This window comes from Bacillus sp. SD075, from assembly GCF_017355165.1.
Classification (GTDB): domain Bacteria; phylum Bacillota; class Bacilli; order Bacillales; family DSM-1321; genus Peribacillus.
The window spans coordinates 1-101,604 of sequence record NZ_JADILK010000013.1 but is presented as its reverse complement, the minus strand read 5'-3'; the positions used below and the strand labels follow the sequence as shown (position 1 = coordinate 101,604).

Genomic DNA, 101,604 nt, shown 5'->3' with positions numbered 1-101,604 from the left:
CAGCCGGGCGGCTGCTTTTTTATTATTTTTCCCTTTGCCTTCCGAATCGTGAAACAGCGCAGGACGACTAACCTTCCAGCCGGTAGGACACCCGAACCTTTCCGGCAGGAAGTTAAGACGGCCAGTCAATCGATCAAGGGGCAAAAACCTTTTTGATTAGGGGCGCTATCGCAACATCAAAAACTTTTTGTGCTTAATCCCTTGACCGATTGCCTATGCGTGTCTTTCATTCTACTTGTCAAAAGGGGAAAATTAATCCCCCTTTGGGGAATTAATTCGCTTCGCAAGGCAAATGAAAATAGGAATGAAAAACCCACCAGAGAAGAAACAAAAGGGCAACAAATAAAAAAAAAAATGAAATGAAATGGAGTTTTGAAAATGGAATTAACCCCAATTTTTGAAGTGGTACGAATTAAGCAGGAAATCAGGTAAATGGTTGAGCCGTTTGTGGCCTTTCAAATTCGCAATTCAGAAGATGTCCGAGAATTAACCGCAACGCAAATTGCAAACGAGGACAGGGAAGTTTTTCTCGTTATGATGCTCAACACGAAAAATCATGTTGTAGGTCTTCATCGGGCGCATGTGGGAAGCCTAAATGCTAGTGTCGTCCATCCTAGAATAGAAAAGCTTAATGATAGTTTCACAACAAACGCTCAGAATTAGCTTCTGAGCGTCTGATTCCTTGAATCCAAAACATTTGTCGTAAAAATGGATATAATTTAAAATAAAATACCATCAAGTGAATATTGTCCTGCACCCGTAAGAGCTACACCAATTGCTACAACTAATACAGCAAGACAGTATTCATATCCACCCTTCGTAATCCAGTAACCATTTGGTCCGTGAACTTTTAATATCCCTACTACCATTGTTCCAGCAATCACAATGCCTGCAAGTGGGGTAAGAAACCCTACCGCAAACATGGCTCCACCTATTAATTCCGACAGCCCAGCGAGTAACGCCATTGTCACCCCTGGCCTGATTCCCAATTTTTCAAAATGCTCCCCAGTTACTTTTAAACCACCGCCGCCACCAAAGCCGAATAACTTTTGGGCTCCGTGAGATATGAATGACAATCCAATTACTAAGCGTATTAACAATAAACCTAACCCTATCATCTTTTGGCTCCTTTATTTTCTTTATTTAATTTGTTCGTTGATGAGGTAATCAAATTCATTCAACCATTTCCATGAATCTTTAATCTACTGGAGTTTCGAATTTACCCTCCTGATAATCCTGTCGTATTTCTTCTTCAGAATTCATTACGAAAGGGCCATATGCTACAACAGGTTCTCTGAGAGGTTCACCTGCAAAAAGAACAAGTCGTAATTTTTCGCTTGCAGAAATGGGAATATTGCTCATTTCCCCATCATTTGCGGAACCTAGCCACATTGCTTGCCCTTTTTTCGCTTCAACTTTATTTTCACCAAATGTTCCACTGCCTTCTAATACATAAATATAGCCATTATAGGTACCAGGAAGGTCTTGACTAATGGATGCCTCTTCTTCCAACATCATTTCTACAAACGTGACAGAAGCGTAATTCAGGGAGTTCGATACAATATCTCCAGATGAACCTGAATATACTCGAATTAAGGCACCGTTCTCTTGACGAACAGGCATATCTTTTGCGTTCATATTTTGATAACGGGGTTTTACCATTTTATATTTACGAGGTAGGTTAACCCAAAGCTGAAGAAGATGAACTGTTTCACCGTCAAGTGGTGATTCATTATGGATCACTCCTCTACCAGCAGTCATAAATTGAAGGTCACCTGTTTCTAGGATCCCACCCGCCCCCGTAACATTGTCATAATGATTAAGCCTTCCGTCAATGATATATGTTATGGTCTCTATACCACGGTGAGGATGGTCACTAAATGCTCCTTTTTGAAATGTATCTTCCATTAATAATAAGAACGGGTCATAATCTACCCAGTTGCCAGGTGCAAGGATAGGACTTGCGGTATGAATATTGCTTATTTTTTGTTCGGTTACTGTCCATACCTTTTTTATTTCACGACGTTTAATATTATCAGATTTCATATTGTCTACCCCCTTTTCATAGTCATAATAAACCATTAAAATCAATTATGTAAGTATGCACTTTGAAGATATCTAGTATGCAAAAAGATACTATTGGAGGTAAAGATGAAAATAAAACCTGAATATTGTAAAGTGCATGATGCCCTTTCCATCTTGGTTGGGAAATGGAAGCCTACCATCTTATTGTATCTAATGTCGGAAGGCACAATGAGATATGGAGAATTAAAAAAAGCACTTGTAGGCATTACCCCAAAAATGCTAACAAATCAATTACGAGAACTAGAGGAGGAGGGGCTCATAAGTCGAGAGGTATATCGTGAAGTCCCACCTAAAGTGGAATATTCTATAACTGAGTATGGAATGACATTGAAGCCGATTTTAGATTCAATGCACGAATGGAGTATAGAACATAAAAAGAGAAAAAATACAATGGATTAACATTTATTCCCTTGTGATTATGAAGACCTAAATACATTTTCAGAATTTTGTTTTTCAACTAACGGGGCAGGTTATCAAAACTGGCCTCCATCCCTTGGATAGGCATGACGAAGGAATGATAGGGCAAATGACCCGTTGAGACATGGGAGGGAAAGCCTCCAGGGGCGGTGTGAAGAATGTACATTATGTGGAAATGTGGAGTTGTTTAAACTGAGGGAGTTGAATAAGTGAATTTTTCGATGTGGTAGTATATGGATATAAGAATAACTTACATAATTTAAAGGGAGATGATTGTCACTGAATATTCTACTACCAATTATTATCATGGGTATCATAATTCTTTGCGGCTTTGGAATTTTCAAGATTGCCAAAATCATAAAAAGGTAATAACTATATTTCTTGCAGGATCATAGCTTCGTTTGTTATATGGAATCATAGTCCCGCGGGTGTGGACGTTCTACCCCGGCTATGGTTATCATATAACGATCAAAATTGGTCAGTAATGGAGACAGCCCCATACATTTATTCTGGGGCAATATCAGACCCATCAATTTCAAAGGTCCTTGTCGGAAATGATGAAGCAGAAATCATTAAAGTAAAGGGGAATAATCGTTTTTGGTACTTTACCGGTAAAACAATGGATGAAAAAATTACGACTATTAAAGTGGATGGTTCAGAGGAAATATTAAATGAATTTGGTTTTTTAAAAAATAAAGTGTTCTTAATGTACGATTCTTAACATGAGCAAACGTACGGTTTCAAGGGAACAAGTACCCTTAATTAACAAACTGTGCAACATAATCATTTAAGAATTACTTTGGAATATTTTTTGATTTACTACGAATCCTAATTTTAGGAGGCGACAAAAATGAAAAAACAAGAAAAATCAAAAAAAATCGGCCAAAAAGCCGATTCAATGAATGCTTTGGATCAGGGGTTGAACTTGTTTCCACAAATAGTTAATAACGCTTCTGGTATTGACCAGGGGAACGACGGTAAAATAAAGAAAAAATGATTAAATTGAACATCTTTTTTGGGGCGTTTTTCTATCTTTTCTAATGATCTTCTCCATCCTACTCCCTCCTTCATTTGTGAAATCAGCAATATAAAAAACCGTTTGGGCTGCTTTTTGGCAGCTCCTTTTTTTATTGCACTTGGCAGGTTAATGCATTTAGAGAATCTTACCTAAAGGGCAAGTGGAACGGTTGTTTTATCAGGGCTAAAAGTTTGAAAGGGGTTAAACGAGCGGTATCGATTGATCCTTCAAAGGTTTATGAAAATGTTGACAAAGTCCACTAATCACAATACAGTATTAGTGGATAAAGTCCACTAAAAAGGAAGTCAAGAATGAATATAAATAAAAATACCATAGCTGATATACGGCAATTCAATAGATTTTATACAAATATACTTGGTGTATTGGATAAGCATATTTTGGATACCGGATATTCTTTCACTGAGGCACGGGTAATTTTAGAAATCGGTTTGATGGAGCAGTGCATAGCAAATAATTTAGTTGATAAACTGGAAATTGATCGCAGTTATATGAGTAGGATAATTACCAAGCTATGTAAAGATGGACTGGTTATTAAGGAAAACTCGATTTTGGATAACAGAACTAGTCTTATTCGGTTGACTCCTAAAGGGATTACTCTTTTTAACCAGATTAATGAAAAATCAGATAAACAATTAGTGAGGTTATTTCAGGGATTATCACAAAATGAAATAAAAGAAATCCATGCTTCTATGATGTTCATTCAGCAGAAATTGGATAGTTTGGGGAGAATATAGGATGATACGTTTTGAAAATGATTATACAGAAGGTGCTCATAAGCGAATTCTGAAACGATTAATAGAAACCAATGAAGAACAAACACCTGGGTATGGAGTGGATATGCACTGTGAACAAGCAAGAGCTTACATTCGAAAAGAGTGTGATGCGGCGAATGCAGATATACACTTTTTAGTAGGAGGAACACAAACGAATACAACGATTATCGCTTCAATTTTGCGCCCGCATCAAGGTGCAGTAGCAGCAATTACTGGTCATATCGCCGTGCATGAAACAGGAGCCATTGAAGCCACTGGTCATAAGGTGCTTACTTTGCCGAGTGATGATGGGAAAATTCAAGCTGAGCAGGTGAAAGAATTATATGATGCCCACTGGAATGATGTCACTCATGAGCATATGGTACAGCCAGGCTTGGTCTATATTTCCAACCCTACAGAAAATGGAACGACTTATAGTAAAGCCGAATTGGAAGCGTTAAGTAAAGTTTGCCGGGAATGTGGTTTGCCATTGGTATTGGATGGCGCTAGATTAGGGTATGGTTTGGCTTCAATGGACAGCGATCTGACCTTGGCAGATATTGCAAGCCTATGTGATGCGTTCTATATAGGAGGAACGAAAATTGGTGCGATGTTTGGTGAAGCGGCAGTCATCATGAATGATGCCCTGAAAAAGGATTTCCGATATTTCATCAAGCAAAAGGGAGGATTACTGGCTAAAGGGAGACTATTGGGGATCCAGTTTGAAACCTTATTTGAAGATGGCTTATACTATGAAATTTCTAATCATGCAGTAGAAATGTCAATGATGATTCGAGATGCGTTTGTTGAAAATGGATTTTCATTACGATATGATTCCACATCGAATCAGCAGTTTCCCATTTTGCCGGAAGATGTAATTTTGGAACTAGGCAAAAAGTATTCATTCTCCTTCTGGGAAAAAATCGATGCTACACACAGTGCTGTAAGATTTTGTACCAGTTGGGCTACGAAAAAAGAACATGTTGAAATGCTGGTGGAGGATATTAAGGCAACGAAAGAGGGGGAAAAGTGGATACGATAGAGTTATATGCAGAGAATAGATATATATAAGAATGTTGGGCAAATATTGTTTTAATACAAGACAGATTTGTTGTGTTCGATCCAACCATTTTTTATCCAGGTGGCGATGGGCAGCCTTGTGACCGAGGGAGTATTAACAAGGGTGATGAAACCTATAATATAGTATCCGTAAAAAAATAGAGGGTGATAGTATTCATGAAATGGAACGTCCATTACAGGACATTGAGTCTTGGCGTTTTCAAATATGCAGTATCACACATTATTGCATGCCATTAATCGACATAAACATGCTTTAGCTACAAGTAGTCAGATTGAAAAAGAACATGATTAGAGCTGTCATTTTCACCTGGAATAATGAAAAAAATACCATTTGATTCATTAAAACAATCAATGAAGAAAATACTGGAACAACCCCAACCCCATCATGTTTACACGAAAACAATTAGCAGGACTAAAGCAGAGCAAAAAGAAAGGTTTTTAAGAGAAGCTGGAAGTAAATTAATGAAAAAAGGTCCCACGAAAAAAAGGGTTGAAATTCAACGATTGGATGAAGTTCTACTATCAGCGAAAAGGATATGGATTCCAAATCCTTTGGGATTTCCAATTATTTTTAGTGGGTGTAAGTTTATCAAACCTATATAAATGCGTAAGTCTTAAAAAAATATTTGGCAGGAACAGATTGAAATCAGGTACAAAGTAAATAGGGCTTTTAACATGAGAGTTGCTTTGGCAGCTCTTTTTTTTTGGAGCTAACTGGGCAAATAGCGACTTTAATTTTCAAAATTTACATGCAATAATTGGGACATTCGTTAAAAAAAACTATAAACGAGGAGAAGTCTTATGGAGAGGATTAATTATGCTATTGTTGATGTGTTTTCAAATGGAAAATATACAGGAAATCAACTCGCGGTTTTTAAAAACGCTGGAAGTATTCCGGATAATGAAATGCAACAAATTGCCAAAGAAATTAATTTTTCCGAGACAACCTTTATCTTGTCTGATTCAAAAAATGATGGCGGCTATGATGTTCGAATTTTCACACCTAATGAAGAGGTTCCTTTTGCTGGACATCCGACTTTAGGAACTGCATATATCATTCATAACGAAGTATTAGAAGCACCATTGGATACCATTATTTTAAACTTTAAAGGTGGACAGATAACAGTATCATTCAATAATCAAGAAGAGCTTCTATGGATGAAACAAAATGAACCAACTTTTGGACGAATTTTAGATACAGATGAAATTTTTGATGTTTTAAATATACATAAAGAAAACATAGATGATAGATTTCCCATTCAAGAAGTTTCGACGGGGCTCCCAGTGCTTGTTGTCCCATTAAAATCATTGGAAGCCGTTAGAATAGTAAAGATTAATAGAGAAAAGTATTTTAAATTAATTGAACACACGGATGCCAAAGCCATTATGGTTTTTTCCCCAGAAACGTATGATTCGAAAAATGATTTGAATGTTCGAGACTTTGCGGAATATTATGGTATCCCAGAAGATGCAGCCACTGGCAGTTCTAATGGATGTTTAGCTGCTTACTTAGTTAAATACCGGTATTTTAAAAAAAGTGAAATAGACATTCGTGTAGAACAGGGATGCGAAATCGAAAGACCTTCTTTATTGTTTTTAAAAGCAGGTGATGTGAACGGGGAAATCGATGTTCATGTAGGAGGTAAAGTAGTGAAAATTGCACAAGGTGAATGGTTTCTTTAATAACCTACTTCAAAATAAGGAAGGTTGCTGAGGCAGCCTTTTTCTTATGAACGAACAGGCATGCATACGGATAATCCAATCCATTTAAATTTAAAATGAATAACACATGAATGGGTACAGTCCAAACTAAAGGAGGCCTTACAAATGAGTAAAGAGTCTATACTAATTGTAGAAGACGAAGAAAAAATCATAAGACTGCTTGAATTAGAGCTTGAAATCGAAGGCTACCAAATCGGAAAGGCAATGGACGGAATTGAAGCCCTTGAAGCGTATCGATCAGGAAAATGGGATTTGATCTTATTGGATGTGATGCTTCCGGGCATAAGCGGGATCGAACTGCTTCGTAAAATTCGTGCGAAAAATAATCTCACTCCTGTCATCCTGTTAACTGCAAAAGGCTCGGTTGAAGATAAGGTTTCCGGTCTTGATTTCGGCGCGAACGACTACATCACTAAACCTTTCCAAATTGAGGAATTACTTGCCCGAATTCGTGCGGTTTTAAGAATGTGCACAGCGCCTTCAATGGAAGGTGAAGATGATGAATGGCTCAATACGGCTGATCTAAAGGTAAATGTCAAAACGCGCGAAGTCATTAGAGGTGAAAGTGAAATTGACTTAACGCCAAAAGAGTATGATTTACTTCTTTATTTACTGAAGAATAAGCGTCAAGTGCTAAACCGGGATCAAATTCTGGAAGCGGTTTGGGGGTATGATTTCTATGGAGAAACAAACGTGGTGGATGTGTATATCCGATATGTTCGCAAAAAGCTCGAATATGGCTTTGATACACGGCTTATTCATACCGTAAGAGGCGTTGGCTACGTCATGAAGGAAGCAAAATGAGACTGCGGAAGAAAATAAATCTATATACAGCGGTGTTATTCATTTTCCTGCTCCTTTTGATGAATGCTTCCATTTATTTTGTTTTCAGTAATCTGATGATGGTGAACGAACTTAATCGTGCGAAAGCGGAGACAGGGAAAATTGCCTTTGATGTTAGTAAAAATGTTAATCATATTTCATCGAATGATTTACTTCGAGCTTTTTTGCCTATAGATGGCATGATTGGCATTGTAAAAGAAGGTCAACGAAAAGGAATGGCTGTGACATCCAATTCTGAAAAACAATTAAGCTATCGAAATAATAGCTTTTATCCAGGTGAGAAGAGTGTGATCATCACCTATCATCAGAAAAAGTATGTATTCGTTTCAAATCCGATCGTTTGGGGGGATGGGAGTATAGTTAATCTTCAAATCACGAAAGGCATGACAGCAACCGAAGAAATGCTCGCTGTTCTGCGCATCGTATTAATCGCTGTAACGGTCATTGCCATGATACCTGTTCTGATATCAAGCACTATTCTTAGTAACTTCATCGCCCGTCCGATTCGATCGATGATTGATACGATGAAGGAAATTCAAACAAGCGGCCAATTTAAGCGTCTTAGCCTAGAGGAAAAATCAAAAGATGAGCTTGTGGAAATGGGGAAAACCTTTAATCACATGATCGATTTGCTACAAGCTAACTTCGAAAAACAGGAGCAATTCGTATCGAATGCTTCACATGAATTAAAAACACCGTTAACTGTCATCGAAAGCTATGCAAGCCTTTTGAAAAGAAAGGGGATGGAGCGGCCTGATTTGTTCGGTGAATCCATAGAGGCCATTCATTCTGAAGCGATTAGAATGAGAGAGATGACAGAGCAAATGCTCCTGCTTGCAAAGCATCAGGAAAAATGGAATATAGAGAAAGAAAACGTCAATTTGACCGATATCATTGCAGAGTTAGCGAAAGTATATAAAAATGCATACAATCGAACCGTGGAGATTTATAGTGGCGATGCGATTGAAACAGTAACGGACGTTCAAAAGTTAAAACAGCTTTTGTTTATTTTTTTGGACAATGCAAGAAAATATAGTGATGAACATATCTCAGTCTACATAGGGAAAACAAGTAATGAAGCATATATCCGCATCGAGGACAGAGGGGATGGAATTCCAAAGGCTGAATTGCCAAAAGTGTTCGATCGCTTTTATCGTGTAGATAAAGCAAGGAGCCGAAAGCGGGGCGGTACAGGATTGGGGCTTTCCATGGCAAGGGAAATTGCTGAGGCAATTGATGTACGGGTTGAAATGGATAGTCTCGAAGGCAGGGGAACGAACGTTACTCTTTTATTTAATGAAGTCCCTTAACTAGTGAATTCCTATCGAGGGATCATTTTAAGATGCAATAATGCCAAAATGACGTTGGATGGGGGATACGATGAAGAATGGAAAAGTGCTGATAACAGCTGGATCGGCTCTTGTTTTTGGTCTGTCATTATTCGTCGGATTTCAATGGTGGGCTCCATCATTATCCGCGGAAAGCTTGACGGAAGAAGAAGTGAACCAGACAGCAAAGGATAGATATCCTGGAACCATTATAAAGACAACGAAAAGTGAAGGTGAAGAATATCAGATTGACATGCAGCTTGAAACCGGGGTATATCAAATTAGGATGGATGCGAAAAGCGGTGAAGTTCGTTCTATAAAGGAAATAATAGTTCATGCAGCTGAAGAAACGACGGAAAAAATACCCCAAAAGCAACTGAACCAAAATGAAATAATGGCGCGTATTTCCTCACAAGGTGACCTGGAACAAATTGATTTTGTGAAGGAGAAAGACAACTCCTATTATAAAGCAGTGGTAAATAAGGATAACGAAAAAATCACATTAATACTCAACCCGTATACAGGAGCTATTATTGGTTCGAAAATGGTAGCAGATAGTATCATTACAGAAAACGAAGCAATTGCAATTGCGGAAAAACATGTAAAAGGGACAGGTGACGATACAGAATTTTATCAGCCCTCAGATCAGACACCCTATTATTTGGTCGAAGTTGAATTAGAGGACGATCGAGACGCAGTCGTCCAAGTGGACGGTTACACAAAAGAAGTAAAAACCATCACATGGGAAGATGATGAAGAGGATGATAATGATAATGATGGCCCTGAATAAAACAAAGGGTGTATTAATCTAGACAGAAATGGAACAACTCATAAAAAGGGGTGATGCATATTGGCTGTCTAATATGCATCACCCTTTTTTTGGCTTCGGTGAGTAAGAAATATGCAAAAAAAGAGAAGAAAATGTAATAATTCTCACTAATTTCTAATCCTTCTATCATTTAACTCTAATTTAATTTCTCTAACATGGAATAAAGGGCCGGTGAAAGGCAACGGATTATTGTACATAGAACATTTTCACACCTTTACAAAGATTTGCAAGCGAAAGGAGAATGAGTAATGTCAGTTATTTCTAGCATTCTGGATTATAACAAGACGTTTGTCGATCAAAATAAATATAAAGAGTTTCAAACGACAAAGTATCCCGATAAAAAGATCGTCATCATAACATGCATGGATACCCGTCTGTTGGAATTGCTTCCAAAGGCGATGGGGTTAAGAAATGGAGATGCGAAAATCATTAAAAACGCTGGAGCGATTGTTTCGCACCCTTTTGGCAGCATTATGCGCAGTATCCTTGTCGCTATTTATGAGCTGAAAGTGGAGGAAGTGTGTGTGATCGGACATCACGGATGCGGTATGGTGGGTCTTCAATCCTCTTCACTGCTTGACGCAGCAAAGCAGAAGGAAGTCGGTCAGGAGCAAATTGATGTCCTTACAAACTCTGGTATTGATTTATCAAAGTGGCTGTCAGGTTTTCAATGCGTTGAGGAAAGTGTAATGAATAGTGTCCGTTTGATCGAAAACCATCCATTATTACCGGATTCCATTGCCGTTCATGGTATGGTCATCCATCCCGAAACGGGTAAATTGGATCGAATCATAGATGGATATAGCAACATTGTCAGCAAGGATGAAATACATATTCAATAAAAAAGGAGCGATAAAATGATGGGTTCTAACAGGCTTGAAGGATACAATTTAGGACATTTTCAGAAAGACCTGGTTGCCGGGGTGGTAGTTGGGATTGTAGCGATTCCTTTAGCGATGGCTTTTGCGATTGCTTCTGGAGTAAGACCGGAATACGGACTGTACACATCAATTATTGCAGGAATTATGGTTTCCTTTTTTGGAGGATCGAAATATCAAATTGCAGGCCCGACTGGAGCCTTTGTCCCCGTCTTGTTCGGTGTGGTCATGCAGTATGGATATGAAAAACTGTTAATCGCCGGTTTCCTGGCAGGCATCATGATTTTTCTTTTAGGTGTCTTCAAACTGGGAAGATTCATCAAGTTTATTCCACGTCCGGTTACCATTGGCTTTACTGCTGGAATTGCAGTGATTATCTTTTCTGGCCAGATTGCCAATTTCCTTGGACTCAGTAACTTAAAAAAAGAAGAAGCCTTTCTTTTAAATATGAAAGAAATCTTATTGAACTTCAATACGGTGAATATCTATAGTGTACTGGTAGCTATCATAAGTTTAACTCTCGTCATATTAACTCCAAAATATGTACCGAAAATCCCTGGTGCATTGCTGGGATTGATTGTATCAACTCTAGTCGCTAGCTTATTCTTTCCTGGTCAGGTAGCGACCATTGGTTCGGCTTATGGCGCCATTCCTAATGCATTGCCCCATTTTCAGTTTCCCCATATCACGGGCGGCTTAGTGATCGAACTCCTTCCGGCTGCTTTGGTCATTGCCATGCTTGGAGGAATTGAATCACTATTATCCGCTGTAGTGGCAGACGGCATGACCAACAGTAAACATAACAGCAATAAAGAGCTGATGGGGCAAGGATTGACCAATATGATTACGCCTTTATTTGGAGGCATCCCGGCTACAGGTGCCATCGCGCGTACCGCAACGAATATTAAAAACGGTGCCGTTTCCCCAATATCAGGTGTGATCCATGGGCTGATGGTATTGCTGGTGTTAGTCAGTTTGGCTCCATATGCTTCGGCCATTCCTTTGGCCAGTATGGCCCCCATTCTTATGTTTGTCGCATGGAATATGAGCGAACGCAAAGAATTTTCGCATATCTTAAAAGCAAAAACCATGGACTCGATCGTATTGATCGTTACCTTCATGTTAACCGTATTGATTGACTTGACAACCGGCGTCGGGATCGGTTTATTATTAGCCATTCTATCGTTCGTTAAACTGATGAGCGGTACATTGAAATTATCAAAGGTATTACCAGATCCAGCTGATAAACTAGTTAAACCAGAAATGGTCCAACAAGGATCAAGCTGTCCGCAGATTAACATTTATACGATAGAAGGACCTTTATTCTTTGGTTCAATCGAAAGGCTGCAAGAAGAACTCGAAGAAATAATCCGTTCTAAACCAAAAGTCCTTCTATTAAGAATGAGCAATGTGCCATTTATTGATACATCGGGAGAAGCACTTCTAACCGACATCGTAAAGCAATTCAAGTTTCATAATCGACAAGTGTTGATTTCCGGGATTCAACAGGAACCTAAAGAAATGCTGAAAAAAACTGGCTTTATTAAACTGGTTGGTGAAGAACGGTTCTTTTCCAGTACGGGTGATGCCATTAATAGAGCTATATCCAATCTGGATGAGAACCGTTGTAAAGGGTGTAAACAGTTTTCCTTTGCTGAATGTACCGCACTTTCGCAGCCAGTTACAAAGCCTGCGTTATTAAAACAAAAAGGAAACCGGGAGATAGGGTTAACATGACTCCTGTCAAGAAGATAAGGTATCTGCTTTTGGCAGATGCTCTTTCTTTTTGATTATAAAGTCTACCTATCAGATATCTTAAGACCAAGCAAAACACATGCCCGACTTACGAGCATGCGTGGGAACTTTTATTCTTTTATGATATCCAACTCTTTCAGGGCATCCAGCGTAATCGTTTTGGCTTTACTCCCGCTGCCATCCAAGTTGGTGGCGAAGGCCCATTTTCCCTTGTCCGTTTCGATGTAACCCACATACCAGCCCAATCCCAAATCTGAAAGGCGTGTACCGGTTTTTCCATGGAGGACATATGAGTCTACTTCTTCATTGATCAGGATTCTCTTAACGGTTCTCATATGCTGCTTATCGATAGGCAGTTTTTCTTCTACAAGATTTTCGATGAATTGGACTTGTTCCCGGGCGGAAATCTTTATGCTGCTATCGAGCCAGAACTGATCGATCCCACCAGAGATATCGTGATTGCCGTAATCGAGCAGGTTCACATATTGCTGCATGTTTTCCGCCCCGATATCGCGGGCCATTGCTTGATAATACCAAATCACAGAATGCTTCATGGCTGAAGCCAGCGTATGGTCTCTGTTCCAATCTTCAAATTCCCTGATTACGCCATCCCAGCGTTTCACTTCATATTCATCGCTCACCGCTTTTGTCTGTAAGCCGATTAATGCATTCGCGACTTTGAATGTCGATTCCGGGGTATAGCGTACTTTACTTCTCTGTTTGTTATAGATAAATACTTTTTCATTTTTTAAGTTTTGGAGAACCATCGTGCCTTTTGCACCACCGAAAGATTCCCCGATATCCAGTTCTTTCACCTTTTGATCTTTTGCATTTGCATGAATCGTGCCCATGGAACCAGTGACTAGCAGGACAAGAATGAAACATAACGTTTTGATTTTCATTACACACTCCCCTTTAAGGCATGGATTGGTCGATCATCAGAAATACAGAATAAATTTCCATAAAATAGGTTGGTAGCTAAAGTATACCTATTTTGAATAGAAAACGAAACCTTATTTTATACAACTTTATCCATCTTTTTCATGGTCTGTAACGGCGGACCTCAAAAAAGAATGGATAATATATTAAGGTCTAATTCATTGTGATACTATAAAAAACAACAAATAATATAGCAAGTGATCTTAAAATTAAAAAAGTGAAATAAAATGATTAGTAACTTATAATCGAGATTGTTATATTTAAAGTCGAAGAGAACAATATGAAGAAAGCAGAAGGTAAATCAAAAGCGAATAAAAAAATTGATTATTATCAGAATTAACAAAAATATTCAACGTTTCCTTGTGAGATGTAAGGTTTCAAGACTGAAAGAGAAGGGTGGAATTATTATGTTCAAAAAATTATTCAGTAAAAAAGAAAGTGTGGAACAACTGCTCGCTCCTATTAATGGACAAGTAATAAAAATTGAAGATGTTCCGGATCCGGTGTTTTCTGGAAAAATGATGGGGGACGGGATAGCGATTCTTCCTGAGGAAGGGCTGGTCGTATCTCCAATCGATGCAGAGGTAATCCAGGTTTTTCATACTAAACATGCCCTAGGCCTCCGAACAAGGCATGGCATAGAATTGTTGATACATATTGGATTAGAAACAGTTAACCTTGAAGGTGAGGGATTTGAAGTCCATGTCGCAGAGGGGCAAAGTGTAAAAGCAGGAAACAAGCTTGTTACATTTGATATCGATTTTCTGAAATCCAAAGCTCCAAGTATCGTAACCCCGGTTGTTGTCACGAATGGCGAGCTAGTTCAAAAACTACAAAAAACAAATAGTACCCAAGCATATATTAATGAAACGGAGATTATGAGTATCTATTTGAAGTAAAAAGAAAGATTCCATGGTGATCTCTCCTTTTATGCTGCAAGCAGGATAATCGAAAAATGCAGCGAATAGTAGGTGAGTGAACAAATAAATCAAGCGAGGGTGAATTGGATGGGAGTTCAAGCAGAAAAGATCTTTGTAAACTTGCCTGTTAAAGATTTGGATGCCTCAGTAGAATTTTTTTCACAAAGGTCGGCTTTGAGTTTAACGAGCAAATGACCAATGAAAATGCGACATGCATGGTTATCAGCGAGTCCATATATGTCATGTTATTGGTGGAAGATTACTTTAAAACGTTTACCAAGAAGGAAATCCCGGATTCTGCATCCAGTACGGAAGCCATCGTCGCCCTATCCGTTAAAAGTAAGGAAGAAGTCGATGAGATCGTGAATAGGGCACTGGATGTTGGCGGAAAGCCTTTTAATGAAGCTATTGATCATGGTTTCATGTACGGTTGGAGTTTCCTGGATATCGACGGACATTCTTGGGAAGTATTTTATATGGACGAAAGCGGATTTAATCAAAATTAAAACAAATATAAGGCACAAACCTTCACGAAGGACTGTGTCTTTTTTTTGTAGTTCCGTACTGTATCTGGGTTAACATGATCTTCTAAGTGTTAAAGTATAAAATAACCATTTATACTTATGATACAATATAAGGGATAATGTAAAGGCAGGTACAAAAAGTGACGACAATTTACGATATTGCAAAAAAAGCGAATGTATCAACGATGACTGTATCGAGAGTCATTAATAATAAAGGAAATATCAGTGAAAAGACTAGGGAAAAAGTTGAAGCGGTTATTAAAGAGTTGAACTATATACCGAATTCCGCTGCCCAAAGTTTGAATATTAAAAGAACGAAGCTGCTTTCATTAATCATAACCGATATCACGAACCCCTTTTTCACCCAGGTAGCGAGAGGGGCCGCGGATAAAGCCAATCAAATGGGATATCAGCTCATTTTATGCAATACCGATGAGGATTACGAAAAAGAGAGTGACTATATCGATGCTTTGATTTCAAAACGGGTGGATGGCGTCATTATTGCACCGACAGGCGATCAATCGACGAAAAATTTGAAGAAATTAATAAAAAACAGGATCCCATTTACATTGATAGATAGGCAAATTCAAGATGTTTCTTGTGATCGGGTACTTGGTGATAACTATGAAGGAACTAAAAAACTTCTTCAGCATCTTATCGATTTTGGACACGAACGAATCGCGCTGGTTCATGGTCCGCTTACGATCTCCACTTCCAAAGAGCGTTATCAAGCATATGTTGAAACACTAAAAATAAATGATTTGACCATCGATCACTCTTTCGTCATCGAGACTCATTACAAACAGGAAAAGCAATGGAGCGGTATCGACGAATTAATGAATGTCCCTCCCCTTGAGCGGCCAACGGCGATTTTTGCCGCCAATAATTTCATTGCCATCAAAATTATAAAAAGTTTACGAGAAAAACAGATTAAAGTACCTGAAGACATTGCTGTCGTTTGCTTTGACGACTTGGAATTATTCTCGGACTTCGATCCCTTTTTAACCGTATCTTCACAGCCCGCTTACGACTTCGGATATCTAGGAACACAATTAGTGATCGAGCGAGTGGATGAAGTCGGTCCTGCCGACTATCGGACGATCAATTTAAAGCCTGAATTGGTAATCAGGAAATCATCAGGAGCTCCTATAAAATAATAGGAGTTTTTTTGTTGTGCCAAAGAATAAGTGGCCTCTCCCAAAAGCATGTCGTTCATAACAATACTGGGCTCATATCCTTCCACATATAAACCAATAGATTCAATTCAGCACCAGATGACTCATGGAAGTTCCGGGCTTTATTATCTTCAAGCACCTCAACGGAAATTGTCTTACCTCCTAGTTCTTCGTATTGCAGTCCCTCCTTTTTTAGTGATTTTTTCTAATATTAACCATTTCATAAGAAGAATAATATTTTTTGAAAAGAAATCAAATAAGAGCGAAGAATATAGACAGATAGATAGAGTAAGAAAATGAAAGTCCAAAATTTAGTCCAGTTCAAAAGATTCCAACTAATTTATTGACAATTTAAAATATTATTGTTATTTTAATGTTACCGGTAACATAAGCGTAACAAAAGGAGGCCAGCATGATTATTGATGCACATCAGCATTTTTGGAGAATTGACCGAGGTGATTACTCTTGGCTTACAAAGGATATGGGAGTCCTCTATCGGGATTATCTTCCCGAAGATTTATCGCCCTTAATACATAGGAATGATATTTCGGGGACGGTCCTTGTGCAAGCGGCTCCAACCTATGAAGAGACTTTATTTCTATTATCCTTGTATGATAGCCATGACTGGATATATGGCGTGGTGGGATGGCTTGACTTATCCGCCCCATCCTTCCCTGAGCAATTGGATTCTTTAATGGAACGATCGGGAATTGTTGGTTTACGACCCATGTTGCAGGATCTGGAAGACAATGCTTGGATCTTACAAGAACAAGTTGTGGAAAATCTGAAACTACTTATTCGATATGATCTTCCGCTCGATTTGTTGATTAATCATACACATGTTTCAGCTGTTATAACATTAATGAAAACGCTTCCTGACTTAAGAGCTGTCATTGACCATATGGCTAAACCGAATATTTCACCAGGGGAATTAAACAAATGGCAAGAAGAAATGAATGCTTTGTCACAGTTTCCGAATCTTTGGTGCAAAATGTCGGGTTTATTGACCCAAGCGGATTCGGCAATGTGGAAGGTGGATGACTTTAAGCCATACATACAAGATATTGTGCGGGCATTCAGGCCGGACCGTTTACTTTTCGGCAGCGATTGGCCTGTATGTTTATCAGCTGGGAGCTATGAAGACACTGTGGCGGTCATTAAAGGGAATTTACCGGAAACTTTAACACAAGCTGAAGTGGATGGGATATTTTCTGGGAATGCTGAAGCCTTTTACAAACTAAAAGAAAGGGGAGAGGAAAATGGGCCAATTAGTTTATGAACAGGACATTACAAGCATCGTCATGTCTGATCAGGATAATGTAGCGACTTCATTGAAAGGTGTGGAAGAAGGGGAAACATTACTCTATGTCATCAATGGTCAAACAAAGGCTGTGGAAGCAAAGCATTCGCTTCCATTTGGGCATAAAATCGCAATCAAACCGATTCAGCGATCGGCAGCGGTCATCAAATATGGAGAAGTGATCGGTGCAGCCACCAAGGATATCGAGCCTGGTGAACATGTCCATGTACAAAATATTGAGGGCATCAGAGGCAGAGGCGATAAGGCGGAAGGGGGACAAAAATAATGAGCATGATAAAAGGGTATCGCCGTTCAAATGGCAAGTTTGGAATCCGTAATCATCTATTGATCATTCCTACTGTCATTTGCGCCAACCATGTGGCCAACAGAATCCAGCAAGCTGTACCGGAATCAGTGGCCATTCCGCATCAGCATGGATGCAGCCAGATTGGTGATGACAAAGAACGTACGCATAAACTTCTTGGAGGAATGGGGAAAAACCCAAACGTTGGTGCGGTTCTATTGATCAGCTTGGGCTGTGAGGTGATTGATGCCAAAGTATTGAAACGGGAAATCGAAGAAGAAACAGGAAAACCAGTAGAGTGGCTTGATATCCAAGATGCAGGCGGGACGATAAACGCGATTAAGAATGGAACTGAAGTGGCGAAGGGGTTATTTCTGGAACTCGAAAAAGTGCCGCAAGTGGATGCCCCCATGTCAGAATTGATAGTAGGTGTGAAATGCGGCGGTTCCGATGCAACATCCGGTCTGTGCAGCAATCCCGTTTTAGGGAAAACGGCTGATCAGCTCCTGAAACAGGGCGGTACAATCGTAATGGGTGAAACAACTGAAATCATCGGGGCAGAACATATTGTTGCCCAAAAAGCAGTGAGTGAAGAAGTGGCAAATAAACTATATGCATATGTTGATAGATTCGAAAAAGAAGTGGAACGCATCGGGGCAGATATGCGTGGCGGAAACCCGAGCCCGGGCAATATAGAGGGGGGGCTCTCGACCATCGAGGAAAAATCGCTTGGCTGCATCAGCAAGGCAGGTACGGCCCCATTGAACGATGTCTTATCATTTGCGGAAGAAATCCCGGGTAATGGCTATTACTTCATGGATTCCCCGGGGAATGACATCGAGTGTGTTTCAGGCATGGCGGCAGCCGGTGTACATATGGTCTGTTTTACGACAGGAAGAGGGACACCAACAGGGAACCCGATTATCCCGGTCATCAAAATAACGGGAAATGAACATACGGCCATCAAGATGATCGATAACATCGATATTGATACAAGTCCTGTCATGAAAGGAAAAGAAACGACGGAGGAAGCGGGAAATCGCATGTTCGAAACGATCGTTAAAACAGCACAGGGTGAGCTGACAAAGGCGGAAATTCTTGGACATCAGGAATTCTCAATCAGCCGGATCAGCATCAGCCTTTAGAAACAGATAGGGAAAGGGAGGAGAATTCATATGGGGAAATTGAATAATCGAACAGCACTTGTCACAGGGGGCAGCCGGGGAATCGGTGCCGCGATTGTCATGAGATTGGCTGAAGAAGGTGCCAATGTGGCTATCAACTATACATCGCCAGGTTCATTTGAAAAAGCGAATGCTTTAAAAGAAAAGGTAGAATCCGAGTTCCATATCCAAGCGATCGTCGTAAAAGCGAACGTTGGGGTGAAGGAAGATGTCGATGCCATGATCGATGAAGTGGAAAAGGAGTTGGGAATGGTTGATATTCTAGTGAATAATGCTGGTATTGCGCCGTTTGAACCTTTTTTGAGCCTTTCCGAAGAAACATGGGATGAGACGTATCGGACCAATGTGAAATCGATCTTTTTGACGACGCAAAGAGCTGCGAAACGAATGATCGAAAATAAATATGGCAAGATCATCAATATTACATCGACGGCTAGCGTCCTTGTCACGAGTCCGGTCATACCCCACTATATTTCATCGAAAGCGGCTGCCACGCATTTAACGAAGGCATTGGCGATCGAGCTAGGCAAATACAATATCAATGTGAATGCTGTCGGCCCAAGCACCGTTGCGACTGATATGTGTGAGGAATATTTGGAAGATCCGCAAATTCTGGCAAAAGAGATTGAAGCCAATCCGATGAAGCGACTTGGAACCGAAAAACAAATTGGTGATTCCGTCGTATTTTTGGCTTCCGATGAAGCGATGCAAATCAACGGGCATCTGTTAATGGTGGATGGCGGTTTAACGGTGAAAGCGGCGCAGCCTGAAGATCATATGAATCATGAACAGGAGGTAACGTCATGAGACTAAAAAATAAAATTGCTGTCATCACTGGCGGGGGAAGCGGGATCGGAAAGGAATCTGCCCGTTTATTCGCTAAAGAAGGCGCATTTGTCATCATTACCGATATTCATGCAGAAAATGGGCAGGGCACCGTTTCTGAAATAGAGGAAGCTGGCGGGAAAGCGGCATTTTATGAAGTGGATGTAACGGTTCCGGAAGTGGTTCAATCTGCAATTTCCCAGATCATCGAAACCTATAAGAAAATTGACATATTGTTCAACAATGCTGGAATCTCAAACGTGGGCAGGGTGGATGAAGTGGAACCGGATGTGTGGGACCGCATCATGAGCGTGAATGTGAAGGGGGTTTATCTGCCTTCTAAATACACGATCCCTTATATGATGGAACAAAAAAGCGGGGTCGTTATCAATATGTCATCCTGTGCAGCGGAAATGGGACTCGTGAAACGTGCTGCATACTCAGCAACGAAAGGCGCTGTACTTGCCTTGACGAAAGCGATGCAAGTGGATTATGCGCCTTATAATATTCGGGTGAACGCTTTATTGCCGGGTACGATCCTGACTCCGTTCGTCGAAGAGTACTTGAAAACTTCCTATGACGATCCCGAGGTTGCCATCGGCACAATCAAGAAAAGACAGTTGAGCGGTGATTTGGGCAGACCTGGTGACGTGGCAAAAGCGGCACTGTTCTTAGCTTCGGATGAGTCTGCGTTCATGATGGGATCGCCTCTATATATCGATGGCGGGGTTGTTTTTGGGAAAAATGCATAAAAGGAGGAAGAAACAATGAAACTAGCTACTTTTACAAAAGGTGAACAGCAGAAACTGGCTGTTCAAATTGGGGATCAGTTAATAGATATCGAAGAAACGGCAAAGAGAAATGAATGGAACCAAATCGTGTCGGATGTGATGCAAGTGATAAATTTCAGCCAATCCGAACGGGATGAATTTGAAAGTAAGGTCCATGAAGCTGTCAGTGAAGGAATGGCAGCCTCAATTGATGAGGAAGGGCTCTCATACGGTCCCAGCGTTACGAAGCCACATAAAATCATTTGTGTTGGACTGAATTACAAAAGACATGCAGATGAAACCAATGCACCGTATCCTGAAGTGCCGATTTTATTTAACAAGTTTGATAATACATTGACGGGTCATGGATGTGAGATTGCCCTTCCAAGCGTAACGAATGAACTGGACTATGAAGTGGAACTAGGAATCGTAATCGGCAAAAAGACAAAAAATGTTTCCGAAGAAGCAGCACTCTCCCATGTGTTCGGGTATTGTACGGTCAACGATTTGTCGGCAAGAGATCTGCAAATGAGAACACCGCAATGGCTGCTTGGGAAAACCTGTGATGATTTCAGTCCTGTTGGTCCTTATTTGGTAACAGCCGACGAAGTGGGAAATCCAAACGACCTGCAGTTGAAAACGTACGTAAATGATGAAATTAGACAGAATTCCAATACATCCGATATGATCTTTTCATGCGCGGAAATCATCAGTTATATTTCCAAGCATATGACATTGGAACCGGGCGATCTTATATTGACAGGTACACCTGAAGGAGTCGTATTGGGTTTACCGGCCGAACAGCGGGTTTATATTCAGCCAGGGGATGTGGTCACCGTTGAAATCGAAAAACTGGGAACACTCACGAACACATTCGTGGCTGAAAGCGAAGAGGCCATGACGAATGCTTAAAGGGATTCCGCCCATACTTTCTCCTGAATTGATGAAAGTCATGATGGAGATGGGGCACGGTGATGAAATCGTACTTGCAGACGGGAATTATCCGGCTGCAAGTCATTCAAGCCGGATCATCAACGGACATGGCCATGGTGTGGCCGACTTCCTGGAAGCAATATTGGCATTCTTTCCACTCGATACGTATGTCACACATCCCGCCATACTGATGAATCCTGTGGAAGGCGATGAAAAAAGCCCTGTAATCTGGAAGAGTTATGACGAAATAATGAAAAAAACGAACGATATCCCTATCAAGATCGGAAAATTGGAACGAATGGATTTTTACGAGCGAAGTGAAGCGGCCTATGCCATTATCGCAACAAGTGAACGAGCACAGTATGCGAATCTCATATTGAAAAAAGGTGTACTTTAATTTATCTAAAAGGAGTGATCACTTTGCAGAAGATTCCGAATATTATGTATATTTATGCGATTTTTGGCGGCTTGGCCGGATTATTATATGGTTTTGATTCCGGTGCCATTTCTCCAGCGATTCCATTCATCACCGAGGAATTTGGATTAAGCCCGTCAGGTCAAGGATTGATTGTAAGTTTCCTGCTATTAGGGGCATTGCCTGCCATCGTCCTCTCCACCTCACTATCCAAGGTGCTTGGAAGGAAATCGCTCCTGATTGGAGCAGGGATCACCTTCATCGCCGGATCGATTGGATGTGCCTTCGCCACAAATGTAAGCGTTTTAATTGCATCGCGGTTCATCCTTGGAATCGGCTGTGGGATAGCCAATATGTGTTCCCTTATTTATTTAGTGGAATTGGCTCCACCTAAAATCAGGGGATTGATCGGTGCTTTATATCAATTAAGTGTAAACGTCGGGATTTTGAGTGCTTACATTGTGGGGGCTTCCTTCTCCGCTAGCGGATCTTGGAGAATCATGCTCGGTATCGGGATCATTCCAGCAGCCATCTTCACATTTGGAATGCTAATCTCACCGGAAAGCCCACGGTGGCTGATGGCTGCAGGAAAGGAAGAGCGTGCAAGGAAAGTCTTGATGAAACTAAGAGGGACGAAGCATGAGGTGGAAGATGAAATAAGTGATATCAATCATTCTCTTAAACAGCAAAGCGTAGGATTCAAACATTTAGTACACCAATATAAAAAAATATTGAATATGAATTTCATCTTAACATTCTTCCAAGTCTTCACGGGAATCAATGCCGTTGTATACTTTGCCCCGATCATTTTCGACGGTGTTGAAATCAACGGATGGAGCGGTTCCAATATAGCAAACTTCGGAATAGGAACGGCCTTGGTGGTTTCAACTGCCATCTCGTTATTCATCGTTGATAAACTAGGCAGAAAAACGCTGCTGATCTACAGTATCGGCGGACAGGTCCTGCCGTTGATCGGATTGGCACTATTTTCGGATTATACGATCCTCAGCATGGTTTGTGTGTTCTTATATGTCTTCGCATTCGGAATCGGCCTTGGCCCTGTCTTTTGGTTATTCATACCGGAAGTGCTGCCATTGCAGGCAAGAGCGATCGGAATGGGCGTCATCACCTTTTTACAATACACATTGAACTTCCTTTTTTCATACACGTTCCCGCCATTGTTAAACGTCATTGGCAATAACGTCTTTCTCATCTATGCGGCCTTATCAGTGGTCGCTTGCGTTTTCATACACTATAAAACCCCTGAAACGAAAGGGAAATCATTGGAGGAAATTGAAGAATACTGGCGTGAACAAGATTTGGAAAAGTCCATTAAACCTGCGTAAGTTTGGCATTCGCAATCGCAATGAGCTGTGAATTCTGTCATAACCTGAAACAAAAAGAGGATAAACCTTTAAAATGATATTGAAGATTGCTGAATAGTTTGATAGAATGAAATAAATGAAAAAGACTATGTGCAACTGGCGAAACACGGATAACCGTGAGGGAACACATAGTGTCGTAGCCGTTCGCCTGGGCAGAGGTAAGGGAGTTTATCCCTTGCCTCTTTCTGTATATTAACAGATAGTGAAGGTTTAAAGGATGCAGATTTTCATGGGCTTAAAAATCTTGGCAGTATTTTGAAATTTCAAAACTATCATAATCAAAAGAGGAGCAAACAAAATGAGTACAATACTTTTAGAAAAAGTCAAAACGATCAAAGCGTTAAATAATATTGCCGAAAGTGGGCTAAATGTATTCAACAAAGGCGATTTTAAAGTTGATAATGACAGTGAAAACCCTGATGCGATCGTTCTTCGCAGCTTCAACATGCATACTATGGAATTCGGCGATCAGTTAAAAGCAATCGCAAGGGCAGGGGCAGGAGTCAATAATATTCCGGTCGACAAATGCACTGAGCAAGGAATTGTCGTTTTCAATACACCTGGAGCTAACGCAAACGCTGTAAAAGAAATGGTGCTAACGTCATTAATGGCTTCATCTCGTAATCTTTTTGCCGGTGTGGCCTGGACAAAGACGCTGGAAGGCGAAGGAGAGCAAATTCCAAAGCTTGTAGAAGCAGGAAAGAAACAATTCGTTGGTAAAGAAATCAAGGGGAAAACTCTTGGCGTAATCGGTTTGGGAGCGATCGGTGCACTTGTAGCGAATGATGCCCTGGATCTGGACATGGACGTCATTGGATTTGACCCGTTCATCTCTGTTGATACAGCTTGGAACTTGTCCCGCAATGTACAACGCGCCATGACGATTGAGGAATTGTTCGCAGAATCTGATTATATTACAGTACACGTTCCATTAACTGACGACACAAGAGGAATGTTTAACCAAGAAACATTCAGCATCATGAAGCCGGGCGTACATATCTTGAATTTCTCACGCGGCGAGCTAGTGAATGAAAATGATATGCAAGCTGCACTTGAAAGCGGAAAAGTAGGCAAGTTCATTACAGACTTCCCGAATGAAAACGTGTTGAAAATGAAAAATGTCGTTCCCATTCCGCATCTTGGTGCCTCTACACTAGAATCAGAGGAAAACTGTGCCATCATGGCAGCTCGTCAGTTGAAGACCTTTTTAGAAACAGGGAACATCAAGAACTCTGTGAATTTCCCGAATACTTCCATTCCTTATACAGGAAACCGCCGTGTGGCAACTTTCCACGAAAACGTTCCGAACATGGTTGGGCAAATCACACTGGCTGTATCTGGCTTTAACCTGAACATCGCTGACATGGTTAACAGAAGCCGTGGAGGATATGCCTATACGATCATTGATATTGACGGTGAAGTAAACGGCGATATCATTCCTGGATTGGAAGAAAAAATCAAACAAATCGAAGGCATCGTTACAACTCGTATTATCTGATTGGAACCGGAAGAAAGATGATAAATAATGAAAGCCTCAAATCCTTTAAGGAGTTGGGGCTTTTTTAGGCTTTATTAATGATTTTGAACAAAAAAAGCCACTTAATGTGTGCTCAACGGACTCACGCGTTTAGAACCTAGGGATTACAAGGAACTCAGCCTGGTACGGTTAGATCGAAATTCTCCAAGAAAAAAATATGTCATCGTTCCATCTCCGTTTTTTCTTCATAATGTACAAACAACATCAAGTAGATTGCGAATAGTAGATGCAAATAAAGTGGAGTATCCTTATCGTTTTGAATGACAACAAATATGTAAATTCCATATAGCAAAATCGGAATGGTTAAAAGGATTCTGTGCTTAGTCATACGTCATCCCCCCATTTATACTCAAATTTTAATGCATCAAGCATTTGAGCCACTTGAAAATCCTTTTCTGCTATTACGTTTATTAAGCTTGTACTATTTTTTCTCCTTCGGACATCTGATAATGGTAAAGTCATTGTCGTTACTGTCGGTTTCATCATTTCACTCTCCTAATCTACCGAATATTCTGTAAATTTAGTATGAAGTACAGGGGGAATCCTGTCAATCTATATTCCATCTGTACTCATTTTGAGGGAATGGATTCAAAAGTTATCTATCATTTTACCTATCTCATCATATGTATCTGCCTAGTAAGATAGGTAAAATGGTAGCTTTCTTTATTTTAGGAGGCCCCCCACAGGGGAGGCATTGCGGTCAGCTGAACGCCGGTGAACCAGGGAGCAACTTGTAATGGAGTCGCTGGTGTGCTTATTCTTTATGAATCTGAGTTACATCGAAATGTATTAATATGAGGGAAAACTTAATTAAAACAAAGGAAAAGATGATGTATCAAAAAAGTAATCCCAAAATTCTCAACCAATCTATCAGTTCAATATGACCTTTGTTAATTTCCTCTAAGTAAAAGAATCGTCCCGATGAAATACAGAGACGATCCCTATGTTAAACACCTTTTCTACAAGTGGATTACCCTATATTGTTCTTCCCAAAAAATTCTGATGCCGATGAAGGATATTCGATGTTAAAAAAGCTCCAACTGGAGGTAACTGCTCGGAATAGGCATTACCACTAACAGGATATTCATTCAGAGCTATATCGGTAGTGGCAATCCACGATCCAGACTCACCTGCTTGTAGAGAGGGAGGTTTCATAAGAAAACGTCCTTGTAGTATGAAATGTCGAATCCTAATCTGGAGATCATCAATTATGGTTAAGTTGCCAGAGAAAGTGGCATAAGGTGAATCAAATGCGATTTGTTTGGTGCTTTCATTCCAAAATCCATTAATCGGGATGGGTACACCACGAAAATTAACAGTACCAACAACCCTATTATCTATAATGGAGCTTATGGTAAGTGTACCCCAAATAATCGTTCTGCCGGCTATTGAAGAGTGGATACCCCATACAGATGGGAATGGAAAGCTAACTGAAGCAGTTCCTTGTGAAGTTACCAATGCTATGTCCTCCCTTAAAGGTGGTTTATGTTCTGAGGAAGCTCCCTTGTTTAAGGGAACAATCCATCCAGTATATGCAGCACGAGCAGAATAATCGAATAAGCGAAGGGGAAGAATTACATCCCTTCCTGTAATGTATTCCTTTCGATCCATAAAATATCCAAAAATGAACGTGGTAAACAAACATAAATAAAAATTCCGGTCTTCAATTGAAAACCGGAATTTCAAATAAATGAATTAATGATGATGTTCATGACTTTCTTGTTTTTGGCTCCCTTTTTGCAAGAATTTCAATTCACTTTTAGACAGTTTTCCTACGATAAACTGTTTTTGAGGCATAATGATTGAACCATCGTTACTCGCATGTACTTTTATATAATATAGGCCATCACTATCAAAGTTTTTTCTTAAAGTATAAGTACCGTTTCCTTCTTCCACAGTTTGTTCCATACTATATGTGAGTGAGCCATCTTGTTTCCATATCTCAAAATGAACAAAATCTGCGTTTTCAACCTTTTTACCACCTTGAGTAAGAACAGCTTTCATGGTCTCCTGCGTATTAGCTGAAAAGGATGCTGGTATAATTATTTCCGCTTCAAGTGGTGTTTCTTCTTTGTATAGAGTAGTGACATCCTTTTCAAGTGAACACATATTTAACAATAGGTTGAAAATGAGGATTAAAGAAATACAGATATATTTTGTCACGGCAAAAGCCACCCTTTACATTTCGAATTATGCATTCAAAAACTTCTTTACTACAGATATTCTTTTAATCATTAACCAGTCAATTAGCCAAACAACAATAAGGGACGAACCAACCAAAGGAAACAAAATCCCTAGACCTATTAACAGAAATAGAAAGAATTTCATGTTCTTTATAGGAGGGGCTTTTGGTGCACCTAATCCTTTTTTCGGTTTTCGCTTCCACCATAAAGAAAAACCACTAAATGCAACAAGCATAATTCCTAAACAAATAAGAAGGCTAATCATTTGGTTAATCACACCAAATTGAGTCCCTTTATGCAAGGTAATTCCCCAAGCCACTATTTTTCCTATTAAACCGTAATGATCATAACGATAATCAGCTAGAACAGCACCGGAATATTGATCAATATGGATAGTCGCTTCATCTTGTGCTTGCGGTGGAAATGCTGACAATGTATAAACGCCATCCGGTTCTTGTGGAATGTTAATGCTATAACTTGGATGCATACCCTCGCGATTCGCTATCGTGACTACATCATCCATGGAAAGTGGGATAAAACCCTGAATATCTGAGATTGGTACATCTAAATTTTCTGCTGCCCAAGGAACATCGGCAATGTCTTTTGTTTTAATTAAGGATGTTGGAGCACTTCCAATCCAAATGGAAGGAGGATACCCAAATCCGGAATGGGTAGCTACTGATTGAAAATTACTTCCCCAAAAACCTGACCAAGGCAGACCTGTCATAATTAAAAATAACATTCCTCCTGATATCCAAAATGCAGGTACTGCATGTAAATCTCTTCTGAAAGTGTTCTTACCTTTATTTATTCTTGGAAAAAGAACACCAGAAAGATTTAGCTTATTTTTGGGATACCATAAATAAAGTCCAGAGACAATTAACACAAGTGCCCAACATGCAGCTAACTCTACCATTCTATCTCCCAAGGTGCCAGCCATCAGTTCACCATGAATTTCCTCGATCTTATTCATAATTCTGTCTTCATCATTTAACTCTCCAATGGATTTACCTGTATAAGGGTCTATAAAAATGGTAAGAGATTCATTATTAGTAGTAATGCTTATTTCGCTTGAACGGGAGGGGTTTTCTCCAGGATGATATTTTGTCACCACTGCATCAGGGTATAGCTTCTTCACTTTCTCAATCTGCTGGGATGCTGGTAATTCATCTCCTTGCGGTGTTACCTCTTGGTAGTCTTGATAAAGCACTTGTTCAATCTGTGTCTTAAATAAATAGATTGAGCCAGTAACTGCCAAAATGATAAGAAAGGGTGCAAAAATAATTCCAGCGTAAAAATGCCATCTCCATATGGTTCTATACAGAGAGGTGTTTGGTTGTTTAGTTTCCATTTATACAGGACCTCCAAGCAATGCTATTAAACTCACCTATAATAGATGATAAAAAACAAATGTGAGAAAAATATGAAATTTATTTTAATAAAGGAAGTTTGTATTTGTTAAAGATATGGTCATATCGAAGAAGAACACCTTTAACAAAGGAGTGAACTAGTTGAGCAAGTAGTAGAGTAGGAAGGAATGGAGGGAAATGAGGGAAGTGCGGCGAAAGTAAACTATAGAAATGGTTGCGTTATGGAGAGCATCAAGATCACAATTTGAACCAATCAGATGAAACTGCAAAAGAGCTTGATGGATGCTGTTAAGAAAATCAGCTTGAAAAAAGAAATTGTAATAGATCGTAAAAAAACATGAGGGAGTGACGGATATGCACAAAAGAGATTGTTCCAAAATGAAATGTCAGTGTTTCATCGTACCTAACTACATTCTTGAGAATTTGGCACAAAATGAAGTGGAAGAAGCACGGATCAGTTTAGCGAAAAGCCGTCAAATGCACAGGCGCAGAATTTTGAAAGAATACGATATTGACGGTGTTATCGCTTTAACGGATGCAGGATCTGGACGTCAAGGTGAGTCTGCCCGCCATGTTTACGATTGTAAAGGAGGAACGAAACTCCGGGAGAATGAGGCTAGGAAAGAAGGAGATCGGTCTAGTGCAGATCCTGTTGTTAACGCTGCATTTGATTATAGCGGAGTTGTGCGTGACTACTTCAAGAATGTCTTGCACCGTAACTCAATTGATAACCAAGGCCTTGACCTCATTCTGAACGTTCATTATGGCAATAAATTCACGAATGCCTATTGGGATGGTGATGAAATGGTATTTGGTGACGGCGATGGGGTCATCTTTAGCAATTTTGCCAATTCACTCGATGTAATTGGGCATGAACTTACACATGGGGTTACGCAGTTCACAAGTGGATTGGAGTATGAAGGTCAGTCCGGGGCTTTGAACGAACATCTTTCAGATGTTTTTGGAGTTGCCATAAAACAATTTCACCTAAAGCAAACTGCAGGAGATGCCGATTGGCTAATCGGTGCTGATATAATGGGGCCAACACTGAAAGGGCAGGCACTCCGCTCGATGAAAGCACCAGGTACTGCATATGACAATAAGTTAATGGGTAAAGATATTCAGCCGGATCATATGAAGAACTTCTATAAAGGAGAACGCGATAATCATGGTGTCCATATCAATAGCGGCATACCAAACAAGGCCTTTTATCTAGTATCCATGGAAATCGGAACGGATGAAGCGGCTTTGATCTGGTTCCATGCGATGCAGAATTTATTTGCAACGGCAAATTTCAATCAATTCGTGCAAATTGTCATCAAAGCAGCGCAAAAACTTGTTGATAGCGGTGAAGTTACGAAAACAGCCATTGAGACAATAAAAAATGCTTTTAAAGCGGTTGGACTGCCTGAGTAGTCATATTACATGAATAGGAGGCTTCATCTATCATGCATATCAAATTTAGCTGCATAGGGGGATTTGCCAACCTCGACTTGGATTTCCAGATGGATACGGATGAATTGCCGAAGGAGAAGCATGAGGAATTACAGAACTTAATGAAGACAGCTGACCTTCCTAATGCTATCCAAAGTAAAATGGTAAAGGGGCAAGGGTTCGACTCGTTTTCATACCAGCTGGATATAGCCGATGAAAAGAAGAAGCAGTCTTTCTCATTTACTGACGTAACAGCTCCAGAGGAAGTACGGCCTTTATTGGATTATTTACGGAATTTAGCAATTGAAATAAAGATGGCAGAATAACCACGTCAAAAAAAGTCTATCATCCAGATAGACTTTTTTGACGTGGTCTTAAAACTTCACAAAAATGTCATTTCATTTCACTTTTATATGGTTATTGGCTGTTTGTTCTCTAAATGGACACAAAATAAAAAGAAAATGGCGATCAAGAGTAGCAGATTTGAAAAGGAAATTGGAAAGTATAGCCCTTTGATGGAATTTTGTAAAGAGTAAGCCAATCAAAGAGGTAATGCAGACACAAAAGGGAACGAATTTGGAAAGAGTAAAAACTAGCTCGGTTTTACAAAAAAAGCATTAAATAGGATAATGGTCGCAGAGAGGTGAAGTGAATGACATATCAAGAAATGAAAGTGACGATAGCCGGAAACAGTTTTACCCAATTCGGGAAAAGAATATTAATCTCGCAGATTCAATTCTCGACACTGGAGGCGATATTCGAGGTCGATGAGGCCGTCCAAAGAAAACTGGATCTCAATCGAAGGACTGAAATCAGGGAGTTCATCATCGACTCTGTATCGGAAGGGGACTTTTACTTTTCCCCATTCATCTTCTCGAGCAGGGGGGCGATTAAAGAAGTGCCCGTTGGCGGGGAACTGACGCCGGGAAGTAAAATATACATACTTGACGGTCAGCATAGGACCTATGCCCTCATTTCAGCCATCAGTCACGTAAGGGCGCGGAAGGAAACGGAAGAAGAGATCGGTAACTTTTCCAAAGCGGCAAAGCTCCAAAATCAAATCGATAAGTTAAAGACCTACCCCGTCACCATTCAAATCTACTTAAACCTGGAAACGCATGAAGAAAGACAGCTATTCAATGATATTAATACGAAGCGAAAAGAGCCGCATAACGGTTTGGTGATGAAGTATGATCAACGCGATGAATATGCAGAACTGACACGGAACATTGCCAGAATATTAGAAAGTAAAATGGAGATAGAAGCCGCCCTTTCGAGGATTAACGTGAGCTGTACGGCGTTAACTACGCTGACGATCATGAGGCGCTGCCTTATCGCTTTATTTGAAGGAAACGTCACCGCGAAAACGGGTAAAGCCAATTATGGTGATGCGACCAAGGCCGAAATCATCCACATCGCAACCGGGTTTTTCGAGTCATGGCTGAAGATCTTTCCGAAGAAGATGACAGACCGGACTACATTCACAACTGGTTACTCCGGCATTCAAATAGCCCTTGCCCAAACGATCCACCAACTCCACAAACATCACGAAATCCCCTATGAAGATGCCATCGATCATATGCTGCATTTGAAGAAAGCCTGCACTTGGAAGCATGATGATACACTGTTTTTACACATCTACGACCCCTTGAAAAACAGAGTCAAAAACCATTCGACGACGAACGCCATCCAGAAAACGGCTCTCGCGTTCAAACGAACAATAGAACAAGAAGGAGGGTGGCTGCATGGTTCTAAGTGAATTGGACCGGAAAAGAAGGACGATGGTTTCCTACTCAATCATCGAACTGGTCCATATGTACCGCAATGGTCAAATCGCCACCAGGGAAATCAACCAGCTGCGGGTCCGGTCGATCAAGAACTATCTTTTGGACAATGCAGTAACGAAAAATATTTACCTACCGCCACTTGTTGCGAACAGCCGGGAAGGAACTGGGATAACCCCTAATGGAAAACCCATCGAACTATCGATTATCGATGGAACCCAACGAATAGCGGCGTTCGCGCAATTGGAGAACAGCATCCTTAAAGCGTTAAAGAAGGATGAAGAAAAAGTGAAACAAGCATACGAACTGGATTCACTCATGAAGGACAGCTCGATTGCGCTCCAAGTATTTGAAGGGCTTACACAAGCGGAAGAATCCCAGCTCTATCTGGATCTTAATCTAAAAGGCAAGAAAGTGGCCCTTTCCAAACGTATTTCATTTGACTCGCGAAACAAACTCAACGTCATTACCAATCAGGTGCTCCATACCCATCAATCGTTAAAATCAGCCGGTGTCGAACTTGAAAAGCGGTCCATCAATCGTCCAGCCAATAAAAATCTGCTATCGCTGTCGCAATTGAGGCAGGTCATCGGCATCTTCATGACTGGGAAGGCACACGTGAACATTGAAGAGAAAGTATCATATAATCCGCTTTCGAACAGTGAATACATCACACTCATTCATCTGTATTTTAATGAACTGTTTGACTTATACCCTGCACAATTGATGGGAGATTACACAAAATGCATGCTAGCCAGTTATCCGCTTTTCGTTGCCGTGGCCCTTTATGCCAATGACAAAATGGAAAACCAGCATATCGAACAAAGAAAACAGCTGATTTCAACGAGAATGTCAAAATTGAATGAGGTGGACTGGAGCCCTGATAATCCCATTTGGAAGGAGTTTAAAGGAGTATACAAAGGGCGGCCGCCCTTATTTTACCTAAGCAAAGATAAATGCAATATCGAAGAGCTAGTACGCTGGCTGGATAGCTGTTGAGGAGGTGAGGGGAAATGTGATGGTGAAAACAGTAAAAAACCCCTAGGTGAGGACGTCCGTCAGACAATCACCTAAGGGCTTGCGAGCAGGAGTATACCTGCCTCTATGTCCAGTATACTCCATAAAAAGGAATAGGGAAATGGGGAGTGAATGGAAGGATGATACGAAAAAACTATTTATTGAATATGGAAACGGTAGGAATGCTGGAGCGTTACGATGCCAATGGTGTGGAGATGACTACGGTAGTGGAAGGAGACGACACATTCCATGTTGCCCAAACGCGCCAGGAAATCCTGAATAACACGTTAAACCACTTTGGGTTGGATCTGGATGGTGGACTTGCAGCAGCCAAATCCGTGCTTGGAGGTAAATACAGACTGCCCGTATGCATAAACGCCCAGCTGGGAATGGTCTGGTTCTCTTCACGCTCATTCCGAAAAAGAGGGGGAGTCTGGTTTTCCTACATCCACATTCGTGAGTTAGAGAGAATGAACGAAAAAGAAACGCTTGTCCACACAAACTACGGACATTGCCTTCCTGCATCATTAAGCAAGAATCAGCTCGCTTTCAAAAGGGACCAAGCATCCTATCTTCATACGACCTTTCATGAACGCTCATTAGGCAAAAAGACCTTTTATTACGAACCGGGAAGCGGAATCACCTTTTGTAAAGAACCGGGAGAGGTCCATTACAGGGTGAAAGGTAAGGGAAAATAAAATCAATGAGAGGAAGACTGCCGAATTGGCGGTCTTTTCTTAGGAGTTGATAAAGTGAGAGCAGGCTTTATTTAAGAAAACTCTAGCTATAGAAAGATAGTTATTGTAAATAATGAAATGATATATTATGATTAGTAAATAGTTAATATTTAGGAAATGGAGTGCGTATTTTGAAACGATTATTTGCTGTTTTACTATCTTTTGGACTAGTATTGGGTCTCTCGTTTGGCGCAAATGATGTTGCCAGTGCCAAAACGAAGGTGAAGACATATAAAAACTGTACAGCATTGAATAAAGACTACAAAGGAGGCGTAGCTCGTACATCTTCCGTTAAAAATAAAGGAGGAAAAACGAAATACAAACCTTACGTTTCAAAGGCGCTATATGATGCCAATAAAAAAAGCGATCGTGACAAAGACTTGATCGCCTGTGAAAAATAAGGAGTAATCTAAGAGACCTTTTAAAAGAAAGGTCTCTTTTTTTGTGCTGTTTTCGTAAAGGTTATTGCTCCCTAATCTATAGAAAATTGCATCATTATTTTACAGGCAAGAAAATACAAGGAAACTTAAAATATTATGATTGACTTACATTTTAATTTGTCTTACAATTTCAATGTAAATAGTCAAAACATTCAATCAAATGGGAGGAGAGCTTTTTAAGAGCTGATTCACTTCAACATGAAGCATGACAACATACTGCAGCGTAAACTTTATGTCAATCCTGGAAATGACATAAAGCTTTGTCATAATTTCAAGTTCTGGATGTCTAGAGTTATCTAAGTATTTTTGCTAAGTAAAAATGAAAGCGAATACATACTCTTTTGAATGGAGTGAATAGCTTGAAAAATCAATCAAATCTTGCTGAATCCACTGTGATTGTTCCTGAGATCGAAAGTAAGAAACCAAATTTCTTCACGAAGTTTAAAACCGCCTATGGTCCTGGGATTCTTGCCGTGTTAACGTGGCTTGGAGCCGGAGATCTGGTGACTTCTTCTGTTGCCGGTGCAGATTATGGATATAGTTTAATGTGGATTTTAGCCCTGTCATTAATCCTTCGTTTTCTTATCGTTAATATTATTGCTCGGTTTCAGCTTTGTAACACCGAGGGATTAACCATTCTTGAAGGCTATGGGCGTATTCATCCATTTTTCGGTTATTTTATGTTTGGTTATGCATTAATCATGGGTCATCTTTTTAATGCCTATATGATTAAGGGCGCGGGGGAGGTATTATCGACCCTATTCCATGTTAATCAGCCATTCTTAGCTTCGATGGTAGTTGTAGGATTAGTGTTTATGCTTATTGGCAGGAATATTTATAATAGAATTGAAAGTGTAATGAAAGTGCTATTGGCATTATTGACAATTGCCTTCTTGTTCCTAGCCATTCAAGCAACACCGGATGTGGGGCAAATCATTAAAGGAACGGTTGGTTTTAGCATCCCAAGTGATACTGGCGTTCATGGGGCATTATTGGTGGCGATTTCAATTATCGGTGCAGTGGCAGGATCCATTTCGAACTTTGTCCATCCATATTTCATGAGAGAAAAGGGATGGACGAAACCGAGTCATGTAAAGGTTCAAAGAAATGATTTATTGTTTGCCATCGGAGTTTGCATTGTGATCAATTTGGCCATTTGGGTTGTTGGAGCGGAAATTTTAAAACCGAATGGAATTCATGTGGAAACGATTGATGACTTGGCGATGGCATTACAAATGTCGTTAGGGCAATTTGGTTGGTACATTTTTTATCTTGGGGTATTTGGCGTATTATTCGCGAGTATAGTAGGAAAGTCAACTGGTTTTCCAAGATTGATAGTAGATGCCTTTTACGTAATAAATAAAGGCCGACGCGAAAAGTACAATGGTAAATATGAAAAAGATCCCATGTATAAATGGATTATGATTTTTGTATTAGTTACGCCAATCATTTGGTCGATTCCCGGCATGCCTGGTTTCATTGCCTTGACAATTGGCGTAAATGCAATAAACATAATCGGTTTTCCGATTATCGCAATTGGGATGCTGGTGCTATCAAATCAAAAAAGCTTGATGGGGAAATATAAAAATAACTGGTTCGAAAATATTGTTTTAACTTTGGCGTCCATTTTAGCGGTTTGGTCAGCAGTTCAATTAGCTACTACCTTTATTTAAAATAATGGTAGATTATAGATAGAGGTATTTCAAAACATAAAGGTTATGTCGACATTCGATCCCGATGGGGTCTACTTTATTGGAAGTGAGGTATCAGTGATGAAACCGAAAGTAATCATCTATAAGAAAGTGGATCAAGAAGTATTGGATTATATTCAAGAGGCTTGTGATGTCGTTTATTTTGAGGGTCTTGACTCACAAAATTATTCTGAATTTCTCCAAGAGCTGAAGAACGCACAAGGTATATTAGGTTCAGGATTAAAGGTGGATAAAACTTTACTGGATCAAGCACCGCAATTAAAAATCGTTTGTAATTCATCGGTTGGTTACGACAATTTGGATGTAACGGAGCTGTCCAATCGAGGAATCCTGGCTACGAACACTCCTGAGGTATTGAACGAGACAGTAGCCGATACGGTTATGGGGTTGATGCTGTCCACAGCGAGAAGAATGCCTGAGTTGGACCTAATGGTTAAATCAGGGCAATGGACATCGAATATCGGAGAAAAATCGTTTGGCGTGGACGTCCATCATAAAGTATTAGGCATTATCGGAATGGGCGGAATAGGATCTGCCATTTCAAAAAGGGCCCGTTTTGGATTCGATATGAACATCTTATATCACAACAGATCTAGAAACGAAGACGCAGAACAAAAGTATGGAGCTGCATACTGTTCTTTGGAAGATCTGTTAAAGCAATCTGATTTTGTCTGCTTGATGACACCGCTAACTCCCCAAACTGAAAACATGATGGGGGAAAAAGAATTCAAACTCATGAAAGAGACAGCCATTTTCATCAATTGTTCAAGAGGGAAAACAGTGGATGAAGAAGCCTTGATCGCGGCGCTTGAAACTGGTGAAATTCATGCAGCAGGACTGGATGTTTTTGTACAGGAACCCGTCCAGGAAGACAATCCACTGCTTTCCATGAAGAATGTCGTCACTTTGCCTCATATCGGTTCCGCAACATATGAAACCCGCCGGAAAATGGCGATGCTGGCCGCAACCAACCTTGTAGCAGGATTACAGGGGGAAACTCCGCCTACCTTGATTAAAGCTGGTGTAAAGGTAAATTGATTTAGATGGCATTTATAAATCACGATGGATAGCCTTATTTGTGGCTATCCATTTTTTAATTCTGGATTATTCAATATCTTTACTCATCCTGCAAAGCGAAAAAGCCCTCTATGAAGGAGGGCTTCGTTTGTCGACAAACTCGATAATTGATTTTGCCGCCAGTTTTATTGAGGGTTTGTAAAATTCGAACATTCTTGGAACCTAGGGCACTTGCTTTCCGCGGGCGGTCCGCCCTTGGCGCTCTTAGTGGTCAAGCGTTCAGGCTTTTATCATGTGAATAGTCATAAAAATGGCCAGTCAAGCTACTTGCTCAACTGGCTAATGGCTTTAAATGTTCAATTAGAGTTTAAAACGACGATTTATTATGGTAACTGATGTGAAATATACATTGATATAATTCAGAGATTATGATAAATTAGTATAGAAACACATTTATAAATTAATCAAAACAGTTTACCCCTTACTATAAGTGTAAGGTAAAACCCACCTCTAGTCAACCCCTAATTTCTCATTTTTTAAAGGAGTGTCTGATATGAACAATGAAATTCGGCAGGAGCAAGAACGTTTGGATGAGGTGATGAAAACCATTACGAAGCAAATCAGCAAAATCGAAGGAGAAACTTCCCTGCGTAGGAAAGAAGTTGTTAATATCCGTAAGCACTTTTGGGATGACCTCAAAGTTAATATGGATACTTTCGATGATTACCTCGAGACGATCATTGGCTTAAGGCAGCAGGCTCAAGACTTGTCAGTCAGCGAAGGCGCACATAGATATGCTTTCAAGAGGCTGTCAACACTGCGCCGCATGCAGGAAGTACCTTATTTCGGCCGGATTGATTTAACTGAAGAAGGGTCTTCCCTTACGGAACATATTTATATTGGGACCTCCACTCTTGCTGATACAACAGGAGAAAACTTCATTGTCTACGATTGGAGGGCTCCGATTTCGAGTGTCTATTATGACTTTCCTCCCGGCCCAGTAGAATATTCCACTCCCGGAGGCATAATTCGGGGGATGCTGGAGAAAAAGTGGCAATATATCATCAAGGGAGGGGTTATCGAATCAATGTTCGATACGAGTCTCACCATTGGAGATGAGATACTGCAGCAGGTGCTTGGTAAGGGAACGGATAAGCATATGCACAGTATTGTGTCCACCATTCAACGGGAGCAAAATAGGATCATCCGGAACGATCGCGGGCGTCTGCTCATTGTTCAAGGAGCCGCTGGCAGTGGTAAGACATCAGCTGCCCTCCAACGGATCGCTTACTTGCTCTACAAGTATCGAGATAGGCTAAAAGCCAATCAAATCATTCTATTCTCTCCTAACTCAATGTTTAATAACTACGTATCCAATGTACTACCCGAACTTGGCGAAGAGAATATGCAACAGGTAACATTCCAGGAATATTTGGACCATCGTCTGGCTGACTCATTTCAAGTTGAAGACCCCTATGAGCAACTGGAATTTTTATTGACTGCAGCGGATGATCCTTCCTATAGCACTCGGACAGCGAGTATCCGATTTAAGGCTTCAATTCGCTTCTTTGAGATGATCAAAGCATACAGTAAAACACTGGAATTATCCGGATTGATATTTAAAGGGTTAAGGTTTCGAGGGGAAACGCTCGTCACGGCCCAACAAATCTCAGAAAGATTTTATAACACAGACACCACACTAACTTTTCACAATAGGATTGAAAAGTTGAAAGAGTGGTTATGTGATTTACTTGATGAAAGGGAAAAGGTGGAGTTGAAAAAACCTTGGGTCCAGGAGGAAATCGAGTATCTTAGCAAAGAAGACTATCAAAAGGTATACACCTACTTAGAGAAAAAACGCGGCCTTACTGAAGATTCCTTTGACGATTATGAGAAAGAGAATAAAATGCTCGCACGTATGATCGTTCGTAAGAAATTGAAGACGTTACGCAAACGGATAAAAGCATTTCATTTTATCGACATTAAGGGCATATACAAGCAACTTTTTGACGATCAAACACGGATCGATCTGCGGAACGAGGGTAAAACACCTGTAGAAAGGGAAATTTGCTTATCAACGCAAAAAATGCTGAACGATGGTAAACTGCATTACGAAGACGCGACTCCATTTTTACTATTAAAGGAGCTAATTCTAGGGTTTCAGACGAATACTTCTATTAAATACGTGCTTGTGGATGAAGCGCAAGATTATTCTCCATTTCAATTCGAGTTTTTGAAACGGTTGTTTCCGTCAGCAAGGATGACCGTGCTCGGTGACTTTAACCAGGCAATATTCGCTCATGCCAGTGAACGGGTGGATTTCGAGACGCTTACCAGTTTATACGGACTAAGTGAAACCGAGAGTATAACGTTGGCTCAAAGCTACAGATCCACAAAACAGATTATAGAATTTACACGTGAACTAGTTCCTGAAGGCCATCGAATTAAGGCATTCGACCGTGAAGGCGAGAAGCCTGTACTGACTGAGGTGCCTAGCCGTGATAAATTGCACGGCGAAATCGTGTCTAAAGTCAAGGACTTTCAAAGTCGTGAGTATAATACAATCGCAATAATATGTAAATCCGCTGCCGAAAGTGCCGCTGCTTACGATGCCCTTAGTATCATCGGTGATATTAAACTCGTACAGAAAGGCACAAGTGAATATGAACAGGGTGTTGTTGTCATTCCTGCATATTTGGCCAAAGGCATCGAATTTGATGCTGTCATCATTTATGATGCATCTGTGCAAACATATGGTGATGAAAGCTTACGAAGATTGTTCTATACCGCATGTACCAGGGCTATGCATGACTTACAGATATATACGGTTGGCGAACCCAGTCCTTTCTTGCTCAACGATGCAACGGAGCGTTTGCTTCTGACCTTGGAATAACAAAGGGAAACCCAAAATATAGAAAACTGCTTGTTGAAACCTGTGTAGACCTAGTTCTATGCAGGTTTTTTTATTGGGGTAATCTTTATAAGTTACTGATTGGAGGGAGACTTTCTACAAATTTCACTATACATGGATGAATCAATTCAAAATAATGTAAAAATAGATTGACTCATTCATTAAACTGATATATCATATCTCATATATAAAACATCATGCGTTACACTTATATGTAAGCGCTTTCTATAAAATGAAAGGAGGGATACATTCTAAACCAATATTAATAGTGAGAAACAATGAATCTTTTTGTCTTCCATCTTTTAAGGACCAATAAATTGTTAATTCAACATGGTCTGTATTTTTTTTGAACTTCCAGGAGGAAACCCAGTCGCGTGAGTTGAATGTAAATGCTTTTCATAATTGAATAATTTGAAAAACATTATAATTGGGGGATGGGAGAATGGAGATCCAAAAAGAACTTGATATCCAATCGAATAAAACTTTTTTACAAAAGGTATGGAATAGTGTAAAGGAATATGGACCGGGAATTATTATGATCCTTACCATGATGGGAGCGGGTGACCTTATCACTGCATCTGTATCTGGTGCAAGCTTTGGTTATAATTTAATGTGGCTTCTTGTATTATCTCTATTAATCCGGTTTGTCATTTGTAATATTATGGGGCGGTACCAGATATACAATAATCAAGGAATGACTATTTTAGAAGGGTATGCACGCCTCCATAAATTTTTCCCTTTCTTCTTTGGGATCGCCTCCCTGGTAATAGGGCATTTAATAATAGCGCAAATGATAAAAGGTTCAGGAATAGCCCTCAATTGGATGTTTGGAATTGGCAGCGATTTCATTTGGTCAATTATTGTCGTTTTAATTAGCTTGTTCATTGCGGGAAGTAATGCTTATAAAAAATTAGAGCTGGTCATGAAAGGTTTATTGGCCGTTTTAACCATATGTTTTATAGGATTGGCCGTATATAGTGGACCGGATGTTGGGAGTATTCTTAAGGGGACGGTTGGCTTTGGTCTACCAGAGGATACAGGTGCATATTCCGTTATTCTTGTAGGTGTTTCATTGGTGGGCGCAGTAGCAGGTTCTCTTACTAATCTGATTTATCCTTACTTTTTACAGGATAAAGGCTGGACGAAGCCAGTTCATAAACGAATTCAACGTAATGATTTACTATTCGGATTTATTGCGGCCATTACCCTTACTTTAGCTATATGGATAGTTGGAGCTGAAATCCTTCGTCCAAATCAAATCCAAATCAAGGACATAGATGATATTTCCCGTGCTCTATCCATATACATGGGCGATCTAGGATCCTGGGTTTTTTACTTAGGTGTTTTTGCAATCCTTTATAGCAGTGTTATTGGAACAGCGAATGGCTATGCAAAGGTGATTACGGATTGCTATTATAAGGTGACTAATAAGGTATTGACAAAAGAACAGAAAATAGAGGGAGACACCAAATTTAAGTGGATTAGTTTATTTCTCTTAATTTCACCAATTATCTGGTCTATCCCTGGGTCTACTGGATTTGTGGCCCTGACTCTTTTTACGAATGCACTGAATATAGTAGGTTTACCAGCGATCGCGGTGGGCCTTCTAATTATTTCTAATCAGAAAAAATATTTGGGCAAACATACGAACAACTGGTTTGAAAACATTATGTTAGTTGGGACGACATTATTAGCGATTTGGGGATCCTACCAACTCCTCTTAAGCTTCATCTCCTAATTTGCTAAAAATAAATTTATGTCATCGTGCAAAGGTGCGCATAACATCAGGAATTAATTGTTAATCTATTTTAACCAAATGCTATAATAGGTTTAACAATGTTCAGAAGGAGATAAATAGAATGAGCGACGATGTTATAACAAGGATAAGTATGCAATCACGGTCTGTTCGGGAGTTGATTTATGAAGAGCTTAAAGAAGCAATATTGAACAAAAAGTATGAGCCTGGAACTCACCTAAGAGAGAGGGAACTAGCCAAAGAGTTTAATGTTAGCACTACTCCGGTCAAAGAGGCTTTGAGACAGCTTGAAAAAGATGGATTAGTTGTAACCCAAGCCAGAAAGGGTTCATTTGTTTCCGAAAGTTTCATGAGCTCAGTGGAGGAAATAAGATGGGCACGGGCAGCACTGGAGGGAGTTGCGGCACGGTTGGCTGCAAAGAAAAGAACTAAAGAAGAATTAGAAAAGCTTGAGTCTATCCTAAAAGAGATGGAAACTTACACAAAGGAAAAAAATAGCGAAATGCTGAAAAAGTATAATAGTGAATTCCATGATTTCATCCAAAAAACGGCGAAGAATACTTATATCTCCAATCAAATAGAAGCAGTATGTTCCTTTGACAAGTTTTTTAGGGAGAAAGCATTGTCTCATAAGGAGGAACACGAACGGGCTTTTAATGACCATTATTTCATTTTTGAGAAGATAAAATTGCAGGATGAGGTAGGTGCAGAGGATGCCATGCGCAATCACATTAACCGTTCTACAACTTTTACCTTAAACAAAAACAGCAGCAAGTAAGATCTCCCTAATTTTTGAAGAAAAAGGCATCTTAGAATTTTGCGCCATCTCTCTCTTTTTTATGTTATTTGAAGATGGCGTTTTTGTTAGAAAGCGAGTCCGGTTATCCATAGTATGAAGGATTGAACGAATTCTGAATGTTATTGGCATTGGGAAAACTCTGTACCATTTTATGATATATCATATATCATATATCAGATATCATTTGAGTAATTAATAAAAGATTTATGTACTAACGACATCTAAATAAATCATTATAAAATCCAAAGGGGAGATGGGTTTTGTGTTTAACAACAAATTGAAATCTTCGTTCAATAAAGATCAACAGGAAACGGTATTTGGAATTTTTATTGGTTTTCCAAGTACGCAAATGGTTGAAATGGCCGGATATAACGGATTTGACGTTGTTGTCATTGATAATGAGCATGGGATGCTTTCGGCTGAAAATATCGAGCATATGGTAATTGCATCAGAAAATGCAGGAGTGACACCTTTGGTTCGAGTTGGCTCAAGCAATCCTAGTGAGATTCTAAAAGCGATGGATAGAGGAGCACATGGGGTCCACGTTCCCCAGGTTGATGAGAAGGAACAGGCTGAAAAAATCGTTGAGGCAGTGAAATATCCTCCAAGGGGGAAAAGGGGAGCAGCATTTTCAATGAGGGCAGCTAAGTATGGCACAGTACCGATTCATGAATATTTGGAACACGCTAATGAACAAAGCTTAGTTTGCATTCATATTGAATCTGGAGAATCAATGAAAAACCTTGAGGAGATTTTAAGTGTTGAAGGAATTGATATGGTTTATATCGGTCCTACTGATTTATCAGTCTCCTTAGGTTTTGGGGGCCGGATTGATCATCAAGTAGTATTAAAAAGTATTGATAGAATTTACGAAACTGCCAGAAAGTATGGAGTGAGAGTTGGGATACATTCAAAAGATAAAGCTGGTGCGATAAGCCGAAAAGAATGGGGTGCAGATTATGTAGGACTTACAGTAACATCTCTGATTAACCAGTCTTTTAAGGATTATATAAAAGATGCAAAAGGCGAAACAGCTTTAGAATCATAATAAAATAGGGGAGAGGAAATCCATGAGTTATTCAACTTTCAGTGAAAAACTTTCGACTATTACCGCAATTAATATTGTACCGTTTGAAAAGGAAACAAAAGCGATTAATTGGAAAGGCTTGGAGGAGAATATACAATTTTTGCTCCAACATGGAAGCGAAGTAATTGTGCCAAATGGGAACACTGGTGAGTTCTATGCTTTAACCCTGGAGGAAGCAAAAGACATAACAAAAGAGGTTGTCCGCCTGGTAGATGGAAGGGCGACTGTTGTAGCAGGTGTCGGTTACGCTGCGGAGATTGCGATAGAGCTAGGAAAAGAAGCTCAAAAAGCCGGTGCTGATTGCGTTATGATCCATCAACCGATTCACCCATACATTACAGAAAAAGGTGCAGTAGAATATTTCAAAAAAATAATTGATGCACTGGATATACCTTCTATAATCTATTTCAAAGATCCAAATCTGAGTGATAATGTCCTAAAAGAATTATCATCTTTGGAGAAACTTGTTGGAGTTAAATACGCAATTAATGATTTACCGAGATTTACAAAAGTTGTTTCCGATATACCTAAAAAGCATAATCTAGCTTGGATTTGCGGTACAGCAGAAAAGTGGGCGCCATTTTTCTTTCATGCTGGAGCGGTAGGATTTACTTCCGGACTGGTGAATCTTTATCCGGAAAAATCATTTGAATTGTTAGCAGCACTGCGTGAAGACAACAAGGAAATAGTGTGGAAAGCCTGGCACGAGATATTGCCATTTGAGGATCTTAGAGCAAAATATAACAACGGTAATAATGTCGTGGTGATTAAAGAAGCTATGGAACAATTGGGTCTGACTGCTGGTGTAACTAGGGAACCCGTTGCTCCTTTAGGTGAGTCGGACAAAAAAGAAATAAACAACATTCTTAAATCATGGAATTTACCTTTTGAAAGTGTACATCTTTAATAGTGGCATTCTGGTGGATGTAGCTTAAACTCAATTGTTCTTCTTTATTAATTTGCCTGCCTTGTTGACTAGTTCACCGAAAGAAGCGACCTCCATTTTAATTTACAACAGTTCGGACATAATATACTTGGAGGTGAAGAAAATGAGTAAAAAGACAGCAGGAAGAGGCCAAATCGCACCAAGTGTTAACCCGCAAGGACATGGAAAAGATGTCGAATTCTCCTCAGAGCCCAAAAGCGAGCTTGAAAACAAAGCAAAAAAGTCCAATACAAAATAGGTGTATCGGACAAAAATATGGTCATACTTCGTAAAGAAAGCCCTTCTCTTATAGAGAGGGGCTTTCATAATCAATAAGAATCATCTTATTGATTATGGAGAAAAATCCTATCCTAAGTCCACGATTTTTGTCGATGAATCATATGTTTTTGGAGCAGCGGAATGTGAAAGAATAGAAGGGTGGAGCTGCCGTTAAAAAAGTACCAAATACATTTGTCGCTGTGCTAATATGAAAGACTGAGCTTAATAAAATGGAGAGGAGTTACAAATGAAAATAAATCGATTAATAGCGAACAATATAAATCATTTAGATTCATCACTGCCAGACGACCAATCATTGGGGATTGCTGGATTATCCGGTTCCGGGAAAACGACTTTTTGCCAAACCATTGGGGAAGAATCCAAGAAGCGTCTTGTTTCCTTATTGCCCAAGTCTGAATATCAGTATTTATTTCCTAATATTATGGAAACCAATTTCAGCGCCATCAAGATGGAAGAAATGCCGCTGGTCCTTTTTCTAGGCAAATCATCCATTTCAGCCAATCCCCGTTCAACCATTGGCACACATACGGGTGTGTTTAAAGAGATTCGTGTTTGTCTTGCAGAAACATTCAATCTTTCTCCGGAAGTTTTTTCATTTAATAATGCCTTAGGCTGGTGCCCCGCTTGTAAAGGTCGCGGTACGACTAAAAATGTAGAATGTCCAAAGTGTGAGGGGAAGCGCTACAATCAAGAAGTTGAGCAGTATACCATTGAATTATTAGATCGCCCGCATACTATTTCCGATATCAACAACTTAAGCATTGAAACGATCCTTTCACTGGCAGAGACATTACATATTAGTGAAGCTAAACAGCATATTCTCCAAAATATAATCAATATGAATATTGGTTATTTAGGCTTAAACCGTATTATGGGGACAGTATCAGGTGGGGAATTAACACGGCTTTACTTGGCCGAATTCATGTCGACAAGTGAAAATACCGTGATCATCATTGATGAAATCTCCGTCGGTCTTGATCATCAAACCCTTCTGAAGATTTTAGAACAGATTAAACAATTAGGTTATAAGAATCAAATTTGGCTCATTGATCACTCAGACACGGTATTAGATAGCACAGATGAACAATTGTTCTTTGGACCTGGCAGCGGGAAATATGGCGGGAAAATTGTTGAGGAATCACCACGTCCCAAACCAATCATCTGGGAAAGAAATGAAGCAACGCCAACGGAATACTATCAATTTCAGGATCTTTACTGCCGTAATATTCAAATGGAAGAAATTCGGATTCCTAAGAATAGGCTCGTTACCTTTACGGGTGAATCAGGCTGCGGTAAATCTACACTTGTCAATGAATGTATCTCTAAAGATTTTCAGAAGCGGTATCCAAAAGATAAACTGGTCATGGTCGGGCAGGACCGAAACAAATCGATTACCAGTCGATCAACCGTTGCGACGTTTCTTGATATTAAAAAGAAACTCACCAAATACACGGATGAAATTGATGATATTTTCCAACGTTCGATTGAAGATATCATCGAAGAATTGCCAAATGAGGACATCGCTCATAAACGCTTGAGCTTATTGATCAAACTTGGGCTTGGTTATTTGACGTTAGAAAGAAAAACACAAACACTATCGACGGGTGAATTTCAATGCGTCCACTTAGTTTCCGAGCTTTTTGCGAAGACAAGAAACCCACACACGCTGTTCATTTTTGACGAGCCTTCAAAAGGGTTATCGCAAAATATTTTAAACCAATTCATCGATAGTGTCAGGGGCATCCTGGAGGATGAATCGGTCTCCATCATCATGATTGAACATAATGGTTACATGCTGGAAAGCTCGGATTACATCGTTGATTTTGGTAAACGACTGCTAACACCTGTCCAGCATCTCGACGTTGTCAGTCATGATGATCATTATCGTCACAAAGACAGTGACGATGGAGTGGAGCCATTGCAAATCTCTTCCACACTTCGGTCAAAAAATGGCATCAATTATGTACAGGAAAATCATCTGGGGTATTTTAATAAGGCAGAGAACGTCTATAAGGGCGGCATTTTAAAAAGCTTATCACCAATCGCTCGTGTAATTTATGGTGAATACGAGTCAGACACGATCGCACCTGTGATCGCCATCGATCTTGAACGGCACTTGTACAGTCAATATACGTTTCTTTATGAATTAGGCGGAATGATCAATCATCTAGTGGCTGCCAATCCAACCAATAAAGATACAAGAAGCTTCGATTTCTATTCGGCAGAAAATCATTGTCCAAGCTGTTCGGGCCGCAGGGTCATTGAAAAATTTGATTTTGATGTCGTCATTCAAGACAAAAACGTGCCATTCTGGGATGGCTTATTACATCCGGACGTGATGGAAGTACTAAAGTTTTATCAACATTCAAAACTGCAATTCCTGTTTGATGAGATCAAGAATGAACTCGGTCACGACATTAGTAAAAGCTATAATGAGATGACAGATGAGGAAAAGCAGACCTTCTTATATGGGTATTGGGAAAAGTCCTTTTACGATAAGGCAGGCAAGGCATCAAGAACATGGGAAGGATTCAATTTCATCATTGGGCGTTATATGTTCATATCGAAATCGATCATTAAAGAGCAGATGAAAGCATCAAAAGAGATGATCGCCTGTCCTATCTGTCAAGGGACGGTCCTGAACCATCATAAAAAACTGACATTTGCTGATACAGACATTCGTGAGATCATCCAACAGCCGATTGATCAAGTCATCAAAATTGTAGGGAAGCTGCCCGAGCTGGAAAAACTAAAAGCGATTGTGGGCGGCGATATCGCACTTACAGATGATGTCTCATTCCTTCCTCGGGAAACAAAAGCTGCATTGAAAATGCTCGAACTGGAACTGGCAAGCTTCGTCGGGTATGAAGTGGTTTTACAGAATGCCCTGCCATTCTGGGACAGCATAAAAGGCAATATCGATGCAATCAGCCGCAAAAATCAGATCACCATCTGTGACTTTGCCAATATTAACGAAACAAGGGAAACCATTATTGATAAATATTTCACCAATGGCAAATACAAAAAACTAACCTATGTCTATGAAGCATTTGGCTACAAAAAAATCGTTACCCAAATCAATAAAATTAAGGCAAGTCATAAATGCCCATTCTGTAATGGGAAGAAAGTCATTTCAGAAGATAACATCCATGACGGTGTGTATAAATTAACGATACCCTGTGTGAGCTGCCATGCAAGTGGCATTGATGATGAAGGCCGTAAAGCAATCGTCGAGGACATCGATGTGCAGACCTGGCTGATAGGAAAAGTAAAAGATGCCGTGGTCGAAAGCGAACGTACCGAGGCCGTTGCCGATATCCCCATTTTCGCCCGGATTCGTGAACTGAACAAACGAGACATGATGGCAGTCCATCAATGCCTTGAACAGAAAAAAAAAATTTAACATCACGCTATTGAAAAAAGGAGGCTGGGACATACTTAAATAAACCAACCTCAAAGAAGGATCATTCTACGTTATTCTACCTATTAAACATCATGCTGCTTTCGTATATGTTGTTTTTATTCATCCATTCAAGCTGTAAGAACAAGTTCGTATCATTGCGCTACAGACACTCGCTTTCCTCTATTTCCCTTAGTAGTCGATGGTCTTCCGCTCCATTACACTAGATTTTTAAAAATAGGATGCAAAAAGCAACAAAATCTATGGAAAAGAACAAATAAAGACCCGATCTCGCCGTAAATTCCGCTTATAGATCGGGTTTATCGTTGACTAAAATACTTATGTCCCAGCCTCTTCTGTTTGTATACAAAAGGGGTTCTATCTAAATTATTGAACCAAGACCCTAGATTATCCTTCATGTTTTTTTAGGTATCCTCATTGGGTTGAAGAAATTTGCGACCGTCCTGCCGAAATGCTGGCTAGCCGAGACCCCGCAGCCGCTTGCTTTGATGCGGCTTGGCAGACAGTCGGCGGAAAGGGAGCGGATTTCTGAAATCAACTAGAACTTCTTTTATATAAAAAAACTGTAGACAAACTCGATTTTCATCGAGTTTGTCTACAGTCTGAAAGTCCGCCGTAAATGGCGGACTTTTTTTATGAGACGTGATTCTTCATTTATTTTACAGAATAATCTTCTTGATAAACGGGAAGTGTTATTGAAATCGTTGTTCCCTTATTCAAAAGGCTATTTATATGAAGTGTACCATTCATCGTTTGGATGGTCTTAACAGCTACCATTGATCCTAACCCTGTCCCTTTTTCTTTGGAACTGTAATAAGGTTCGCCGAAACGATTTATTTGTTCTTTGTTCATTCCTATTCCATTGTCACTTATTTCGATGATGATGTCGAAATTATTTACAGAGGAAACAATACTAAGTTCCCCACCGTTTGGCATTGCCTCTATACCATTTTTAATTAGGTTTAGGAAGCATTGCTTGAAATGTTGAATATTCCCCCGGGTAATGCATGGAGCCAACTGTTCAGATATAGTAACTAAATTCATGCTAGCCAATGGTTTTATCATTTCAATGACATAGCCTATTTCACGGTTAATTGAAATATTCTCCACTTTTTCAATTGCAGGTTTTGCAAATGCTAAGTATTCACTAATAATGGATTCTGCACTATTAAGCTCTCTAACAACATGCTGTATATATTGTTCTTTTACTTCTTGAGTTAAATCAGGAGCTTTTAGCAGTTGGACAAATCCTTTCACTACGGTTAATGGATTTCTAACTTCATGTGAAATACTAGCTGCAAGCTGACTGACTACCTCCATTTTTTCAAGCCTGATCATTTGTGTTCGGATTAAAATTGCATCTTTTAAAATTTCCATTATATATACAGCTAAGCCGATGATGAAAGGAGGGAGGATAATAAAGTAAAATACATACGCCTCCGTTATTCGAAAATAATCAGACATTACGAGTGAAATAAAGCTGGTTAGTATTCCGAGAAACAAAATTAATAGTATGGAGGCATTTAGCTTATTTTTTCTATTAAAGTTATTGAATTTGGAAGAAAATAGAGCCGTTATAATAAATATAACGATATAAACAATCAACGTAAGTAAATTGAAACCATAAAAAGCAAACCTAAAAGTCAATATTATGACTAACAAAGCAGCCCCTACAGGCCAACCGCCATAAAGTGTCCCTATAATAAAAGGGACTTGCCTAAGATCATGGACACAATATTCATCTATATAAATGGGAAACTTCATACATAATATAATAGGAATGCTCATGCATGCAGTGATTAGGGTCTTGCCATACTGACTTAACCTTTTGCCATGATCTAATAAAATGTAATAGATCAAAATACTTACCAAGATATAAAAAAGATTATCTAAAATGTTTTGATTAATATAAATAAAATTCATTGGATTCTCCTGAAAAAGTAACCGTTTGGTTTATTATACAAGAATAACACTAAAAAAGAGAAATTTATAAAGTAATTTATTTACAAAAAGACATTTAAATTCAAAATAAGTGTTGTTTAAAAACGCCTCTGGTTAAAAAATGCAACTTGAATTATTTATCGATTTATTCAGTTGGAAATTTGGTTTTACATAGTAAAGTGAATATAATGTAGGTAGAGGTGATTTACATTGAAAAAATGGACAAGAGAAATAGAAATAAACGCCCCAATTGAACATGTTTGGAAGTTTTTTGATGGTTCTGTAGAAAATATGCAACAAATCATGCCTCAAGTAATTGAAAACAAGCCCGTTAAAATAACAGAAGGAATGGTTGGAAGTGTATATCGCCAAAAATATAGAGAAGGAAAGCGAACAGAAGAGTATGATATAGAAACATTAGACTATTTGAATGAAACTAATGAGAAAAAGCTAAAAGTAGGCTTTATACTTGCTAAAATGTTTGAAATAACAGCGTTTTATGAACTAAATAAAATCAATGACAATAAGACTTCCTTTACATATACAGTCACCAGTCGCCCGTTAAAGTGGTTTTTAAAAATATTATTATTGTTTGCCACCGATAAAGTGGTCGTTGAATTTTTAGAACGTGTCAAAAAGGTAGCTGAAGCAGAAACGGGTAGGTCATGATTTAAGCTTACTTAAATCTCCTGGATAAGAATCCAACTTGATCAATTTGTTCAAGATGGATTCTTTTTTATTTGTCGCAGAATATTGAAATGAGGGGTATTTTTGACTGGTGCTTACTCCACTGGTCGCGATCACTGTTGGAAGTGAGGAAAGGTTCATGGTGGAGGGTGCAAAGTTTCTAGATGCCTTGCTGAATGGACAATCATTAAAGGAATTTGCAGTAGAGCTGTATAGAGCGATGGTTGGAAACTTTTATTCCGACCATTATGAATAGGGTCTTTCGATTCGCCAATAGATAAGGACCTATGAAAAGCAGCCCCCAAGACTTGAGGGAAATCACCATTCTTGGTGGGGCTATTGTGATGAATCGATTAAGGCTAATTAACGATCCATCGTTTCGTTTTTATTTTCCATGCCAAATAACCAACGAAGTGCCTGAATGAAGTAGTTAGAAAAGAAAAGGTCATCATGAGTGCCTTCAGGATCTAACTCAAATAATAGATTGGATTCCAAATATCCTTCCTTGGTAAATTCAAGATGGGCCTTCTTCGTGTAGTCAACCATATGCTGTTGAATCGTTTCTTTATAAATTCCCTCTAATTCCCCGACATATAAATAGAGCTGATGATCTTGACGATTCACAGTCGGTTTGATATGGATATTCCCTTGCCGTTCAATCTTTTCCCCTTGAAGATAGCGGAGAACATCCTCGTACCAAAAGGAAGCAGATAATGAGATATATTGATGGAATACCTCAGGATAATAATAGGAGGCGAAAATCGAAACAAGTCCTCCTAAGGAGCATCCGGAAATAGCTGTATGTGACGGCTCAGGATTCGTAGCATAATGGGCATCTATATAGGGCTTTATTTTGGTTACAACAGTATGTAAATAAACCTGCGCTTGTCCTTCAAAGAAAGAAGCATGAGGTGCAAGCGATGGTGCTTCCCACGGCGTATAGTCATTGTTGCGATCAATCGGTTCAATTCCAATAACGATAAGTGGTTCAATTTGACCTGAAAGAATTAAATGATCGATATAGTTTGCAGCTTGCATGGCCGTTTCTCCACCATCATGCAGATAGATCGTTCGGTATTTCTTGGATTGATCGTAACTTGAGGGTAAGATGACACATACCTCATAGTTGGCAATTTTCTCTTCAAGGTATTGAATCATGTATTTTCCCACATCCTTTAGAATATTCGTATGTTGAAGATCAGAAACAAAATAAATGATAATGATAACCATTATCATTTATAATTATAATACACTCTCTATTATTTTAAAAGGAATAATTCGATTAATTAATAGAGTGTAAATCAAAAAAATCAAGTCATAAAGGATGATAATAATGAAATGATCACTCATATCTAAGAATGGTATATAAAAAGCCAATAGAAAGAGGGGATTAATCGGGTTGGAAATCTTTAATGTTAATTTGTGTCTTTGCATTAGGTCCTCATTAGTTGATAAAATGGTTTCTCAGTTGCGTATCTTTGATGAAATTATAATGAGTAGCGATATGCTTATCTTTCAACAAATAGAAAGTGGGATTTTATGATTAACCTGCATCAAGTGAGTAAAAAATTTTCACAGTTTCAGGCAATTAAGTCTGTTACTTTAACAATACCTAAAGGTGAAATTCATGGAATAATCGGAGCAAGTGGAGCAGGGAAATCAACGTTGCTGCGGCTAATCAATTTGTTGGAGACCCCGGATGCGGGCGAAGTGGAGGTAAACGGCCAAAGGTTGACAGCATTGAACAATAAAGCACTTCGAGGGGCACGGAAGTCGATTGGCATGATCTTTCAGCATTTTAATCTTGTGGCAAATAAAACGGTTCATGACAATGTGGCAGCCTCTTTAGAACTGGCAAATTACCCAAAGAAAGAACGTCGGAACCGTGTTGTGGAGTGTCTCCAATTTGTCGGATTGGAGAAGGAGATGGAGAAATATCCTGCACAATTAAGTGGGGGACAAAAGCAACGTGTTGCCATTGCAAGGGCATTGGCAAATAACCCGCAAGTGTTATTATGTGATGAACCGACCTCTTCCCTTGATCCAAATACAACGGCTGAAATATTAGACGTGCTGGGGAATATAAACAAACGCTTTGGTGTGACGATTGTTATTGTCAGTCATGAGCTGGATGTCATTAAAAGTATATGCAATCGTGTAACGATCATGGCAGATGGAGAGATTTATGACACTGTCTTAATCGATCCAACCGGGATCCAAAAAAGGGATAATCGTCCAGAATACTTTATCGAACAATTAGCAGAGAATGGTGGGCTAGGTCATGCCTGAGATTTTAGCACAATATGAGGCAGAAATTTGGCAATCAATTGGCGAAACCATTACCATGGTTGGTGTGTCCATTTTAGCTGCGATTTTGATTGGATTGCCTGTCGGGACCTTGCTATTTCTTAGTAGGAAGGGCCAATTGCTTGATAATCCGTGGGCTTTCTCGATTTTAAATTTATTGGTCAATATCATTCGTTCTTTTCCATTTTTGTTATTGGTTGTTTTTTTAATCCCGTTTACAAGACTCATAATCGGCACAGCCATTGGTACAGCATCTGCTTGCGTTCCATTAGCGATCATTGCCATTGCCCATTATTCGCGATTGGTCGAGCAATCTTTATTGGACGTGTCAAAGGGTGTGATCGAGGCAGCCGTTTCCATGGGGGCTTCCGTAAAGGATGTCATAGTTAAATTTCTATACGTGGAGGCTCGTTCAGGGCTTGTCCTCGGACTAACGACATCGATTATCAGCTTTATTTCCTACTCAACGATCATGGGAGTGGTCGGAGGCGGAGGTATCGGCGATTTTGCCATCAGGTATGGCTATCAGCAGTTTAAAACAGAGCTAATGATTTATATGATTATCATCATGATTATTCTAGTACAGCTTATCCAATTTATTGGAACAGCTGTAGCCAGAATGATTGATAAAAGATAAATAATGGAGGGAACCATCATGAAAAAAATACTCTTTCTCATGGCAGCAATGATGTTGCTTTTAGTAGGATGCGGTAAGGCGAATGAAGGAAAAGAGAAAGAAAACGCGCAAAATAAGGAGAAGAAAGAGGTAACATTGAAAGTGGCCTCGCTCATTCCCCCAATGACGGAAATCCTTGAGCTTGTCAAACCAAAGCTGGCAGAGGAAGGCATTAACCTGGAAATGGTCGTATTGAGTGATAATGTGCAGCCGAATACGGCACTAGCGGCAAAAGAAGTAGATGTAAATTTCTTCCAACACGTTCCGTATATGGAGGAATTCAATCGAAACAAAAATACCGAGCTTGTACCAGTGAAACCGATTTATTTTGCCAATTATGGTGTATATTCCAAGGAATACGACTCCATCGATAAATTACCCGAGGGCGCCGTCATTGCGATTGCAAATGACGTGTCGAACATTGATCGGTCATTATCATTGCTGGCACAGCATAAAGTGATCACGTTGAAGGAAAAAAAGGGCCCATATTATACGATGGCTGATATTACGGAAAACCCTAAAAACTATAAATTTAAAGAAGTGGATTTATTAATGTTAGCGAGAACGTATGATGAAGCAGATGCGATAGTGATCACACCTGCTTACGCTGCACCGCTCGGTTTGACACCAAAAAATGACGCCCTTCTCACAGAAGGTGTTGAAAATGACTTTGCGATTACATTAGTAGCACGCAAGGATAATGTGGATTCTGAGCCCGTTCAAAAGTTGGCCAAGGCTATGACAAGCCCAGAGGTACGCAAATTTTTAGAAGAGAAATATAGTGAAACGGCCATACCAGCCTTTTAATTTTGATACAAAGAAAGGGCTATTCCAATGGGAATAGCCCTTTTTTTCGTGTCAAAAGCTATCAGTCAAAGAAAAAAATAATAGGTTTTATAAAAAAAATATATTGTATTATTTCAGTTTACATATTATGATGATTTTCGAGAATGATAATCATTATCAAATATATCTAGTCCAATTTATTCATCATACAGGAGGTGAATGTAGTAGGGAATGACTACAAACGGAGTTAGTAAAAGCAATTACTATTATATGATTATTTTATTATTAATAGGTTTGATTATGGTGTCTGCCGTCTACTCGGTATCGATAGGGCAAGTCCATATCCCATTCAAGCAATCGATGGAGATCATGGTTCATACATTGACGAATGGCAGATTGGGTTCACTGAATGTTGAAAATGAATCCTATTTAAATATCATTTTACAAGTTAGGATGCCTCGCGTTATTTTTGCTCTGTTGATTGGTATGGGACTTTCGTTGTGTGGAGCGGTCATGCAGGCAGTTGTGCAAAATCCACTTGCTGATCCATATATTCTTGGGATTTCATCGGGAGCTTCCCTAGGGGCAACCTTTGCGATTCTAGTCGGACTTGGAAGTGGCGCATTTTTATCCCAATTTGGAGTAGCATTTGGAGCTTTTACAGGTGCTATGCTGACGTCGATAGCCGTACTTGTTTTATCCAGCATCGGTGGTAAAGCAACATCAGTGAAACTCGTACTATCAGGAGTGGTTATTGGTGCATTATGCAGTTCCTTTTCAAGCCTTATCATTTATTTTGCCAATAATGCGGAAGGAATTAAAACCGTCACTTTTTGGTCCATGGGAAGCCTGGCATCATCAAGCTGGGGAAAAACACCTATTCTGGCGATCATCGTTTTGCTTGGCTGTGCGTTGTTCCTTTTCCAGCATCGAGTGCTGAATACGATGCTTTTAGGCGATGAATCCGCGATCACGCTAGGAATTAATTTAAGCGCCTATCGTAAATTTTATATGATCGTTACAGCCCTTATCACGGGAACGATGGTGGCATATGCAGGAATGATTGGTTTTGTAGGGTTGATCATCCCTCATATAACTCGGGGGATATTTGGCGCGGACCATAAACGGTTAACGTTAGGAACAATTCTGTTAGGCGGACTGTTTTTAATTTGGGCGGACATCTTGTCAAGAACGTTGATTACAAATGTTGAATTGCCCATTGGAATCATTACATCTGTTATTGGTTCGCCATTATTCATCTACATGATTGTGAAAAAAGGCTACAATTTCGGAGGGTGAAAAATGCAATTAATCGCGAAAGATATGGGAATAAAAATCGGCAAGAAAGAAATCGTGAAAGACATTTCAATTCTAGTGAAGAATCAACAATTTGTTGGCTTAATCGGTCCAAATGGCTGTGGGAAATCGACGCTATTAAAAAGTATTTATAAAAGCCTATCCCCTTATAAAGGTACTGTTTTATTAGATGATATGGATGTTCTGAAGACCTCTGAAAAGAAAGTTTCACAGCAACTAGGTGTCGTGGGCCAATTCAATGAAGTGAATTTTGATCTGACGGTGCACCAAATGGTCATGCTAGGCAGAACCCCGCATAAGAAAATGCTGGAGTCCGATAAACAAGAAGATTTCATGATTGTTGAAGAATCGCTGACACGAACCAATCTGCTTGATTACAAGGAGCGGAGTTTTTTATCCCTTTCCGGGGGAGAGAAGCAAAGGGTCATTTTAGCCAGGACGATTGCCCAGCAGCCAAAATTCATGATATTGGATGAACCGACGAATCACTTGGATATTCGCTATCAGATTGAAATTTTATCATGTGTAAAGGATTTACATATCGGGGTACTTGCAGCCCTTCATGATCTAGAAATGGCTGCTCATTATTGTGACTATCTTTATGCAATTAAAGATGGTGAAGTATATGCACATGGTACACCTGATAAGGTACTGACACCCGACACAGTCGAAGCATTATATAAAATCAAGTGCCAAACGTATATCAACCCAGTTACGAATGGATTAGGTTTTGCGTATGGCGTATAAAATAGGAGGAATTCATTTGAAAAAGAGATTATTACTAGGAGTCGGGTTGGCGGCCATGTTAACACTGACAGCCTGCGGAACTTCAACCAAGACTAATTCAGAAGAGAAGCAGGAGCCGAAAAGCCAATATCCATTAACAATTGAAAATTTCACAAAGGCTGAAGGCGGAACAACGTGGGAGAAGAAGGATCAAGTCTTCGATAAAGCACCCGAACGAGTCATGGCTAATACAAGACCGGCAGCAGAGCTGTTATTACACTTAGGATTAGGTGACAAAATTGTTGGCGTAGGAGCAAACTTCGGTGCACCAGATAAAGCCGTGGAAAAAGAATACGCAAAATTAAAAATTTTGAGCGACGAGTATGTTGGAAAAGAGGTTGCTTTAGGAACAAATCCAGATTTAGTCTACGGTCGTGGCGGCCTATTTGACAACGCTGATTGGGGAGTAGGAACAGTGGATTCGCTTAATGAAATGGGCGTTAAAACGTACGTTCTGAATTCATCCGTTACTGGCGGAACGTATAACTCCATCTATAAAGATATTGAAAACCTGGGTAATCTGTTTAATGTACAAGACAAGGCAGATGGTTTCATTAAAGAATTAAAGGATAGACAAGATTCCATTACTACTAAATTATCAAGTATTAAAGAAGAAAAAACGTTCGCTTATTTACATATGAGTGATCCAAAAGAAGTATATGTATACGCAGCTCATGACGAAACCTTCTTTAATGACTCATTTTTAATGGTTAAACTAAATAATGTTTTCAAAGATGAAAAGGGAGAGGTTAGTGTTGAAAGGCTCATTGAGGCTGATCCCGATGTATTGATCATTCCTGATTGGAGCACCACTGATGGAGTAAGCGCAGATAAGATTAAAGCAGCACTTTATGCAAATGAAAAGCTATCCAGCATGAAAGCGATAAAAAACAAACAAATTTATGCCGTGGATTACAATTATATGTTCAGCTATAGCTACAGTACTTTAGAAGGAATGGAAATGTTAGCGAAAGAAATGCATCCAGATTTGTTTAAATAATCGTTTATTCGTTCGGCTGAAACAGATTAAAATGATAGATTTAGATGATTATATGAAGTGAATTAAGGAGATAACCGTTGAAAAGAGGTTACTTTCACGGGTATCTTCTTTCTCGCTTTAAAGGGGGAAATCCTGATTGTTAGGTTAGGTTAGCAGGGCTGTCCAAGTTGCCAATTTCGTGGCTCCTGGACTGCCCCTTTTTGTTTAATATTCCAAAGCTTAAAGCCACTTACTAACCTAGGCAACTGAAGAACTCGCATGGAGGTCAGTATCGCTGTGTTTAAATGGATTTTGAAAAAACAATGGTTTAGTGAAATCCCCTTCAATTCTTGAATAAATGGAGAAACTCTTCTAAAATATAACCAGTCCATAATTTTACAGTAAATAAAAATATTACATAAAAGAAATCTGGTAACCTAACCGGATCTGCTTGGCGATTTTGAGGAACTCATCCGGATCTGTTACATGATCGAGTTGCGCCTTCAAATCCTTGATCCGGCGATTCTCTGCTTCCTCTTTCTTAACCTTGAGATATTGCGCGGTTTCTTTTTTCCTTACTTCCAGGTTTTTATGATCATCGGAAAAAGGTTCTAACTGAATGATATCATCAATTCCAGCCAATATTTTTTTCAGATCATTTTTCTGGGCTGTGACCATTTCCTTCAAGTATTATTTTAATGAACTATATAAATTACATCCTGAGTATTTTAGCGATGCTAACATCAAAAATCTTAATAATGGATGGGCTATTGTAAATGATGCAGTCTTTAGGAGACATTTCCCTCAGTATGATATTGTAGGATTAAAAGGAAAACCTTTAGTGCATCATCATCTTGGTGGTGGCGGACAAGCAATGGCTATTCCACAACCGTTGCATCCAGGGAGTGGAGGAATCCATAATATAGAGAAACAAATAGATATATGGGGGAAAGATCAAGAAAACGCTGAACGTCTTCAAGTATTTATTAAGTAATTTTGTTGGAGGTATAACATGGACATAAAAAAGCATTAGAACATTATTTTAAAGAACTCATAAATGTATGGGATACAAAATATGGTACATATCCTAAAGTACCGTGGGATGAAGAGATTGATCCTCGATTGTATTTAAGTAATCCAGATGAAGAAGAATATGTATATTGGAAACCTATTGAAAAAATTGATTTAGATAATTTTACAGAAATTGAAGAAAAACTGGGTATGAATATTCACCATGCAATGAAAGAATACTTTAATTCGTATTGGTTCTTAAACTTACAAGGCTTTTACGGTTCAAGATTAGTTAATCTTGAACCTATAGAACCAGGTAAATCTATATTAGAATTTTTTGAAGTAATGAAACAATATGAAGAGAACAATGGGAGAGAACTTAGATATATACAAATAGGATTTGTCTCTCCAGAAGATATGGCTATTATCTTTGACAATAAAACAGGACAGATATTGATAGAGAATTTTGAAACAGAAGAAAACGAATTTCTTGCTAATTCACTTGCTGAATTGATAAATAATTTAAAAGTAGAATTGGAAGTTTAAGTGGTATTACCAGAAACCAAACTTATTAGCTATTGAACCTTGATTGAGTGATCGTCACTCGATCAAGGTTTTCTTTTTGATCGATATAACGACTCCTTACGCATTAGAACATCTAAGAATTTACTTCTCATGTATTCACAGGCTAACTGGTTATCCTATGCCCTGTGGACAGTCATAACGTCAGTAATAGGAACAAAAGGCGCAGGAGCCGTAACGTAGATTGGGGTGGACACAACAAAAGCCGCTCAGGGGTTCTAGTCTCTATCCCTAACCTATTGCCATACAATCCTAAAAACCAACTGTCGTTGGCAGGTGGAGTACCTTATAATGTGGTTAATGGTGCGGGGTTAAAAGAACAGTTAATTTCAATGGCGAGAGTGGAGTCTGAAGTTAGTGGTAGGGTTAAATCTGTAAGTGATTACCTTGATGGTATAGGCGAAGCGGGTCATGTCAATGCCACTAAGTTGAATAAGCTTAAAAATGCTATTTAAAATAATACTTTTAGTGCAGATGAGTTGTCTGAGATTAGTAAAAAGATGTCTGATTTAGGTATTACTAAAGAATATAATGAAGCATTAATTAAAATTGATTTTGGTAAGTATCTTAGAGGACTAATAGGTGCCCCACCTACTGCTATGATAGATCCACATGCACATCATATTCTATTTAAAAAAGGTCTTGGCCAGAAGCAAAAAGAACTTGTTCAAGAAGGTCAAGAAATATTAAAAAGGTATGAAATAGAATTTATAATTGGTGAAGAAAACCTGGTTTGGGCACCAAATAGAATTGCAGGACAACACGGTATAGAACGTCTTCAACATATTGTTGATAAGTATGATAAAATTTCTAGTTGAATCTGGTATGGATATTAACATAAACGAAGGTGTACCGAAGTCAGCGACTATTGCACATGCAGCTAGTGAAGGTGAAATAAGTATTGTAGAGTACTTATTTGATAATGGTGCAATATTAGATGTTAGTGCCCCAAATAGAAATCCTCTATTCTCAGCGATTTATGGTGGGCACCTTCATATTGTAAAGTATCTTGTTCAGAATGGTATTGATATTACTGTTAAGTATACAGGGGATACTATGAAAGATATGGGAACTTATGAATTTGCTATTGAAAGAGGGCAAACAGAAATTGCTGAATATTTAAAGCAGAAGATAGATGAAAAAGAATAGAAAAGAGACTTAGATCTACCTGAGAGTTAAAAAATAAGGGAGAAAGCTTTAGGCAATCTCGTTAGCTTCAAAGTATCTTGTTTTGTTATAAAGTAAGAATGTTTTATATAAGAAGAAGTGGATAGAGCCTTTCGAAAATCAAAGGGACTATCCATTTTTTTATTCATTTAGATTTATCGTACTCCCATATCTATTATAAAATTAGTGAAAAATATTTAATATTTTGTGAATATATCTCTGGGAGACTTTACTCTAAAGATTTATAAATAATAAGAGTCGATTACTATATAGGTAAGTATCTACGTTACATTAAATTCCATATTATATAATTATAGGAAGAGGGAAAGGGGTGATTGTCTATACTGAATAGCTCATTAAAAAAAGAAACGGAAAATGGCTATGGATCAATATGAGAAATCTTCAAAAACATTACAAAATAATGCAGTTAAATGGCATAATACACGTACTTTTGGTGTAGATGTTATTGGAAAAGTAGAAGAATATATAAATTCGTTGGCAAATATGCCAAAAGAATTTAAAAAAAGCTTTGAAATAGTCCGTGTTAATCTGTCGGTATTTTTCTTTATAACAATTCGCAGAATTTAATGATGGAGGATGATAACTAATGAGTAGTAAACCGTTAAAACCTGAGCAATACGCGGCAATTCAATTACTTGTTCAACCGAAAAACAACGGCTTTACATTAGATGAAATTGCCGATTCAGTCGCATTTACACGTCAAAGGTTATATAGATGGTGTCAGAACATCAATTTTAATGATGAAATCAAACGTTAGAATAACCGAAATACGATGTCACGAATACCGGAAGTAATCGATCTGTGAAGTTTTTACGTATATTGATTAGGCTTCATCTACATAATATTATTTTGCTTGCTCTAGGATTGGTCTAAAATGATATATTATACTAATATATGGTAAAATTTTTACCGTAGAAGTGTGCCATAAAGGTGACACATTTGATTTACCAGCTACAAAGTGGTACAGAAGCGATACATATGATTAAAAAGAAGCAGGTTCATCAAAGGGGGGAAGTACGTCCAAAATGAAGTGGAATTCAAACATAGACTGTTCGGGGTAACAACTAAGGGGCTTTCTGAAAGTAGATCCTAAAACTTTTTCTATTTGTCTTGGCATTTGCACCAGAACCATACTATTTAAATGTTTGGTAAGATTGGAGAGATGAAAATGGCAATGTATGTTTTTAAAGATGCTGCTAGAGAACATAAAATACTGGCAAGAGATGCACAAAGACAGGATAAAAGTATACGTTTTTATTGTCCTAATAAAGACTGCGATGCTCATATGTATGTACGTAATCTTGAGGGAGTATCGAAATCATATTTTGCAGCAATTAAATCACATAGCCATGTAAATGGATGTCCGTATACATCAAGGGGATTTCAACCTAATTTATATGATGAAAATGGATTTGATTTTGAAAATGCATTGTTATCGTTAACTATGTCAAGTAAACCACAGTCCAAGAGTGAGATTCCGGGTGAGCATAGAACAGGAGAAGTTACTCCAAAACCAATACGTACAATTCGTCAGATTTATTCTATGTGTAAATCATATGATTGTTCAGACTTATATAACGGAAAAATAATTGGTCAAATGTTGTTAGACGAAAGAAGTACTTATATGTATCCCAATGGCGTATTTGGTTGGAGATTAATTGAATTAAAGTATAGGTACTATAGTTTCGACAGAAAAGAAATTGCACTTGTTTGTCTGCCAAACGGAAAACATTATACATTTATTGTGAAGTTTGTTGATGAAAGACTGTTCAAAGAAATTAGAAAGGGCGTTTATGAGAATAGAAATCATTTAATTATTGTGGCAGGAGAATGGAAATCTTCGGGGATATATAACACTTTTTGTACTGAAATTAAAAGTAAAAAGCAATTGACAATTGTAAAATGACTTTCTTTCAGATTATAGAAAGTCATTTTTTGCCCATTTCAACCTCCTGAAATTTACATTATTTACACATGATGCAATAAGTCAGCTTGCAGATGGAGTCCTCGATATTATTTTTACGGTTAATCTATTCAATGAGGGAGTTGATATCCAAGCTGTTGATATGGTCAAAAAAGAGACACCCCCCACAACAGGAATGTCTCTTTCCCCTATAAACTAATAGCACTCATCATCCCTTCATGCGTCGCTTCCTCAATGGTACGCGGGCCAAGGCAGTCCCCTATCTGTTTCACAATGGGCGCATGGCCTTTCATTTCTTCGAATAGCTCTGTGTTGGGAATGCGGCCAAGGGAGAGGACGATGGAGTCCCAGTTTGTTAGTTCTTCTTTTTGTTGGGTGAATAGGTTCCGAATGATGACGTGATCTTCTTTGATTGCCCCGATATCGTAATGGGGAAGGAGTGTGACGTTTAGGTTGTATAGTTTTTTTAGGTATTCATTCCTGAGGTATTGGTGGACGGTTTCACCAATGTGCAGTCGTGATGATATGAGTGTGACTCCATGTCCTTTTTCGGCTAGATGGATGGCTGCTTCCATGCCGGGCCAGTCGCCGCCAAAGTCGAATACGAGTACATTGTCCCCCACTTTTTTAGTTGAGCTGAAGAGGTCATCACTCATGATGATCCGTGGGTCATCCATTCCTTCGATGGCTGGTGTATAGGGCCGGGAGCCGGTGGCACAGATGATGGCGTCCGGTTTCGATTCGGATATTTCTTGGGCGGTTGCCGTTTTGCCTAATTGCACATTTATCTTGCTTCTCATCAGTTTCCGGGAGTAGTTATCGAGCATCGATTCTGCGAGTTCATGCCGCATGGGTGCTTTGCGCATGGTGCGGAGCAGTCCGCCGATTGATTTGCTTTGATCGATCAGTGTAACGGAATGACCGAGGTAGTCCGCTGTTATGGCTGCCTGTAATCCGCCGGGTCCGGCGCCGATGACCAGGACATTCTGTTTGTTTCGCGTTTTCTTTAATTCTGGTAAAATCCATGCTTCTTTCCCTGTTGTTGGGTTTTGGACACAGCCAATCGGCAGTCCTTTATGATAGTGACCGATACAGGCTTGTAAACAGCCTATGCAGGCATCGATTGCTTGCAGGTCTCCATCCCTTGCTTTGTTGGGCATGTCAGGATCGACGATTAAGGCCCTGGTCATTCCCACGACATCGGCTTTTCCGGTTGATACGATCTGTTCCGCTTCAACGGGGTCGACGATTCGATTTCCGACAAAGACCGGTATGGCTCCTGCCATCCTGATTTTGAATCCATGGGGCGATAGGTAAGCATGCTTCATTGGTGATGGAGGCACGATATGGGTTGATCCTTCGAAGGTGCTTGAATCTCCGGCTGTGACGTTAATGAAATCCAATCGGACTTTTTCCGCGAGATATTCGACGATTTGCACGGAATCCTTCATCGTTGTCCCGTCCATCGTCAGTTCGTCCGAGCTCATGCGAATGCCAACGGTAAAGTCTTCCCCGACTCTTTCCCATACTTTCTCCAAAATTTCCACGATGAATCGCATCCGATTTTCAAATGACCCGCCGTAGTTATCCGTGCGCTTATTTGTATGCTGTGACCAAAACTGGGCAGGAAGGTATCCGTGTGAGCAGCAAATTTCGACTCCATCCAGTCCGCCATCCTTTGCCAGCTGTGCGGAATGGGCGAACCCTTCAATCACTCCTTCAATATCCTCTATGCTCATGGGCTTTGGCATGACGCCGAAGCGCAAGCTGGGAACGGCGGATGGCGCCCATGCTGCATTTCGATAGTCGCTCGAAACGACTTCCCTTCCGCCATGAAATAGCTGGGAGAAAACCTTCGTACCATACTTATGAAGCGTTTCGGAAAGTTCTTTGTAGGCTGTGACAATTTTTTGGTCATATCCTGCAATCGTTTTGGACGTAAGCATGCCCGATGGATGTACGGATGCCGCTTCAAGGATGATCAGTCCGACGCCCCCTTTAGCGCGGGCTTCATGATAGGCCACCATATCCGAAGTGGGGATTCCGTCCCTGACATGGTTTGTTTGATGGGCTGTACTTAAGATCCGGTTTTTTAATTCAGTAGAACCGATCGTTAAATGGGTAAACAGATTCTTGAATTGAGCCATGATCATGACCACTCCCTAATTTTAGATAGAATGAGAGGATAGAGGGCATTGATCGCCCGCTACCTATCCTTATATAGGTTCAATATGCAATAACCATGCCGTACCGGGAATCTGGATGAAAATAGTTTTTTTGCTTTTTAAAGAGGGTATGGCTCATGAATATAGTATTTTATAGATAGATAACTGAACCTTTTTTGAAAAGTGGTGATTCATAAAAGGTTCAGTTTTAAGTTTGTTGGTATAGAGACATTCGTTGCGTATGAAAATGACACGTATTTCTTTTCGTTTGAAAAAGTGTAACAAAATCGGTTCGAAATCAAAATATGGGGTGAGTGTGTGGATACGAAATTAAAAAAGGAATCTCTCATTGTATTTTCCGATATTGCTATGTTGGATGTAAAAGCATTACTGAAAATACATTCCTCTCCTTTTATTGTCATGAAAAATCACTTGGAAATCCTCGGCATCTTAGATGAAGGTTTCTTTTTGAAGCAATTGGATAGCGTTGGTCAAAATCAGGAGATCATGGTTTATCTTAATACATCGTTTGTCGTTCTGGAGAATCTAGATAAGCTAAGTGAGGAGGATAAGGGCACCTATGATTTTGTGATTCAGCATAGTGAGAACCAATATAGATGCTATCCGATCCATGAAGTCAGGGAAATGATGCTTAAAAAGAAGATGAAGAGCTTACTAAGTCTCAATGAATCATTGCATGAAGAACTGGAGGTGACAAGAAAGAAAGTAAAAGAGCTCACGCAAATCCTGCATTCCAGCTATGATGAAATTTTCGTGACGGATGCAAACGGCAACACGTTATTCGTGAGTGAAGCGTGTAAGAAGCTTACAGGGCTGCCGCCTGAGGCCTTTATTAATAAGAACATTAAAGAGTTAGTTGAAAAGGGATTGATCGTCAATTCGGTTACGTTAAAAACCATGAAAACGAAAGCGATCCATTCAGCAGAACAAACGTATCCGCATGGATTGACTGTATTCAGCACAGCGAAGCCTATTTTTGATGAGGAGGGGAACTTATATAGGATCGTTTCGAACTCCAGGGATATCACGGAATTGGTTGAGATGAAGAGTGAATTGAACAGGGTGAACCTTAGGAACCAGCGGGCCCGGCATGAAAATTCACATGCTAAGAGAACCGTTTCGTTCAATGACTTCATTACAAATTCCGATAAGATGATAAAGGTTTTGGAATTAGCTGAAAAAGTGGCCCCTATGGATTCATCGATCTTCATCCATGGTGAAACCGGAGTCGGAAAAGGGGTGTTAGCAAGGGTCATTCATGATCTTAGCAGCAGAAAGGATAAGAAATTCATTCAAGTCAATTGCGGCGCGATTCCATCCGCATTAATTGAGTCCGAGCTGTTTGGCTACGAAAGCGGTGCCTTCACGGGAGCCAATAAGCACGGGAAGCAAGGGCTTGTTGAGAGTGCTGATGGCGGAACGTTGTTTCTTGATGAAATCGGGGAAATGCCGCTCGACATTCAAGTGAAAATCCTTCATCTGGTTCAGGACAGAACATTCATGAAGGTGGGAGGAACGAAGGAGAAAAAGGTGAATATTCGCATTATCTCCGCTACGAACAAAGACTTGAAACAAATGATCAAGAATAATCAGTTTCGCGAAGATCTATATTATCGGTTGCATGTCGTTCCAATGGAAATACCTCAGCTGCGTGAACGAAAGGAAGATATCCTATTATTAACGGATTATTTTCTGAAGAAATTCAATGAAAAATACGGTCAATCGATCACTATAGATGATCATGCCAAGTTAATTCTGCAGCTGCAGGATTACCCGGGTAATGTTCGGGAATTGGAAAATATAATCGAACAAATTGTCGTGACGGCCAGGAAACCTATCGTGACGATAGAGGATCTGCCTTCCAATTTAACTTACAAAGATGCGGCACTGGTCAATTTAACTGGAATCATTCCCTTGAAAAAAGCGATAGAGGAAACGGAAAAGCAATTATTATCCCAGGCCCTTTCCACCTACAAATCGACCCGGAAAATGGCCAAAGTCCTGGAGGTCAGCCAAACGACGGTCATGCGCAAACTAGGCAAATACCAAATTATTTATCATGATGAAAAATAAATTAACCTCTTTTAAAAACTGAATATTCAAAAACTTGGTACGGATATTGCATATCTAATGATTGATTATTTTTATTTTAATAAGGGGGTCAAGAAATGGGTGAGTTCATTTTCTCTTTAAGTTATGGGGGTTCCTTAATTGTCATGGGGTGGATCACGAAGGTTTTCCTAGTAAAAATGAAAAAGAATCAAGAAGAAATAAAAGCAAAAGATCCGATTGAAAAGGTGGGGATGTAAGTGGCGTTTCTGCTTGGTATTATCGTATCCTTTTGTGTTTATGTCTCGATCGGCATCTTTTTATTCAGGAAAGTGAAAAGCTCAGAGGAGTATTATGTTTCTGGACGAAGCGGGAACACATTAATGATAACCGGTACGCTTGTTGCGTCTTTCCTAAGCACCGTATCCTTTATGGGAGAAGCGGGATTTTCCTATGAAGGGTACCCGATCCTGCTGCTGATCCTCGTTATTTTCAATGCAAGCGGCTATATATTCGGAGTGTTCCTGTTTGGCAGGTATTTAAGAAGAAGCAAATCATTGACGGTTCCTGAATTTTTTGGTAACCGCTTTCATTCTAAAAAGGTAAGACTGGCAGCTGCCATCACGACGATTCTCGGAATCTCTGCATACTTGGTTGCCGTTACTCAAGGGGCGGCCGTTTTATTGGCCGAGGTTTCGGGTGTTTCCTATCCAATGGCCCTGGTGATCATGTGGGTCGTGTATTCTTCCTTTACCATTCTTTCAGGAGCGAAGGGGGTCATGGTGAACGATACCGTGATGTTCTTTTTATTCTCGATCGCAACGTATCTGAGCTTTCCTTATATCATCAAATCCGCGGGCGGGTTTCCTGATGCCGTTACTAAAGCGGCAAACTTGGCTGAACGGCCTGATTTATTAAGCTGGCATGGCATTACCGGCCCTGCCGCAACGATGGGAACTCCATGGGAAGCATTGGCGTGGGCCGTCATCATGGGCTTGGTCTGGGGCATTGTCATTGCAGTGAGTCCATGGCAAAGCAGCCGATATTTAATGGCGAGAAATGAACATGTAGCCATCCGGGCCGGCGTCTGGGCCACCATATCCATTTTGACCGTCTATTTGTTCCTCCATATCAGCATATCGACAATCACCACCATTAAAGCGGATATCGCCCCGACGGAAAAGGTATTCATTTGGGCAGCGATGAATATTGTCCCGACATGGCTTGGAGTCATCATCGTTAGCGGCATCATGGCTGCGGCATTATCATCCTGTTCGAGCTTCCTTCAAATAATAGGAAGCAGCATTACACGGGATATCATGGAACAATCACGGAAAAAGGAATTTACAGATCATCATCTATTACGTGCCAGCCGCATTTCCATGGTTGTGATCAGCTTGATCATCTTATTGATTGGATTATTCCAGCCGCCTGCGGTCATGTGGATCGGCTACTTTGCGGCAACATTATTTGCCGCATCATGGGGACCGATTGCCATATCCAGCGTATTTTCAAAGAAGGTAACGAAAGAAGGAGCCTTTTGGAGCATCGTATTCGGCTTCTTTGGTGTGATTCTAGGAGAAAGCCTTGGCATGTTCGGAATAAGCCTTCCCGTTTACTTCAATCCTGTCATCATTGGTTTAATCTTAAGCATAGGTGCACTTATCATTGGCTCCAAATATGGAAGGATCACCATCGAAGAAAGGGAGTTCCAGGCAAATATCCTTCAAACCCCCGTTGAAATGGACGAGCAAAAAGAAATGGCCATCACCCGCAGGTACCCAACCTATTTAATGATCAGCGGCGTCATGATCATCATGGTTACACTAGTGTTTTATTATTGGCCGATCAATATGAATTGATTGATAGAATGATCCTATTGTACTGGCAGGGGAAATCCCTGCCTTTTTTTATATAAAACGAAAATAATTGACTATTGGAAATATCCTGGTTAGAATAGGGACAAGAATTGAAAGGAGCGATAAACGTGGCATTTTTACAGCTATACTGATATATACACATATTATGGAAAAAACCACTTTACATAAGGGGTTATTTGCTGTGTGTATAGGATGGATATGTTGTAGAAGTTTTGTCGTTCTACCGGATATCTATGCCGATTTTTTCCGTACACAGAGCCCTTCTGTGTACTTTTTTGTTTTGGAGGGATTTAACGTGATGATGTTACTTTTCTATTGATGCGAGATTGGGAGTTGAGCCCATATCGATTAGATGATCATTCAGCGGTGACTTTGATTAGGGGGAATGTAAATTGCATTTCTTATTATTCTTTTGATGCGGGCTTGAAATAGAAGCTCGTATCGATCCAAGCTATCGATACGAAATCACAAATTTCGGAGGTAGCGAATATGGAACAAATATGTTTTGAATTAGAAAATGTCGAAGTGGCCTATTTAGATAAAGAGGTATTGAAGATTGATCGATTGGCTGTACATCAATTTGACCGGATCGGCATCGTCGGGAAAAATGGTACAGGAAAAAGTACGTTACTGAAGTTGCTTGCTGGAGAAATTCAACCGACAAGCGGAAAAGTAAAGGGGTACGTTGATCGTGGCTATTTTGAGCAAGTTGAAGCGCCTGCTGTTGCAGAAGCTGATCCAGCGTTACTGGGAAGATTAGCAGTACCGCGAAATTCAGAGTCGCTAAGCGGAGGTGAGCAAACAAGGGTGAAGCTTGCCCAATTGTTTACCCACTATAATGAAGCGTTGCTTATCGATGAGCCGACAACCCACTTGGATCAAGACGGCCTTTCGTTTTTACTTGATGAGTTACGCTATTACTATGGTGCGCTTGTCTTGATTAGTCATGACCGGGCTGTATTGGATGAACTCGTGACGACGATTTGGGAAGTGCATGAAGGCGAGGTACATGTATATTCAGGAAATTACAGCGAGTACATGGCACAGAAGCAGTTACAACGGGAACAACAGAGGCAGGCTCATGAACAATTCGTTAAAGAAAAGAGCCGACTTGAAAAAGCGGCACAGGAAAAAATGAAAAAGGCTGAAAAAATCGCTCAAGCTGGAAGATTGTCAAAAAAAGAGGCGAATGCAAAACCGAATAAGTCGTTTATGACGAAATCGAAAGGCACAAGCCAAAAAGCTGCACAACGTGCAGCGAAGGCAATGGAGCATCGAGTGGAAAGGCTTCAGGAAGTGGAAGCTGTACAAGAGGAAAGGCCAATCGTATTTCGCCAGTCTAAGCGATTGGAATTGCATAATAAGTTCCCGATAATGGCGGACCGATTGACTCTTCAAGTGAAGGGGAACGTATTATTGGATGAGGTGAGTTTTCAGCTGCCGCTCGGTAAAAAAATAGCCATCACAGGCAGCAACGGGAGCGGTAAAAGTACGTTGCTTCACCATATTGCCAATAATGGTGCAGGATTAGCACTTTCTCCAAAAGCGAAAATTGGTTACTTCCGTCAAATGAGCTATCGATTTACAAAGGATGAAACGGTTTTGCAATTCTTGGAAAAACGCTCAGGATATGATGAAGGATTTTTAAGAAGCGTCCTGCATTCGATGCAGTTTGTCGGAACGGATATACTGAAAAGTGTTCACTCATTAAGTGGCGGCGAAGCGATTCGCCTCCAACTTTGTCAGTTGTTCTTAGGGGAATACAACATTCTGCTATTAGATGAACCGACCAACTTTTTAGATATAACGGCCATTGAAGCATTAGAACGATTTATAGCGGCCTATGAAGGGACGATCATATTTGTATCCCATGATCAGGCATTCATAAACGATGTAGGAGATCTTCAGTATAAAATTCATGCGAAGAAATTGGTTCAAGTGTAATTTTTAAGTTCATGCCAAAATAAGCCGATGAGAAAATCTCGTCGGCTTATTTGTAATCATTCACTAAACACATTAAGGATGAATCGAAACCAGTGTCCCGATTGGAACGGTCCTTGATAATGCCTCCACGTCCCTATTATGCATGCGAATACAGCCTTTTGAAACGGCTTTACCAATCGAGCTGGGGTCATTCGTTCCATGAATGCCATAGTGTTCTTTGGATAAACTCATCCACATTGTACCGAATGGGCCTCCGGGATTGGGGGCTTTATTAATGATGATGAATTGTCCTACGGGTGTACCGGACAGCATTCTTCCAACGGCGATTGGATATTGTTTTTGCAGGACTCCATCTTTTAGCAGCCTTAACTTACGATTGTTAACGGACACATCGATCTGAAATGGAATGGTATCAGGAGGGGGGAAACCAGGGATCATAATGGGCTGGCCAGGATAAATGACATTTGGATTTATTGTTGGATTGGCCTTGATGATTTCCGATAGCGGTTTCCGGTAGTCCCTGGATATCTGTGTCAGTGTTTCACCTGGTTTAACTGTATGGATCAGTCTGAACACCTCCATAGGTCATAGTTGTCATGCTTCATTCTATGTGATTTTTCAAAAGTGTTTCGGAACTGGCTGTTATCTGTTTTTAATGAAACTAATATGTTAAGTAACTAAGCCGAAAAGAAACCGAAATGAAATTTTGATAAAATAAGTTTTTATGGAGATGGATTTTTTGTTAGTTAAAGAGGGGGAATAAGGGTGGAGGAACATGTGAAAAAGGCTTTAGTAGAATGGAATGAAGAAATTAGCGATGTGTTAAATGGGATAGAAAAAGAGTATGAAGAAGTTAAGCGTGAACTTCAGGTATATTCCTATAAATTCAATATCACCAAACAGGTTGTGCAATCCACTATAAATGATGAAATTATTCGAAACATCCGCGAGGTCTATCATAAACCTTTTGAACAAAAATTGAATGAATTGAAAGAATCAATAAAAGAGCTGGAAGAAAAGAGAAAGGTTTTTCAAATGTTTGTCGATAAAATTGAAAAGGTTAGTGAAAGAGAAGAAGGAAAACCGCAAATATCAGTCATATAAGGCAGCGATGCACCATAATCGGCAGGACTCTACTGTGTTTATACAAAACTACTAAGGCAGCGAATATACCTGCTTTTTTTTGCTTTAATTTGCAAAAAAGCGGCCCCTTGTTTACCCCAACATCAACCCGGGTAGACTATCCTATAAAAGGAAATGGGGGAATTCCATGTGGAATGCGGTCTTTTGGGGAGGGGTTTCGGGTTCTGCGGTCCTGCTTGGCGCACTAGCCGCCATCTTCATTCCAATAAAGAAAAACATCATTGGCTATATCATGGCTTTTGGTACGGGTGTATTGATTGGTGCAGCGGCATATGAACTGCTTGCTGATTCGGTGAGTGATGGAGGAATCTGGGCAACGGCGATTGGATTCATCGCAGGGGCAGCCGTGTTTACTGCCTTGGATTTTCTTATTTCCAAAAAAGGTGCGGATAAAAGGAAACGGTCCAATAATAGCTCTTCAAAGGAAGCGGGCTTAGCCATTTTTATCGGGACGGTGATGGATGCCATACCGGAGTCGATCATGATTGGTGCCAGCTTAATAAGCGGTGGCTCGGTAAGCTGGCTATTGGTCATTGCCATCTTCATCAGTAATATTCCGGAGGGGCTCTCAAGTACAACTGGGCTGCTCAAAAGTGATTATTCCAAGAAAAAAATCATGCTGCTGTGGTTTTCCGTCCTGCTCATTTCGGCACTATCCTCGATGTCGGGCTATCTATTCCTCGATCATGCCCCGGACTATGTCCTGGCAGCGATGGCAGCCTTTGCAGGCGGAGGCATCATTGCGATGATCGCCTCAACGATGATGCCTGAAGCATATGAAGACGGAGGACCGATTACGGGGATATTCACCGCAGCCGGCCTGCTTATATCCTTGGTTCTGGATTCAATGTGAAAATGTCCCCTTGGAAAAGGGGGCATTTTTTTGTGGGAAGTTGATCACGGCGCATTTTATAAATCTATCATAGAAGGAAATGCGCAGGCGAAATAAGGAAATCTATCTCTAAAGAAGAATTGCTGGTGTTAAAATATCATTTCAAAACATACACTCTTCATATAGATTTAGACATTGGGGAGATGTTAGAAATGAACTTCGAGATGCAAATTGCGAATATGTTGGCTGAGAATATAAATGGCTTCATCACATTCGTCCGGGAAAATCATGAAATTGAAAACAATTGCTTTTGTTTAAATAGAGATAAATTGTATCAATTGAAACTTCTTGTTGAGGAGTTTAAGTTTCAAGTTTTGGCAGATGAACTTAAACGGATCAATCGGTTTACCTGGGATGAAAACTACACGCATTTATTAGTTGATAGATTCAGAAAAGGGATGGGCATCATTGAAGAATACGTAGAAAATAACTACAGCGATTTATTCATTTTCACCGCTAGACTTTACACATTGAATAGCCTCAGCCTAACATTTTGCAAGGAGGAAGCATCGGCAAACAGTTGTTCAATCCACCATGAATGATGGGAATGGTTAGCATCCTATCAGAAGGCAGTAAGTTTGATGTGGGAAGTAGCCCGGTACATTTGGACACAGCCCTCCGCAAATAAAAGAAGAGCACCTATTATCACATATAATAGGTGCTCTTCTTTTATTTCATTATAGGGATAGTAGTACGCTCCGAGCCCGATATTATTTGCTTGGGATCGCAGTGATATATTTTTTGACTACTTCATAAACATATTCTTGATTGGCTGCAGCCGTATTTGGGTTGTATTTACCACCATTCACTTTATTATTGGATAGCACTCGTATACCTAAGAAGGGAACATCGTAAGCTTTGGCGATTTGTGCTGCTGAAGCTCCTTCCATTTCTTCAACGGATGTACCGTATTTCGTATGGAACCACTTAATCCGATCCACTTCATTATTCCAAACGTCAGCAGAACCGATAGTACCTTCGACAACCTTACCTTTTGTATAAGTATCTTTAACCGCATGAGCAGCCGCGAGTAAATCCTTATCTCCCTCGTAGAAGCGCGGTTTTTCAGCATTAGGATCTTCCCCTGCACTTCCTTCGGAAGCCATTAGGTCCATGGGTTTCCAAATGGTTGGATCAATTCCTTGGTTTTCAGTTTTATCTGCTGTTTTTAATGAACCTAGGTTTACCGTTCTTTTTCCTAAAACAATATCAAAAACGTTTAAGCTTGGATCATGTCCTCCTGATGTACCTTGATTGATGATGGCAACAGGGTTATATCTTTCAATGGCCACTGCTGTAGCGGCAGCTGTGTTTTCCATCCCTTTACCTGTTTTTGCAACGATTACAGGGTAATTGTCTAAAGTTCCAATGTAAAATACAAAATCTCCTGATTTTTCTTCTTTAACATCCTCTAACTTTTCTGCGAAATTTTCAGCTTCGATTGGCATTGGACCTTGAACCAAAATAGGTCTTTGTGTCTTTTTTTCTACCGTTTCATTTTTGGAAGATGAACTGCATGCTGCAATCATCGACACGAAAAGTAAAGAAATGATACCTAATATAGTGTACTTTTTTACCATGTTTTTTCTCATATAATTTCTCCTTCATTCAAATTATCCGATTTGTTTCATACACTCATGGTTTTGGTCTAAAGAAAAAGGTCCAGAACGGCAGAATGATCACTGCCTTCTAGACCTACGAAGTCAAAGTATGGATAGTAAGCAAAAAATGAAGCGAATGCTTAATCATTAGCTGCTCAAAAAAGAGAGCGGCCGAATACTTTAACTCGTAGTCTAGTTCTTTCACTGGGAACCAGGTAGAAACGCTCAGACCATATTTCCGAGCATATACGAGTAATAACGATTATTACTTTGCTAATATAACAAACAAATGGTAGATAATCAATGGAAAAGTGAACATTAAAATAAAATTATAATTTAATGTTCGTATTTAAAAGGGGGATGGTTCGTTAAAATCGTTGATTTCACTCCAGGCGCTCGCCTGCGGGGTCTCCCTTGGGCACGCTTTTCCCGCAGGAGTCTCGTAGCTTTTTTAAAATTTTATGAAATCCTCATGGGATGGAAGAAATTTGCGAAACTCCTGCCGGACAATTGACTAGCCGAGATGAGGCTTGGCAGACAGTCGGCGGAAAGGGAGCGGATTTCTGAAATGGAACGTTTTTGCGAAAAAAAACGGTAGGAAAACCCGTTTTCTTCGAATTTGTCTACAGTCTGAAACAGATAGATTTATATGCATAATTATGATAGAAGAGTAGGTGGAAGGGCTGCACCCATTTAGTAATTCGCCCATAAAAAGATGGAAAAAACGATCAATAAGTAAAAAAATTTTAGTACTGCTTTCCGCTTTGATCGAGCATTCAGCCATATCAAAACAATGCCTGCCAATACGCCGATCGAAATAAGTGCAGTGCCAACCGTTTTCATCCATGTCATTTCGAAAATTGGTTCGAGCAACATGAGTACCCAACTGAGTGCCACTAGACCACCTGTAAAGATAAAACGCTTACTCGTAAAATCAGTCTTCACTTCATTTCGTTCTACTACTGACATCTTTTTATACTCCCGCCACATCATGAAGGACGGAATCCCTAACATTAAAACTAATCGTACGATTGCATCTATGTTCATTGAGTCCTCCAGAAATGGCTACATAGATTCCATATACGTTTATTCCCGGTAAAAGTTTCAACGGCATCCTGCATAAATGACGAAATACCCCTTCAGATCCAATTGTCTAAGGGGTATTTTCATGTTCAAGCATTGAATAGGTTTTGTCAGGGGTTATCATGATGGACAGTTATGACGACATTTCCCTTTTTATGTCCTAGTTCAACATATCTATGAGCCTCGGAAATCTGTTCCAACGGATAGCGTTTATCGATGACCGATTTTATTGTTCCAGTTTCGATAAGCTCCTTGAGGAGCAACAAATCTTCCGTAAGTACCTTTGCTATTCCTTGGCCTTCAACGGACACATATCGCCCGTTCGGGGTCATTGCTTTCCTGCAATTGGCTTTCGAGCTTTTCCCGACTGCATCAAAGATGATATCATATCGCTCTTGTCTTTCCGTGAAATCCTCTTCCGTATAATCAATTACCTTATCGGCTCCCACTGATGTCACCAATTCAAAATTAGCGGCACTGCATACTCCGGTAACTTCTGTTCCAAAGTATTTGGCAAGCTGTACGGCTGAAGTACCTACCGAGCCGGATGCCCCGTAGATGAGGACTTTTTGTCCGTCCTGGATATGGGCTTTTCTGAAAAAATGCAGGGCTGTCGTTCCCCCAAACGAAACGGCGGCGGCTTCCTCGTAGGTCATATTGGCAGGCTTCATTGCGATTGGCCCGTCTTCAGGTAAACATGTATATTCGGCATGGGCCCCGAAGTTCATTCCAGTCATGGCAAAAACCTGGTCGCCTTTTTTGAATTTTTTCACATGCCTGCCCGTTTCCTCTATTTCCCCGGACAGCTCCACCCCGAGTATCGATTTTCGCGGTTTTCTAAGACCCAGGAAGATTCGCATCGGCAGCCATAATAAGAAGGGACTCTTGAAGCTCCGGACTCTTATGTCCCCTGAAGCCACTGTTGCCGCATGGACCTTTACCAGAATTTCGTTGTCCTTGGGCGTTGGTTTTGCTATCTCTTTGAGTTCCAGTACATCGGGTGAACCGTATTTTGTGCATACCATTGCTTTCATCGCGAGTCTCCTTAGTTTTCGATACAATCTTTTAATACTATGATTGAAGCTGTAATATAAAACTATATGTAAGCGAAATGGAAGAAACTTTTGAATGAATGCTTAAAAGCAGCAGGAATCCGTTCCTTTCGGAAATGGCGCGAAGGGCTTATAGCCTTGCTGGTACACGATTTGTCCGGCAGCAGTCAGGCCCAAGTTTCTTGGTGGGCGGTTGAAACCTTATGATTAGATCGACAAGGGGCAATCTATAAGTTAAAAAGGAGATAAAAGAATGGCCATTAACGAAAGACCAAGAAGAATTATTTTAGATTTAGCCGTTACTTTAGATGGATTTATTGAAGGGCCGAAAGGAGAAGTGGACTGGTGCATTATGGACTCTGAAATGGGGTTCTTTGATTTCTTAAATGATATCGATACTATTTTATATGGGAGAAAAAGCTATGATTTATGGGGACAATATACTCCAAAAAATGAGGTATCGGATACTGAAAAAGAAATGTGGGGATTAGTTCATGGCAAAGAAAAATTTGTGTTTTCTAAAACGAAAAAAGGGACCGATATTAAAGTAACATTCATAAATGATCATATTGTTGAAGAAGTAAATGCATTAAAGAATAAGCCTGGTAAAGACATCTGGCTTTATGGCGGGGCAAGTCTTATTACATCTTTTATAAGATTTGGGCTGGTTGATGAATTCAGGTTATCTGTTCACCCTGTTATTTTAGGGGAAGGAAAACCTTTGTTTATTGGCATAAAGGAGAGAGTGAATCTAAAGCTGGTTGATACAAAAAGGTTTTCCTCTGGCGTTGTTCAGCTTTGCTATCACCTTAATGAAAGATAAGCATGATGACAGGCTTAATCCAAGGGACACGCTTATCCCGCAGGATTCCCGTACCTTCCCCAAGCAATTTTGTATTAAAATTCAGATAGAACCCCTCATGCCGGCAAACTGACTCCATTTATTTTAAGAGGGGGTTTATAAACCATCTTCTTTCTAAAGCTACAGCAATAAAATTATATTGTAAGAGGAGAAAAGCACACATTTGCTATCTGTTATTGAGTTCGTAATAGAATGTAATATACCCTGCTCAATATGAAAATAAAAAAACGCTGTTCTTCCTGTATCTGCGTAGGAAGTAGCAGCGTTTTTTATTTTTTAGTTAAACGGGCTCCTTTAATGGTATTCATTACCGATAACTAAATTTCCAAATTAACTCCCTCATTCAGCATCTTCAATAATTCTTTCAGAGCGAAGGAATGGTAGGCGTCTTTTTTTGTGATGATCCCTAGTTTCCAGTTGAGGTTGGAGTTTTGTAACGGGATGATTTTAACATTTTCATTGGTTCGCTTATGATAAATCGATTTGGGCAGAAGGGTGATGCCCAGTTTGGATGAGACGAGTTCGATGATCAGGTCCCATTGTGAGCTTTGGTATGAGATGTCAGGGGTGAATCCGTCTTTTTCACATGCCTGGATAATGTAATCATGTAAAGTGAAGTCTTCTGAAAAAAGGATGAATTTCTCGTCCTTCAATTCAGCTAATGTGACGGCTGAATGGCGGGCAAGCCTGTGCTCTTCATGAAGGAATAAAACGAATTCGTCTTCAATGAAGGAATAGATATTGAATTTTGTTTCACTGGCAGGCAATACGACGATGCCGAGGTCGATTTCTCCTTCTTCGACAAGCTTGCCGATCAGCTTTGCACCTTCTTCGACTAACTCGAGGGAAACCTTTGGATAACGTTCTTGAAAGCTGCGGGCAATTTCCGGGAAAAACAGGGTGCCAATCAGCGGCGGGATGCCAATTTTCACAACGCCTGTTGTCATGTCCCTGAGGTCATCCAAGAGTACGTTCAATTCGGATAATGCCGCGAAGGCTTTTTGGCCTTGCTGGTACACGATTTGTCCGGCATCCGTCAGGCGCAGATGTCTCGTTGAGCGGTCGAAGAGTTCTACACTCAGTTCTTCTTCGAGCTTTTTGACGGCTTTACTTAAGGAAGGCTGTGTTAAATAAGAATGGGCGGCGGCATTCGTAAAACTTTTATGTAAGGCCACTTCCATGAATGATTTTAAATCCCGTAATTCCATATTTGTCTCCTGTTTATTCGTAATTAGAATAAAATTTATTCTTTTTATTCATTTTACTTATAAATTAGGTAGATGTAAACTATATGAGGATTAAAAAGCAAGTATATTTAACCCTATTTTAATAAAATATTCTTTACTGTAGAAGTATAAGGAGAAAGGCATCTTATGAGCTGTTTCTAAGATATTTTATGTTAATGAATATATTTCCAACAGATCAAGCTGCTTATTCACCTTTCTTGGAATGCGGACAAGGTATGTTTATTAAGTTTTTTTAAGATATCAAAAAAGAAGGTGTTCGGATATCCGCTTTCATGTTCTTTTTTAATGGCGTTTTTAGGGTTCATGCTTCAGGGCACGGTTTTTGAAACCTGCAGCATAAGGGATTTACACAATCAAGGGGGAAGCATGATGGAAAGCAAAACTATTTACATCACCATGGAAAGAGGTGATTTCCAGTGTTAAGTATAATTGTAGGCTTAGTATTGCTGATGGCTTTGGCTTATTTGGGATGGTCCATCATTTGGGTGGCCCCGCTGGTGGCTGGAGTTGTAGCATTGATGAGCGGCTTGGATGTATTTGACACGTATACCGGGACGTATATGACCGGATTGGTCGGATTCGTTCAGAAGTGGTTCCCAATCTTCCTGCTGGGAGCGATTTTCGGAAAGCTGATGGAAGAAACAGGTGCAGCGAAATCCGTTGCCAAGAAGGTAACACAGATCATTGGTAAAAAGAGGGCGATTCTTGGCGTACTGATCGCTTCCGCTTTATTGACATATGGCGGAGTCAGTTTATTTGTGGTCGTGTTTGCCGTTTATCCCATCGCGCTTGCGTTATTTAAAGAAGCAAACGTTACGAGAAGGCTTCTTGTTCCTACCTTTGCGCTTGGGGCATTCACGTTCACGATGACGGCAATACCGGGTACACCGCAAATCCAAAACCTGATACCGATGGAGTATTTTCATACGACACCTACTTCAGGCATGATCATCGGGATCGTCACTTCATTGATCATGGCAGTGGGCGGGTATTTCTGGTTATCCTATAGAGAAAGATCTCTTTCTGCTAAAGGAGAAGGATTCATCGAATCGGATGATGTGGTTAACGGTTCTGAGCAAGATGAAAAAGTACCGAATTGGTTATTGTCTTTAGTTCCGCTTCTTATTGTTGTGCTATTGCTTAACGTTGTGAAATTAGAACCAATTTATGCTTTATTATTAGGCGTTCTGAGCATTATGGTCATCAATATCAAGGATTACAAAAAGTTCATTTTCTCTGTCAATGAGGGAGCGAAAGGCTCAGTGATGGCCATCCTGAATACAAGTGCCGCTGTTGGATTCGGTGCGGTCATTGCGGTTATACCTGCATTTGATAACATCACTTCCTGGCTGCTAAATATCTCGAGCAATCCGCTCGTTGCGGAATCCCTTGCCGTACAAATCATGGCGATCATCACTGGTTCCGCTTCAGGCGGTATGGGTATTGCACTTAATGCACTTGGCGATACTTTTTACAGCTTGTCTCAATCGACGGGAATCAGCCCGGATGTATTCCACAGAATGGCGGCAGTCGCTTCAGGTGCATCCATTTTCCCTAATAATGGTGCGCTATTAACACTTTTGGCGGTTACAGGATTGACTCATAAAGAAACATATAAAGATGTTTTCATGGTAGCATTTATCATCCCGACCATCGCCATGATCGTTGGCATTATAATGGGTGCCATCGGTATCGTTTAATAAATATACTCTAGGAGGAATTCATAATGGTTGAAAATAAAGTCGTAATTATTACAGGTTCTGCTCGCGGTATTGGATTTGAAATTGGTAAGCACTTCGCTGAAAGTGGAGCCAAAGTGGTTCTTTCCGACATTAATGAAGAATCGGTAAAAGAAGCTGCGGAATCATTGAAAAAACTTGGTTTCGAGTCAATTGGAATCAAAGCCGATGTAACAAAAGAGGAAGATATCGTAAATATGGTGAAGGAAGCTAAAGAAACGTACGGTTCGGTTGACATTGTGATTAACAACGCCGGGCTGCAGCATGTATCGCCAATCGAAGATTTCCCAACGGATAAATACGAATTGATGATAAAAATCATGTTGACAGCGCCGTTCATTCTAACTAAAACCGTGTTCCCGATCATGAAAGAGCAAGGTTTCGGCCGCATCATTAATGTCTCTTCCATTAACGGTGTGATCGGATTCGCAGGTAAAGCGGCTTACAACAGCGCGAAACATGGTGTTATCGGCCTAACGAAAGTTGCTGCTTTGGAAGGGGCGGAACACGGTATTACGGTTAATGCTTTATGCCCTGGATATGTCGATACTCCACTTGTTCGCGGACAAATGGCAGACTTGGCTAAAACACGTAATGTTCCGATTGAGGATGTATTGGCAGAAGTCCTTCTTCCATTAGTGCCTCAAAAACGTTTATTGAATGTTAGTGAAATTGCTGATTATGCCTTGTTCTTGGCAAGCGATAAAGCGAAAAGCGTAACAGGCCAAGCTGTTGTCATTGACGGTGGCTATACAGCTCAATAATAAATATTTATAAGTAAAATAAAGGTGAACCCTTCTGACAAATTTTCATTTGGCAGAGAGGTTCACTTTTGGCGTATATTTGACTGGTTTGGGGAAAATTTTCAAACTTGGAATAAATGTTTAAGGGGGGACTTCCATGGACTTAATGATTATATTGCTGGCGCTGGGGCTATTGATGTTTGCAGCCTACCGCGGTTATTCTGTCATCTTATTCGCACCCATCTTTGCACTTTTACCGGTCTTCTTCATAGACCCGGGTAATGTTTTGCCATTCTATTCCGGCGTATTCATGGAAAAGATGGTCATTTTCATAAAAAACTATTTTCCCGTCTTTTTATTAGGTGCCATTTTCGGGAAAATCATCGAAATGTCGGGCATAGCCGAATCCATTGCGAGGACGATCGTCCGCTTGATCGGTGCCAAACAGGCCATGCTGACGATTGTCCTTTTGGGTGCGATTTTAACCTATAGCGGCGTGAGTTTATTTGTTGCGGTTTTCGCCATTTATCCTTTTGCCGTTCAATTGTTCAAGCAGGCAGACATACCTAAAAGGCTTATGCCTGCCACCATCGCACTAGGGGCATTCACGTTCACGATGGATGCTTTGCCGGGAACTCCGCAAATTCAAAATGTCATTCCTACGTCCTTCTTTGGCACTGACATTTATGCGGCTCCGATCCTTGGAATCATAGGGGCCATTTTTGTCTTATCGGTCGGTTTGTCCTACTTGGAAAGCAGAAAGAGGCGAGCCAAAAAAGCGGGGGAAGGATATTATGGGCTTGCAGAGGAAAATGCCGCTGATCCCGAACAGGATAAAGGGGAGCCGGTACCTGATTTACATTCAAACCAATCTGTACTGCGGCAGATTATAGCTTTCGTTCCGCTTGGGTTGGTTGCCATCATGAATAATTATCTGTCTAAAGCCATACCGAAATGGTATCCTAATGGATTTGATTTTTCTGCAATAGGGTTAGAGGATTATTCAGTTGATGTAGCGGCCAATGCTGCAATCTGGTCGGTGGAAATTGCACTGATCGTCGGGATCATCACAGCCCTTGCCTATGATTGGAAACGAGTGACGAAAAACATGAAAGAGGGACTGAACAACAGTATTGGCGGCTCACTGCTTGCTGTCATGAACACCGGTTCGGAATATGGTTTCGGCGGAGTGATCGCTGCCCTTCCAGGGTTTGTTAAAATCAGTGATGGAATTTCCGGTGTGTTCTCGAATCCGCTTGTCAACGGTGCTATCACCACTAGCGCACTGGCAGGCATAACAGGGTCGGCATCCGGGGGAATGGGAATTGCATTAAGCGCAATGGCCGATAAATACAATCAGGCAATCGCGGCTGCCAATATCTCACACGAAGTGATGCACCGTGTTGTCGCCATGGCATCAGGAGGTATGGATACACTTCCTCATAACGGAGCCGTCATCACCCTGCTTGCGGTAACGGGATTAACGCATAGACAATCATATGGCAGCATATTCATGATCACCGTCATTAAATCATTGGCTGTCTTTGTCATCATTGCCCTCTATACTTGGTTTGGCATCATTTAAAATGATGAATGCACAAATAAAACCCTTAATCAGGCTATTGAGGTACCAATACTTAATGTATAGGTACCTTTTTTTATATGCATTGCAACATATAATTTATCAAATGCAATATATATGTTGCAAAATGTTAAATAAATCATAATAAGGGTAAGCGATGGAATTAATGGAGGTCGATAGATGATGAATTTATTTAGACGAACGAAAAAGATCACGGATGAGCGGATTGAGAATGTAAGAAATAAAATTTATAAAGAAATGTATTACGTCGTCCTGGCCATTTGCCTGGTGAGTGCACTTTTCAAACTATATAAATATGGTGCAGGCAGCGATGAGTTATATCTGGAATTCGTGATCATTATTGCAGGAGGCATGTATTACTTAGCCCGTTCCATTTTTTTAGGTGTCTTCTGGGATGAAGTGGAAATGCATGACCGAACCAGCAAAACACCGATGAGCAGGAAGACCATTCTTGGTACGGTTGCTTTGGCACTCATCATCGCTATATTCATGGGGGTGAATAGTGCTGTATCCTATGCCGATAGCAGTTCCCAGGGCGTATGGTATTTTGTATTGGTATCGTTTGTATCCGTTATGATCTATTTGCCGATATTACTTCTGTTTTTTGGTGGTATTTACTTGCTCGCGAAGAAAATCGGCATGAAAAATAGCTAAGATAATAAGAAATAGTAGGTGCCTTCCCTTGAAAAATATAAAACTGAAGCTTGCGAGAGTAGAAAAGGACTTGTCTCAAGATGAACTGGCCAAGATTGTCGGCGTATCCAGGCAAACGATAGGATTGATTGAATCCGGAAAATATAATCCCTCATTAAGTCTGTGTGTCGGTATTTGTAAAGCCTTATCCCGTACATTGGATGATTTGTTTTGGGAAGAAGACTAATTAGGGTATCCATTGACTTGGATATCTTTTTTTCAGGAATTTATCATCAAAAAATAGGGGAAGGTATAGCATGTAAGCAAAAATCTAACATTCGAGAGGGATGGTTTGATGGATCGTACGATTGGCTACTTACGTGAGATATTGTCTAACTATACGGACCAATATCCTGAAGCGCAGGAAATTTACAATAAAATCAAAAGCGGACATTTTCATTCTGAAGAAGAACTCGTCAATAAGCTATCCGGTAAAGAAGCTAGTCTCCTTAACCATATTCTTCCTCAGGAAATTAAGCATGCGAAGGAAGCTAGTGATACGGAACGGGTCACACAATTATCTGAGGTATATGAATTGATTCTTATATGATAAAACCTTGTCCATGATGTTCATGGACAAGGTTTTATTGGTTTTTTTATTCCATTTCACTAAGGGAATCCATATGACTGGCTATCATGGCGATGATCGTACTTGCTTCTTCCTTGCTGAAAATGAAATTCGTTTCATCCTTTATCAGGTCATCATCCGCTGTTCGAATCCGATTGATCCGTTTCAGCACACCATCGCCTGTTTCCTGCACGATACCGAATTGATAGGTGACCTCGACTTCATCATCCTGGATATAGGCCGTCACTTCAGGCGTTTCCCAATCTACATCGATTTCGTATATATCGGAAACTTCGCCGTCTGGATCATCCAAATCATCTTCGTAATCGGTATCATCCTCTTCCAAATAGTTATGGAAGCTCTCATGGACAGCATCGACGATATCTTCAATGTCTGAAAGGATGACCTTGCTGATCTGTCCTAGGTCAGGCTCGAACGATTCCATATAAAATTCTTCATTATACGGATCAAAAAACAGCGTAGAAAAATAATCCCTCTCATTATCATCCAGCTCTGTATAAAACTCGATGCGTGGATGCTTGGACCCGCGCTCCACGATCATACTGCCATTGCGGTCGTATTTCTCACAAATTGATTTAAGATGATCCTGCAATTCCCCGCTTACTCTGTCAAACCATTCTAATGACATCGACATCCACTTCCTTTCGTGATTATTATTTCCCAGAAAGGGTGAACATGACGTGCCATTTAAAGCCAAATGCTCAACAATAAAAAGAAAATTGTCAGTTATAAAAAAGTAATGTAAAGGAAAAATAAGTTGAAAAGCTAAAATCCACAACAAGCAGCCGGGACGAGCAAACCGTGGCGGGATGTTCTATGAGTTAATATGAACCCAAGACAAGACCTCTCACGTGGATAACGAGTATCTTACATAAAGACTTTTTATTGAGCTTCATTTCTATACCTTTCAATAATAAAGTCAATAAAATACCTGCTAGCTATTGGCAATACCCTTTTATCCTTGTATGCCAAAGTAATCGTTCGAATAATAGAAGGAGAGATCGCTTTCGTTGCAAGATTATAGGGACTTTTATTTAAGAGAAGTTTTGGTAAAATCGAAATGCCAAGCTCTTGTTCAATCATGGACATAATCGCATAGGGGTCAAATACTCGGTATTGTGTATCAGGTTCAAAATTGTACTGTTTAAAACCTATTAATGGTTCATTTATAACTCCCTCATCCAATAGGATATAAGGATCTTGTAGCAATTCTTCCAATGAGACTTTTGTGGATGATGCTAAAGGATGGCCTACTGGCATTACAGCGAGCATTTCATCTTCCTGCAAGGGAATCGTAGTTAGATCCGAAACATTTGAATTCACGAAGCCAAAGTCTACGCTTCCTTCTTTAATCCAATTTGAGATTTCCGTATAATTTCCTTGATGTAATTCGAAATGGACAGTTGGGTAAAGTCCCTTAAAATCCTTGATCAATCCCGGTATCCAATGGCATGTAACACTGGAAAAGGTGCCAATTCGAATAAGGCCGCTTTGCAGTCCCTCCATCTCTTTATGCTTTTCAGTCAGTTCCCTATGTGAATTACAAATCTTCCTGATGTATGGCAAAAATTCTTCGCCATCTGGTGTCAGTGTAATGCCCTTTCGCGAACGTAAAATAAGAGTGGTGGAAAGTTCTTCCTCTAATGAATGAACCATTTGGCTAATGGCGGACTGGGTATAGCCAAGTTCTTCGGCAGCTTTTGTAAAACTGCCTGTTTCTATGGTTTTGATAAAAGCATAATACGAATTCAACCCACTAGACCCCTTTGCATTAGTAATTCTAATATAACTATTATAAAAATTGGTTTTACTAATGTAAAGGGAAGAAATAAAATAGAGTTATGATTAGGTCAGGAGTTGAAGTAGAAAAATAATGAGTATGAACATTAAATACAGAAAGATTATTTATGCCTTTTTAATGTCTTTTAGTATGTCCTTTTTTATTTCATTTATATTAGTCTCAATAAATAGGGGGTATGATCATACATTCTTATCTATATGGTTAAAAACTTGGTCACAGGCTTTTATTTGTGCTTTCTTTGGAGCTTACTTTTTTCCGGGAGTCATTCAACAAATAATGGGAAGAATTAATTTTGTAGAAAAACCGTCAATTATCGAGAAAGATTTTTTAGTAAGAGAAGAAGACAATGGATAATGGCCAGTAAAGAATTAAAATTTCAGTAATAAATGTAGATATTGCTTTAAAGGATTCCTGAAAAATAGTTTATAGAGCTGCCCAGATGATGGGGAGCTTTTTTTCGTTTCCCTCAAAAAATTTCAAGACCATGCTACTTTCATTCCCTAAAAGTTTATATAGAGTGTGAAAGGGGGTGAGTGGCATGGCAAACCAGATTCCAGCATCAAGTACGTTGCGGATCGATTTTGAGACGGGGGTAAATGAAAAAGGGGCTCTCGTTTTCAAACGGAGGACATTTTCGAACATCAAGGTCGAGGCGACGGCGGATCAGTTGTTTTCGACAGCTGTTGCAATCACAAGTGTGCAGAATCATCCAATGGGTGAAGTGACCCGAGTGGATACGTATTCATTGATTGGTTAATCGGTATTTGGAAACATGGGAGAAGAGGGGGAGGTGAGTTGAATTGGCTAAAGTACTGGAATTGATTTTCGTTACCGAGGAAGGAAAGTCAGCGACGATTTCCGTGGATAATCCGAAGGAGCCGGTCGAAGTAAATACGGTTAAACTGGCGATGGAAAAAATGATTGCGGAGAATGTGTTCGTTACATCTTCAGGGAATTTCGTCGATTTGAAGGCAGCACGTATTGTCGAGCGAAATGTCGAGGAAGTGGAACTTATCTAACGAATGGAAAGGTCATCTTTGTTGGACACAATTGAAGTGAGGTGAATGAATAGTGGATCAAATCCTGCCATTTGTCAGTGATATTGGGTTCCCGATCATTGTTACCCTTTATTTGCTTCATAGGATTGAAACGAAATTGGATACTTTGAATGAAACCCTTGTAGAGCTGCCAGTTCGCCTGCGAGAAGGAATTCCTAAGTCAGGTTAAGGATGGGAAGAGCATCATGAATAATATCATTCATGATGTTCTTCCATTTTCAAATGGAAAAGTTTTAATAGATTCTAGTTTTATATCGAAACTATCGGGTATACATAAAACTGTAGCTAGTTCATCAAAAATCCAAATTATAAGGAGGAGTTTTAATGACTAACAACAATGAAAAAATGAGCAGGGAAGAAGCTGGCCGCAAAGGCGGGGAAGCTACAGCAAAAAATCATGATAAGGAATTTTTCCAAGAGATTGGTCAAAAAGGCGGAGAGGCCACCTCCGAAAATCATGATAAGGAATTCTATCAGGAAATTGGGCAAAAAGGCGGAGAGGCACGAGCCAATCAACGTGATGAGTCCGATGGTGGAAAAATGAGTAGGGAAGAAGCAGGACGCAAGGGCGGGGAAAGAAGTCGCCGCTAAAATAAAAGAAGCGACCTGAAGTATTTAGCTGATTCCAGTTTTATAGCTGTTCAGGCGGGTACATGACATATGTAGCTAGTTCATGGAAAATCCAAATAATGAGGAGGAATTTTTAATGACTAACAACAATGATAAAATGAGTCGTGAAGAAGCAGGCCGTAAAGGTGGAGAAACAACAGCGAAAAATCATGATAAGGAATTCTATCAAGAGATTGGCCAAAAAGGCGGAGAAGCAACATCCGAAAATCATGATAAGGAATTTTATCAAGAGATTGGCCAAAAAGGCGGAGAAGCAACATCCGAAAATCATGATAAGGAATTTTATCAAGAAATTGGCCAAAAAGGCGGAGAAGCGACATCCGAAAGTCATGATAAGGAATTCTATCAAGAGATAGGTCAAAAAGGCGGAGAAGCGACATCCGACAGCCATGGCAAGGCATTCTATCAAGAAATTGGCCAAAAAGGCGGAGAAGCGACATCCGACAGCCATGGCAAGGAATTCTATCAGGAAATCGGCGAAAAAGGCGGAGAGGCACGGGCCAATCAACGAGATGGCGACGGCAGTTCTGACGGTTCCAGTAATGGAAAAATGAGCCGGGAAGAAGCAGGACGCAAGGGCGGGGAGAAAAGCCGCCGTTAAAATATAATCCAGTGTAACTTATAAATGACCGAGGGAGAAACCATTCCCTCGGTTTTTTTATGTCATCCGCAAGGTCCCATTTAAAATAAACCCACAGCACATTGCAAAGTGTGCTTGGAGATGAAAGTGGGTAAAGGAATAACACCTAGAAAAGGAAGAGGTGATGGAAGGTGATCGCTCATTATTCTTGCCTCCGTTTAAACGTAAGCGGAGTTCCATTCACTGCACGGCATTCATTGCTTGCTCTTGGTCTTGCGGGAATCGTTTATCTCATTTCCAAAAAGAGGAGGCATCAAGCGGTATTCAAAACGGCTTCCTTGATGTGTAAGATCGAACGGAAAGAAGATGCCATTAAGCTTATTTGGGCTGATGAAGGCGGTTTCTATCGGGTATTTAGGGGGGAAAAGCTGATTTACAGCGGCCCGGAGCCAAGGATGGCAGATCGGGATGACTCCAGGAACCATCTATACGTACACGATAGATAGCTTGAAGGAAAAAGAACGGCCAGTGAACAGGATGAAAATACAGACATCAACGTAATTCAGCTGAATTACCTTTTTTACGTTATAGAAAGCCAATAAAGAGACTTAGCTATAACCAAAGCAGAAAATTAAATACCTTTTCCATCTGTGTTTTCATTTTGAGCTTAATATGACAGTTTGGGGCTTCGATTTACCAATGTTTACTTCCCGATAAAGAGCGATTAAAGTGTATCTAGATTAATTTCCGGGTTTTCATTGGCAACTGCCATTAATTTTACCTGCTCCTACCCCAAACTTCTGAAGGTGTTTGATTAGTCTTGATTTTCTTTCCCTAAGTGCGAACTATTTCTCCAGGCTCTTTAATTAAAAGTAACATTAATGTTTATAAGCTATTTATAAAAACCGCTTTCGAACACTTGGCGACGGCAGCATACAGCTTTCTTCTTTCTTTCCGAACCATTTGTAACGGTTCCTGGCAATGAAATCATAAACGAAGTTCCGGATGAAGCTTGGTACGATGATGAAACCGTAAAGTAATTTCCATGCCCCTTGTATGCGGCGGCAAATCCTCAAGGCTGCAGATGATTTATAGTAGGCCTTATCCTTTTCGATCAGCACCATGCTATCTATATCTGCAGGAACATCATACTTCTTCAGCAACTCTTGTCCTGGCTCACTTTGAAGCGAAGCGTAATGAAAAAGCCCCTGCGGATCCCGTTTTATAATGAACTGGACACTCGAATCGCAAAAGTTGCATTCACCATCAAATAAAATGACCGGATTCATGAACATTCCTCCTATAGAGAGACGTTATCATACTCATGTTTATATAATACACTACCCGTTTGGGGAAGGCGAAAACGTCTGGAACTGCCTGGAGTTTTGATGATGGAATGGATTGTTCGTTCCGGCAAGTCACTAAAAGGCACGTAAGCCAATTGGCAGGTGGACCCATGATATAGGCAGTTTTTTGACTGTTATCAAACTGTTATTTTCCATTAACTAAACTGTAAACAAGCTGTGATATGGTAGATACTCCAATGAAGTTCCAAGCCGGCAATCCTATAGTAGAGGAACGCCGGCTTTTTCATTCAAACCATAAATGGGGATTAGAAGATATAACTGTTAGTTTCTTAGGGGGTAAGATTTCATGAAACGTGATCCGTATTTTGACAATGCGAAGGCTGTATTAATCGTACTAGTTGTTTTGGGACACACATTAGCTAGAATGGTGGAAGAAAACGAATGGATTTTAACTATTTATTTGTTTATTTTTTCATTCCATATGCCAGCTTTTATTTTAGTATCCGGTTATTTTTCTAGAAAGATAAAAAGTAAAAAGGACCTCTGGGGGCTAATTAAAAAAATATTAATTCCCTATGTCATATTCCAGGTGATTTATACCTTCTATTATCAGAAGGTATTTGATGAACCAATAGACTTCACAATTTTAACTCCAAGATGGGCTTTATGGTTCTTAATCAGCTTATTCTGCTGGAATATATTATTGTTGATATTTTCCTCCAGGAAATATGGAATCGTTTCTTCAATCATTGTCTCTCTAATAATCGGTTACTTTGGTGAAGTGAATGAATGGCTAAGTTTGTCGAGAACGTTCTTTTTCTTTCCTTTCTTTTTAATTGGTCATTTTTTAGAAAAAAATCATTTTGAATGGGTTAAAAAGAAAAGTAATGCCCTAATCGGCTGGGCTGTACTAGGTTTAATCTTTACCGGTATTTATTTCTATGGGGAAATGACTTGGAGGGAATGGTTTTATGGCCGTTTAGGCTATCAGGAATTAATGGATGGCCCCATTGCCCTCGGTTTTATATATAAGTTGATCGTTTATTTAATCATGGGAGCAGCAACTTATAGTTTTTTATGTATCGTTCCTAAAAAACATACTTTTTTTACTGAAATAGGATCCATTACATTGGTTATTTATCTTTTTCATATGTTTTTCCTTGAATATGTTTATAACTCATTTATTTATGATTGGATCAAAGAAAGTGGCCAATACTATGTTTTATTAGTCATACCTGTAACCATTATATTTATATTATCAAGAAAACCAATTGTAAAAGTGGAATGTGTGCTAATAGGAATGAAAATGAAAACATAACAGAATTTTAACACCTATAAAGTAAATAACCCTTCAGTTTGAAGGCTGGACTGTGACAAACTCGATGAAAAACAAGTTTGCTCAATTTTTATTTAGGTTTGTTTGTAAAACAGGGAACCGTCGATTTCCACTCCAGGCACTCGCTTTCCGCGGGCGGGCGGGAGCCTCCTCGGCGCGCCTGCGGGGTCTCCCATGCCACGCTTTTCCCGCAGGAGTCTCGCGCCTTCCGTTCCAATCACCTTTGTGTTTTAAAAGAAAAAACTGCAGTCAAACTCGCTTTTCTTTGAGTTTCTCTACAGCCAGAGCCCTTCACAATTTGAAGGGTTTTTTCATGAAAAGAAATTTCCAGATATTTAGTGAGCTACAAAAAAATTTATTTAATGGGGATTAAATGGATGCTCCACTAAAAGGGTTACAACCCTTTTAAAGTTATTTCAGGAAAGAAAATGAAGGTGATTACCCGAAATGTTTCCAAAATTATTAAGGGGTAATTACTTTTGTATTTCACTTTCAATAAAACAACTTTAAACATTCAGATTTATTTTATTATGACTATATAAGATTTAACTATCATCAAAGGAGCGGCATATGAAAAAGTTTTTCTTCATCTTCATTTTGGCTTTAATCCCTTTCACCTCTAAGACTATAAGTGCAGAATCTGACTTACCTCTCAATAGTGAAGCCGGGATCATTATTGATGCGAAAAGTGGGAACGTATTATACGAAAAAAACATGGATAAACGTATGTATCCAGCCAGTCTTACGAAAGTTGCCACGGCTATATATGCTATAGAACACGGGGATCGGAATGAACTGGTGACGATTAGCAAAAAAGCAGCGGAGGCAGACGGATCTTCGGTATTCATTGAACCTGGAGAGGAAATAGAGCTTTCCAAATTAATTGCAGGAATGCTAATCAACTCCGGAAATGATGCAGCCATCGCAATTGCCGAGCATATGTCTGGCAGTGAAAAATTGTTCATGGAGGATTTGAATGAGTTTTTAAGAAAAGAAGTAAACGTCACCGATACCCATTTTACGAACCCCCATGGATTGTTTGACAAAGATCATGTAACTACAGCCAATGACCTTGCGAAAATTACCCAATATGCAATGGGAAATGAAACGTTCCGTGAGTATTTTGGGAAGAAGAAGTTACCATGGGAAGTGGAAACATGGGACACGACTCTAGTTACTCATCATAAAATGTTAAAAGGCGAACTCCCGTATAAGGGAATAACCGGCGGGAAAACCGGTTTCGTCAGTAAATCAGGTTACACCCTGATTTCCACTGCCACTAGGGGAGGACAGGACTTGATTGCCGTCACTCTAAAAGCTCCTTCGGACAAGGTTGCCTACTCTGATACTGAGCTTTTATTCAACTATGGCTTTGAAAACTTTAAAACAGGCAAAATTGATAAAAAAAGCAAACTTTATTCAGCGGACTACTCTAATACTTACACGCTGAACGAAGATTTATTCTATACTCATTTAATTAGTGATGAACCTAGTCTAAAAACGAGTAATGATGGAATTCTCTCCATCATGAACCAAGAAGGGGAACCAATACAATCCTTTGACCTTAAAACGGTCGCTGATGTCAGGAACACAGTATTGCCAGCCTCGATAAAAAAGGAAACAATCGATGATAAGCTACTAAATTTCATGTTCCATTTCAAGGATGGGGAGGCTTCGTCATCTTTACTAAAAAAATCTCCTCATGGAATCAGAGGCGTTGTTGCTTATACAAACCCCGGACACTAAAGGGGATAAAAGAGTGCACTTATAATGACAAATGGGTGTACTCTTATTTTTATGATTTAGGCTCCCATATTCCAATTGGAAATGGAGTATATGCCCCTAATAGTCTTAAAAAAAACTATTAGGGATGATTTCATGATGTATAACTATAATGATTATGGGGGTACACATACGACGTCTTTGGCTGCCGCATATCATTTAAATCAATTACCTCAATCGGAAAGAAAATTAACTTCGGAAGAAATATTTAATGTAAAATACTTTACGAAAGAAGATGCTGGAAAGCTCATTTTTCGCAGGAACGATGAAGATGGCAACTTCGTTTATACAATGGGACATAAAAGAGACAAACTTGTTGTTCCAGCATTAAACGAATGGAATTTACTACTGGAAGAGAAATTTCATTTTAACGAAAAAATAGTATTCTGATATATTTTCGGTTGATTGAAATAGGAAACAAATAGGGAAAGCAACGAATGGGAAAAATGTGATTAGCTTAGAAAATGAAATAGATAAATAATACTATTACATGTTTTATCTCTGTTCGTAAAAGATTGCTAAGCCCATGGCAGGTTGTTACCTTTATTAGGAATTCCGGAATTGAATCAGAAGTAATAGGATATACATTAAAATGTCGAGATACATTAAGTCAACAATGGATGTTGGCTTTTTTTGTTACGCTTCTGGATGTATATGTGGAATAGAAGAGGTGGTGCTTGTTCATTTAACGGGTGCTTTCCATCAATAACAGTTGCCGCAAAAGCCCCTATTTTATGGAGCTGACGGGGCAGGAGGATTCAACAAGGGGCAAATTTCCTTTTTTTAATACTTGAAAATAATAATTATTTGAATTAGAATTAGTTTGCACCTAGTTGATAATAATTATCAATCTCAGTAGGGGTAAAAAGGGGAGTAATCATTTTGAAGAAAATATTATTTTTATTCGTTGCTGTACTTTTAATTGTAAGCGGATGCTCACAATCAAATGAGTCATCTTCAAGTACTTCAAAATCTGAATTAGCTGGTAAGAAAATTGTGAAAATCGGGTGGCAAAACAGTGGGTTCCCATCACCGTTTACATTTGGTACAAGTGGTCCGGGTGGATTTTTACGTAACTCATTTTTATTTGATACGTTAACCTGGAAGGATGATACTGGGGTAATTCCTTGGTTAGCATCATCTTGGGAAGTATCAGAAGATCATTTAGAATATACATTTACATTGGAAAAAGATGTGACATTCCATGACGGAGAATCGTTAACGGCAGATGATGTTGTATTCTCCTATAACTATTTTAAAGAAAATACTTTTCAATGGAATGCAGATATGACAAAAGTCGCTTCAGCAGAAAAAATTTCTGACTATGAAGTGAAAATCACTCTGGCAGAGCCGTATGTTCCGTTCATTTCTGAAATTGCTGGCATGTTACCGATCATTCCAGAACATATCTGGTCAAATGTCGAACAACCATTAGAGTATCAAGAGGATGAAGCTTTACTTGGCTCAGGCCCATTTACACTTGATAGCTATGATTCAGCAACAGGGAATTATAAATTTGTGAAAAACGAAAACTACTTTAAAGGTGACGTGACAGTGGATGAAGTTCAATATTTAGCAGCTGAAAACCGTATGTTATCTTTACAAAACAAAGAAATTGATGGCGGTATGACATTCAACTATAAAGAAGTGCAACAGCTTGAAGGATTAGGTTATGACGTTCTGAAAAGCGAACCTACTGGTAGCGCCGTTCGTATCGTATTCAACTTAGAAAACAAACAATTAAGTGATAAAAATCTTCGTCAAGCGATTGCTTATGCATTAGATCGTGCTTCAATTGCTGAAAAATTAACGGGTAACTCAGAAGTAATGGTTGGTAGTGGAGGTGTTATTCCGCCAGATTCCACTTGGTATAAAGAAGACGTGAAACAATATGATTACAATGTTGAACAAGCAAATGCCATCCTGGATAAGCTTGGTTACGAGAAAAATGATGCAGGCATTCGTGAAGATTTAGATTTAAGCGTACTGGTTTCTTCAACTTCCCAAGAAGCTGAATTAATGAAATCAATGCTTGCTGATGTTGGGATTAAACTTGATATTCAAACAGTCGACTCAGCAACATTCTCAACGGCCATGGCTGAAGGGAACTATGATATGACAATTACAGGGCATATCGGATTAAGCGGTGACCCAGACTTCTTACGTTTATGGTTTAGCGGTCAAGCTAGTAACTCTCTAGCTGGTAAAGGCGTATTCGATAACGAAGAGTTCCAGGAGCTTGCAAGTCTTCAATTAAAGCAAGGAAATGAAGCAGAACGTAAAGCAACAGTTGATGAAATGCAAGATATTTTAGCAGAAGAGTTACCAACACTTGTGTTATACCACCGTCCATTCTACTACGTATATGATTCAAGCGTATTTGCTGGTTGGTATAATACCTATGGTGGTATTGCAGATGGTATTCCATTAACTGATAACAAAGCAGTATTTGTAGATTACAAATGATTAAAAAAATATTGACGCTATACGGATCAGTATTCGTCATCTTATTATTACTCAATTTCTTTCTCCCCCGACTTATGCCGGGGGGGCCTATTGAGTATTTAGATGGCCTGGATAGTGGGCCGATGCTAACCGAAGCACAAAAGGCTTCCATGATTGAATATTACAACTTGGATGTTTCATTAGGTGATCAATTTATCGATTATCTAGGAGGGCTCCTACATTTAGATTTCGGCTATTCGTTTTCTTATAAGGAGCCAGTTACTGATATTGTATTAAATCATTTACCGTACACATTATGGATTGTAGGGATTTCAACAAGTCTTTCATTGATCATCGGAATACTTTTTGGTTTATGGTCAGGTTGGTTCCATTTTAAACGTGGTGATCGACGCTTCATGCTGACTATGATGGCGGTGGGGGCATTACCTGAATTTTTATTGGGAATGATTTTATTATTAGTATTTGCTGTTTATTTAGGTATGCTGCCTATAAGCGGTGCGAGTGAACCATTTTTAAGCTCGGATTCGTGGTGGACGGTCTTTGGCGACTATGCTCAGCATGCTGCGCTACCGATTATCACATTAACGATCGTAAGTATTTCAAGTACATACTTATTAGTAAGAAATGAAACGATTCAAGTCATTTCTTCACCATTTATTGAATTTGCGAAAATGAAAGGGATTAAACGGAATCGCTTAGTGTATCGCCATATTTTTAAAAATGCACTACTGCCGATTTTTACATTAATGATGATTCGTATAGGTACACTATTTACTGGCGCTATTTTTGTAGAAACGTTGTTTTCTTATCCCGGGATAGGAAAGCTGTTAAAAGAGGCAGTGTTATCAAGGGACTATCCGTTAATGCATGGACTGTTTTTTGTGTTTTCAGCAATCATACTGTTTTTCAATGCTTTTGCAGATTTCCTATATCCGAAGCTAGACCCGCGTGTTAAGGGAGGAAATAAAAATGAATAAGGTCTATAAGCTACCCATTATAGTAATTGGCATGTTATTTATAGTAGCTTTTATTAGTCCATTTTTTGTTCCGTATGATCCCTTTTCATTTGATGCCGCTTCCTTTTTAAGCCCATCGGCTAATCACTGGCTTGGAACAAATAGTTTAGGACAGGATATTTTAAGTCAATTAATCTATGGGACACGCACTAGTATTTTAATTGGGTTATGCATTGCTACCTGCTCGACAATTTTAGTTGTCGTACTAGGTTTATTAGCAGGGTATTTTCCTATATTAGATAAAGTCATTAATGGCGTGGCGAACGTTTTATTAGTACTGCCTAATTTGCTATTAATCTTAATCATTATATCGTTCACGGGTGGCGGTATGGCACAGCTTGTCATTATATTAAGTTTGCTGTCATGGCCTTCGTATATGCGTATAGTACGTTCGGCTGTCCTTACATTGAAGGAGAGAGAATTTGTAAAATCATCCCAATTATTCGGTGGTAATTCCTTATATATTTTACGTGCACACATATTGCCTCATTTACGACCAATAGTGAAGACGAAATTTATATTAACCTTTAAGTCAGCGATATTGACGGAAGCGGGACTAGCATTTTTAGGACTTGGTGACCCGAATTTTATTTCATGGGGAAGCATGTTAAATGAAGCATTTTCACAGCGCTCTATTTTCTTGAACTCAAGCTGGACTTGGATTGTTATCCCTCCAGTGCTATTCCTTACTATTTTAACAATGAGCTTAGCGTTTTTACTTGAGGAAAAAACGAAGAAACCGTCAAAACTGAAAAAGGTAACAATTGATACGATTCAGAATGAGGTAGATGATTTAGTCGCCTATCATGTCAATATTGCCTTTGAGAAGAAAAAGGTTGTGTCGGATGTTTCTTTCCAAATTAAAAGCGGGGAAATTGTGAGCTTGATTGGTCCGTCAGGCTCAGGCAAAACGACTTTAGCTCGTGCGATGTACGGATTATTACCACCTGATGCATGGTCAGGAGATATCCAATATGACGGACAATCTGTCAGAAATCCACGCTTTGCCGATAATTGTTACTGGAAAACATGTGCTTATATTTATCAAGATGCCCGTTCAGCATTTAACCCATTATTAAAACTAAAGGATCAGTTCTTAGAAATTGGGATAACGATGGAGCAGTCAGTTGCAGCTGTGGAAGAAGTATCGCTGCCTAAAAATATTTTAGAAAAGTATCCGCATGAATGTTCGGGCGGGATGCTAAGTAGGGCGTTAATTGCATTGGCTTTCGCCAATAAGCCGAAATTTATTATTGCGGATGAATGTACGAGTGCACTTGATCCGATTTTAAAGAAAGAAATTGTCCTGTTGCTTGAGGAAAAAGTGAGAGCCTACAATATTAGCTTATTATTTATAACGCATGATATGGACGTAGCCTATGCCATTTCAGACCGTACGCTATCAATCGTGGATGGGCATGTGGAAGAGGAGGTATTATTCAATGCTCGAGGTTCGCAATTTATGTAAAAAGTTCGGAAATAATGTTGTGTTAGATGATGTGAATTTTTTTGTAGGAAGAGAAGAATTTATTTGTTTACTTGGTGAGTCGGGTTCTGGCAAGTCTACGATTGCTGAGCTATTAATTGGATTGAATGAACCGTGTAAAGGCGAGTTGTGCTGGACAGAAAACTCGATTAACTGCACCCAATATGTTTATCAAAATCCAGACCGATCCTTCAACCCATTCTGGTCAATGGAACAAAGCTTAATGGAGCCGCTTTTATTACAAAAATATTCAAGGAAATCAGCATTAAAGAAAATTACTTCGGTGATGAACCATGCAGAATTGCCACTTGAGCTTCTGAAAAATAAGCCGAGCCAATGCTCTGGCGGACAAAAGCAGCGTATGGCCATTATTCGCGCATTACTATGTAACCCGCGTCTATTAATTGCCGATGAAATAACATCTGCGTTAGATCCACAAACGGAAAGAACGATTATTGAATTGCTAAAAAAATTTCAAAGCTCTTACCATATGAGTGTTATATACATCACGCATCGCATTCAAGCTATTGAAGATGTAGCAGACCGAGTTTTGGTGTTAGAGAAGGGAACCATTGTTGAAAGCGGAACGGCTGTAGAGGTATTGAAAAATCCTCAGCACGCTTACACAAAAAATCTTCTGGAAGCTTGCCTGTATTTCGAAAAAAGAAAAAAATCTATAGTAGGAGGAAAAATAAATGAGTCAACTAAACATTCTAGAATTGAACCCGTCTCATGCATTTAGCCTAAAAGAGCCAGCGGAAAACTCATTGAACGTAACCGTAATTGATGAATATGAGCTAGAGACGACAGATTTATCTCCGTATAACGTTTTATATATAACGGAATTTGTTGATCAAGAATACCTATTAAATCATAAAGAGGTTATTTCTGATTTTTTGAATAATGGAAATGTAGTGGTTTTTTGTGGACACTTATTCCGCGATTGGTTACCAGGCTGTTCATTGATGATGCCAACGAAAATTAATAGTTATAAAGATTATTATGTACAACCAGTTCCCGGTGCACCACTATTTGAGGGTGTGGCAGTAGAAGATATGGTATATAACAAAGGCATTGCAGGATTCTTTGCACGCGGCTATTACCGCGCTCCAAAAGACGCGGAAGTTTGTTTGACGTTTACAGATGGAAAGGTCATTACGTACATTGATCGTCATACAACAAATGGTACGGTTATTGTTCACTCTGGACGTAGTTTATTAGGTTATAAGAGCGATAGTAAAACAACAGGTAAAATTAGAATTCAAATGGTGGCACTACTTGAGCAAGAAGTTGCACAGGAGGAAGCATAATGAGAAAAATTGCAGTTATTTATAGTGGGCATGCACCACACTTTCGTACATTCCACGAGCCAAAATATGCGCAATTTATCGAGAAATTAATTTACTTCCCTGAGTTTGCCGAGACAGATTTATCACCGTACGATGTACTAATTGTGCCATCACAGTTAAACTCGAACTTATTACTTCAAAATGCGAAAAAAATCCGTGACTTTGCTGATGAAGGGAAAATAGTTATAGCCTTTGGACCACAGCCTTGGGAATGGCTCCCGAACCAAAATTGGGAGGAGCGCCCAACGAATTTCTGGTGGTGGATTGAAGAAAATGCAGATAGTGGATTACGTGTTCAAAATGATGAACAACCATTCTTTGAATATATAACGCTAGAAGATTGCACATGGCACCAGCACGGTGTATTTTGGCCACCAGCTCATGCAACAACACTTGTATCAACCGTAGATGGTGGGTCCGTGTTATACATTGATGAGCAATCAACAAAAGGTACTTGGATCATTACAACATTAGACCCAGACTATCACTTTGGTTCATATTTCATGCCAGCGACAGAACGCTTTTTAGAGGGTATGTTCCAATGGATCAGTAAAGGGGATATTACCAAGTAATTTCTGGAGCATTAGAAAGTTAATAAAACTACTTCACTAATCAATAAGATTAAATAATGGAATTAGGAGACAAAATTTATGAGAACAATTAAAATTTATGATCGTGATGATCTAATCGAGATTTCTTTCGATGATATTAAAAAATACCATGGTTATGCGGCATATATGGCACTCGGTGTGGGTTTCCGTGTGGTTGAAGCAGCCTTTGAAGCATTATACGGCGATGAAATTCCAAACCGCAAAGATCTTTCGATTCTTTCCGGTCATGGTGGCCCGGGATTCCGCGATGTATTTGAATTTGTAACACGTGCAAAAACTCGTGGGGTGTACACTGTTGATGTAAACTATCCAAAAGCACAATATGACCCATACCGTCCAACAGGTTATGCATATGTATTCACAAAAGAAAATGGCGAATCAGTAGAAGTGTTATTAAAAGAAGACTTCTTACCTCCAATTTTCTATGATTACTTGAAAAAAGGACGTACAGATGATTTCACTCCCGAAGAGTATGAAGATAATGAACGTTTAAAACAAGAGCTTGGTAATCAAGCATTCGAAATGCCGATTGAAGATTTACTAATCATTAATCGCTTAAAATAGTATTTTAAAAGTCAGCCAATTACCTGTTACCTTCAAATCAAAAGGCAAACGAATTTTGTGATTCGCTTGCTTTTTTCTTTACCTTGGATCCAACTGTTCTTTTTAGACACTGACTTAAAAAATACCATATTTTTTTACGGAGATTAGTTGAAATAGGCTCTCTAGTTTAAAGAGGATCCTTCATTATAATCAATCTCTTTTCAAAATGAATGGGTGTCTTCTAGCTAAAAAACAACGTTAAAACAAAACCATCAACAGAGGTTTTACTTCATTCCCAGGAGCTGATCAGCAGCTCCTTTTTCTTATGCAACCATAGGGGCAAGGGGATAGATTGCTGAAGAAGATGGTAAATGAATTTAATTGAATAATAAACCACCACCCGAAAGTGGAGGTCTATTATTGAATCGAGGAAATCACTGTTCTTTTAAGCTGGTAACCGAAACACTTTGTTTTTTATTTGGATCATCAAGGGGATGGATGGTAGCTAGTCCATTTTGTTCATCCACGTGCTCAATGTAGATACTTTCCTCATTATAGGTTACATGAACCATATTTGGTGAAGAAGCAATTTCTTCTGCTCGTTGTGCGTCCATTTTAGCGACCTCCTTTTAATTTGCAACATGTATAATATTTGTTCCGAATTACTTATATATACTTGTTGTAATTAAAATGCTTCCAAGGGTCCCTTACGCTAACAAACTGGTGCCTTGGCTGAGGATCCGGTTATTTAAGTTAATCATTTGGATTGGCAGGCTAGTTCAAATGATTAATATCAGTGGTTTGATATAATTACAGAATAGTAAAGATATTTAAGGGGTGTAAAATGAATAGTAAAGGATTTTCGATTTCTTCTGATAAAAAGTATTTGGATGTAGATTTAATACATGATTTTTTGAATCAAGAAGCTTACTGGTCAAAGGGAATACCAAAGGAAACAGTAATAAAGTCAATTGAAAATACGACCTTATGTTTTGGGGTTTATAAAGGTGAAATAGGTAATGAAGAAAGTGAACAAGTCGGATTTGCAAGGGTAATAACCGATTTAGCAACACATGCGTATCTTTGTGATGTCTTTATAGTACCTGACTATCGTAAATTAGGATTATCAAAATGGTTAATGGATGTTATCACCAACCATTCCGAACTAGAAGGGGTTCGCAGATTTATGTTAGCAACTAATGATGCACATTCATTATATAAAAAATATGGTTTTAATCAGATCGATAATCCAGGGCTATTTATGCAAAAAGTCCGTAAATCTCCATTTTAACGAAAAGGTTATTTTCCGAATGGGATTAGACCCTGCATAATTGTGCACAGAATGTCGGATGATTCGTTTCAATTCCTGCTATTCTTTTGATATAAGGAGGTCATTGAATGGATTTGCTAAAAAATATGAATGGTGCCATTAAATTCATTGAAGAGAATCTTACGAATGAAATTGACTTTAAAGAAGTTGCAAGGCTAGCTTATTGCTCGGAATATCATTTTAAAAGGATGTTTTCCTTCCTTGCAGGTATTTCACTTTCCGAGTATATCCGCCGAAGGCGACTTACACTTGCAGCGTTTGAGCTAAAAGATGACAACATGAAGGTCATTGATATAGCGATAAAGTACGGGTACAGCTCACCTGACTCTTTTGCAAGGGCGTTTCAACATTTGCATGGCCTCACACCATCAGAAGCAAGAAGTAATGGCCATTCACTTAAAGCCTATCCACCGATGTCCTTCCAATTATCCATTAAAGGAGGCAGTGAATTGAACTATCGAATTGAAGAAAAAGAGGCATTTCACATAATTGGAATAAAAAAAAGAGTTCCCATCATTTTTAACGGGGTTAATCCAGAGATTGCATCTATGTGGAAAAGTTTAGATGGGAAAATGATAAATGAACTTAAAAACCTATCGAATGTCGAGCCATTAGGGATGCTTAGTGCATCCGTGAACTTTTCCGAAGGACGGATGGAGGAAAAAGGGGAACTTGATCATTATATCGGCGTAGCCACAACGAGGGAATGTCCAGATAATTTAACTCAGTTGAAAGTTGATGCGTCTACATGGGCTGTATTCGAAGCAGTCGGGACCTTTCCTGAAACATTGCAAAATGTATGGGGACGTATTTATTCCGAATGGTTTCCATCCTCTAACTATGAACAAAGAGAAGGGCCAGAAATCCTTTGGAATGAAAATAAAGATATAACCTCTCCAACATTCAGAAGTGAAATATGGATCCCCGTTATGAAAAAGTAAGTATAGCAGGCGAAAGATTTATCCAAAGAGCTGTCTTAAGGCAGCT

General features: G+C 39.6%; 104 protein-coding genes, 5 pseudogenes and 2 riboswitches. Of the genes and pseudogenes, 88 read left to right on the top strand and 21 right to left on the bottom strand.

Annotated features, from left to right (window positions below; all coding sequences use genetic code 11):
- Positions 1 to 432: 432 nt before the first annotated feature.
- The gene (locus IOC57_RS12155) at positions 433 to 663 is read left to right on the top strand and encodes a JAB domain-containing protein (RefSeq protein ID WP_207438967.1); all 231 of its coding nucleotides are present in this window, start codon (positions 433 to 435) and stop codon (positions 661 to 663) included.
- A 56-nt stretch (positions 664 to 719) separates the two neighbouring features.
- On the opposite strand, the gene IOC57_RS12150 is transcribed toward IOC57_RS12155, so the two are convergent.
- Both IOC57_RS12150 and IOC57_RS12145 read right to left on the bottom strand, forming a co-directional pair.
- Positions 720 to 1,118 (bottom strand): DoxX family protein, encoded by a 399-nt coding sequence (locus tag IOC57_RS12150; RefSeq protein WP_207438966.1) that lies wholly within the window; start codon positions 1,116 to 1,118, stop codon positions 720 to 722.
- 79 nt (positions 1,119 to 1,197) lie between these two features.
- Positions 1,198 to 2,046 (bottom strand): pirin family protein, encoded by an 849-nt coding sequence (locus IOC57_RS12145; RefSeq protein ID WP_207438965.1) that lies wholly within the window; start codon positions 2,044 to 2,046, stop codon positions 1,198 to 1,200.
- 105 nt (positions 2,047 to 2,151) lie between these two features.
- Here IOC57_RS12145 and IOC57_RS12140 point away from each other — a divergent pair, with 105 nt between their 5' ends.
- The 11 genes from IOC57_RS12140 (at position 2,152) to IOC57_RS12090 (ending at position 12,710) form a co-directional block, all read left to right on the top strand.
- A complete protein-coding gene (locus IOC57_RS12140) occupies positions 2,152 to 2,484 on the top strand; it encodes a winged helix-turn-helix transcriptional regulator (RefSeq protein WP_207438964.1) in 333 nt (110 codons plus the stop codon).
- A 502-nt stretch (positions 2,485 to 2,986) separates the two neighbouring features.
- A complete protein-coding gene (locus IOC57_RS12135) occupies positions 2,987 to 3,223 on the top strand; it encodes a hypothetical protein (RefSeq protein ID WP_207438963.1) in 237 nt (78 codons plus the stop codon).
- Between the two features lie 129 nt (positions 3,224 to 3,352).
- Positions 3,353 to 3,499 (top strand): hypothetical protein, encoded by a 147-nt coding sequence (locus IOC57_RS12130; protein WP_207438962.1) that lies wholly within the window; start codon positions 3,353 to 3,355, stop codon positions 3,497 to 3,499.
- A gap of 332 nt (positions 3,500 to 3,831) precedes the next feature.
- Complete coding sequence (locus tag IOC57_RS12125; protein WP_207438961.1) at positions 3,832 to 4,275, top strand: MarR family winged helix-turn-helix transcriptional regulator; 444 nt, start codon at positions 3,832 to 3,834, stop codon at positions 4,273 to 4,275.
- A 1-nt stretch (position 4,276) separates the two neighbouring features.
- Entirely contained in the window at positions 4,277 to 5,335 is a 1,059-nt protein-coding gene (locus tag IOC57_RS12120) for a threonine aldolase family protein (protein WP_207438960.1), read from the top strand.
- An 839-nt stretch (positions 5,336 to 6,174) separates the two neighbouring features.
- Positions 6,175 to 7,056: a PhzF family phenazine biosynthesis protein gene (locus IOC57_RS12115; protein ID WP_207438959.1), complete on the top strand. Its 882-nt coding sequence runs from the start codon at positions 6,175 to 6,177 to the stop codon at positions 7,054 to 7,056.
- A 144-nt stretch (positions 7,057 to 7,200) separates the two neighbouring features.
- Entirely contained in the window at positions 7,201 to 7,899 is a 699-nt protein-coding gene (locus IOC57_RS12110; protein ID WP_207438958.1) for a response regulator transcription factor, read from the top strand.
- Complete coding sequence (locus IOC57_RS12105) at positions 7,896 to 9,248, top strand: sensor histidine kinase (protein ID WP_207438957.1); 1,353 nt, start codon at positions 7,896 to 7,898, stop codon at positions 9,246 to 9,248. The genes IOC57_RS12110 and IOC57_RS12105 overlap by 4 nt, the downstream gene beginning before the upstream one ends.
- Before the next feature lie 70 nt (positions 9,249 to 9,318).
- Positions 9,319 to 10,056, top strand: a complete 738-nt coding sequence (locus IOC57_RS12100; RefSeq protein ID WP_207438956.1) for a PepSY domain-containing protein — start codon at positions 9,319 to 9,321, stop codon at positions 10,054 to 10,056.
- A gap of 287 nt (positions 10,057 to 10,343) precedes the next feature.
- The gene (locus tag IOC57_RS12095; RefSeq protein ID WP_207438955.1) at positions 10,344 to 10,937 is read left to right on the top strand and encodes a beta-class carbonic anhydrase; all 594 of its coding nucleotides are present in this window, start codon (positions 10,344 to 10,346) and stop codon (positions 10,935 to 10,937) included.
- A gap of 15 nt (positions 10,938 to 10,952) precedes the next feature.
- Positions 10,953 to 12,710 (top strand): SulP family inorganic anion transporter, encoded by a 1,758-nt coding sequence (locus IOC57_RS12090; RefSeq protein ID WP_207438954.1) that lies wholly within the window; start codon positions 10,953 to 10,955, stop codon positions 12,708 to 12,710.
- A gap of 128 nt (positions 12,711 to 12,838) precedes the next feature.
- Here IOC57_RS12090 and blaOXA read toward each other — a convergent pair whose 3' ends face one another.
- Positions 12,839 to 13,630: a class D beta-lactamase gene (blaOXA, locus tag IOC57_RS12085; protein WP_207438953.1), complete on the bottom strand. Its 792-nt coding sequence runs from the start codon at positions 13,628 to 13,630 to the stop codon at positions 12,839 to 12,841.
- A 444-nt stretch (positions 13,631 to 14,074) separates the two neighbouring features.
- On the opposite strand from blaOXA, the gene IOC57_RS12080 reads away from it, so the two are divergent.
- From IOC57_RS12080 to IOC57_RS12025, 12 genes and pseudogenes are all read left to right on the top strand, one after another.
- Entirely contained in the window at positions 14,075 to 14,566 is a 492-nt protein-coding gene (locus IOC57_RS12080) for a PTS sugar transporter subunit IIA (RefSeq protein WP_207438952.1), read from the top strand.
- Between the two features lie 108 nt (positions 14,567 to 14,674).
- A pseudogene (locus IOC57_RS12075) lies at positions 14,675 to 15,093 on the top strand (VOC family protein).
- A gap of 158 nt (positions 15,094 to 15,251) precedes the next feature.
- The gene (locus tag IOC57_RS12070) at positions 15,252 to 16,268 is read left to right on the top strand and encodes a LacI family DNA-binding transcriptional regulator (protein WP_207438951.1); all 1,017 of its coding nucleotides are present in this window, start codon (positions 15,252 to 15,254) and stop codon (positions 16,266 to 16,268) included.
- A gap of 430 nt (positions 16,269 to 16,698) precedes the next feature.
- Positions 16,699 to 17,565, top strand: a complete 867-nt coding sequence (locus tag IOC57_RS12065) for an amidohydrolase family protein (RefSeq protein ID WP_207438950.1) — start codon at positions 16,699 to 16,701, stop codon at positions 17,563 to 17,565.
- Complete coding sequence (locus IOC57_RS12060) at positions 17,546 to 17,872, top strand: UxaA family hydrolase (RefSeq protein WP_207438949.1); 327 nt, start codon at positions 17,546 to 17,548, stop codon at positions 17,870 to 17,872. Before IOC57_RS12065 ends, IOC57_RS12060 begins: the two co-directional genes overlap by 20 nt.
- Positions 17,872 to 19,035 carry a UxaA family hydrolase gene (locus tag IOC57_RS12055; RefSeq protein ID WP_207438948.1) on the top strand — a complete coding sequence of 388 codons (1,164 nt, stop codon included), beginning with the start codon at positions 17,872 to 17,874 and terminating at the stop codon, positions 19,033 to 19,035. The genes IOC57_RS12060 and IOC57_RS12055 overlap by 1 nt, the downstream gene beginning before the upstream one ends.
- Before the next feature lie 30 nt (positions 19,036 to 19,065).
- On the top strand, positions 19,066 to 19,881 hold the full coding sequence (locus IOC57_RS12050; protein ID WP_207438947.1) for an SDR family NAD(P)-dependent oxidoreductase: 816 nt from the start codon (positions 19,066 to 19,068) through the stop codon (positions 19,879 to 19,881).
- Positions 19,878 to 20,651 carry an SDR family NAD(P)-dependent oxidoreductase gene (locus tag IOC57_RS12045; protein WP_207438946.1) on the top strand — a complete coding sequence of 258 codons (774 nt, stop codon included), beginning with the start codon at positions 19,878 to 19,880 and terminating at the stop codon, positions 20,649 to 20,651. Before IOC57_RS12050 ends, IOC57_RS12045 begins: the two co-directional genes overlap by 4 nt.
- 15 nt (positions 20,652 to 20,666) lie before the next feature.
- Entirely contained in the window at positions 20,667 to 21,581 is a 915-nt protein-coding gene (locus tag IOC57_RS12040; RefSeq protein WP_207438945.1) for a fumarylacetoacetate hydrolase family protein, read from the top strand.
- Entirely contained in the window at positions 21,574 to 21,999 is a 426-nt protein-coding gene (locus tag IOC57_RS12035; RefSeq protein ID WP_207438944.1) for an RbsD/FucU family protein, read from the top strand. The genes IOC57_RS12040 and IOC57_RS12035 overlap by 8 nt, the downstream gene beginning before the upstream one ends.
- Positions 22,000 to 22,022: 23 nt before the next feature.
- Positions 22,023 to 23,363, top strand: coding sequence for a sugar porter family MFS transporter (locus tag IOC57_RS12030; protein WP_207438943.1), 1,341 nt, complete (start codon positions 22,023 to 22,025; stop codon positions 23,361 to 23,363).
- Between the two features lie 121 nt (positions 23,364 to 23,484).
- Positions 23,485 to 23,563: riboswitch (ZMP/ZTP riboswitch) on the top strand.
- Between the two features lie 137 nt (positions 23,564 to 23,700).
- Positions 23,701 to 24,900, top strand: coding sequence for a phosphoglycerate dehydrogenase (locus tag IOC57_RS12025; RefSeq protein ID WP_207438942.1), 1,200 nt, complete (start codon positions 23,701 to 23,703; stop codon positions 24,898 to 24,900).
- Between the two features lie 199 nt (positions 24,901 to 25,099).
- Here IOC57_RS12025 and IOC57_RS12020 read toward each other — a convergent pair whose 3' ends face one another.
- The 5 genes from IOC57_RS12020 to IOC57_RS12000 all read right to left on the bottom strand — a co-directional run bounded on the left by IOC57_RS12020 (position 25,100) and on the right by IOC57_RS12000 (position 28,473).
- A complete protein-coding gene (locus IOC57_RS12020) occupies positions 25,100 to 25,267 on the bottom strand; it encodes a hypothetical protein (protein ID WP_207438941.1) in 168 nt (55 codons plus the stop codon).
- Entirely contained in the window at positions 25,264 to 25,422 is a 159-nt protein-coding gene (locus IOC57_RS12015; protein WP_207438940.1) for a hypothetical protein, read from the bottom strand. The genes IOC57_RS12020 and IOC57_RS12015 overlap by 4 nt, the downstream gene beginning before the upstream one ends.
- Positions 25,423 to 25,914: 492 nt before the next feature.
- Positions 25,915 to 26,397: a hypothetical protein gene (locus IOC57_RS12010; protein WP_207438939.1), complete on the bottom strand. Its 483-nt coding sequence runs from the start codon at positions 26,395 to 26,397 to the stop codon at positions 25,915 to 25,917.
- Between the two features lie 237 nt (positions 26,398 to 26,634).
- Positions 26,635 to 27,102, bottom strand: a complete 468-nt coding sequence (locus tag IOC57_RS12005) for a FixH family protein (RefSeq protein ID WP_309487698.1) — start codon at positions 27,100 to 27,102, stop codon at positions 26,635 to 26,637.
- A 27-nt stretch (positions 27,103 to 27,129) separates the two neighbouring features.
- The gene (locus IOC57_RS12000) at positions 27,130 to 28,473 is read right to left on the bottom strand and encodes a PepSY-associated TM helix domain-containing protein (protein WP_207438938.1); all 1,344 of its coding nucleotides are present in this window, start codon (positions 28,471 to 28,473) and stop codon (positions 27,130 to 27,132) included.
- Positions 28,474 to 28,846: 373 nt separating this feature from the next.
- On the opposite strand from IOC57_RS12000, the gene IOC57_RS11995 reads away from it, so the two are divergent.
- The 15 genes from IOC57_RS11995 (at position 28,847) to IOC57_RS11925 (ending at position 47,814) form a co-directional block, all read left to right on the top strand.
- Entirely contained in the window at positions 28,847 to 29,908 is a 1,062-nt protein-coding gene (locus tag IOC57_RS11995; protein ID WP_207438937.1) for a M4 family metallopeptidase, read from the top strand.
- Positions 29,909 to 29,940: 32 nt separating this feature from the next.
- Positions 29,941 to 30,252 (top strand): protealysin inhibitor emfourin, encoded by a 312-nt coding sequence (locus IOC57_RS11990; RefSeq protein ID WP_207438936.1) that lies wholly within the window; start codon positions 29,941 to 29,943, stop codon positions 30,250 to 30,252.
- 326 nt (positions 30,253 to 30,578) lie between these two features.
- The gene (locus IOC57_RS11985) at positions 30,579 to 31,685 is read left to right on the top strand and encodes a DNA sulfur modification protein DndB (RefSeq protein ID WP_207438935.1); all 1,107 of its coding nucleotides are present in this window, start codon (positions 30,579 to 30,581) and stop codon (positions 31,683 to 31,685) included.
- Positions 31,672 to 32,709, top strand: coding sequence for a DNA sulfur modification protein DndB (locus IOC57_RS11980; protein WP_207438934.1), 1,038 nt, complete (start codon positions 31,672 to 31,674; stop codon positions 32,707 to 32,709). The genes IOC57_RS11985 and IOC57_RS11980 overlap by 14 nt, the downstream gene beginning before the upstream one ends.
- A gap of 158 nt (positions 32,710 to 32,867) precedes the next feature.
- Positions 32,868 to 33,425, top strand: coding sequence for a competence protein ComK (locus IOC57_RS11975; RefSeq protein ID WP_207438933.1), 558 nt, complete (start codon positions 32,868 to 32,870; stop codon positions 33,423 to 33,425).
- 170 nt (positions 33,426 to 33,595) lie between these two features.
- On the top strand, positions 33,596 to 33,865 hold the full coding sequence (locus tag IOC57_RS11970) for an excalibur calcium-binding domain-containing protein (protein ID WP_207438932.1): 270 nt from the start codon (positions 33,596 to 33,598) through the stop codon (positions 33,863 to 33,865).
- Between the two features lie 398 nt (positions 33,866 to 34,263).
- Complete coding sequence (locus tag IOC57_RS11965) at positions 34,264 to 35,577, top strand: Nramp family divalent metal transporter (RefSeq protein ID WP_207438931.1); 1,314 nt, start codon at positions 34,264 to 34,266, stop codon at positions 35,575 to 35,577.
- A gap of 99 nt (positions 35,578 to 35,676) precedes the next feature.
- Positions 35,677 to 36,654 (top strand): 2-hydroxyacid dehydrogenase, encoded by a 978-nt coding sequence (locus IOC57_RS11960; protein WP_207438930.1) that lies wholly within the window; start codon positions 35,677 to 35,679, stop codon positions 36,652 to 36,654.
- Between the two features lie 532 nt (positions 36,655 to 37,186).
- Positions 37,187 to 39,526 (top strand): RNA polymerase recycling motor HelD, encoded by a 2,340-nt coding sequence (helD, locus tag IOC57_RS11955; RefSeq protein ID WP_207438929.1) that lies wholly within the window; start codon positions 37,187 to 37,189, stop codon positions 39,524 to 39,526.
- A gap of 460 nt (positions 39,527 to 39,986) precedes the next feature.
- A complete protein-coding gene (locus IOC57_RS11950; RefSeq protein WP_207438928.1) occupies positions 39,987 to 41,282 on the top strand; it encodes an Nramp family divalent metal transporter in 1,296 nt (431 codons plus the stop codon).
- A 121-nt stretch (positions 41,283 to 41,403) separates the two neighbouring features.
- Positions 41,404 to 42,078, top strand: a complete 675-nt coding sequence (locus IOC57_RS11945; protein WP_207438927.1) for a GntR family transcriptional regulator — start codon at positions 41,404 to 41,406, stop codon at positions 42,076 to 42,078.
- A gap of 283 nt (positions 42,079 to 42,361) precedes the next feature.
- Positions 42,362 to 43,147, top strand: a complete 786-nt coding sequence (locus IOC57_RS11940) for an HpcH/HpaI aldolase family protein (RefSeq protein ID WP_207438926.1) — start codon at positions 42,362 to 42,364, stop codon at positions 43,145 to 43,147.
- Between the two features lie 22 nt (positions 43,148 to 43,169).
- A complete protein-coding gene (locus tag IOC57_RS11935; RefSeq protein ID WP_207438925.1) occupies positions 43,170 to 44,093 on the top strand; it encodes a dihydrodipicolinate synthase family protein in 924 nt (307 codons plus the stop codon).
- A 142-nt stretch (positions 44,094 to 44,235) separates the two neighbouring features.
- Positions 44,236 to 44,370 (top strand): small, acid-soluble spore protein L, encoded by a 135-nt coding sequence (sspL, locus tag IOC57_RS11930; RefSeq protein ID WP_207438924.1) that lies wholly within the window; start codon positions 44,236 to 44,238, stop codon positions 44,368 to 44,370.
- A gap of 267 nt (positions 44,371 to 44,637) precedes the next feature.
- Positions 44,638 to 47,814 (top strand): ATP-binding cassette domain-containing protein, encoded by a 3,177-nt coding sequence (locus IOC57_RS11925; RefSeq protein ID WP_207438923.1) that lies wholly within the window; start codon positions 44,638 to 44,640, stop codon positions 47,812 to 47,814.
- Positions 47,815 to 48,486: 672 nt separating this feature from the next.
- Here IOC57_RS11925 and IOC57_RS11920 read toward each other — a convergent pair.
- Positions 48,487 to 49,755, bottom strand: coding sequence for an ATP-binding protein (locus IOC57_RS11920; protein ID WP_207438922.1), 1,269 nt, complete (start codon positions 49,753 to 49,755; stop codon positions 48,487 to 48,489).
- Positions 49,756 to 49,983: 228 nt separating this feature from the next.
- Between IOC57_RS11920 and IOC57_RS11915 the strand changes: the two genes are divergently transcribed.
- Together IOC57_RS11915 and IOC57_RS11910 are read left to right on the top strand one after the other, a co-directional pair.
- Complete coding sequence (locus IOC57_RS11915) at positions 49,984 to 50,442, top strand: SRPBCC family protein (RefSeq protein WP_207438921.1); 459 nt, start codon at positions 49,984 to 49,986, stop codon at positions 50,440 to 50,442.
- Positions 50,443 to 50,551: 109 nt separating this feature from the next.
- Positions 50,552 to 50,716 (top strand): hypothetical protein, encoded by a 165-nt coding sequence (locus IOC57_RS11910; RefSeq protein WP_207438920.1) that lies wholly within the window; start codon positions 50,552 to 50,554, stop codon positions 50,714 to 50,716.
- Between the two features lie 107 nt (positions 50,717 to 50,823).
- Here IOC57_RS11910 and IOC57_RS11905 read toward each other — a convergent pair whose 3' ends face one another.
- The gene (locus IOC57_RS11905) at positions 50,824 to 51,618 is read right to left on the bottom strand and encodes an alpha/beta hydrolase (RefSeq protein ID WP_207438919.1); all 795 of its coding nucleotides are present in this window, start codon (positions 51,616 to 51,618) and stop codon (positions 50,824 to 50,826) included.
- Between the two features lie 381 nt (positions 51,619 to 51,999).
- On the opposite strand from IOC57_RS11905, the gene IOC57_RS11900 reads away from it, so the two are divergent.
- The 6 genes from IOC57_RS11900 to IOC57_RS11875 all read left to right on the top strand — a co-directional run bounded on the left by IOC57_RS11900 (position 52,000) and on the right by IOC57_RS11875 (position 57,332).
- The gene (locus IOC57_RS11900) at positions 52,000 to 52,749 is read left to right on the top strand and encodes a methionine ABC transporter ATP-binding protein (protein WP_207438918.1); all 750 of its coding nucleotides are present in this window, start codon (positions 52,000 to 52,002) and stop codon (positions 52,747 to 52,749) included.
- Positions 52,742 to 53,404, top strand: a complete 663-nt coding sequence (locus IOC57_RS11895) for a methionine ABC transporter permease (protein ID WP_207438917.1) — start codon at positions 52,742 to 52,744, stop codon at positions 53,402 to 53,404. The genes IOC57_RS11900 and IOC57_RS11895 overlap by 8 nt, the downstream gene beginning before the upstream one ends.
- A gap of 18 nt (positions 53,405 to 53,422) precedes the next feature.
- Entirely contained in the window at positions 53,423 to 54,250 is an 828-nt protein-coding gene (locus IOC57_RS11890) for a MetQ/NlpA family ABC transporter substrate-binding protein (RefSeq protein ID WP_207438916.1), read from the top strand.
- Between the two features lie 210 nt (positions 54,251 to 54,460).
- Positions 54,461 to 55,528 carry a FecCD family ABC transporter permease gene (locus IOC57_RS11885; protein WP_207438915.1) on the top strand — a complete coding sequence of 356 codons (1,068 nt, stop codon included), beginning with the start codon at positions 54,461 to 54,463 and terminating at the stop codon, positions 55,526 to 55,528.
- 3 nt (positions 55,529 to 55,531) lie between these two features.
- Positions 55,532 to 56,293 carry an ABC transporter ATP-binding protein gene (locus IOC57_RS11880; protein ID WP_207438914.1) on the top strand — a complete coding sequence of 254 codons (762 nt, stop codon included), beginning with the start codon at positions 55,532 to 55,534 and terminating at the stop codon, positions 56,291 to 56,293.
- 16 nt (positions 56,294 to 56,309) lie between these two features.
- On the top strand, positions 56,310 to 57,332 hold the full coding sequence (locus IOC57_RS11875) for an ABC transporter substrate-binding protein (RefSeq protein WP_207438913.1): 1,023 nt from the start codon (positions 56,310 to 56,312) through the stop codon (positions 57,330 to 57,332).
- A gap of 393 nt (positions 57,333 to 57,725) precedes the next feature.
- Here IOC57_RS11875 and IOC57_RS11870 read toward each other — a convergent pair whose 3' ends face one another.
- Entirely contained in the window at positions 57,726 to 57,953 is a 228-nt protein-coding gene (locus IOC57_RS11870; RefSeq protein ID WP_207438912.1) for a hypothetical protein, read from the bottom strand.
- On the opposite strand from IOC57_RS11870, the gene IOC57_RS11865 reads away from it, so the two are divergent.
- The 8 genes and pseudogenes from IOC57_RS11865 (at position 57,931) to IOC57_RS11835 (ending at position 61,998) form a co-directional block, all read left to right on the top strand.
- Positions 57,931 to 58,305, top strand: coding sequence for a hypothetical protein (locus IOC57_RS11865; protein WP_286184776.1), 375 nt, complete (start codon positions 57,931 to 57,933; stop codon positions 58,303 to 58,305). The two genes, IOC57_RS11870 and IOC57_RS11865, sit on opposite strands and share 23 nt — an antisense overlap.
- Positions 58,306 to 58,346: 41 nt before the next feature.
- Positions 58,347 to 58,868 (top strand): annotated as a pseudogene (locus tag IOC57_RS11860) (SecY-interacting protein Syd); the annotation flags it as partial.
- 329 nt (positions 58,869 to 59,197) lie between these two features.
- Positions 59,198 to 59,359: a hypothetical protein gene (locus IOC57_RS25860; protein ID WP_286184775.1), complete on the top strand. Its 162-nt coding sequence runs from the start codon at positions 59,198 to 59,200 to the stop codon at positions 59,357 to 59,359.
- Between the two features lie 45 nt (positions 59,360 to 59,404).
- A complete protein-coding gene (locus tag IOC57_RS25855; protein WP_309487697.1) occupies positions 59,405 to 59,722 on the top strand; it encodes an AHH domain-containing protein in 318 nt (105 codons plus the stop codon).
- Positions 59,697 to 60,053 (top strand): annotated as a pseudogene (locus tag IOC57_RS11850) (ankyrin repeat domain-containing protein); the annotation flags it as partial. The gene IOC57_RS25855 and the pseudogene IOC57_RS11850, both read left to right, overlap by 26 nt.
- A 393-nt stretch (positions 60,054 to 60,446) precedes the next feature.
- Positions 60,447 to 60,659 carry a hypothetical protein gene (locus IOC57_RS11845; protein WP_207438911.1) on the top strand — a complete coding sequence of 71 codons (213 nt, stop codon included), beginning with the start codon at positions 60,447 to 60,449 and terminating at the stop codon, positions 60,657 to 60,659.
- 19 nt (positions 60,660 to 60,678) lie between these two features.
- On the top strand, positions 60,679 to 60,849 hold the full coding sequence (locus tag IOC57_RS11840; protein WP_207438910.1) for a phBC6A51 family helix-turn-helix protein: 171 nt from the start codon (positions 60,679 to 60,681) through the stop codon (positions 60,847 to 60,849).
- A gap of 411 nt (positions 60,850 to 61,260) precedes the next feature.
- Positions 61,261 to 61,998, top strand: a complete 738-nt coding sequence (locus IOC57_RS11835; protein ID WP_207438909.1) for a hypothetical protein — start codon at positions 61,261 to 61,263, stop codon at positions 61,996 to 61,998.
- A 206-nt stretch (positions 61,999 to 62,204) separates the two neighbouring features.
- Here the strand turns inward: IOC57_RS11835 and IOC57_RS11830 are convergent, their stop codons facing one another.
- Positions 62,205 to 64,163 (bottom strand): oxidoreductase, encoded by a 1,959-nt coding sequence (locus tag IOC57_RS11830; RefSeq protein WP_207438908.1) that lies wholly within the window; start codon positions 64,161 to 64,163, stop codon positions 62,205 to 62,207.
- Between the two features lie 336 nt (positions 64,164 to 64,499).
- Here IOC57_RS11830 and IOC57_RS11825 point away from each other — a divergent pair, with 336 nt between their 5' ends.
- From IOC57_RS11825 to IOC57_RS11810, 4 genes are all read left to right on the top strand, one after another.
- The gene (locus IOC57_RS11825) at positions 64,500 to 66,275 is read left to right on the top strand and encodes a sigma-54 interaction domain-containing protein (RefSeq protein ID WP_207438907.1); all 1,776 of its coding nucleotides are present in this window, start codon (positions 64,500 to 64,502) and stop codon (positions 66,273 to 66,275) included.
- A 95-nt stretch (positions 66,276 to 66,370) separates the two neighbouring features.
- On the top strand, positions 66,371 to 66,511 hold the full coding sequence (locus tag IOC57_RS11820; RefSeq protein WP_207438906.1) for a hypothetical protein: 141 nt from the start codon (positions 66,371 to 66,373) through the stop codon (positions 66,509 to 66,511).
- Positions 66,512 to 68,113, top strand: a complete 1,602-nt coding sequence (locus tag IOC57_RS11815; protein ID WP_207438905.1) for a sodium:solute symporter family protein — start codon at positions 66,512 to 66,514, stop codon at positions 68,111 to 68,113.
- A gap of 507 nt (positions 68,114 to 68,620) precedes the next feature.
- A complete protein-coding gene (locus IOC57_RS11810; protein ID WP_207438904.1) occupies positions 68,621 to 70,075 on the top strand; it encodes an Msr family ABC-F type ribosomal protection protein in 1,455 nt (484 codons plus the stop codon).
- Between the two features lie 72 nt (positions 70,076 to 70,147).
- Here the strand turns inward: IOC57_RS11810 and IOC57_RS11805 are convergent, their stop codons facing one another.
- Complete coding sequence (locus IOC57_RS11805) at positions 70,148 to 70,642, bottom strand: L,D-transpeptidase family protein (RefSeq protein WP_207438970.1); 495 nt, start codon at positions 70,640 to 70,642, stop codon at positions 70,148 to 70,150.
- A gap of 198 nt (positions 70,643 to 70,840) precedes the next feature.
- Here IOC57_RS11805 and IOC57_RS11800 point away from each other — a divergent pair, with 198 nt between their 5' ends.
- The 3 genes from IOC57_RS11800 (at position 70,841) to IOC57_RS11790 (ending at position 72,652) form a co-directional block, all read left to right on the top strand.
- On the top strand, positions 70,841 to 71,179 hold the full coding sequence (locus IOC57_RS11800) for a hypothetical protein (RefSeq protein WP_207438903.1): 339 nt from the start codon (positions 70,841 to 70,843) through the stop codon (positions 71,177 to 71,179).
- A 166-nt stretch (positions 71,180 to 71,345) separates the two neighbouring features.
- Complete coding sequence (locus IOC57_RS11795; RefSeq protein WP_207438902.1) at positions 71,346 to 72,071, top strand: ZIP family metal transporter; 726 nt, start codon at positions 71,346 to 71,348, stop codon at positions 72,069 to 72,071.
- A gap of 191 nt (positions 72,072 to 72,262) precedes the next feature.
- On the top strand, positions 72,263 to 72,652 hold the full coding sequence (locus tag IOC57_RS11790) for a hypothetical protein (protein ID WP_207438901.1): 390 nt from the start codon (positions 72,263 to 72,265) through the stop codon (positions 72,650 to 72,652).
- Positions 72,653 to 72,820: 168 nt separating this feature from the next.
- Here IOC57_RS11790 and IOC57_RS11785 read toward each other — a convergent pair whose 3' ends face one another.
- The 3 genes from IOC57_RS11785 to IOC57_RS11775 all read right to left on the bottom strand — a co-directional run bounded on the left by IOC57_RS11785 (position 72,821) and on the right by IOC57_RS11775 (position 75,828).
- Positions 72,821 to 73,702, bottom strand: a complete 882-nt coding sequence (locus IOC57_RS11785; RefSeq protein WP_207438900.1) for a 5'-methylthioadenosine/S-adenosylhomocysteine nucleosidase — start codon at positions 73,700 to 73,702, stop codon at positions 72,821 to 72,823.
- Between the two features lie 177 nt (positions 73,703 to 73,879).
- Positions 73,880 to 73,983: riboswitch (purine riboswitch) on the bottom strand.
- 421 nt (positions 73,984 to 74,404) lie between these two features.
- On the bottom strand, positions 74,405 to 74,758 hold the full coding sequence (locus tag IOC57_RS11780) for a hypothetical protein (protein WP_207438899.1): 354 nt from the start codon (positions 74,756 to 74,758) through the stop codon (positions 74,405 to 74,407).
- 146 nt (positions 74,759 to 74,904) lie between these two features.
- A complete protein-coding gene (locus IOC57_RS11775) occupies positions 74,905 to 75,828 on the bottom strand; it encodes an NAD(P)-dependent alcohol dehydrogenase (RefSeq protein WP_207438898.1) in 924 nt (307 codons plus the stop codon).
- A 271-nt stretch (positions 75,829 to 76,099) separates the two neighbouring features.
- Here IOC57_RS11775 and IOC57_RS11770 point away from each other — a divergent pair, with 271 nt between their 5' ends.
- Positions 76,100 to 76,669: a dihydrofolate reductase family protein gene (locus tag IOC57_RS11770; RefSeq protein WP_207438897.1), complete on the top strand. Its 570-nt coding sequence runs from the start codon at positions 76,100 to 76,102 to the stop codon at positions 76,667 to 76,669.
- A gap of 356 nt (positions 76,670 to 77,025) precedes the next feature.
- Here IOC57_RS11770 and IOC57_RS11765 read toward each other — a convergent pair whose 3' ends face one another.
- Positions 77,026 to 77,916, bottom strand: a complete 891-nt coding sequence (locus IOC57_RS11765; RefSeq protein ID WP_207438896.1) for a LysR family transcriptional regulator — start codon at positions 77,914 to 77,916, stop codon at positions 77,026 to 77,028.
- Positions 77,917 to 78,371: 455 nt separating this feature from the next.
- Between IOC57_RS11765 and IOC57_RS11760 the strand changes: the two genes are divergently transcribed.
- From IOC57_RS11760 to IOC57_RS11735, 6 genes are all read left to right on the top strand, one after another.
- Complete coding sequence (locus IOC57_RS11760; protein WP_207438895.1) at positions 78,372 to 79,655, top strand: GntP family permease; 1,284 nt, start codon at positions 78,372 to 78,374, stop codon at positions 79,653 to 79,655.
- Between the two features lie 26 nt (positions 79,656 to 79,681).
- Complete coding sequence (locus IOC57_RS11755; RefSeq protein WP_207438894.1) at positions 79,682 to 80,458, top strand: 3-hydroxybutyrate dehydrogenase; 777 nt, start codon at positions 79,682 to 79,684, stop codon at positions 80,456 to 80,458.
- Positions 80,459 to 80,594: 136 nt separating this feature from the next.
- Positions 80,595 to 82,022 carry a GntP family permease gene (locus tag IOC57_RS11750; protein ID WP_207438893.1) on the top strand — a complete coding sequence of 476 codons (1,428 nt, stop codon included), beginning with the start codon at positions 80,595 to 80,597 and terminating at the stop codon, positions 82,020 to 82,022.
- A 177-nt stretch (positions 82,023 to 82,199) separates the two neighbouring features.
- On the top strand, positions 82,200 to 82,694 hold the full coding sequence (locus IOC57_RS11745) for a DUF6773 family protein (RefSeq protein WP_207438892.1): 495 nt from the start codon (positions 82,200 to 82,202) through the stop codon (positions 82,692 to 82,694).
- A gap of 28 nt (positions 82,695 to 82,722) precedes the next feature.
- Positions 82,723 to 82,920: a helix-turn-helix transcriptional regulator gene (locus tag IOC57_RS11740; protein WP_063235187.1), complete on the top strand. Its 198-nt coding sequence runs from the start codon at positions 82,723 to 82,725 to the stop codon at positions 82,918 to 82,920.
- 108 nt (positions 82,921 to 83,028) lie between these two features.
- A complete protein-coding gene (locus IOC57_RS11735; RefSeq protein ID WP_207438891.1) occupies positions 83,029 to 83,283 on the top strand; it encodes a sigma-G-dependent sporulation-specific acid-soluble spore protein CsgA in 255 nt (84 codons plus the stop codon).
- Positions 83,284 to 83,329: 46 nt separating this feature from the next.
- Here the strand turns inward: IOC57_RS11735 and IOC57_RS11730 are convergent, their stop codons facing one another.
- Positions 83,330 to 83,950, bottom strand: coding sequence for a hypothetical protein (locus IOC57_RS11730; protein WP_207438890.1), 621 nt, complete (start codon positions 83,948 to 83,950; stop codon positions 83,330 to 83,332).
- A 254-nt stretch (positions 83,951 to 84,204) separates the two neighbouring features.
- Positions 84,205 to 85,074, bottom strand: coding sequence for a LysR family transcriptional regulator (locus IOC57_RS11725; protein ID WP_207438889.1), 870 nt, complete (start codon positions 85,072 to 85,074; stop codon positions 84,205 to 84,207).
- A 121-nt stretch (positions 85,075 to 85,195) separates the two neighbouring features.
- Between IOC57_RS11725 and IOC57_RS11720 the strand changes: the two genes are divergently transcribed.
- From IOC57_RS11720 to IOC57_RS11690, 7 genes and pseudogenes are all read left to right on the top strand, one after another.
- Positions 85,196 to 85,477, top strand: a complete 282-nt coding sequence (locus tag IOC57_RS11720; protein WP_207438888.1) for a DUF2798 domain-containing protein — start codon at positions 85,196 to 85,198, stop codon at positions 85,475 to 85,477.
- 184 nt (positions 85,478 to 85,661) lie between these two features.
- Positions 85,662 to 85,880 carry a DUF1659 domain-containing protein gene (locus IOC57_RS11715; protein ID WP_207438887.1) on the top strand — a complete coding sequence of 73 codons (219 nt, stop codon included), beginning with the start codon at positions 85,662 to 85,664 and terminating at the stop codon, positions 85,878 to 85,880.
- 43 nt (positions 85,881 to 85,923) lie between these two features.
- The gene (locus tag IOC57_RS11710; protein ID WP_207438886.1) at positions 85,924 to 86,142 is read left to right on the top strand and encodes a DUF2922 domain-containing protein; all 219 of its coding nucleotides are present in this window, start codon (positions 85,924 to 85,926) and stop codon (positions 86,140 to 86,142) included.
- A 52-nt stretch (positions 86,143 to 86,194) separates the two neighbouring features.
- Positions 86,195 to 86,350: a YvrJ family protein gene (locus tag IOC57_RS11705; protein WP_207438885.1), complete on the top strand. Its 156-nt coding sequence runs from the start codon at positions 86,195 to 86,197 to the stop codon at positions 86,348 to 86,350.
- A gap of 155 nt (positions 86,351 to 86,505) precedes the next feature.
- Complete coding sequence (locus IOC57_RS11700) at positions 86,506 to 86,772, top strand: KGG domain-containing protein (RefSeq protein WP_207438884.1); 267 nt, start codon at positions 86,506 to 86,508, stop codon at positions 86,770 to 86,772.
- Positions 86,773 to 86,887: 115 nt separating this feature from the next.
- Positions 86,888 to 87,256 (top strand): annotated as a pseudogene (locus IOC57_RS11695) (KGG domain-containing protein); the annotation flags it as partial.
- Between the two features lie 326 nt (positions 87,257 to 87,582).
- Entirely contained in the window at positions 87,583 to 87,897 is a 315-nt protein-coding gene (locus tag IOC57_RS11690; RefSeq protein ID WP_207438882.1) for a hypothetical protein, read from the top strand.
- A gap of 390 nt (positions 87,898 to 88,287) precedes the next feature.
- Here IOC57_RS11690 and IOC57_RS11685 read toward each other — a convergent pair whose 3' ends face one another.
- Positions 88,288 to 88,680 (bottom strand): thiol-disulfide oxidoreductase DCC family protein, encoded by a 393-nt coding sequence (locus IOC57_RS11685; protein ID WP_207438881.1) that lies wholly within the window; start codon positions 88,678 to 88,680, stop codon positions 88,288 to 88,290.
- Positions 88,681 to 89,044: 364 nt separating this feature from the next.
- Between IOC57_RS11685 and IOC57_RS11680 the strand changes: the two genes are divergently transcribed.
- From IOC57_RS11680 to IOC57_RS11635, 10 genes and pseudogenes are all read left to right on the top strand, one after another.
- Positions 89,045 to 90,016: an acyltransferase family protein gene (locus IOC57_RS11680; RefSeq protein WP_207438880.1), complete on the top strand. Its 972-nt coding sequence runs from the start codon at positions 89,045 to 89,047 to the stop codon at positions 90,014 to 90,016.
- Positions 90,017 to 90,604: 588 nt separating this feature from the next.
- Entirely contained in the window at positions 90,605 to 91,780 is a 1,176-nt protein-coding gene (locus tag IOC57_RS11675) for a D-alanyl-D-alanine carboxypeptidase family protein (RefSeq protein WP_207438879.1), read from the top strand.
- Between the two features lie 132 nt (positions 91,781 to 91,912).
- Positions 91,913 to 92,203 (top strand): annotated as a pseudogene (locus IOC57_RS11670) (DUF3189 family protein); the annotation flags it as partial.
- Between the two features lie 495 nt (positions 92,204 to 92,698).
- The gene (locus IOC57_RS11665; RefSeq protein ID WP_286184773.1) at positions 92,699 to 94,282 is read left to right on the top strand and encodes an ABC transporter substrate-binding protein; all 1,584 of its coding nucleotides are present in this window, start codon (positions 92,699 to 92,701) and stop codon (positions 94,280 to 94,282) included.
- Entirely contained in the window at positions 94,279 to 95,259 is a 981-nt protein-coding gene (locus tag IOC57_RS11660; RefSeq protein ID WP_286184772.1) for an ABC transporter permease, read from the top strand. The genes IOC57_RS11665 and IOC57_RS11660 overlap by 4 nt, the downstream gene beginning before the upstream one ends.
- Complete coding sequence (locus IOC57_RS11655) at positions 95,252 to 96,766, top strand: ATP-binding cassette domain-containing protein (RefSeq protein ID WP_207438877.1); 1,515 nt, start codon at positions 95,252 to 95,254, stop codon at positions 96,764 to 96,766. Before IOC57_RS11660 ends, IOC57_RS11655 begins: the two co-directional genes overlap by 8 nt.
- Positions 96,741 to 97,526: an ABC transporter ATP-binding protein gene (locus tag IOC57_RS11650; protein ID WP_207438876.1), complete on the top strand. Its 786-nt coding sequence runs from the start codon at positions 96,741 to 96,743 to the stop codon at positions 97,524 to 97,526. The genes IOC57_RS11655 and IOC57_RS11650 overlap by 26 nt, the downstream gene beginning before the upstream one ends.
- Positions 97,480 to 98,094, top strand: a complete 615-nt coding sequence (locus tag IOC57_RS11645) for a phosphate starvation-inducible protein PhoH (RefSeq protein ID WP_207438875.1) — start codon at positions 97,480 to 97,482, stop codon at positions 98,092 to 98,094. The genes IOC57_RS11650 and IOC57_RS11645 overlap by 47 nt, the downstream gene beginning before the upstream one ends.
- Positions 98,094 to 98,705 carry a hypothetical protein gene (locus tag IOC57_RS11640; RefSeq protein ID WP_207438874.1) on the top strand — a complete coding sequence of 204 codons (612 nt, stop codon included), beginning with the start codon at positions 98,094 to 98,096 and terminating at the stop codon, positions 98,703 to 98,705. Before IOC57_RS11645 ends, IOC57_RS11640 begins: the two co-directional genes overlap by 1 nt.
- Before the next feature lie 78 nt (positions 98,706 to 98,783).
- Positions 98,784 to 99,308 carry a hypothetical protein gene (locus IOC57_RS11635; RefSeq protein WP_207438873.1) on the top strand — a complete coding sequence of 175 codons (525 nt, stop codon included), beginning with the start codon at positions 98,784 to 98,786 and terminating at the stop codon, positions 99,306 to 99,308.
- 413 nt (positions 99,309 to 99,721) lie between these two features.
- Here the strand turns inward: IOC57_RS11635 and IOC57_RS11630 are convergent, their stop codons facing one another.
- The gene (locus IOC57_RS11630; protein ID WP_207438872.1) at positions 99,722 to 99,901 is read right to left on the bottom strand and encodes a small acid-soluble spore protein H; all 180 of its coding nucleotides are present in this window, start codon (positions 99,899 to 99,901) and stop codon (positions 99,722 to 99,724) included.
- Positions 99,902 to 100,131: 230 nt separating this feature from the next.
- Here IOC57_RS11630 and IOC57_RS11625 point away from each other — a divergent pair, with 230 nt between their 5' ends.
- Positions 100,132 to 100,578: a GNAT family N-acetyltransferase gene (locus tag IOC57_RS11625; RefSeq protein WP_207438871.1), complete on the top strand. Its 447-nt coding sequence runs from the start codon at positions 100,132 to 100,134 to the stop codon at positions 100,576 to 100,578.
- 107 nt (positions 100,579 to 100,685) lie between these two features.
- Positions 100,686 to 101,558 (top strand): AraC family transcriptional regulator, encoded by an 873-nt coding sequence (locus tag IOC57_RS11620; protein WP_207438870.1) that lies wholly within the window; start codon positions 100,686 to 100,688, stop codon positions 101,556 to 101,558.
- The last annotated feature ends 46 nt before the right edge of the window (positions 101,559 to 101,604 follow it).

Bases quoted from the DNA above. Each gene is read 5' to 3' on its own strand.
- IOC57_RS12155 (WP_207438967.1), top strand. From the start codon at position 433: ATGGTTGAGCCGTTTGTGGCCTTTCAAATTCGCAATTCAGAAGATGTC.
- IOC57_RS12150 (WP_207438966.1), bottom strand. From the start codon at position 1,118: ATGATAGGGTTAGGTTTATTGTTAATACGCTTAGTAATTGGATTGTCA.
- IOC57_RS12145 (WP_207438965.1), bottom strand. From the start codon at position 2,046: ATGAAATCTGATAATATTAAACGTCGTGAAATAAAAAAGGTATGGACA.
- IOC57_RS12140 (WP_207438964.1), top strand. From the start codon at position 2,152: ATGAAAATAAAACCTGAATATTGTAAAGTGCATGATGCCCTTTCCATC.
- IOC57_RS12135 (WP_207438963.1), top strand. From the start codon at position 2,987: ATGGAGACAGCCCCATACATTTATTCTGGGGCAATATCAGACCCATCA.
- IOC57_RS12130 (WP_207438962.1), top strand. From the start codon at position 3,353: ATGAAAAAACAAGAAAAATCAAAAAAAATCGGCCAAAAAGCCGATTCA.
- IOC57_RS12125 (WP_207438961.1), top strand. From the start codon at position 3,832: ATGAATATAAATAAAAATACCATAGCTGATATACGGCAATTCAATAGA.
- IOC57_RS12120 (WP_207438960.1), top strand. From the start codon at position 4,277: ATGATACGTTTTGAAAATGATTATACAGAAGGTGCTCATAAGCGAATT.
- IOC57_RS12115 (WP_207438959.1), top strand. From the start codon at position 6,175: ATGGAGAGGATTAATTATGCTATTGTTGATGTGTTTTCAAATGGAAAA.
- IOC57_RS12110 (WP_207438958.1), top strand. From the start codon at position 7,201: ATGAGTAAAGAGTCTATACTAATTGTAGAAGACGAAGAAAAAATCATA.
- IOC57_RS12105 (WP_207438957.1), top strand. From the start codon at position 7,896: ATGAGACTGCGGAAGAAAATAAATCTATATACAGCGGTGTTATTCATT.
- IOC57_RS12100 (WP_207438956.1), top strand. From the start codon at position 9,319: ATGAAGAATGGAAAAGTGCTGATAACAGCTGGATCGGCTCTTGTTTTT.
- IOC57_RS12095 (WP_207438955.1), top strand. From the start codon at position 10,344: ATGTCAGTTATTTCTAGCATTCTGGATTATAACAAGACGTTTGTCGAT.
- IOC57_RS12090 (WP_207438954.1), top strand. From the start codon at position 10,953: ATGATGGGTTCTAACAGGCTTGAAGGATACAATTTAGGACATTTTCAG.
- blaOXA (WP_207438953.1), bottom strand. From the start codon at position 13,630: ATGAAAATCAAAACGTTATGTTTCATTCTTGTCCTGCTAGTCACTGGT.
- IOC57_RS12080 (WP_207438952.1), top strand. From the start codon at position 14,075: ATGTTCAAAAAATTATTCAGTAAAAAAGAAAGTGTGGAACAACTGCTC.
- IOC57_RS12065 (WP_207438950.1), top strand. From the start codon at position 16,699: ATGATTATTGATGCACATCAGCATTTTTGGAGAATTGACCGAGGTGAT.
- IOC57_RS12060 (WP_207438949.1), top strand. From the start codon at position 17,546: ATGGGCCAATTAGTTTATGAACAGGACATTACAAGCATCGTCATGTCT.
- IOC57_RS12055 (WP_207438948.1), top strand. From the start codon at position 17,872: ATGAGCATGATAAAAGGGTATCGCCGTTCAAATGGCAAGTTTGGAATC.
- IOC57_RS12050 (WP_207438947.1), top strand. From the start codon at position 19,066: ATGGGGAAATTGAATAATCGAACAGCACTTGTCACAGGGGGCAGCCGG.
- IOC57_RS12045 (WP_207438946.1), top strand. From the start codon at position 19,878: ATGAGACTAAAAAATAAAATTGCTGTCATCACTGGCGGGGGAAGCGGG.
- IOC57_RS12040 (WP_207438945.1), top strand. From the start codon at position 20,667: ATGAAACTAGCTACTTTTACAAAAGGTGAACAGCAGAAACTGGCTGTT.
- IOC57_RS12035 (WP_207438944.1), top strand. From the start codon at position 21,574: ATGCTTAAAGGGATTCCGCCCATACTTTCTCCTGAATTGATGAAAGTC.
- IOC57_RS12025 (WP_207438942.1), top strand. From the start codon at position 23,701: ATGAGTACAATACTTTTAGAAAAAGTCAAAACGATCAAAGCGTTAAAT.
- IOC57_RS12020 (WP_207438941.1), bottom strand. From the start codon at position 25,267: ATGACTAAGCACAGAATCCTTTTAACCATTCCGATTTTGCTATATGGA.
- IOC57_RS12015 (WP_207438940.1), bottom strand. From the start codon at position 25,422: ATGAAACCGACAGTAACGACAATGACTTTACCATTATCAGATGTCCGA.
- IOC57_RS12000 (WP_207438938.1), bottom strand. From the start codon at position 28,473: ATGGAAACTAAACAACCAAACACCTCTCTGTATAGAACCATATGGAGA.
- IOC57_RS11995 (WP_207438937.1), top strand. From the start codon at position 28,847: ATGCACAAAAGAGATTGTTCCAAAATGAAATGTCAGTGTTTCATCGTA.
- IOC57_RS11990 (WP_207438936.1), top strand. From the start codon at position 29,941: ATGCATATCAAATTTAGCTGCATAGGGGGATTTGCCAACCTCGACTTG.
- IOC57_RS11985 (WP_207438935.1), top strand. From the start codon at position 30,579: ATGACATATCAAGAAATGAAAGTGACGATAGCCGGAAACAGTTTTACC.
- IOC57_RS11980 (WP_207438934.1), top strand. From the start codon at position 31,672: ATGGTTCTAAGTGAATTGGACCGGAAAAGAAGGACGATGGTTTCCTAC.
- IOC57_RS11975 (WP_207438933.1), top strand. From the start codon at position 32,868: ATGATACGAAAAAACTATTTATTGAATATGGAAACGGTAGGAATGCTG.
- IOC57_RS11960 (WP_207438930.1), top strand. From the start codon at position 35,677: ATGAAACCGAAAGTAATCATCTATAAGAAAGTGGATCAAGAAGTATTG.
- helD (WP_207438929.1), top strand. From the start codon at position 37,187: ATGAACAATGAAATTCGGCAGGAGCAAGAACGTTTGGATGAGGTGATG.
- IOC57_RS11950 (WP_207438928.1), top strand. From the start codon at position 39,987: ATGGAGATCCAAAAAGAACTTGATATCCAATCGAATAAAACTTTTTTA.
- IOC57_RS11945 (WP_207438927.1), top strand. From the start codon at position 41,404: ATGAGCGACGATGTTATAACAAGGATAAGTATGCAATCACGGTCTGTT.
- IOC57_RS11935 (WP_207438925.1), top strand. From the start codon at position 43,170: ATGAGTTATTCAACTTTCAGTGAAAAACTTTCGACTATTACCGCAATT.
- sspL (WP_207438924.1), top strand. From the start codon at position 44,236: ATGAGTAAAAAGACAGCAGGAAGAGGCCAAATCGCACCAAGTGTTAAC.
- IOC57_RS11925 (WP_207438923.1), top strand. From the start codon at position 44,638: ATGAAAATAAATCGATTAATAGCGAACAATATAAATCATTTAGATTCA.
- IOC57_RS11920 (WP_207438922.1), bottom strand. From the start codon at position 49,755: ATGAATTTTATTTATATTAATCAAAACATTTTAGATAATCTTTTTTAT.
- IOC57_RS11905 (WP_207438919.1), bottom strand. From the start codon at position 51,618: ATGATTCAATACCTTGAAGAGAAAATTGCCAACTATGAGGTATGTGTC.
- IOC57_RS11900 (WP_207438918.1), top strand. From the start codon at position 52,000: ATGATTAACCTGCATCAAGTGAGTAAAAAATTTTCACAGTTTCAGGCA.
- IOC57_RS11895 (WP_207438917.1), top strand. From the start codon at position 52,742: ATGCCTGAGATTTTAGCACAATATGAGGCAGAAATTTGGCAATCAATT.
- IOC57_RS11890 (WP_207438916.1), top strand. From the start codon at position 53,423: ATGAAAAAAATACTCTTTCTCATGGCAGCAATGATGTTGCTTTTAGTA.
- IOC57_RS11885 (WP_207438915.1), top strand. From the start codon at position 54,461: ATGACTACAAACGGAGTTAGTAAAAGCAATTACTATTATATGATTATT.
- IOC57_RS11880 (WP_207438914.1), top strand. From the start codon at position 55,532: ATGCAATTAATCGCGAAAGATATGGGAATAAAAATCGGCAAGAAAGAA.
- IOC57_RS11865 (WP_286184776.1), top strand. From the start codon at position 57,931: ATGATATCATCAATTCCAGCCAATATTTTTTTCAGATCATTTTTCTGG.
- IOC57_RS25855 (WP_309487697.1), top strand. From the start codon at position 59,405: ATGTCTGATTTAGGTATTACTAAAGAATATAATGAAGCATTAATTAAA.
- IOC57_RS11845 (WP_207438911.1), top strand. From the start codon at position 60,447: ATGGCTATGGATCAATATGAGAAATCTTCAAAAACATTACAAAATAAT.
- IOC57_RS11840 (WP_207438910.1), top strand. From the start codon at position 60,679: ATGAGTAGTAAACCGTTAAAACCTGAGCAATACGCGGCAATTCAATTA.
- IOC57_RS11835 (WP_207438909.1), top strand. From the start codon at position 61,261: ATGGCAATGTATGTTTTTAAAGATGCTGCTAGAGAACATAAAATACTG.
- IOC57_RS11830 (WP_207438908.1), bottom strand. From the start codon at position 64,163: ATGGCTCAATTCAAGAATCTGTTTACCCATTTAACGATCGGTTCTACT.
- IOC57_RS11820 (WP_207438906.1), top strand. From the start codon at position 66,371: ATGGGTGAGTTCATTTTCTCTTTAAGTTATGGGGGTTCCTTAATTGTC.
- IOC57_RS11810 (WP_207438904.1), top strand. From the start codon at position 68,621: ATGGAACAAATATGTTTTGAATTAGAAAATGTCGAAGTGGCCTATTTA.
- IOC57_RS11795 (WP_207438902.1), top strand. From the start codon at position 71,346: ATGTGGAATGCGGTCTTTTGGGGAGGGGTTTCGGGTTCTGCGGTCCTG.
- IOC57_RS11790 (WP_207438901.1), top strand. From the start codon at position 72,263: ATGAACTTCGAGATGCAAATTGCGAATATGTTGGCTGAGAATATAAAT.
- IOC57_RS11785 (WP_207438900.1), bottom strand. From the start codon at position 73,702: ATGAGAAAAAACATGGTAAAAAAGTACACTATATTAGGTATCATTTCT.
- IOC57_RS11780 (WP_207438899.1), bottom strand. From the start codon at position 74,758: ATGAACATAGATGCAATCGTACGATTAGTTTTAATGTTAGGGATTCCG.
- IOC57_RS11775 (WP_207438898.1), bottom strand. From the start codon at position 75,828: ATGAAAGCAATGGTATGCACAAAATACGGTTCACCCGATGTACTGGAA.
- IOC57_RS11770 (WP_207438897.1), top strand. From the start codon at position 76,100: ATGGCCATTAACGAAAGACCAAGAAGAATTATTTTAGATTTAGCCGTT.
- IOC57_RS11765 (WP_207438896.1), bottom strand. From the start codon at position 77,916: ATGGAATTACGGGATTTAAAATCATTCATGGAAGTGGCCTTACATAAA.
- IOC57_RS11755 (WP_207438894.1), top strand. From the start codon at position 79,682: ATGGTTGAAAATAAAGTCGTAATTATTACAGGTTCTGCTCGCGGTATT.
- IOC57_RS11750 (WP_207438893.1), top strand. From the start codon at position 80,595: ATGGACTTAATGATTATATTGCTGGCGCTGGGGCTATTGATGTTTGCA.
- IOC57_RS11745 (WP_207438892.1), top strand. From the start codon at position 82,200: ATGATGAATTTATTTAGACGAACGAAAAAGATCACGGATGAGCGGATT.
- IOC57_RS11735 (WP_207438891.1), top strand. From the start codon at position 83,029: ATGGATCGTACGATTGGCTACTTACGTGAGATATTGTCTAACTATACG.
- IOC57_RS11730 (WP_207438890.1), bottom strand. From the start codon at position 83,950: ATGTCATTAGAATGGTTTGACAGAGTAAGCGGGGAATTGCAGGATCAT.
- IOC57_RS11720 (WP_207438888.1), top strand. From the start codon at position 85,196: ATGAGTATGAACATTAAATACAGAAAGATTATTTATGCCTTTTTAATG.
- IOC57_RS11715 (WP_207438887.1), top strand. From the start codon at position 85,662: ATGGCAAACCAGATTCCAGCATCAAGTACGTTGCGGATCGATTTTGAG.
- IOC57_RS11700 (WP_207438884.1), top strand. From the start codon at position 86,506: ATGACTAACAACAATGAAAAAATGAGCAGGGAAGAAGCTGGCCGCAAA.
- IOC57_RS11685 (WP_207438881.1), bottom strand. From the start codon at position 88,680: ATGAATCCGGTCATTTTATTTGATGGTGAATGCAACTTTTGCGATTCG.
- IOC57_RS11680 (WP_207438880.1), top strand. From the start codon at position 89,045: ATGAAACGTGATCCGTATTTTGACAATGCGAAGGCTGTATTAATCGTA.
- IOC57_RS11675 (WP_207438879.1), top strand. From the start codon at position 90,605: ATGAAAAAGTTTTTCTTCATCTTCATTTTGGCTTTAATCCCTTTCACC.
- IOC57_RS11660 (WP_286184772.1), top strand. From the start codon at position 94,279: ATGATTAAAAAAATATTGACGCTATACGGATCAGTATTCGTCATCTTA.
- IOC57_RS11655 (WP_207438877.1), top strand. From the start codon at position 95,252: ATGAATAAGGTCTATAAGCTACCCATTATAGTAATTGGCATGTTATTT.
- IOC57_RS11650 (WP_207438876.1), top strand. From the start codon at position 96,741: ATGCTCGAGGTTCGCAATTTATGTAAAAAGTTCGGAAATAATGTTGTG.
- IOC57_RS11645 (WP_207438875.1), top strand. From the start codon at position 97,480: ATGAGTCAACTAAACATTCTAGAATTGAACCCGTCTCATGCATTTAGC.
- IOC57_RS11640 (WP_207438874.1), top strand. From the start codon at position 98,094: ATGAGAAAAATTGCAGTTATTTATAGTGGGCATGCACCACACTTTCGT.
- IOC57_RS11635 (WP_207438873.1), top strand. From the start codon at position 98,784: ATGAGAACAATTAAAATTTATGATCGTGATGATCTAATCGAGATTTCT.
- IOC57_RS11630 (WP_207438872.1), bottom strand. From the start codon at position 99,901: ATGGACGCACAACGAGCAGAAGAAATTGCTTCTTCACCAAATATGGTT.
- IOC57_RS11625 (WP_207438871.1), top strand. From the start codon at position 100,132: ATGAATAGTAAAGGATTTTCGATTTCTTCTGATAAAAAGTATTTGGAT.
- IOC57_RS11620 (WP_207438870.1), top strand. From the start codon at position 100,686: ATGGATTTGCTAAAAAATATGAATGGTGCCATTAAATTCATTGAAGAG.